The sequence below is a fragment of the Agathobacter rectalis ATCC 33656 genome (assembly GCF_000020605.1).
Lineage (GTDB): Bacteria > Bacillota > Clostridia > Lachnospirales > Lachnospiraceae > Roseburia > Roseburia rectalis.
This window is the reverse complement of record NC_012781.1, coordinates 1,831,201-1,946,543: the sequence shown is the minus strand read 5'-3', so window position 1 is coordinate 1,946,543 and position 115,343 is coordinate 1,831,201. Positions and strand designations below refer to the sequence as shown.

The window sequence follows — 115,343 nt, the reverse complement described above, 5'->3', positions numbered from 1 at the left end:
TGCGGAGGCAGAGCAGGAGGCAGACCATTTCCTGTCAGTTATTGCAGGTAAGCAGTTTGAATATCCTATCTACTACGACGTAGAAGGTAAGATGCTGAACAACAGCAGAGATGTCCTTACGAATATTGTGATTGCGTTCTGTGACAGATGCGAGAAGGCTGGATATTTTGTCGGAGTATATACATCTGATTCACATTTCCAGGCGCACGTAGACGATGATCGCCTGCAGAGGTTCACTCATTGGGTGGCGAGATATTCTTCAAATGAGCCAGTAACAGGTCACGATATTTGGCAGTACGGAGGAGAGTATAACTACATTGCCGATAAGACGATCTGCGGAAGAACTGTGGATCAAGATTTTTGCTATCGTGATTTTGAGACAGAAATCAAGAAGGCAGGTCTCAATGGATTCTCTGCCAGCACAGGAGATGAAGCCAAGGAGCCGGAGATTTCAGAGCCGGAAGGCAGCACACTCGACCTACTTTACAGAACGATGAAGGACGAGTTCGGCGGGGGCGACGCAAGAAAGGCAGCTCTCGGTAGCAGATACAATGAAGTGCAGGATGTAATCAATCACATCGACAAAGCATCCGTGCAGGAACTTGTAGATGAGGTGTGGGCCGGTAAGTATGGTGACGATGAAGTGAGAAGGACTGTTCTTGGCAGTAGATGGCAGGAGGTCCAGGACGTAATCAACGCCGGAAACAAAAAGTATTACACCATTAAGAGCGGAGATACGCTTTCCGGTATTGCGGCGAAGTATGAAACTACGGTCAATGTGATTGCTCAACTCAATGGCATTGAGAATCCGAACCTTATTATCGCAGGAGACACCATCAGAGTAAAATAACAGGAGGAAACGGTGGCATTATGAAAAACTATATCGGCGTGAAAATTGTAAAAGCTGAGCCGAAGGAGAAGAACGGAGTACCTGGGTACGCCGTGAAATATCCGGATGGTTATGTATCATGGAGTCCGAAGGAAACCTTTGAAAAGGCATACCGGGAACTGGACTGCCAGGATTTCATCAACTCAGCAGAGTAAGTAAGAGAGCCTATGATCCGCAGGGGTTGTAGGCTCTTTTTTTATTGCAGAAAAGCGGAACAAGACCGCAGGTAAAATCAATATACAAAATAACCAAAATAAGACCGGGTATTTTGACGAAAAGTTCCCGAGACACGATAGGCGATTTTAGTACCTATCCTATGCCTAAAGACTAAAAGCCAGTATTGAACCGTGTACGAAGTCATAGTTCTATATGTTTTCAGAGGTGTAATTATCCACATTATCCACACGCATTTGTGGATAAAATACGCTTTTGAGAGTACGCAAATGAGCATATATTATTCTATCTCTAATATCTATTATCTAATCTCTAATATCTAGTAAAGAATCCTTGTAGAAACCATAGAAGAAATCATGTAAGAAATCTTACAACACACCAAGCAACCATGCGGGTTTGCAACCCTCGCAAATGAAAATGCAGAGCAATACACTAGTTGGTGTCGATGATCCGGAAATTGCAGAAGTTGTCGCAAGTGCGAAAATTATTTGGCAAAAACTCGGAAAATAGAAGTATATCTATTGACAAATACGCAACTGCGAGTTATAATATAACCATAATCAAACAAAACAATTTGATTAAATCCTAAGGAAGGAGGAATTACCAGTTGGGTAAGAAAGGTAGGAAGAAAGACTTTTCTACAAAGGAAAAGGAACTACTTGAAATCGAAAACCTTAAATTACAGAAGAGAGAAAAGCAGGCCAGCATAATCTCCACCATAGTAATCATGATTGTGTCAGTGATTACGGCAATTCTGAAATGGTTAGGTTTGATTGATTAAGTAGTTCCCTTAACGGTCGGGAGGCAGCAACACCGCCTCTCAACTGTTAAGTCTATCATAAAGGAGGCTGATTTGGCAATGAAGAAATTAAGACAGTTCCTGCAGTCGGTATTGTTCATCAACTTTATGGTCGGCATATACGACGGTATGAGAGCGAAGAATTTGGTAGCAATTTTGATAAATGGAGTAGTGGTACTGGCATTGACCGCCGGAGAAAAGGAAGAGAGGTAAACGATATGAAGTGGGACGTAAAACATGATAGAGCAAAGAAGGTATTAAATCATTTCCTGGATAATGCAGGATATTGGACCGAGACAGAGAGCTTGACAGAAGGACTTACCGAGGACGAAATCCAGGAAGTAAGCACAGAGGTAGCGACGATGATTCAGAGCATTACAAAGAGATACAAGCTGGATGTTGTGCTTCCTGCAGAGCCGGTAGTCAAGGAAGAACCGGCGGCCGAAGAGAAGGCTGAGGAGCAGGTGGCCGAGGAACCTACAGAAGAGGTCAAGGAAGAAAAGCCGGTCGAAAAGCCGAAGAGACGTGGCAGAAAGCCGAAGAAAGAGGAGGTTGCGTAGGATGGCATACGAGAGAAAGACAATCGACACCTGGGAGTTGCAGCTGAATTACGGGTACGGCTGGGAGTACACATTGACAGAGTTCACAAGAGAAGAGGCAAGGGCGAGACTGAAAGAGTACAGAGAGAATCAGCCTCAGTACCCAGCAAGACTTGTTAAGAAGAGAGTAAGAAAGGAGGAGGTTGCATGAGTTCAACGGCAAAGCTGACGGCAGAGCAGATTGAGAACCTGGCAAAGGAAATCAGAGAGTTTCTGCTGGAGCATGGGTTATGGCAGGATGTAGACATCTATTTCAACGGAAAGCGGTTCACACAGCATGATCCGGTAACCGGAAAGTATTACTACAACGACAGAGAGCATCTGATCGAGGAAGAGAACCAGGACCCAAGAACGTATTTCGAGTACGTGAATCCGGACCACATTCTCAGCATGAGCTTTGAAGGTCCGGTATGCGAGATGTTGTATTACGGCATCCTTCCTTCGGTGAGAAGAGAATTTGACAAGATATTCGAGAGATACGGTCTGTACTATGAGTTCGGGCATCACTGGAATTTCAGTTGCTATTACATCTGAGAAAGGAGAAGGCACAATGAATATTGGCGTGGAAGTATTAAAGGAAAGCGTAATCAGAGTGCAGTCACAGTTAAATGACTGGATGGATTGCGTGTTTGTTGTAAGCAAAGATGATGAAGAGAAGGCGAGAGAGGTATTGGAGAAAGCCTGGGACAGTTTTTGGGAAGATGGAGACGGCTGGTGCTACGGCAATTACCTAGAAGATAAGCTGGTAAATGCCGGTATTGCATTCGATGCGTACTACGCAGATGCGGAGGAATGAGGACATGGAAGAATACAAGGACATATCGAGAGGCTTGAAAATGCTTCTCGACAAGGCAGAAGAAATGGGGTGGAACTGGGAAGCCTACATTGAGCCGGGCAGTAGAAGAACCTATGTTGAAATCGGGCAGTCGTCACCTGCGGGCGAAGATTTCTCAATGGTGATTGATTTCGATGAAGAGAACCAGGCAGATAGTTTCAAGGACAGCCTGGAAGCCTACTACGAAGATTTCGACATCGACGAGCATATTGAAATGTGGATAGAAGCCAAGAGAAGCGGAACGAGTGGAGTTCCTTCCACAAGGGAGCTTGTAAAGGATGCAGAAGCCATTGACGGTATGATATCGGAACTGTCGCAGGCCTTGCAGAAAGTAAACATCCCGGTGCTGGTTGGCAGTTACACGCCGCCGGATGAAAATGGAGAAGGCGAGAAGATCGTCCGTGAGTTCTACGGACAGGGACATATCTTCAAAGATGAAGATGCGTTTTACCACAGACCGGATGATCCGTGCTATATCCCGGAATTATCCGATACGGTGTACATGAGAAACAGCATCCTGCAGGAGTGTAACCAGCAGGACGATTTGGCAGAGAAATGGGGAGCTGGACACCTGCAAAGAATGCGGGAAGATGTTTAACTGCTACGGAGTAACGAAGTGTCCGTACTGCGGAGCAGATTATGAAGGAGGCGATGAATAATGGGCTACACCTGGTTAGGAATGCAAAAGCTGACCTGGGAAGAAGTTCTGCAGAGACACGAGAAGGGCGAACTGGCCGGATGTTTCAGACTGTACGATGACAACAGCGAGGCCATGATCGACAGAGGCTATGACTTTGCAGGCGACATCCTGGCACACCACAAGAAAGGCGGTGAGTTCGGAGAAGATATTGGCACAGTAGACCTGGAACTGGCAGACGGAAAGAAAATAACAGCACCGGCGGTCGTGGATGTATCGGCACTCGGATGTATGGATGAGCTGGAATATGAGTTGTGGCACGTGATCGAGGACTACATGGTTCAGTTCGGTATCAGAACGCAGGACGACGAACCGGACTGGGCGACAGTTAAGGCGGTGCAGGAAAGCATTTTAACAGCGTTTACAGACGCAGGTGTGAATTTTAAGTTTGGATATGAAGAAAGAGTTGCGCAAGCAATAAAACAAGCGAGAAAGGACGGAGAGAAGGTATGAGAAGCGCAAAAGAAATTACGGAGTCATTGGAAATCGCAAAGGGATTATGCGAAGGAAAAACAAACGAGAGCTGGAATGCTAGAAAAGCCGGCAGAGTTATGGCAGAACTGATCGCACATTTTAAGAAAAAAGAGATAGAGGAGCAGTACGACAGGGTTCAGATTATTGCGACGGTTGTTATATCTAAAGAGGACATAGACGACATCATGGTGTCAGCACTGGAAGGTGGAATTACTTACTGGGTTGATAAAGTAGAACCAAGGTGTGGGATAGAGTTTGATTTTGCAAGCGATGTTATCTCAAAAGGCGGTTCAATCCTCATTCACGATAACGAGGAAGATGCGACGTATGAATTGACAAAGGCGAAACTCCTGCAGGGAATTAGAATGTATGCAGAACAGCCTAAGAACAATGATATTTTCGAGGTGATCGATCGTGAATTACATATTGACTGCGGTATGGTAGATGCGGAGGTTGCGGACGCAATCATTCAGTACGCTTTGTTTGGAGAAATAATTTACGGTTAGGAGGCGAGACTATGGCAGCATTAGTGGTATTTGCGTTCTTGGTAATCGTTGGAGTTAGAAACAGAAAGTAGGTGTAAGCGGTGGGTAAAGGAATAGTGACAGACTATCCGGAAATCTGTTTCATCTGCGGCAGACCGTCGGAAGCTGAGCATCATTTGGTGTTCGGTACCGCCGGTAGAGAGCTGAGCGAGAAGGACGGATTGAAAGTGCCGGTATGTAACAACTGTCACAATATGGGAGAAATCCTAATGAGAATACACGGAAACCCGATGGCGGAAAGAATGTCAAAGATTATCGGACAGCTGGCCTGGGAAAAAGAATACGCCCTGCAGAAGGCAGACGAATTTGCACGAATAATCGATGCGGATCGGGAAGAAGGCGAAGTAAAGCAGATTATTCATAAGGGCGGCAGGGAGACCTTCCGAAAGAGGTACGGCTGCTCGTATTTGTAGAAAGGAGCGGATCAGATGTTAGGCGGAGGACCATACGAAGCGACCACCTGCCCAGAATGCGGCAGTACGATGTGGAACGGTAGGTGCGAAAATCCGGATTGCAAGTATCACTGGCACCCGGAAGAAGAGGAGGATACAGAATGAATACAGAATTAGTAAGAGCAGTGTTTGACTGTGGAATAGATGATTTGAGACTATTAGATGATGCGGAATGCGATATGTATGCAGTGATAGGTAGAATGCGAGAAGAAAGCATAGAACTGACAATGAACAACATCATCCGGCAGGTGTTTGAAGAAGGCAGATATATTCTTACCAAGGCGAGAGAGGAAAAGATAGCCAGCTTGCCAGCAGAGCCGATGACAGAGGCGGACTTTGAGCTAAGAAGAAACTTGGGAAGGCTGAACCCGGAACAGGATTTCAGTTTTTGGATAAATCTGCAGGACACCAATTTTAGGGGCAAGTCTGAATTGAAGGAGTTATATGAATCAATGTTCGCAGAAGAGTTGGAGCAGTGCGAAAATCTGACCGGATATCCGATTGAATGGTAGGTGATGATATGACATATAGAGAAAATGCGGCGGTGCTGGAAACGTACCTGCATAATATCCGGAACATTGAAGAGGCGCCACCTGGTCCTATGGAACTGGAAGCACTGGATGCGGCAATAGAGGTTATGAAAGCTGCAGTTGAAAATGTGGAGTACGGAGCATTTGCCTGGGACAAGCAGAGAGGTATGTTTGTTCAGATAGGCAGGCCAGTACCAGTAAAGCAGTTGTGTTTGAACCGGTACCAGGAAAGAGTAAGAAACGGAGAGATACCGAGCTGGATCGATCCGGAGAAGTTCAAGATTTTGGAGAGAACGGTCGTAGAGATTGCAAGCGACTGGAAGGAGGCAAGGGATGAATAAAACGGTAAATTTATTTGTATTAGCTGGATGCTGGGAATGCCCGGACGATATTGGAGTAACTGTGGTTGCGATTTCCAGTGACGAGAAACAGCTGATTGATAGACTGGATCAGATAGCAGACACCCAGGCAAAGGAGTATGTGAGCATTGAAGGTAGCATTCTGATGGAAGAGCATACAGACACTAGGTACGAAATCAGCGGAGGTATCAGCGGCAACGCAAGGTTCTACATCACGGAAGAGCCTGCAGTAATCAACGAGGCACTTATGGGCGAGATCAGCAGAGCAATGAGTGAAAGCGACAGAACTGAGGATGTAAAGAATTATCTGCAAGGACTGTATGAAAGCGAAAACCTGGACGAAGAAAAGTACGAGGAACTGGTAGACAGCGAAGAGTTCCTGCAGAAGGCAGTCGAATTATTCGATAAGATGGAGGACTGCAACACGCCGTTCAATACAACGATGGAGTTGGCGGTAGACGAAGCAAGGAAGGAGATGGCAATATGAAGAATACATTAGGAGACTTGAATAACCACCTGTTCGCTCAGCTGGAAAAGCTGGGAGACGATGATCTGACAGGAGAAGAGCTGGAAAGCGAGTTAAAGAGAACCGACGCTATATGCGACATCAGCGAGCAGATCATCAAAAATGGAGAGTTGCAGTACAAAGCAATGAAGCACATGGACGAGTATGGGTACGAAAGACAGAAAGCAGTTCCGGAAATGCTCGAAGTTCATGCGGGGGGGGGCGAACCATAAATGAGAGGCTGGCCCGAAGAAGTGATCGCCTGGCTGCGTGAGAATGTTCCGGGCAGAACCACGAAACAGGTTACAGAGCTGATAAATCAACAGGGGTTCGATAAGAAGTACGAAATGGTGTTTTCCGATGCAGTGATAAAGAATGCGAAGAACCGGTACGGCATAAAGAGCGGAACTAACGGCGGGTTTCCGAAGGGGTACTCTTCCAAATATCCGGAAGGAATGGAAAGTTACATTCGGAGCATTGCGACAGGGAGAAAGACGAAGGAGATAGCAGAACTGGTGTCAGCACATTTTGGAATAGAGTTCAGCGAGAAGCAGTGCAAGGCATACAAGAAGAACCACGACATCATCAGCGGCGTTGACTGCAGGTTTGAAAAAGGACACGTTCCAGCCAACAAGGGAAAGCCAATGAGCCAAGAGCAATACGAGAAGTGCAGGGCGACGATGTTTAAGAAAGGCGATGTCCCGGCAAACCACATGGAAGTAGGCGAGTACACACATACGACAGACGGCTATCTTATCCGGAAGGTTAAAGAAACCGGTCCACAACGGGAGAGGTTCGAGTTTGTTCATAGGGCGGTATGGGAAGAACATAACGGACCAGTTCCCGAAGGTAAGATGGTATCGTTCCTGGACGGAAACAAGGACAACTGCAATATAGAGAACCTGGTACTGATAGACAATGAAGAAAACCTGGAAATGAACAGAAGTCGGTTAAGGTTCGCTGATCCGGAAAGAACAAAGACCGGCGTGCTGGTTGCAAAGGCAAGAGTAACAGTCAGACAGAAGAAAAGGAGAAAATAGATGGAGATTAAAGCGGCGAATGCAGAGGAGACGATCCGCTGCATCCTGGACGAAGAGAAAATGACCCAGCAGGATTTAGCGGACAGAATGGGGATTACGAGACAGAACATCAGCCAATCTCTCAACCGAAACGCTAAGAGCATGAGATACGATAGCTTCTCAAAGATGGTAACAGCTCTAGGTTACGAGATTGTTGTAAAAAAACTTTAATAAAATACGCAAATTAGAAGTAAACCTATTGACAAATACGCAGTTGCGAAGTATAATATATACATAATCAAACAACAAATAAAACACACGGAGGTAGTGGTTATGTATAACAGAGAAGATTATAGAGAAGCACTGGAAGAAAGAGAGAAATGCGACCTGTATTCAGATGAATGGAGATTTTGCCAGGCAAAAGTTCAGAGCATTGCAACAGCTATGGTAGCTGCAGGAAATAACTGGATGGTGGGTGAAATCATCGACGAGCTTTACAGTCTGAGTGACTGCGGTTGCGAACTTACCGACGAGGCAGTTCGATTTGACCTTTGGATTCTTGAAAGCAACGGCCTCGAAGAGAAGGCTGAGGAAATGAAAAAAATGTTCTAGGTAAAATTTTTTACCTGTACAACTCGCAAATGAGTGTTTCACGTGAAACACAGTTCGCAAATTTGAAAGGAGCGTATTTGTATGAAGGAAGTATTGAAGAAGTTAAGAGATTTAGAGGCTGAAATGGAAGAAGCCGAGAACCAGTCAGAGTATTGGATGGAAGAAGAACACCTGGATATGGAAAAGTCAAACAGCTACGAGGCTGAGGCAGACAGATTGTACCAGGAAGTGTATAAGATGCACAACCAGGTGGCAGATTTCATCGTAAGCCTCACTTCCGGTCAGATTGACAAAGTGACAGCAATGTTGATGATGCGTCAGAGAAGATCAGACGTAGAGAGAATTTTAGAGATGGCGTAGGAGGACAACAGATATGATGAAATCAGAGTTTATCGAGAGAACAGGGTTTGAGCCGACTGAGGCAGAATACAGAGAAATTGAAGCAGAGTACATGGGATGCGACATCGACAAAGACGAGTTCTGCAAGACATGGAAAAAGCAAGGTGGCATTCAGAGACTGATGAGACTCCGTGCGAGAAGAATCGAGGAACTCGAGGCAGAGCTTGCAAAAGAGAAGAATGACTACGACAGAATGGATGCTCAGTATTGCACCAAGATTAATGAACTTAAAAAGCAGATTTCAGATGATGGACTGGCTCTTAATAGCATGAATGCTCAGATGGGATTGATGAGAAATAAGGCTGCAGGAGAAATTGAGGAATTACTCAAGAGAGCGACCGAGGCAGAAAGAAAACTGGCAATCCTCAAAGAGGCATTCGATATCATCACAGGAAAGGAGACGAAGTAATATGGCATTATTAGAGGTTAGGACAGAGTGGGCGGTGTATAAAGATTGCTTCCTGCAGGTGGCAAGATACCAGGCAGATAACAGCAGAGCAATCGAGATATGGAACAACGAGGAAGGACCTATCGCAAGAATCACGGTATACATTGCAGGAAGCGGACTTGCAGAGGACGAGACAGTGATCGACACGAATAATTGCCCTTGGGCGATGGAGCTTATCAAGCAACATGGTTTCGGGCAGGCTACCGGCAGAATGGTAAGAAGCGGTTACTGCACATATCCGGTAGTAAAGCTGGACATTGAGAAAATCGGTGAGTATTTGGAGGTGGCGTAATGGAAAGAGTGTATTTCAGCATCAATGAGGCCGGAGCAAAAACGGCAAACGATATGATGTCATTCAGCGAGTATAAGACCGGGAGCAAGACTGCTGGTTACAAGGCACAGGTCGATAAGGCATACGAGCTGGCAGAGAAGGTAATCGAGGCAAGACCGACCGAAGAAGAAAGAGTGTCGAAGCTCTGCGAGAGATATTCAAGACGACTGGCTCAGAACATCAACAAGGATATTCAGATCGGCATGATGTGTCCGTCGGTAATGATTTCCGGAGCAGGAAACTTCCCGGTCAAAAAGAAGGAAAAGCAGGTAGCGGCATGGGATAAGAACCATGAGGACTATAAAGAGGTTGAGGCAATCCTTGGAAAGATTGAGGCAATTTTTTATGGCAAGGACGTTATCAAGTCTGATGATGAGAACGCAATCGAGAAGCTGCAGGATAAGGTTGACGGATTGAGAGAGGACCAGGAGAGAATGAAGCAGGCCAACAAAGCAATCCGTATGAAGGACAAAGAAAAAGGCGATGCAACGCTGCATGACATGGGATATACAGACGAACAGATCGCCCAGCTGAGAGAACCGGACTTCTGCGGAAGAATCGGTTTTCCGGACTATATGCTGGCGAACAACAACGCCAATATCCGAAGATTGGAAGGAAGAATCAAGAGCCTGCAGAAAACGAAGTCCCAGGGAACACAGGAGAGCGAGAATAAGTTTTTCAAGGTCAAGGAGAATGTGGAGGCTATGAGAATCCAGCTGTTCTTTGAAGGAAAGCCGGAACCGGAGGTAAGAGATATTCTGAAAAGCAATGGGTTCAGATGGGCACCGTCGGTAGGTGCATGGCAGAGACAGCTCAACAATAATGGAAAATATGCGGTAGAGAGAGTTATCAGAGAGCTGGAAGAAATGGAGGCGGCAGAGTGAACATGAAGTTAGAACCGAGAAAGGCTACAGATCGAGGTGGCTGGTTGTGCATGCCACTGGTAATAAACGGACCGGAGGGAAAACCTGGTTGGAAAAAGGTACGTTGCCCGGAATGCGGGACACTCTGCTGGCAGAGACCGGAGGACGCAGGAGTTGTTAAGGCATCACACCTTGACGGTGCGGTATGTACTAAGTGCGCATTAAGAAAGGCGGGTGATGTAGTGTGACATTACGAGAGGCAAGCAAAGGAGTAGTTAAATCCGGAGGAGGAACCTATAACATTGGCTTCAACGGTGGAGACGAGACGCAGTTTGACGCTCAGAACCTCAAAGAATTGCAGGAGTGCTGGTCGGAGTTCTGTAAGGATGAAAAAATCAGTCCTGGATGCGTTGATTACGTGGAAAGGGTGAGTTAGTGGAAATTCTGACAAGAGCCATAGCAAATGAATACAGAGACAGAGCGTTGCTCCTGCCGTCTAACGGACTGCAGGACATTGAAGAAAGAAGAAAGTTGCGGGAAGAACTGCAGGCCAGGTGCAATCTAACAGAGCTGCAGGCGGTGAATATCATAAATGGCTTTCATATCCCGGACTATGTGAGAATCGCAGAAGTGAGAGCAGCAAAGGAGGCAGAAGAACATGAGAATTGAGAAAGAAGGATTTGTGTTACACCTGGAAGGAACATGGTGCGAAATCTCAAATAAGTACGCTGTTTTGGAAAGCGGAGATGTAGCAGTAAATGAAGAGGACATTCCTGCAGGGTTTGCAGAAAAGAAACTGGATCGCTATATCGAAACGCACAAGATCAGAGGATATGGAAAGGTTGACGGATGCGTAAAGAGAGTTGCGTGCGACGAAAGAACGAAGGAGTACATTCAGTTGCAGGCAGTAAAGCTGGACGATGATACATATATGGTGCAGGAGTTTGACAACGAGCTGGTATTTATGGGCGAGTTATGGAGCGGATGCAAATATCCGGACGAAGTGATTGACTGGATGAAGAGTAACTATGAGATTGAAAGTTGTCTGACCGCAGAGGTGTACCGTAGCAGTTTGGGAGATTGCACGAATAACGGCATATCTTCCTACGCACGAGAGCTGTATATCCTGGATACACAGAAAGGTCCTTTTGAACCGGACGACATCAGACAGTGCGTGTATATCGAAAAGCGTGAGGTTATGGGCCAGGAGTACGTTGACTGTAAGCCTGCATACTGCCGGAAACGTTGGTATATGGCAGGCGGCAATATTCTTTACACATCGGACAGCAGATTCAAACAGATTACCGGGATCAGCTACCCGATTGCTATTCACGACAGATACGAAGGGAGGTAGGAGATATGGTAATTGTCGGGTACTACGCACATGGCAATAAGCACTATGTAGCTTTCAAGGACGAGACAGATGCGAAGGACAGATTTATGATTACGGACGGATTCCACGACAGACCGGTTACGGAAAGAAACCAGGGAAAGTATGAAGGGTACGTGAAAATCGACAAAACAGAGTGCAATATCAAGAAGATTATCGGCCGTATTCGAGGCACAAGACCATGGCATCCGCTTCTGAGATTGCTGCAGAAGGAAGTAGGGTAAATTTTTTTACCATAAAAGCTCGCAAATGTGAGCGTTGGAAAATATAAAATTCGCAATATGCGGTATTGGCTAAGAGATTAAGGAGGACAGGCAATGGAAGTTAAAGGAATCGTAACTATTGGATTGGAGCATATCCACCCACACCCGGACAATCCGAGAAAAGATCTCGGAGATTTGACAGAGCTGGCAGAGTCCATTAAGAAGAATGGAATTATGCAGAATTTGACGGTAATTCCGAAAGAAGGAGAACCGGGAGAATACATCACAATCATCGGTCACAGACGAAGTGCGGCGGCTAAGCTGGCAGGCGTTACAGAGGCACCCTGCAGGGTTGTAGAAGGCATGACAGACAAAGAGCAGATGTCAACGATGCTGGAAGAAAATATGCAGCGTAATGATCTGACGATTTGGGAACAGGCCCAGGGATTTCAGATGATGCTTGACTTGGGAGAAACAGAGGACACAATCGCTGAAAAGACCGGCTTTAGTAAGAAAACAATCAGACACCGCTTGAATATCGCAAAACTGGATTCCAAGACGCTGATGGAGAAAGAGAGACAGGACGGCTACCAGCTGTCGCTTACGGATTTGTACGAGCTGGAAAAGATCAAGGACGTAAAGACCAGGGACAAGATTTTGAAGGATTCCACAGATTCGAGAGATTTGGCAAGAAGAGCAATCAACGCTCAGAAGGAGCAGAAACGCCAGGAAAACATGAAGTTGTACGTGGCAATGATGAAGAAACTGGGATTAAAGAAAGCTCCGAAGGAAGCGGACAGTGAGTTTTACACGGATAAGTGGGAACGCATGAAGGACTACAGCCTCGACAAGGAGCCGCCTAAGACAATGAAGTTCGAGGACGATGGCGAGCCGATGTTCTACCTGGAAAGATATGGAACATTGTACGTGATCCGTAAGAAAAAGAAGGAAAAGAAGGTGCTTACGCCGGAAGAGGAAGCCAAAAAGCAGAATATGCGGAATAAGAAACAGATCAAGGCAATTCTGAAAGAAGCGGCCAATACGAGGAAGGCGTTCATTGAAGGTATTTTATCCGGAAGAATAAAAAAAGTCACAGACGAAAAGCAGGTTGAAGCGGACCTTTTCGAGCAGATGATGGATTGGGAGACATTCACAGGTCATAACAAGCTGATTGAGTTCTTTGTGGGATGCGAGGTTTACAATGCGCCGGAAGAAGAAAAAGAAGCAGCACGTAAGAAAATGCAGGGACTCAGCGTACTGCAGAAACTTCTCTGCCTGGTATCCGCAATGGTCGCTGACGCAGATTTGGTTGAGTGGAATTACACATACAACACGGTCAAAGGTGAGAAGGTGAAGGCGTTCTACGGAATACTGGAACAGTACGGCTTCCAGTTTCCTAACGACGAAGAGAAGGGCGTGGTCGAAGGAACCAGCGATTTATATGTAAAGAAAGAAGGTGCAAAGTAGCATGAAGAGAGGACAGATTTACTACGTCAGAAGCAATTACAGAGAAGAGGGAAGCGAGCAGCGGGGGGGGCGCCCAGCAGTTATAGTATCAAACGATAAGAACAATGCGAACAGCAACACGGTCGAAGTGGTATATATGACGACCAAACCAAAGACTGACCTTCCGACTCATGTATATATTGAGTCAGCACTTAGACCATCAACACTCTTGTGCGAGCAGATTTCCACGGTTTCGGAGGAAAGAATTGGAGAGTGGATTGGAGAGCTGACAGAAAGTGAAGTGCAGGATTTGGACATTGCCCTGGCGGTTTCGTTAGGAATGAAGTGTGGGCCAGGGCAGTTAGATACGGACACATTAGAACATTTGAATAATCTGCAGGCGGAACTCGACAGAACCAAAGCCGAGCTGAGGGAAGCAAAGAGTGGTCCGGACTATAAGCTGTTATACGACCAGCTGATCGAGAAAATGCTCAGCAGATAGAAAGGAGACACGAGATGTACCTACTGGAAGAAGATTTGAAATTTCCAAAGGACAGTTTCAAAAGCATGAAGTACCAGCCGTATGAGATGAAGCCGTCATTCTCTATGGTAAGAGTATATCAGTGGTGGAATTATTGGTACGGAGAGGTTTACATATCATTCAGCGGCGGACTGGATAGTACAGTCTTGGCGTACATAGTGTGCCAAGCGTACAGAAAGTATAAATTGACCGGTAAAATTCCCTTGGTGTTTGCGGACACCGGGACGGAATTTCCGGAAATCAGAGAGTTTGTTAAGACATATACGAAATGGCTCAAAGAGCAGTTCCCGGAACTCGATATTGAGTTGGTAGTGATCCGGCCGAAGCATAGTTTTAAGTGGGTATGTGAAAACAAAGGATTTCCGATTACAAGCAAAGATACAGCAGGAAAGATTAGGAAACTGAGACATGGAAAGCTTAGCGAGAAATACAGAAACTACTTGCTCAACGGAGATAAGAGAGGAAAATTCGGAATGCTGGCGAAGAAGTGGCAGTATTTGACGGACACGGAACGGATGCCTGCAGACATTTCGGAGTATTGCTGCGAGGCACTAAAAAAAGAACCGTTCAAGAGGTATGTCAAGGAGACAGGCAGACAGCCATTTATCGGCATAACACAGGACGAGAGTTTCAGAAGAGAGAACCAGTACAACCACACGGGATGCAATGTGTACGACGGTCACACAATAAAGAGCCAACCTATGGGATTTTGGCCGAAGAATGAGGTTATCCAGTATGCGGTAGAGCAGCGCATTCCGATCTGCAGCGTGTATGGAACGCCATACCAGGACAAGAAAGGCAACTGGTACTTTACAGGAGAACAGAGAACCGGATGTTGCGTGTGTGGCTTCGGGTGTCACCTAGAGCCTGTGCCGAATAGATTGCAGCGGTTGAGAACATCTGATAACGATAAGCACAGGAGAATGTGCGAGGGCTGCCTGCAGATAAAAAATCACGGCATGACATATGAGCAGGCGTTGAATTACGCAGGAATACCAACAGAGGAGGTGCAGGAAGATGAATAGCAGACCGGAAATCACGGCGATGTTGTCGCTCTCAATCCAGCGGCACATCTGCCCGGACAATGATCCGAGAATTTACTGGGCCAGGGAAGTGACTTTCGACTACGCCACCATGAATGCAGTGCGGGTGGATTTTATGAAATTCAAGCCGGTAAACAATACAGTGTCCGGCATAGAGAAGGGAGACTTCTATTGCTATGAGGTTAAGTCCTCAGTAGAGGATTTTCACTCGAAGAACGGTCACAACTTCCTGGGAGACTACAATTACTATGTGATGCCGGAGGAAGTGTACGAGCAGATCAAGAAAGAAATTCCATACCAGATAGGCGTGTATGTTCCGGATAGAATGAACTACCGGGGTGAGTGGTACGACCTCAAAGCAATCAAGAAGGCAAAGAGGAAAGATAGAAGCAGGCCAGTATCAGAAATGCTGTTGATGATGTTCCGGTCTGCAGCAAGAGACAGAACAACAGGAAAATAAGGAGAGCGTATATGGATAAATATTTAAGCATAATAACAAACTTTGGGTGCCATGGAAGGTGCCCGTATTGCATAGTCCGAGAGAATGGAATCAAAGTTCCTAAATCCACGATAGGCGGCCTGGATAAACTAGAAGATGCAATTAAAATGACCGGAGCGAATATTGTGTCTATCTCCGGCGGCGGAGATCCGCTCTATCGGTACAGTGACAATCCGCTTGTACCGATGTATCTCGGTATGGTTATGGGTATCTGCATTAAAGCCGGTATTCCAATGGAAATGCACACGAGCTATACAGAGTCGGAGTTCCCGTACCATTTCTGCAAAAGAGTTGTGTATCATCTGCAATCCGTTGAAGATTTGGAGAATGTAGTGAGACGCGGAGCGGAAATAGTTAGGGTCGTGTTTGTAGCAACAGAGAAACTTTCAAGAGAAGAGATTAACAGAATTTCGGATTTTGTTCGTTGCTCAGATCAGATAGATGAACTCAGCTTCCGACAAATGGTAAACGATAGATACGAGACAGAATATTACAACGACGATTTTTTGAAAGCAGGGCACAACAAGGGACTGTGGCACTATATCAGACAGAAAGACTACAATATCTACTATGCAGAGAATAGGATTTATACGAAGTTTTCGGAGATTGAAGCCGACATCCAAGAGGAGAGGTGAAAAGGTATGCTGATATTGCCGATCAAGAAGAAGTGGTTTGATATGATCGCTTCCGGAGAAAAGAAAGAAGAGTACAGAGAAATCAAGCCGTACTACGACAGCAGATTTATGAACGCTTTCGGCTTTATCCTGGTTGGAGGGCAGATGATATATGGAGATGCGGCACCGGAAGAAATCCGGAAGCCATGGCCGGTGCCGATAGTATTTAGAAATGGTTATTCCAAAGAATCTCCGGAAATCATCTGTAAATGCACATTGCATTTTGGAAAAGGCAAGCCGGAATGGGGAGCTGAGCCAGGAAAGTTATACTACGTGTTAAAAATACAGGAAATTGAGAAAGGAGTAGGACAATGAATAAAGTAATTTTGATGGGGCGTCTCGCACGCGATCCGGAAGTCAGATATACACAGGGAGAGCAGGCTATGGCAGTAGCGAGATACACCCTGGCGGTTGACAGAAGAGGGAAAAACCAGGAAAACTCAGCAGATTTCATCCAGTGCGTTGCGTTCGGCAAGGCGGGAGAGTTTGCTGAGAGATACCTGCATAAAGGAACAAAGATTGTGCTGACCGGCAGAATACAGACCGGAAGCTACACGAATAAAGAAGGCCAGCGTATATATACGACAGACGTTGTGGCAGAGGACCAGGAATTTGCCGAGAGCAAAAACGCCGAGAGCGGCGGTACATATAGCAACCAGCCTGCACCGGCACCACAGTCGGGGAATGATGGATTTATGCCTGCAGGAGACGACAGCGAGCTACCGTTTGTATAGGAGGGCGAAGGATGAAACAGTACACATTGAACAGAAAAACATACAAGGATGTTAAGAGAATGGATCATCAGCAGATGGATGCATTCTGCAAGAATTTATACAAGGCAGGCCATGCGGACGGTATGAAAGATGCGGAAGGTTTGACCGAGAATGAAGTGAGAGAAGTTATCCTGGGCGTGAAGGGCATCGGGCCAAAGAAGGCAGAGGATATTGTGAATGCTCTGACTGCAGCACAGAAAGAAAGGAGTTAGTTGACAAATGGATAAGAGTAAAGTATATTTGGAAGTACCGGAGTTCACTGGTGAAAATGTACCTGTGGCAGTAGCGGCAAGAGTAATGAAAAAGGATCAGCAGTTTATACGCCAGGGAATTATCCTTGGGTTTCTGAAATTCGGAGTTGCTTTTAAGAAAGAAGGGAGCAGCCAGTACGATTACTACATTTCCCCGATGAAGTTTTGGGAAGAGACAGGTTTCGTGTATGCCGGAGAGGAATGCTAAATAAGCCGTGAGGAGTGCTGAATAGGTATAAAAATTGATGAATAGGAAACATACAGGCAACAAAAATGCCAGTGGATGCGATAAATACGTGCATTACTGTTTCTGTTCAGCAGGCTGCTGATGAGGGCAAATTCTAAATAGAAAGCTTGATTTTATAGGCTTTTTGGAGAGTCTTTGGAGAAATCCGAAGGCTCTCTTATTTTTTATGTCTACCAAGTTTACGTGTTAATCCTAAGCCAAAGTCTACGAGAAGTCTACAGAATTTTTGTAGAACATAAAATTTTGGATTGACATATTTTCACATGACAGGTAATATAATATTAAAGACAGGCAACTTGAGTGTCTGCCAAGCGGTAAAGTAAGGTGTTGTGCCAGAGAGCAGTGCCTTATGAGCTTTATAAGGGTTTAACATTTACCACAATCTGGCTAGAGGTTAATCCTCGAAAGAAAATGTTAGAAGGGCTCTGCTTTTGCAGAGCCTTTCTTAATCTAAAGAAGTAGTGGAGAACTGTAATGAGAAATGTTATAGATTGTATAAATGCCTTTATTCCGCTATTATCGACAGAATATGAGCTTGTGTTGGGCAGAAAAGGTGTTGCAGTTACATTAAGAATCTTATTTGACAAAAAAGATTGTTTTCATCTTATGGGACTGCAATATCTTGTTGATAGACCTGAATTGAGTAGAGACAGAGGCAAAGTATTTGATGAAATAGCAGATGGAACAATTGCAATTTAGAAAATAGAATCATCTGATTTTTATAAAAAGATAGAGCAAAGAATACATTTTTTGCCATTACTTGAACAAATGATAGATAGTAATGATACAGTGTTTAAATACAATAAAAAGGCAAATATGTATTCAATGATTGAGGCTGATTACCTTATGGAAAATAATATTTTTTTTACATAAGCCATTTGGACTAACAATCTAGATGGCTATTTTTTACCCATTACCAATAATGCTAAAAAGGTATTATCAGAGGCACAGGAGCAATTTTATACCAAGTGTGAGCTGATAAAGTCGCAGGTATCTGAGGTGAAAGAACAGGTCAAATCTACTGCTAAGAGCATAGTCAAAGAAGCAAAGGAAAATGTAAGAGGTGCAATCAAGACTACGGATAAGGACATAGCAAAGACAGCGCTTCTTGCAAAAGGATTTCGTGAAGCTGAGAGAGCAGAAACAGAGGATTTATTTATAGCATTAATCTATTATGGAACAAGTTTATTGTTATAGGAAATTACCTGCCAAAGATTAAGCAGAACAATACGATAGGAATCAGAATCGTATGGACATTGCAGGATGAAGAAAACTGGAATGCAGCTCATAGCTTTAGTGGAAGGATATGGGGGACATCAGGTATTTTATGTATGCTATGCACATTACATTTGATAAAATCTGTGAGTAAAGAAGCTTGCATAAAAGCTAAGTAAGTTATTAATAAAATTGTGTAATTTATTTCTCATGGAAATTCATCTCCTTTCTGTTTACGATGTCATTATAGAATACGAAAAGAATTATTACTTGCCAAAATAACAGAATATATAGTCAAAAGTTGCTTAATACAGTGACAGGTTAAAATATCCTGCAATACTGTCATTGGTCAGTTTATTTATACAATTTAATATTGGAATATTTTACAACTATGACACAAGTATGCAACATAATAAACGAATGCTTTTGATAGAGTAATGATACACAATATCAGTTACAAAGAAGCAGGAGGGTAGAAAGTGGACATGACACAAAACAAATGTTGCAGACATGGGGCAAGTTTACGTCGAAGGAGATGCAGGCGCAGAAAGATACTGCGTTTTATCATATTTTCCTGTAGTATCATAGCTGTGGCTGTATTTGTGGCTGTTGGAATCCGTATGATAACATCCGGTGATGGCAGGACAAATAGATATGATGTTGAAGCCGGAAATAATACATATGATAATGCTGTTATAGAAAATAGCAAAATCTCTGAAAAGAATAAGATACAAAATAATCAGTCGATGCTTGATGATATAATGAACAGTACCCAATATCCAAAACAGCTAAAGGACCTTGCTTTGAAGAATGAAGAGGCACTTGAGTTTGTGTTTGATTATCCGGCGGAACATGTGAAGGAACACACAATTGATTTGACAGAAGAAGCGTCTATGGATAGTGTTCCGTTATTTGTGCAGTGGGATAAACGCTGGGGCTACGAAAAATATAGCGGCAATTTCTTTGCAGCAAGCGGATGCGGTCCCACTACACTTTCGATGGTAGTGGTTTATCTGACGCACAATAGGGAGGCATCACCTATTGCAGTAGCAAAGTATTCAAAGGAAGCCGGTTACAGTGTGGATGGATCGGGAAGTTCATGGACACTTATAAGTGAAGGCTGCATGCACTACGGCGTAAAAGCAAAGGCAGTGGCGCTGGATGAGAGCAGAATGAAAGCAGAGCTTGATGAAGGACATCCTATTGTGGTAAATGTAGGACCGGGAGATTTTACCGATACAGGGCATTTTATGGTTATAACAGGCTATGATGATGAAGGATTTTCAATAAATGATCCAAACAGCATTGAAAAAAGTGGCAAAAGGTGGTTATTCAAAAATATATCATCTCAGATTAGAGCTGTCTGGAGTATGTATGTGTGAGAATATATTTGTATAAGTGCCGGTAAAACATCCTATTATTGAGTTAAATAACAGGGTGTTTTTTACAACTATGACACATCTTTATGCTATAATAATTCTATCATAATCATAGAAGAGGAGCAGCTTATGACCAGTATTCTCATAGTGGAAGATGACAACGACATAAATAATTTAATATGCAACACCCTGAAGGCAGAGGGATATCAATGCGAAAGAGCGTTTGATGGCAAGGAAGGGGCGGACAAAATTGAGCAGAACAGATATGATCTGCTGCTGCTTGATATTATGCTTCCTGAGATAAATGGTTATGAATTGCTTGACTATGTCAGGAGAATTGGGGATACTCCGGTCATAATAATATCTGCTATGGGACAGGTGGATGAAAGGATACGCGGGCTTCGTATGGGCGCGGATGATTACATATGCAAACCATTTCAGATAGGGGAGCTGCTTGCGAGAGTGGAAACCGTATTAAGGCGCACTCAGCGCATGGCAGAGCGTCTGGAAATAGAGGATGTAGCTATAGATCCTAAATCACGTACAGTGATAAAGGCAGGTGAGCAGGTAGAGCTCACAGTAAAGGAATTTGATCTGTTGTATGAGCTTATGAAGAATAAGAATGTTGCACTCAGCAGGCGCAGGCTTTATGAACTTGTATGGCAGGAGGAGTATACCGGGGAGACAAGGACACTGGACTCACATGTACAAAGACTGAGGAAAAAGCTTGACTGGAATGAAAAGATTGTCACAGTTTTCAGGATTGGCTATCGTCTGGAGGTTCGCGGATGAAATTTTTCTATAAAATGTTTCTTGGAATGACAGTGATACTGGCTGTTGCCCTTGGAATGATAGAATATGTGACTCTATCATATTCGCTGGAGCATGCAGTGAAAAGGGAGCAGGACAGTGCACTTTCACAGCATCAGATGATAAAATACTCGATTGAAACGGTAATCCTTAATATGAAGAGTGAGGATGTGGATAAGGAGCTTACAGATATGATGTCGCAGTCGGCAAAATCCATTGTTGGAGATGAAGGAGGAATGTATCTTGCTGATGATGATGGAAAAAGGATATATGCCAATTCATGTAATTATGAGCAAAAGGATATAAAGGTAAAGGATGGTACGCTTACATACAGTATAGTGTCAAAAGAGAATACTAAAGATACCGGTGAAAAGCAAAGCAGCAGATATATCCATGTCAAAAGCAGCTTTAAACTGAATGATAACAGGTATATTCTGATAACGGAAAGTGATATTACACCGGTTTTCGATGAGTCAAAGGAGCTTAGGTATAGATGCAGCGTGTACTACATTGTTATACTTGCTGTTGGTATGATGGTCATATTGATACTTTCTTGGATGATTACAAAGCCTCTTGCCGGATTAACAGCCACCACCAAAAAATTTGCAGATGGCGATTACACGGCAAGAAGTGATGTGAAGACAAAGGATGAAATAGGTGAGCTTGCAAAGGCTTTCAACGAGCTTGCGAAAAACCTTGAAAGCAAAGTTTATGAACTTCAGATGGCGGCAAAGAAGCAGGAGGATTTTACTGCAAACTTCGCACATGAGCTCAAAACCCCAATGACATCAATTATAGGATATGCCGATACCCTGTATCAGAAAAAACTGTCCGAGGATGAGGTGCACAGTGCTGCCGGAGTCATACTGAATGAGGGCATGAGGCTTGAAGCATTATCATTTAAGCTGCTGGAGCTTATCACTCTTGATAAAAATGATTTCAGGCTTGAAGAGACAAGAGTATCTGAGATTATAGCAGACTGTGTGGAAACCGCACGTGAAGCAGCAAGAAAGCATAATACAGAGATTGTGTACAGTGCGGATGAGGCATGGGTGTGGCTGGAATATGATCTGTTTAAGACCATGCTTCTTAATCTGATAGACAATGCAGTGAAATCAGGAGGCAGCAAGGTAGAGGTATCAGGCAGACTTATTTCGCACAGTATTTATCGTATTGCAGTTTCGGACAATGGAAGAGGAATACCGCCTGAGGATATAGAGCGCATTACAGAGGCTTTTTATATGGTTGACAAGTCACGATCAAGAAGTGAGCATGGAGCAGGGCTTGGGCTTGCACTTGTATCAAGGATTGCTAAGCTGCATGATACAAAAATCCATTATGAGAGTGAGTCAGGTAAAGGAACCAGGGTGTATTTTGACATGAAAGCGGAGGCATTGGATGAGAAGTAAGCATTTATCAGTGCGCAAATGTATTGATAAAAAACCGGATAAAATCAAGGGAATAGTGTGTATATGCATTATTCTGGCAGTTGTATGTGCGGGAAATATGATACCGAATTATCTGATTTCACTTAAAGCAGCAAAAATTGCCAAAACGAGTACTACGATAAGCAACGCAGATATAAGCCCCTACAGCCACTCTATTTCAGCTGAAGAGAGGCTTACAAAGATGATGTCTCTGATGCAGGATAATGTAAATGAGCTGTGGAATGGGAAATATAGTGAGAAAAGGGAACCGTTGGATACTGAGATTCCGGTGGGACAGGCTTATACGGCTATTCAGACTTTTCTGAAGGGTGCCTGTGAGCTGCAGAAGCAGTCAGGTATTATGCAGATGCTCGGTGAAGACGATATAGTTATGCTCCAAAGCCTTGAAAGTAACTATTCAAAGGATACAGACAGCGAAACAGAACAGACATATGAAGCAGCTCCTTGGCAATATGGTGCAGCAGTTGCTTTGGATGATAGTATTGATAACACAATATCAGATTATTTTGTAACATCGGATATAAGCAAGGAATTGTCGGCGTGGGTATTTATAATATCATTTGAAGATACGAGAATGCTGGCCGCTGTTGATGCGGTGCTTGGAGTACCGTTTTATATTACATATTATTGTGCAGATGTGGATAGCCCCAAGGCACAGGCTGCAGTGATGAGAGATTTATATGCAAAGACATATGGCAGTGATTATTCTATGGGTGATCCAAAAGAGTCTGAATCAAAAATAGATTCTTCCTTTGAGACAAATATAATAGAGAATTTTTATTATGGGAATAATTATACGCAAGGGGATGATGAATATACCGGTTTTGAACCTTATGTATACTCTTGTTCATCGGACAAGCTGCAGATGGAATATCAGGTTATTACAAGAATCCAAAGATTTGAAAAAAAGGGAAAGCAAGTGTCATCATATAATTCGCGTGTTAATATATGTCTGTACTAACCGGACTAAAAAGCTCTCTGTGCAATGCACGGGAGCTTTTTAAATTGCATGCAAGCATCAATGATGCCTTTTGACCCTCATTTTATAATACAGTAATTATAACAGTATCATTTAGTGCATGATTTGTACAATTTATTACATTGCTCTTTGCAAGGGTTTTGTTATATCTTAGATATAACAAAGCAGTTATTGTTCTCGGTTTTATATATAATAATTGGAAAGTGAGGAAAAATATGAACGCTGATATGAAATGGCTTGATAATCCGGAAGTGTTTAAGGTAAATCAATTGGAACCACATAGTGATCATTGCTATTATCTGGATTATTCAGACATGAAAAAAGAAAAAAATCCATTATTACAGTCATTAAATGGTCAATGGGAGTTTGCTTACAGCAAAAATGTGATGGAAAGACCTGTTGATTTTTATAAGGAAACATTTGATGCATCCGGATTCGATAAAATTATGGTTCCCGGACATATTGAACTGGCTGGATATGATAAAATACGTTACATCAACACTATGTATCCGTGGGAAGGAAAAGAGTACCACAGAGGAGCATATAGTATGGAGGCAACCGGAGCAGAAGAAGGAATGTTCTCAGAAGCACAGTACAATCCGGTAGGCTCTTATATCAAATACTTTGATTTGGATAAGAACATGTGTGGAAAAAGAATACATATCTGCTTCGAAGGTGTAGAAGAGGCTATGTATCTGTGGCTTAATGGTCAGTTTATAGGTTATGCAGAGGACAGCTTCACACCTTCTGAGTTTGATCTGACACCATATGTTAAGGAAAAGGGAAATGTTCTTGCAGTGCAGGTACATAAGATGAGCACGGCGGCATTTTTAGAGGATCAGGACTTTTTCAGATTTTTTGGAATTTTCAGAAATGTTACTTTGAAGGCAATTCCGGATGTTCATCTGGAGAATGTATGGTTCAAACCTGTGTTAAATCAAGATAATGAAAGCGGAAGCGTATCTGTCAGCATGAAGGTATCTGCTCCTGACAGTCAGAATGTAACTGCTGGCTTTATTTTAAAAGACAGAGAAGAAAATATATTAGTTGAGAAGTCATTACAGTTAAATAAAGAAAACAACCATTTGGAAGGCACGATTTGTGTTGACTTGGAAAGTGTCAGGCTGTGGGACAATCATAATCCATATTTATATCATGCTTATGTTGAGCTTAAAGCAGAGGATGGTTCACTGGCCGAGGTAATTCCTTATGATATCGGTTTCAGAAGAATAGAGATTATAGATAAAGTAGTCTATTTGAATGGAAAACGTCTTGTTATCACGGGAGTAAACCGTCATGAGTGGAATGCAAGAACAGGAAGATGCATTGGTATAGAAGACATGAAGGCAGATATATCATGTATGTTAAGAAACAATATTAATTCTGTGCGTACCTGTCACTATCCTGACCAGATACCATGGTACTATATGTGCGACGATGCAGGTATTTATGTGATGGCAGAAACAAATCTGGAGAGCCATGGCTCATTCCAAAAACTAGGGGCAATCGAACCGTCATGCAATGTACCGGGATCTATTCCACAGTGGAGAGATGCAGTGCTTGAGCGTGCAAAAAACAATTTCGAAACTTTTAAAAACCATACATCTATCCTTTTCTGGTCATTAGGAAATGAATCCTATGCAGGAGACGACATTGAGGCAATGAACGTTTATTTTGCCGAAAAGAAGGATGGAAGATTAGTTCATTATGAAAGCTCTTATTATAATAGGGCATATGAGGATACTATTTCTGATTTTGAGACCAGAATGTATGCAAAACCGGAGGATGTAGAGGAATACTTGAATAACAGTCCGAAAAAACCGTATATTTTATGCGAATTCATGCATGATATGGGAAATTCAATGGGTGGACTTGGCTCTTATATGAAGCTGATTGACAAATACGATATGTATCATGGCGGATTTATATGGGATTTTATTGACCAGGCAATTATGGTAAAAGATTCCGTTACAGGAAAAGATGTTTTACGCTATGGCGGAGATTTTGATGATAAACCGGCAGACTATGAATTCTCAGCAAATGGAATTGTATTTGCTGACAGGAAAGAAAAACCGGCAATGCAGGAAGTGAGGTATTACTATGGCTTATACAGATAAATTAAGAGTGGTCTATGGTGACTATACATTAGGTGTACATGGTGAAGGCTTTGATTATATTTTCTCTTATGCACAGGGGGGACTGGAATCTATCGTTAAAAATGGATATGAGTGGCTGTATCGTTGCCCAAAGCCTACTTTCTGGAGAGCGTTGACAGATAATGACAGGGGAAGCAAGTTCCATATTAAAAGCGGAAGCTGGCTTTCGGCAGATATGTTTATTGACTGTAAGGGAATACAGGTGATCATGGATGGCAAGGAGCAAAACCCATATGCACCTGATAATAACAGCTATGGCGGTGATGTTTATGCTGATGAAATTATTGTAAAATATACATACGAGACCATAACAACTCCGGCGACAACTGTTCTTGTGAGCTATAGCGTTGATGCGTCCGGAAAGATTCGCGTGGATGTACATTATAATGGAGTACAGGGGCTCCCTGAATTTCCTGTATTTGGAATGAGATTTATTATGCCAACATTGGCTGACAAATATTTATATAAGGGACTCTCCGGGGAAACATATCCTGACAGAAAAGCAGGTGCACAAGAAGGCGTCTATGAGATAGGTGATCTGAGTCTTACACAATATCTTGTTCCGCAGGAATGTGGTATGAGAATGGATACAGAGTGGCTTGAAATTACAAGACATACGGCTCTTGATAACAGCAGGACAGATAGCTCGTCACAGACACTGCGCATTGAAAAGAATGATGAAAAATTTGCATTTTCTTGTCTGCCTTATACCGCATCTGAGATTGAAAACGCTCTTCACCATGAAGAACTGCCACCGGCAAGAAGAACTGTTTTATGCATATATGGCGCAGTAAGAGGTGTTGGAGGTATCGACAGCTGGGGAACTGATGTGGAAGAGGATTATCGTATCAGTGCGGAGACTGATAAGGATTATTCTTTTACAATCTGTTAGTCATTCATTAAAAAGATAAGTATAGGAAAAAATTGGCATTATAATATTGCTTTTGTCTTTTTATTATGTATTTCTGGCTCTGTATTCAGAAGGAGAACAGCCTTTTTGTTTATGGAATAATCGACTGAAGTATAGTGGATTATTGTATCCGACAATGCCTGCAATCTCGTTTATAGAGTAGGATGTCGTTTCAAGCAGCACCTGTGCGTTTGTCATCCTTAGTGCTGTGAGAAATTGTACTGGTGTATTACCGGTATATTTCCGAAAGCTCCTGATAAACCAGCTTATGCTCATACCAATTGATGAAGCATATTCCTCCACGTTAATAGAGCGGTTGTAGTTTGTATTGAAATATGTAATTGCTGTATCCATCTGGCTGTCAAGGAATTCATTTCTGATTACATGCTCAGTTGTTATTTTACGGTTAAATATAATCAAAAGGTGTCGTAGCAAAAGCATGAGCATTTCCTCATAATTGTCCTGACATCTTTGAAGCTCTGTAATAATCCTTTTGAAAACCTGTTCATATTCAAGAGATGTTCCAACATTAAAGACTCTTTTATTGTCTGTAAATCCGTATTTTCTTAAAGTGTTTTTTACGTCGCTTCCGGTAAAGTGAAGCCAATATATCTGAGTCTTATCCTTACCATAAAATTCATATTTTTGAAGCTCTTTTGGGCGAAATAACACTATATGTCCTGCTGGAATGATTGTCTCATTTTCAGGATTGTCAAAGTGGAAATGAACAAGACCGGATGATATGTATATAATCTGGTAATCCAGTCTTCCTCTGGGCCTGTATGTAGGCATCTTAGGATGCTGTGACAGGCGATAGGTTCCGCAGCTTCCTACAATCAGAGGGCGGCTTTTATCTTTAAAATCTTTATGTGAATGATTCAAATATCCCGTGTTAATATACATTATACACCTCCGCTTGTATTGTAGCATTTTATGCATGTTTTGTCTATTTATATTTATGGACAAAATGTTTAGAGCATGATATTGTGTATTGATTACGTTTCAAATGGAATTGAGTCAAATAGCTGTGAAACTGTAGTGTTTGAAAAGTATCATTTTGTGCATATTACAGCCTATTATGTTTATAGACAAAAATTGCACAAGTATTTAAAATTGGTATAGCTGTTAGAGAAAAAATAAGTTGAAAATTGGAGGTTTCTTATGGAAGAAAAGACGTACTTAAAGTGGTACAACAAAATTGGTTATGGTTCCGGTGATATTGCAGGAAATGTAGTATATGCATTCCTGACATCCTTTGTTATGGTATATCTTACAGATACTATAGGACTTGCATCAGGAATCGTTGGAACATTAATCGCAGCATCTAAATTATTTGATGGTTTTACAGATGTTTTCTTTGGGTCACTTATTGATAAAACACATACAAAGCTTGGAAAAGCAAGGCCATGGATGATTTATGGCTATATAGGTTGTGCTTTGACACTTGTAGCAGTTTTTGCAATTCCTACAAGCTGGGGCAGGACTGCTCAGTATGCATGGTTCTTTATAGCATATACATTATTGAATGGTGTATTTTATACAGCAAATAATATTGCATATTCTGCACTTACTTCACTGGTAACAAAGAACAGCAAAGAGCGTGTACAGATGGGCTCTTACCGTTTTATTTTTGCCTTTTCAACTAGTCTTATAATTCAGTCTATAACAGTTGCATTTGTTGATGTATGCGGTGGAGGTGCTGCTGCATGGAGATTCGTAGCTATTATTTATGCTTTGATAGGCCTTGTAGTAAATACGATTTCAGGATTGTCGGTTAAGGAGCTTCCGGAAGAGGAGCTTAACTCCGGAATAGAGAACGATGAAGAAAAGAAGTATGGTCTTGTTCAGGCATTTAAGCTGCTTGTTAAAAATAAGTACTATATGATGATTTGTGGAACTTATATTTTGCAGCAGTTATACAGTGCTATGATTGGTGCAGGTATTTATTATTGTACATGGGTTCTTAAGAATAAAAATCTGTTTGGTGTATTTGCGTGGGCTGTAAATATTCCTCTTATAATAGCACTTATTTTCACACCAACTCTTGTCGGAAAGTGGAAAGGAATGTATAAGCTTAATAAACGTGGATATATTCTGGCTACGATAGCAAGAGCACTTGTGATTGTAGCAGGATACATGGGAAGCGTTCCACTGATGATGCTGTTTACTGCAGTTGCAGCATTAGGACAGGGACCTTGGCAGGGAGACATGAATGCAGTAATTGTCGAGTGCTCTGAGTATACTTACCTGACTCAGGGAAAGAGAGTAGATGGAACTATGTATTCATGCACATCACTTGGAATCAAAATTGGTGGTGGAATTGGAACAGCTATTGTAGGATGGCTGCTTGAAATCAGTGGTTATGTAGGTACAAATGCGACTCAGCCGGCATCTGCAATTACTATGCTTCAGGTAATGTATTTATGGTTACCATTTGTATTTGAGATTCTTATTACAATTCTTCTTTCAAAGATGAATGTAGAAGCTGCAAATGAAAAGCTTAGAAGAGAAAAAGGAATTGAATAATTATCGTATAATATGGGAGAGATGATCTGAGTGCATTTAACGTATGAAAACACAAATGAAGAGATTATTGCAGTAAAGCGGAAGCCACGGCACCAGCCACCACATCTGCATAATGCAATGGAAATTGTATGCGTTACGAAAGGAACATTAGAGCTTGGTGTAGGACAGGAGCTGTATCACATGGAAACAGGTGATATAGGAGTAGTATTTCCTGATGTTATACATCATTATCAGGTGTTTTCATCAGAAGTCAATGAGGCGGTTTTTATTAATGCTCCACAAATGATTTTTGGTAGATTTGAAAATGTACTGAGGAATAATGCTCCACAATATCCTGTTGTAAAAAGTGATGTTATTCCGGATGAAGTGTACAGAGCAGTGGAATCCATAATAGATACCGGGCAGAATGATATATGGGTTGTTCAAGCTTATTTGCAGATTATACTAGCAAGATGTATTCCGATGATGAAATTGGTGGAAAAGAGCAAAATTGGCAGCGATGATATAATATATCGTACCGTATCATATATTTCTGCCAATTTTAATAAGAGTATATCACTTGATGGAATGGCACATGACCTTGGCGTGAGCAAATTTTCATTATCCAGATTGTTTTCAAAGACATTTCACAGCAGTTTTAATCAATATGTGAATGAGGCGCGTCTGGGGTATGCCTGTCAGAGAATTGAAACTACAGATGATACCCTGACAGAAATCTCGATGGACAGTGGTTTTGGAAGTCTTAGAACCTTTAATCGTGTTTTTAAAGAAAAATATAGATTGACACCAAGCGAGTATAGAAATAAATTACAAATTTGACTAAAAAGCTCTCTGTGCAATGCACAGGAGCTTTTTTATATGTAGACCACTATTTATTTGTGCTGTCTGCATCAATTACAGACTGAATCTGCTTCATAAGGGCATCATAGTTGTCCTGGTTATCGATTCCGCCGAGCATTGGTTCGCCTACAATATTGCCATTTCTGTCAACAAGTATAGTTGTTGGAAACGCCATGATTTCTGAGGCATATTTACCGGCAGCGCTAGAGGAGTCAATTGACAGATTACGATATTTGACACCCTGGCTTTCAAGAACAGAGGCAGCCTCTTTGATAGCTGTTTTATTGCCATCGAAGGTCTCAGTGTTGATGCCAACAACTTCTCCGCCCATTGATTTGATAGCATCATTTAATTCGTTAAGCTTGGATAACTCAGCGACACATGGTTTGCAGCCGGTAAACCAGAAATTGACGACTGTTACTGCATTACCGGAAAACAGGCTGTCATCAACCTTATTGCCATCAAAATCCTCACCGGAAAAATCACTGAATACAGATGAGGCTTTAGAGCTGTCCTTCTTGTTATCGTCTGATGATTTATTTTTGTTTTCAAGCTCTGCTATCTGTTCCTCGATTTTTCGTATGGTTTCAATATCCTCATTAAGTGTTTTAAGCTCATCGTCTGTGAATGAATCCTTGTTTGATTCTACGGTACCGGCAAGATAATCAGCATAATTTCCGTTTGGATCGGCGTCACTTTTGTTCATCATGCCAAATGCCTTGTTCCACGCATCAGCGTGATCTGCAAAAAGCTGATTTTCCTGCTGATATAAATCATCAAGCTTGGAATCTGATTTGCCGGATGCTTCTGAGCCGGCTTCAGTCTGAGTGTTCTTAGAATTTGTGTTGGAAGATTGCTTTCCACCGCATGCTGTAAGTGATAATGCTATGCAGAGTGTAAAAATAGAAATAAATGATAATTTGTTTTTCATGAGTAATTTCTCCTTTAAAAATAATAGTAAAATGTTTAATAGTTATCTGTTGTCATTTTTTTGACATGATTTTCCCATAAACCGGTAGCAGATGGCGTCCTTCGGACAGGCCTTTATGCAGGCACCGCAGCGTATGCACTCGGGGTGATCCGGTGTCTTACACACATCCACATCCATCTTACAGGCCTTTGAGCATTGACCGCATCCGACACATTTGCTGCTATCAACGGTGATTTTGAGCAGGCTGACCTTATTAAATAACGAGTAGATTGCTCCAAGCGGACAAATCCATTTACAGAAGGGCCTGTAAAATAGGATACTTAGTACAATCACTGCAATTAAAATCATACACTTGAAAGAAAAAAGCTTTCCCAGCGCAGAACGGATAGCAGCGTTTCCAATAGATAACGGTATAGCACCCTCTAAAACACCCTGAGGACAGATATATTTGCAGAAGAACGGGTCTCCCATTCCTATAGAGTTCGTTACAAGCATCGGAAGAAGTATAACGAAAACAATAAGAATTACATATTTTAGGTACCTAAGAGGCTTTAGTTTGGCTGTGGATAATTTCTTTCCGGGTATTTTGTGAAGTAAATCCTGAAACCATCCAAATGGGCACAAAAAACCACATATAAATCTGCCGAGAGTTACACCGAGTAAAATAAAAAATCCGGTTATGTAGTATGAAAACTTAAATCTTGATGATCCGACGACTGCCTGAAATGCCCCTATTGGACAGGCTCCTGTCGCGGCAGGGCAGGAGTAGCAGTTTAATCCGGGTACGCATACTGTTTTTGCATTGCCCTGATATATTTTACCCTTAAATAAATTCGGAATATGAATATTGGTCAGCAGCGTTGCTGCGGCCTGTATCCATCCACGTATTTTTGCCAGCTTTTTTGATAGTAATTTCTTTTTCTTATCCAATTCCGACACACTCCAGACATAGTTTTATTGCTTTACCAAGCACGGTAGCTGCCTCACCTCTGACTGCACCATAGCTTACCATGGATACACCAAGGATAAGCAGAATGATTTGACATGTTTTTTGGTATTTCAACATAATGTTGCTCCTTTTTTGTTGTATTGTTGACCAGCTGACTTTGGTATTATACAATATAGGTTGTAAAATTATTGTTAAGAAGCAGGAGAACATTTTGAGATTATTAATTGTTGAGGATGAGAAACAAATATGTGATATGGTTGCAAAGAGTCTGTATGCTGCCGGTTATGAGGTGGATACCTGTTATGATGGGAAAGAGGCTCTTGAATGTATACTGTCGGAGAATTATGATCTGATAGTTTTGGATTTGAATCTGCCGGGGATGGATGGCATGGAGCTTCTTAAGGAGCTTAGAAAATACAATGATGAAACTAAGGTTTTGATATTATCTGCAAGAGGTCAGATTGCTGATAAGGTAGAGGGACTGGATGCAGGAGCAAATGATTACATGGAAAAACCATTCCATCTGCAGGAGCTTGAGGCACGTATCAGAAGTTTGACAAGAAGGAAATTTGTACAGAATGATATATGTCTTAAATGCGGAGAAATAAAGTTTGATACGATTAAGCGTGAGGCATATGCAAAGGGAGAGCCGGTCCCACTGACAAGAAAAGAGAATGGTATTTTGGAATATTTACTTATCAATATAGGCAGACCGGTGAGCCAGGAGGAGCTGATAGAGCATGTGTGGGATGCCACGGCAGACAGCTTTAGCGGAGCAATCAGGGTACATATGTCTTCACTTAGAAAAAAGCTTAAGGCGGAGCTGGGATATGATCCCATTTTGAACAAGGTAGGTGAAGGCTATAAAATACGGGAGGAGTCTGACAGATGAAAAGAATGTCGCTACAGTGGAGACTTACGTGCATTACTACATTGTGTATTGCTATTATATGTGGCTGCCTGACTATGTTTGTCTATAAAAATGGCGTGCATTACATCGATTCTCTGCAGGATGCGGTAGAGTCACAGGGGGATGAAAAAGGAAACAAATCAGATGAAATATATATCAGCATACCGGACGATAAGTGGGATGAGTTTGCGGATGAATTTTCGGTTCAGGTGTACAATAATAAGGCCGACTATAAAAGAAACAGTCTGATAATCACGGTTTTGCTGGCGCTTTTGGGAGGTGTCGTCACTTATTTTATAAGCGGGCATGCACTCAGACCAATCAGAGAGTTTTCAGATAAAATCGAAGAGGTACAGGCTCAGAATCTGTCTGATTCAAGAATAGAGGAAAACAATGTTAAGGAACTGAACCAGCTGGGTATTTCTTATAATAAGATGCTTGAGCGTCTGTCGGATGCATTTGAGATACAGAGACAGTTTACTGCAAATGCAGCACATGAGCTGCGAACTCCATTAGCGCTAATGCAGGTACAGCTTGATTTATATAATTCGGCCTCTCACCCGGGAAATGATGCAGACACTTTGCAGACCATAAAAATGGTTACGGAACAAAATGATAAATTAAACAGGATGGTAAAGACTCTTCTAGACATGAGTGAGCTTCAGTCGGTGGGAAGGGATGATAAAATTATATTGGATGCTATTGTTGAAGAGGTTTTGGCAGACCTTGAGCCTCTTGCCGTGGAAAAGAATATAAAGCTGATTGGAAAATGTGAGGATGCCACTATGATAGGCAGTGATATCCTTATTTACAGGCTTGTATACAATCTGGTTGAGAATGCCATCAAATATAATCATCCGCTCGGACAGGTTACAGTAACCGCATATCAGAGAAACAAGCATGTTTATCTGTCTGTAGAAGATACGGGAAGCGGAATACCAAAGGAGCTTAGGGAGAGAGTGTTCGAGCCATTCTTCCGTGTGGATAAATCCAGAAGCCGGGAGCTGGGTGGCGTAGGACTCGGACTTGCTCTTGTCCGTGAAATCGTTAGAGTACATGATGGCAGTATTTGTATTAAATCAGGCAAGACCGGGGGAACGATTTTCGAGGTGACTTTTGCGCAGCATTCAATGTAGCGTTTCATTTTACACATTTGTCAACGCTATTAAAACAGATTTCTTGTATCCCGCAATATATGAAACAGCCGCTTGACAGTCCGGCTTTCTGACTTGAGAAATAGATTTTTAACGGCAAAAATATAATAATTTAGATTAAAATATACTGATGTTTTTGCCGATAATGTGGTATACTATATAATAGATTAACAAGGTTATTTAATATAATTTATGGCGGAGGATAATAGATGCGATATCTTTCAGTTGCTGAAATAGCAAAAAAATGGAATATGTCAGAGCGCAGTGTTAGAAATTACTGTGCTAAGGGGCGTGTGAACGGTGCATTTCTTACAGGTAAGACATGGAACCTTCCTGAAAACGCAGAGAAACCGGAGCGCATTAACAAAAGAAAAGAAGAACCGATTACGCTGTTGGATATTCTGAAAGAGCAAAAGGCAAGTAAATATTCCGGTGGAATATACCATAAGACACAGATTGATTTGACATACAACTCCAACCATATGGAAGGAAGCCGTCTGACACATGATCAAACCAGATATATCTTTGAAACCAATACTATTGGCGTAGAAAAAGAGGTGCTGAATGTGGATGATGTGATTGAAACGGCAAATCACTTTCGTTGTATCGACATGATTATTGATCATGCAAAAGCAGCTTTGACGGAGAAATTCATCAAAGAACTTCACTTGATTTTGAAGAATGGCACCAGCGATTCCAGAAAAGATTGGTTTGCTGTTGGTGATTATAAGAAACTTCCGAATGAAGTCGGTGGCATGGATACAGCCCTTCCGGAAGAAGTTGCCGATAAAATGAAGGCATTGCTGGCGGAATACAATGCCAAAGAAGAAAAGAATTTTGAGGATATTCTGGACTTTCATGTGAAGTTTGAACGGATTCATCCGTTCCAGGACGGAAACGGTCGTGTGGGCAGATTGACTATGTTTAAAGAGTGTCTAAAATACAATATTGTTCCGTTTATCATTGAGGATAATTTGAAAATGTTCTATTATCGTGGATTGAAGGAATGGGACAACGAAAAAGGATATCTGACAGATACCTGCCTGACCGCGCAGGACAAGTATAAGGCGTATTTGGATTATTTTAGGATTAAGTATTAATAAATGCTTTTAAAGAATGCTTATATGGATTTTGAAAAAATTGAATATTCACAAAAAATCTGGCTGAAGGATACAGGATGAGGAACATTTTGCAACTATGGCACAAGTTTTATTTTCATCGAAATCCTATATTGCTTCGGTGTCATATGATAATGTTCTTTGAAGCACTTATAAAAATGTGTTGTATTCGTAAAATGCAGTTCATCCATAATTTCAGATATAGAAGCGGTCGTTTCAAGCAGGAGAGCAGCCGCTCTTTTCATACAGAAAGTCTGACTGTAATCGAATAGGCATGAATTTGTATATTTCTTAACTATAGAGTTTAAATAATTTCCACTGTAATTTAATAATTGTTCAAGCTCAGAACGTGTAATGCGTCCATTGGTGTCCTCTAAAATGTGACTTATGTGTGTGAAAAGAAGAAAATCATTGTCTGCTTCTACATGGACGGGCGTGAAATGAAAGTGTTCTGGATTGGACAGATAATCAAACAATTCTAAAAGCATTCCTTTTATGACATAAGTAGAACCAAGCTTTGGATACATAATGGCACGAAGTATATTGTCAGTTATGGCGTGGAGAGTATGGTGCCAGTCTTTGTTATTTAGAGATGGCATAAAATCAAGATATTCCTTTGTGTCAGGATTATCGAGATTATCTGAAAGAAACCTAAGAATAGGGTTATGGCCGGGCCTTTCTATATCCGGAAAATAAACTTTTGGTTCATCTTCTGAAAGCTGTTGGACAAGCTCTTTTGACATCCCGATAAACAAAAGAGTTGCATCGGAAGAAAAAATTTCTTTGTGTACTATATTGTGGTTCATCAGGCAACAGCTTCCACTGTGGAACACAAAATCAGTCTTTTCAATCAGCTGATGGATTTCGCCATCCAATACAATAAGAAGTTCGTAAAAATCATGAATATGTGGAGGCCTCATATTAAAATGATTGATTTCCTTTTCTGTTTTGAAGCTGTAAAATGTATTTTCACGTGGTGAGGTCATCAAAAAATTCAGATATTTGTCATCGTTAGCTATATTACACGTTTCGAGTGTGAACTGTATTGGTGTAAGTATTTTGATGTATGAATTGATTGTACTGTTTATATTATCCTGCTCTATGATGTTTTTGACAGTATATGATGAGGTCATAATGGTATATTTTTCTCCTTATCCACGAATATGATAAAAACTAACTGATATTTTATCACATATGTTATAGAATTGTAAGCAATAATTTATTAAAGTAACAGTATACAAAACATAAGCGTTTATGAAAAATACAATACAAACTATTATTGTTAACAGGAAAAAGGAGGTTGCATTTATTATGCAGGAAGCAGAAAAGAAATATCTGAAATGGTATCAGAAGATAGCGTATGGAGCAGGAGACATGGCTTCAAATACCAGCTATGGACTTGTATCAAGCTTTGTACTTTTATATTTATCTGATACAATGGGGCTTAACACAGGAATTATTGGAACTTTAATGCTGGTATCGAAATTTCTTGATGGAATTTCAGATGTGATATTTGGAAATTTAATCGATCGCACTAAGTCAAAGCTTGGAAAGGCAAGACCATGGATGCTGTATGCACAGATAGGCGTATCACTTTGTCTGGTGCTGTTGTTTTCAATTCCGGGTGGAATGAGTGAAACTGCACAATATGCGTATTTCTTCGCATTTTATACAGCACTCAATGCTATCTTTTATACAGCAAACGGAATAGCATATTCAGCATTATCAGCCCTTATTACCAGAAACAAGAATGAAAGGGTTCAGCTTGGATCAATACGTTTCATGTTTGCAGTTGCTACAAATATTGTAATGGGATTTGCAGTAACAGGTGTAGTTGATGCCTTTGGCGGTGGAGCTGCAGGATGGCGTATGGTTGCTGTTATATGTGGTGTAATCGGACTTGGTATCAACACAATAAGCTGCCTGTGTGTTAAGGAGTTACCGGAAGAAGGTAGTGCAGCAGTTGAGGATACACAAAAACCGAAGGATGACAAAATAGGTTTTGTTGAGTCTTTGAAGTTACTTATAAGTAACAAATACTATATTTTAATTGTTGCAATTTATATTGTTTATTATTTCATGAGTAATCTTACAACAGGCTCAGCTATTTATTTTATGAAACATGTACTTGGAAATGGTTCATTACTTGGATTGTTCTCAATGATGAAGATGTTCCCTGTAATAATTGCACTTATTTTTACTCCGATTCTTGTAAAGAAGACCGGAAGCATGCAAAAGGTTAATTTCTGGGGATATGTAATCAGTGATATCTTAGGAATATTTCTAATTATTTTTGCGATGCAGAAGAATTTACCGATGATGTTACTTTTTATGTTCCTTAAGGGAACATTTGCCGGAACAATGTCGGGAACATTAAATGCCCTGATTGCTGAAATCAGCGGATATACCTATCGTACGAAAGGGGTACATATTGATGGAATGATGTTTAGCTGTTCATCACTTGGAGTAAAAGTCGGTGGTGGAATTGGTACTGCGGCTGTAGGCTGGCTATTGCATGCAGCAGGATATGCCGGAAAAGCTGCAACTCAGACCGTAGCAGCTACAAATATGATTTTCAGTATGTATATCACAATCCCTGTAATTCTTGGCGTCGTAATTACTATTCTTCTTGGTTTAATGAAGGTGGAAAAGGAAAATAAGAGAATTGACATGGAAAGAGCAGAACAAGCAGACTAACAGATTGAAAGAGGAATGAAGTATGCAGTGTCAGAAATTTAATGAGGACTGGACATTTGAAAAAGCTGATCAGGCTGACAGATTAAAAGCCTTTTACGGGAACAGTGATGCAGTTGCAGTTACACTTCCTCACGATGCAATGATTCGTGAAAAAAGAGATAAGGACTGTCCTTCCGGAGCACAGAGTGGATTTTATCCAGGAGGTGTGTATACATATGAAAAAAAATTTATGGCTCAAAATGAGTGGAAAAAGCAAGATGTATTTCTGGAATTTGAAGGAATTTATGGAATTGCAAGAGTCTGGATTAATGGATCGCTAGCGGCAGTGAATCGTAATGGATATATGGGTTTTTCGGTTGACTTAAAACCATGGATAAGCTATGAGCATGAGAATATTATAAGAATAGATGTCGATAACAGTAAACAGCCTAACAGCAGATGGTATTCAGGCTCAGGAATTTACAGAGATGTCAATCTGTGGACCGGAAAAGATGTATATATTTCACATGATAAGCTGCGTATTACAACATTGTCAGTGAATGATGACATGGCGGTTTTAGAGGTGTGTGCGCAGTTGAAAAACATTATTGGACATGGATTAGAGGCAGAATGTCTGATTGAAATAAAAAAAGATGGACAGAAAACTGCATCAGATACGCAAAGAGTAATATTTCGCTCAGAGCAAATGCAGACAGTGCGTGTACAAATACCGATTGAACATCCGAAGAAATGGAGTCCAAAACAGCCGGCGTTATATGAGTGTCATATAACGACAAAGTTTGATGATAAAATATGTGATGAAGCAGTTTCTAATTTTGGAATACGTGTATTGGCGCTAGATCCTGTACATGGATTGCAGATAAATGGTGAGGCAGTTAAGCTGCGAGGAACCTGTATACATCATGATAATGGCGTGATAGGTGCTGAGACATTTAAGGAGGCAGAATGGTACCGTTGCAAGAGATTGAAGGAAGCGGGCTTTAATGCTATAAGAAGTGCACATCACCCAATGAGCAGAGCAATGCTTGATGCGTGTGATCATATTGGAATTCTGGTTATGGACGAGCTGACGGATATGTGGGACAAGGAAAAAAATACATATGATTTCTCCGATATTTTTGAAGATGAATATAATCAGTGGATTAATCATATGGTTGAAAAAGACTATAATCATCCATCAGTTGTTATTTATTCAGTTGGAAATGAGATACAGGAAGCAGGAACTAAGCAGGGAGCCTGGATAAACAGAATGCTATGCAATAAATTCCATGAGCTCGATAATACCAGATATACAACGAATGCATTGAATGGATTAAACTGTGCAGGCAGGCGTCTTGGCTTTATTATGAGGGATGTTGCAGAAAAATTTGGAATGGATTCACATGGAAGTGGAAGCGGAGGAGGAAGCAATGCCTTAAACAGTTTTATGAGTCTGATGTCAGGTGAAAAAGGAGAGTTTTTTGCAAAGCATCCGCTTGTTTCAGAAGCACTTGAAGAATGTTCGCAAAGCTGCGATATAACAGGACTCAACTATTTAAGTGGAAGATATGAGCTGGAGCATGAACTACATCCTGCTAAAACGGTCCTCGGTACGGAAACATATCCGGCTGACATAGAAAATCTCTGGAAGCTTGTTGAAACTTATCCACACGTAATTGGAGACTTTACATGGACCGGTTACGACTATATAGGCGAGGCTGGTGTAGGAATATTCCATTATGATGGAAATGCAAATTTCACAAGTATTTATCCTGAGAGATTGGGATATATCGGGGATATTGATTTGATTGGAAATCGAAGACCAATCAGCTATTTTAGGGAAATAGTGTATGGTCTGACAGATAAACCATATATTGCGGTCGAGAGACTTGAACACGCAGGACAGACAGCTGGTAAAACTGCATGGATGTTTAAGGATAACATCAGTAGCTGGACATGGAAGGAATTTGAAGGGACAACGGCAAATGTGGATGTTTATTCATCAGGTGATGAAGTAGAGCTTTTTCTGAATGATAAATCGCTTGGAAGAAAACCGGCAGGAAGAGAAAATCATTTTACAGCATCTTATGAAGTGCCATATGAACCGGGAACTTTAAAGGCAGTTGCATATCAGAAAGATAGGAAACTGGGTGAATATGAGCTTTCTACAGCAAAATCAGTAACAAAGCTAAAAGTGTGTCGTGTAACTGAGAATGAGAGGAATATAGCATATATCAAGATATGGCTTGTAGATGATAATGGCACAATTAATTCACAGGAAGCTGAAAAAAGACTGCTTCATGCTAGTGTTGTAGGAAATGGTGTGCTGGAAGGATTTGGTACAGCTAATCCTTCTAGTGAGGAGGACTATTTTTCTGATTCAGTAACAACATTTGATGGAAGCGCTCTGGCAGTAGTTCGATGGAAGAATGTCAAATCGAAAGAGCCGGCTGTTCTTAAAGTATGGACGGATGATGGTTGTCAGGTGATGATAAATATAGAAAATAATTAAATATTAATGGTGTATGTTATACTTAGTGAGTATGGCATACACCATTTTTATTGGACTCAAATAAATGTATCAGGGCTTCCTAAAAAAGTTATTGACAAAATAAAATGAACGGTGTATATTTTTAACATGAACATTGTTCATTTGATGAAATTACTAAATGACATTACATTGGAGAGGAGTGAACTCGTGAACCATCTTGCAACTTCAAAAGAAGACATATTAGCTGCAAGCAGAGAACTGATAAAAGAAAACGGATGGACTGCTTTAAGCATACGAGCTGTTGCATCCCGATGTTCTGTTTCGGCGGGGACAATCTACAATTACTATGAATCCAAGGCCGAGCTGCTTGGGGATACAATTGAGAGTATTTGGCGTGAAATCTTTTTTAACCCTGAAGATGAGCAGGTTTTTAAAGATGTTGCTGCCTGTATCTCATGGATTTATAAAAGACTGCAATATGGAAATGAGCAATTTCCGGGCTTCTTTTCACTGCATTCGTTTGGATTTATGAAGGATGAAAAAACGGATGGAAAGAAGAAAATGCTGCAGACATGGGGGCATATTCTTAATGGATTATGCGATATATTAAAGAATGATCGTAAGATTCGTCCAGATGTATTTGATGAACAATTCACGGAAAAACAGTTTGCAGATATATTATTTTCTTTAATATTGGTATCAATGATTCGTCAGGATTATGATCCGTCTTCGATTTTGATGTTGATTAACAAAACATTATATTAAAATTCTCCCACATTAGAGTGTGGGAAAATTTTTGAAACAAAATGAACGATGTTCACTTATACGTTTAAAGATGTATCTAGTAGAAAGGATTTTTATTATGCAGGCAATTGTAGAAACTTTATTTGATACCGTATATTTGTTTTCGGTAATCACAATCGGAATTTTAATGATTCGAAAAAGCAAAGGAAACCGTCAGTTTACCATGTTTGGAATTATGGCAGTTATTTTAGGAAGTGGAGATGCATTTCATCTGGTTCCTCGTGCAACAGCGCTTTGTACAACAGGTCTTGAGAACTTTACTGTACAGCTTGGGTTAGGCAAGTGGATAACCTCTGTCACTATGACTATTTTTTATGTCGTTCTCTATCATATATGGCGTGAGCGTTATCAGATTAAAGGCTATAAAGCAGCTACAGCAGCTATTTATAGTCTTGCAGGATTAAGAATTGTTCTGTGTATGATGCCTCAGAATGCCTGGCTCAGTGCAGATGCTCCGCTTTCATGGGGAATCTACCGAAATATTCCGTTTGCACTGATGGGATTAATTATCATAGTTTTATTCTATAAAAGTGCAAAAGAAAATAACGATAGCTCTTTTAGATGGATGTGGCTGACAATTGTCCTGAGCTTTGCATTCTATATTCCGGTTGTACTGTTGGCTGATGTAATTCCGATGATCGGCATGCTGATGATTCCAAAAACCTGTGCATATGTTTGGACAGTATTAATTGGCTACAAGGCAATGAAAAAAGACTTAGCCATTTTTTAGTAGTTTTATTGTAACACAGAACAAAATATGATTTTGATGCATTATATGATGATGGGAAAGCTCCTAATAAGCATAAAAAGATAATGGTCAATTTTATGGAGGATAATGCTGATTCAGAGATTTATTCCAATGAATTGAAAAAACAAGCTGGATTTGCCAAGGATGGAGAAAAAGGATTTGATGGTGCAATAACGAATCTTATGATGCAGACATATCTGTGCAACTGCGATTTTAAGATATGCATGAGATGTATCCGGAGGCGACGGATAAGCAGATAAGGAAGATATTAAAGTAATACAGGTACATATATAGCGATGAAGGAATATTAAACAATGTATTTGAATAGTACATAAAAATAACCATATTGAATACAATCTAAATAAAGATAATTTATGATTGACTTTCTTAGTTATATCAGTTATATTATCTTTAGTGATCAGATTGCAGAAACTTGAGAAGCCTGCGATCGGGGGAGGGTGCCGAGGCCCCTCTCCTTTTTTTATTTGGAACATTTTGCAGCGAGGTACATATGAGCAAACCGTTTATTACATATACCGCACAGGTTGAAAAACTGAAAAATGAAAAAGATCTAGTTATTACAGATGATGACTTTGCGGTAGAATCCTTGCAAAATATCAGTTACTATGCACTAATTGGCGGATACAAGCATCCTTTTATTGATATTCATACCCGCAAATATATTAATGAAGCATGTTTTGAAGATATAGTTGCTCTTTATGAATTTGATGAAGAGTTACGTGGAATATTCTTTAAATATTTATGTCGTGTAGAAAGAAAAATGCGTTCGTCCATTTCTTATCATTTCTGTAAAAAACATGGAGAACGTCAAGAAGAATATCTTAACTCCAATAATTACGGCAATATTCCAAAAAATAAAAATGGAATTACTAAATTAATCAAAATGCTAGATATGATGGCTAATAAAAATAAGGATCATGAATATCTTGTTTATCAGCGTAACAAATATCATAATATTCCGTTATGGGTGATTATGAATACCCTTACTTTTGGTCAGATATCCAAAATGTTTGAATTCTTACCTCAAAATATGCAAGGAGCAATTTGTCAGGATTTTGGAAATATCAAGAAAAATGAAATGATAAAATATTTAAAGGTATTAACACTGTACAGAAATGTATGTGCTCATAACGAAAGGTTGTTTTCATATCACACATATATTGACATTCCAGATACATTGTTACATAAAAAATTAGGAATTTCTAAAAACGGTTCAAAATATATATATGGTAAAAATGACTTGTTTAGTGTAGTCATTACTTTTCGTTATCTACTTCCAAAGACTGATTTTTTACTGTTTAAAAAGCAATTATGGCATATTTTTGACAGATATCAAAAGCAGAATTTAAATTTGAAGTTGAATGATCTTTTTGAATATATGGGATTTCCGTGTAACTGGAAAGAGATAACAAAATTTCGCAAAATATAAGTGGAGATATGAGTAAAAATATTTCCGCTAATATTTAAAGCTATTATATTTTTAGCGATTTCTTCGAACTATTCAACCCATCCACACAATTAAACAAAAAAATTCTCATATTAAATTTTTTCATAGACCTGGCGGGGATACTTCACATGTACCGGCTTCCTCTTTGTAATGGAAAAAGTATTGCGTAAAGTAAATAAATCAGTATCATATATTTATACACACAAATAACGGAAAAGATATAGAATACAAACGGTATTTACAGGGCAAATCAAATTCGATGTAAATCGGTTTGATTTGCCCTCGTTTTTTAGTTCGATATTGCAGAGTATCACTCCACAGACACGCAGTACGAACAAGTCTATAATTCCTTGATTTTTTCATTCATTTTTCTGACATCATTGCGATAGTGAAGCATGAAGCCTCCCCAAATTATAAATGCCAAAGCTATTTGAAATATGGCTGCAATAATTCCGTGAAGGATAGAACTTGTTCCTCCTATCCATCCGACAGTATATGCGACGATTGTATAAATAATACAGCCTGTTCCCATGTGAATAATTATTTTAAAAGGCATTGGAAGATTGTCTTTGTGATAAATCATGGCCGGAAGTCCAAAACCCAGACCTACAATTATGCATCCGATAACCATTTTGGAAAATTGATAATTATCTAAACTGAAATTACCGTCATAGGTGATGTCAAATACCATTCCTGTAACGCAGAAAACGGTTAATGCTATACCAATGCTGGTTATAGTGTTTTTAATCAAATTTTTCATAGTTTCTCTCATTTTTGTCCTCCTATAATCCCAGATATTTTTTAAACTCAGGCAGATATTTTCTTGATACGTAATCCTTACATCCGTTTTTTAGTTTCAAAAGAAGAGTGCCGCTAAAACCAGCCTCGACATTGCTCATATAAGACAGATTGACCAAAGTTGATTTTGAAATTTGCATAAATCCGGCACCAAGCTGCTGTTGCATTTCGTACAGTCTTTTTCGGGAACGGTAGCGGTGTTCTTTGCCATAAATAATAGTATCTTTGTTTTCTACCCTTACCATGTATATTTCTTTTGGCTGTAAAATGACAATATCATTTCCGTTTTTAAAAGCTGTAATGGGGCTTTCATTTGAACCGAATATATCAAGGGTACGCTGGATGTTGTCAGTGATTTTATCTGCATATATGATGGCATATGGTTCGCTGTATTCAGGGGAAAGTTCAATACTTACTTTCATGTAAAATCCTCCTTTCTTTTTGGGGTAGTGTCAAAAACTACCCATTTTATTGTTCTAAAATTCTTTTAAAACCTTGATTTATTGAAGGTTTGCAAATAAAAAGAGCATTGACCTCCCAAAAGAAGTATAATGAGTTCACCACAAACACCATTATCAACAAGGAGACAATGCTCATGGACATTATACTTTATTTACTTCTATTTATTCAATACCAACATAAACAAATCTGCTGGCTTTTTAATTTTATCTGCAGATATATTCCCCTTAAGCAGTGGGTCTTCGATGACTCCCATTCTCCCAAATATCAAAAATTCAAGATTGATAAGCTCCCAAAAATAATCTATTACGAAAAATGGGATTACAAAGACTACATTCCTTACCTCGAATGGAAGTATGGCAAGAAAATCAAACCTGTCAGCCGCCGTTCTGAATGTGATATTGATGACAACTGTACCTGTCCACGTTGCAATGCTCCAAAGCCTTATCTCTACAAGAATAATGGTTCAAAAGGACAGATTCTGTGCAAAGTATGCTCCACCGCATTCTCTCCGGAAGAAAACCGTTTTTCAAAGTCCTACTCCCTCAAATGCCCGCACTGCAATCACTCGCTGGCTCATAAGAAAGACCGCAAACACTTTGTTGTCCACAAATGCGTAAATCCAAAATGTCCTTACTACCTCCACAATCTAAACAAGGTTGATAAAAAAGACCTTAAGGAGGACTATGGCAAGAACAAATATAAACTCCATTACATCTACCGGGAATTCCAGATAGATTTCTTTCGCATGGATTTAAACACTCTTCCCAAGAATGCTTCTTCCCTAAAATTCAGTAAACATGACCAGCATGTCATGTCTCTTTGTCTTACCTACAAAGTGAATCTTGGGTTATCGCTTCGTAAAACCGCTCAGGCATTGAAGGACATACACGGCATCAGCATCTCACACCAGCAAGTTGCCAACTATTGTAAAACCGCCTCTGCCTGCATAAAACCTTTCGTAGACAACTACGATTACAAAACTGGCAATGTATTTACTGCCGATGAAACATACATCAAAATCCGTGGTATCAAAACCTATATCTGGTTTATCATGGATTCTGCCAAACGCTCTGTTATCGGCTATCAGGTATCTGATAATCGTGGTGTTGGTCCATGCATTCTGGCAATGCGGATGGCCTTCCGGCATCTAAAAGAACTGCCTAAGAACTTTAAGTTCATTGCAGATGGCTACAGTGCATATCCCCTTGCCGCCCAGCAGTTCTTCCATGAATTCGGTGATAAGTTTAAGTTTGAAATCACACAAGTAATCGGACTCACCAATGACGATGAGGTTTCTAAAGAATTCAGACCTTACAAGCAGATGATTGAACGCTTAAACCGTACATACAAAGCTTCCTATCGTAAAACCAACGGCTTTGATAACATCGATGGAGCCAACTATGATCTCGCCCTCTGGGTTGCTTATTACAACTTCCTAAGACCACATAAACACAACAACTATAAAGTCTTAAATGAAGTCGAAATGCTGTCTCAGGCTGACACGATGCTGGGCAAATGGCAGCTTCTCATCTTCCTTGGTCAACAGACGATTCTGAACCTGCAACACGGCGAAGCCGCTAACTGTTCTTAGATTCAGAGCCAGAGGTAATTATCCCAGCCACCGCAAAGCGGCGTGCCCTTGATGGCACGAAAAAGAACTGCTACACTGCTGTAATCGACGGAAAAACTCTAACTGTTCTTGAGTTCTTCGCCGTCGGTGATTAACCTACAGCAGTTCTTTTTCGTACCGTCAAGAGTGGCGGTGGGCTACCACAACCTAAAAAATCTACAGTTTTCAAGGTTCATCTGAGCCTTTTTCTTTTGCTCAGTTTTTTCATAGGTCATTTGACACTATCCTTTTTGGTGAGTTAATCATACAATATTTCATATATAATGTCTCGCATTTGGATGTAAGTGGCGAAAAAACATGTGTAAGATGCGTTAAAGGAGGATAATCCTGATAAGTTCCGCTATCGGAAGATATGTGAGTCTGCACACCGTACGGCACAATCAACATTTGACATGTTGGAAGTTTTAGTGATTAATATTTCTTTAATTTTGTCAGCATACTATTTACATAGTACAAATAGTAATGTACTTTAAAAAAGTACAGGACAGTACAAATAATCAGAAAGAGATATGATAACCATGAAGAAGAAATTAATTGCAATAATAGTTGGAATGATGCTTTGTGCAGAGCTGTTGGGCGGTTGTGGTAATAAAAATATAAACAAGGATAATATTACCACGGATACTGCCGAGGAGTCGAAACAGCAGGATTCGAATAAAAAACAGGAGCTGCCAACTGCAACATATATGGGTGGAAGCAATACCATTACTGAGGTGTGCGATGAGCTTGGTTCAGCCGGGGCATCGCATGTAGATACCTTTAAAGAATGGGTGACCGATTTTGCGGATTCTGCCGGGAAGAATGCAAAGCTGAAGGATACCTGGTCAGATGCATATAAAATGAAAGCAGATACTGTTAAATGTATGGATGGCTGGGAGAAAAAGCATGACTATTCAGATGCAGATTGCAGAATGACAGCTTTTCTTTTGCTGGATGGACTGCTTCACGCACAGTCAACGGAAGATAGCTATAGTGGCACATATTTAATGTTTGATACGGAAGCAATAGATAATGTAGACAGGTATGAAATCATAAGGCAGAATAAAGACATGTTTACTACATTATACGGAGAAAAGAGCATTACGGATGATAAACATCCTGAAAAAACATTCTCTGACAACTGGAAAAAGTATGGATTTCAAATAGACAGTAATTGTATTTCACTTATTAGTATAGCAATATATGATCCGGATTCTGATGCTATGTTCGTGGGACATACAGGTGTATTAATAAAGTACAGTGACTATTATTTGTTTGTAGAAAAAATAGCATTTGAGCAGCCATATCAGGCAACAAAGGTGAATAATATGGATGAACTATTAAGTATTCTTTCACTAAGACCTGAGTATTTCGGAGAAGAGAAAGAGGCTGGACCATTTGTATATAATAATGGAGACTATGTTGGAACATTAGAATTGCAAGGATAAATCGGAAAATGAAGTTAAAGAATAAAAAAAGCAGAAATATAATAGGTATTATACAAAGCTGTCTCATCTTTGCATTGGTTATTCTTGTTATTTTTATGATGATACAGATTAACCGGCTGCAAGGAACGGCAAGGGTAATAAATTACGCAGGTCTGGTACGTGGAGCAACACAGCGTGAAGTAAAATTGGAGATTACAGGATCCCAAAATGATGAGTTGATTAAATATTTGGATGATATTTTGAGCGGATTAAAATATCAGGATGGAAATTATGATCTGATAAAGCTTCAGGACAAGGAATATCAGGATAAATTGCAGGTCCAGATTGATTATTGGAATAAAATAAAAAAAGAAATTGAAGCTGTAAGAAGCAGCGGATATGAAAATACTGATATTGTCAATATGAGTGAGACTTATTTTAAGCTGGCTGATGATACTGTGTCTGCAGCGGAAAATTATTCAGAAAAGATTGCTACAAAGATCCGCACGATAGAGCTTTTGTCAGCACTTGATATGCTGTGTCTTGTGATATTGATTATTGTACAGACCATAATGGCAATGAAGATGGCAAGGCAAAATAAACTGTTAGAGCAAAGAGCATATACTGATGCCCGTACAGGATTGCCTAATAGAAGTGCCTGTAAAGAAATTCTGAACAATAATGAGATAATCAGTTCACCTACGGCATGCATTATTTTTGACTTAAATAATTTGAAGTTTATTAATGATACAATGGGGCATTCGGCAGGAGACCGGCTGATAGTAAAGTTTGCCGGACTTTTGCGCAGCGTATTTCCTGAAAAAGATTTTGTGGGAAGATATGGCGGCGATGAATTTATGGTAGTCATTTATGACACAGATAAAGCGGAGGTTGATGAAATCCTGAAATGCTTATGTCTGGAAAAAGATAAATTAAACAACACCGGAAATGAACTGCAAATTGATTACGCTTGCGGATGGGCGATATCGGAGGATTATAAGGAGAGTACAATACAAATATTATTTGATAGGGCTGATTCCTATATGTATGAGAATAAACAGTTATGTAAGAAGCAAAATCAATGAGTAAAAGCAGATACAATAATTACCGCTGATGCAGTATACTTATCCTTACCGGTCCGTTATTGTGCTTTATCAGGTGTCTGTATATCACGATCCCTGCGATTATGAAGCAGCCAATCTGGATTGAGGCTGTTTTTATAGTCAAAAGGACATTGAATGCAAAAAAACCAAATGTCAGAATAGATCTGAGCGAATGTGGATTTATTATTACTACAACTGAAAAGAATATAAAGAAAAATGCCAGATAGACAGCCGGATGCAATTCCGGAAACAGGCCCAAAAGGACTCCGAAGGAGGCGGTAATAGCTTTACCGCCTTTTTGTTTTTGTAAAAAAGGAAATGCATGTCCAAAGACAGGTGCAACTAAAACAGGTACAAACAGAAGTGAGTTTATATCTAAGCATTTCTGACCAATATACACCGGGATAAATCCTTTTGCAAGCTCACATATGAGTGATAGTATTCCGCATAAAAAGCCACCATACATAAATGCGTTGCTCACACCCGGATTGTGGTCATCGGGAAGTGTGCAGATATCAATGTTTTTTAATAGTTTTGGTATCCAGTAAGCAAAGAGAGTGCTTCCGAGTACGAAGCCTAAGAGTGTAAATAAAAAATATTGCATGATAATTTCCTTATAGTTTTATAGTTACATGGTTTTATAGTCAGTCAGTTGTATCAGTGTGAGCTAGTTCTTCAAGCAGACCAACAATCTGTATGGCAGCATATGGCTTTCGCTCACGGCGCTGTGCACGTATCATTTCTGCATTTAGTTCTTTATTTTCTATCATTATTTTCCCAAGCTCAATCTGCTTTGACAGACGCTTTGATGAGACAGACAGATGACGTTTTTTGAAAAATGCAACATTTGCTGCCTCGCATCCGGGGATTGGAGCAGTGTGTACAATCGGTATATTTTTTACCAGTGCCTCAGTTGATGTGAGGCCGCCGGGCTTTGTATAGATTACATCACAGGCATCCATGAAAAGTGAAACCTGATTGGTGTAGCCTATTACGTGTACACGTTTGTTGAACTTAAACTCATTTTGCAGTATGCGTTTTATTTTAGTATTGTTGCCGCAAATGATTACAATATGCTCATTATTATGGCATCTTATTGCAAGCTCTGCGGCAAAGACAGCAAGCTTGCCAAAACCCATGCTGCCACTCATCACAAGAAAGATAGGCACATCGGATGGCAGATGTAATCTTGTTCTTGCAGCAGCTTTAGCAGTCCTTGTACAGAAGGCTTGTCGTACCGGGATGCCTAATGGCAGCAGCTTGTTTTCAGGAATACCACGTTTTGCAAATTCATCGGTCAGATCATCGTGTGGAATAACATAATAATCCATATTTGTCTCTTCCCAGAATGGGATACAGGTGTAGTCGGTTCCTACAGCTACGGCAGGGATATGAAGCAGATTTTTTCGCTTCATGCAGCTCAGGGTCTCAGCAGGGTACAGATGAGGTGTGACGACAGCATCAAAGCCGTTTGATTCAATGTATGCTGATAGCTTTTTACAAAGCAGGGCATTGGCAAAATAGACAGGGGATTTACGTTTATCACTCGATATCAGCATGCCAACCTTATAGAGTAGTCCGAAGAAAAACGGAATATGCTTTACAATGCCTATATATGCTCCTGATACTGCGTGCGATGTTCCTTTACCCGATAAGAGAAACATATCTATCATTGTCACAGAATGTCCTTTATGCTCTGCCGCTTCTTTTATAGCTTTACCGGCACTGTTGTGTCCCTCGCCGGTGTCACAGGATAAAATAAGAATTTTCAAACCGTTTAATTCCTTCCTAAATAAAATATGCGATAAGTGTACCATAATTTTTTAAAATAATCTACAGTGCAATAAAAGGTTGACATATCTAAGTTCAAAGCTTATTGTGGTAGCTGGAATGTACAAAATAGTATAATTATAAACTACAGATTACTGATATGACGGAGGCTTAATTTGAGATGGAAAATTTAATGTTTTGTCTAAATGCCACAGGACCTATTTTTCTGATGATGGTGTTTGGACTTTTTCTTCGCAAGGTGGGGATTTTGGACGAAGACTTTGCAAACAGGATGAATAAGTTTGTGTTTAAGATACCTTTACCTTTTTTACTGTTTAGTGATCTTGCGTCAGTTGATTTTTCAAGGGTTTGGAACATTAAATTTATAGTATTCTGCTTTGTGGTTACGTTGATAAGCATTACAATATCAACACTTGTTTCCTGTCTGTGGAGGGATAAATCTATACGGGGCGAGTTTATACAGGCCTCATACAGAAGCAGTGCTGCGCTGCTTGGAATTGCTTTTATCCAGAACATTTATGGAAACGCAGGCATGGCACCCGTCATGATTATAGGAAGCGTACCGCTTTACAACGTGATGGCTGTTATAGTGCTTTCATTTTTCAAGCCGGGGCAAAACGGCATAGACAGGGCAGTGCTCAAAAAGACATTTAAGGGAATAGTGACCAATCCTATTATTTTAGGAATTGTTGCAGGACTTCTGTGGTCAGCTATTGGTCTGCCGTTTGCGGGAATACCGGCAAAGGCAGTGACAAGCATTGGCAATATGGCAACGCCTATGGGACTTATGGCCATGGGTGCCACCTTTGATTTGAAAAAAGCATCAGCAAAGGCGAAGCCTGCATTTGCAGCCACATTTATCAAGCTTGTAGGCTTTGTGGCAGTATTTCTTCCTATTGCGGTAGCCTTCGGGTTCAGGGACAGTGAGCTTATTGCAATTCTTGTGATGCTTGGCTCAGCTACTACAGTAAGCTGCTTTGTCATGGCAAGAAATATGGGGCATGAGGGCGTTATCTCATCGACCACGATAATGCTCACGACACTGCTCAGTGCGTTTACGCTGACTCTCTGGCTTTATATAATTAAAAGTCTGGGGCTTGTATAAAATGGAAGAACATAACTGTTGATTTGGTGGATAATTCCTCTTTACTTTAGCGTGATAATTTGCTAATATGTTAAAAGGTTGTAGTTATTGGATGATTTTGAATAATTACAATGATTATTTAACATATGGAGGAAATGAGCATGAGAAGAGGATTAGCACTTCTTTTGACAGCAACTTTAGCACTTTCAATGACTGCCTGTGGTGGCAGCAAGGGTGCAGGAACACAAAAAAGCGAAAAGGGCGACGGCATGACCTACGCAGTTGAGGCAGGCTCAGCAGGAGAGGCTGTGGCAAAGGAAAAGGGCTTTAATTACAATTCGGTTTCATCACAGGCTGATGCGCTTATGGAGGTTAAATCAGGTACATCTGATGCGGCAATCATAGACCTTTTAATGGCAGGAGCCATGATTGGAGAGGGCACAAGCTACCCTGATTTAGTACATACAACAGAGCTTACCTCAGAGAAGTATGGTGTCGGATGCCGTAAGGGTTCTGATCTTGCTTCATATATCAACAGTGTACTCGCAGATTCATATGCTGATGGCAGCTCGCAGGAGATTGCAAAGAAATACGGAGTACAGGATTCACTTCTTGAGCAGGAGCCTTGCGAGTTCAAGCAGTCTGACAGCGACAGTGATGTGGATTATATCAAGTCACAGGGCAAGATGATTGTCGGTATCACAGAGTTTGAGCCTATGGATTACAAGGATAAGGATGACAAATGGATTGGCTTTGATGCAGATATGGCTAGACTTGTCGGTGAGAAGCTCGGCGTGGATGTTGAATTTGTAGTTATCGACTGGGACAACAAGGTTATGGAGCTTGATTCAAAGAAGATTGACGTTGTCTGGAATGGCATGACACTCACAGATGAGGTTACAAAGTCTATGGAATGCACAAATGCATACTGTAACAATGCACAGGTAGTTGTTGAGCGGGAGAAATAAAATGTTTTGGACTGTTACACAAGCACTAATGAGTGGTCTGTGGACCACCTTTGAAATATTTATACTGACACTTATATTTTCACTGCCACTGGGGCTTATATTTGCATTTGGGCTTTTGAGCAGGTTTAAGCCTGTCAAGGCTGTCATGAATGTATTTGTATGGGTTATCCGCGGCACACCGCTTATGCTTCAGCTTATCATTATATTCTACGGACCGGGTTTGTGGCTTCATCAGGCTATATGGAGTGGTGACGAGACCGGACGTATTACAGCGACGGTTGTAGCGTTTGTCATCAACTATGCATGTTATTTCTCTGTTATATTCAGAGGTGGCATAGAGGGTGTTCCGGCCGGTCAGAGAGAGGCAGGACAGGTGTTAGGCATGACAAAGCAGCAGATTTTCTTTAAAATCACTCTGCTTCAGATGATCAAGCGTGTTGTTCCGCCTATGTCAAATGAGATAATCACTCTTGTAAAGGATACTTCTCTTGCCAGAATTATTGCGGCATACGAGCTTACCTTTGCGGGAGCGGCGTTTATGAAGTCTGACGGACTTACATGGCCGCTGTTTTATACAGGTGTATTTTATCTCGTATTTGTCGGAATCCTTACACTTTTATTTAATTATATCGAGAAAAAGCTGGATTATTTCAGGTAGGAGGAAGACATGGCAATTTTAGAGGTTAGAAATATAGAAAAACACTTTGGAAGGACTAATGTGCTTAAGGATGTAAGCTTTTCCATGGAGGAGGGCAATGCTCTTGCGATAATCGGTTCATCAGGCTCAGGAAAGACTACGCTGTTACGGTGCCTTAACTTCCTTGAGAGACCTGACAGTGGCCAGATTATTGTAAATGGTGAGACTCTTTTTGATGCTTCCGAAGCGGGCAAGGATAAAGACGCGGAGCTTCGCAAAAAGAGGCTGCATTTTGGTATGGTGTTTCAGCAGTTTAATCTTTTTCCACAGTACACAGCACTTGAGAATGTCACTCTGGCAGAGCGTCTTCTGGCACAGGAGACACCTGAGTTTAAAAAGGATAAAAAAGCAATCCTTACACGTATTGATGAGCATGGAAAGGAGCTTCTGGACAGAATGGGGCTTGCTGAGAGGATGAACCATTATCCGCATCAGCTCTCAGGTGGACAGCAGCAGCGTGTAGCTATAGCAAGGGCACTGGCACTTAAGCCTGATATACTCTGCTTTGATGAGCCTACTTCAGCTCTTGACCCGGAGCTTACCGGAGAGGTGCTTAAGGTCATACGTTCCCTTGCGCAGCAGAATACCACAATGATTATTGTCACGCATGAGATGGCCTTTGCGCGTGATGTTGCGGATCAGGTGATCTTCATGGACGGTGGTGTGATTGTTGAGCATGGCGACCCACATGAGGTGATTGACCATCCGAAGGAGGAGCGTACCAGGCAGTTCCTCACCAGATATGCGAAAGGCTGATGTGTGGGAAATATATTATACATGTCGAAAAAGTGTGAAATAAGTGTAAATTGAAAAGTAGATATTGATTTTTTTTTAACAAACATATATACTAACAAAAGAAATGGATGTAAATCCATAATTTATAGAAAAGAGGTTTATTCAAAATGGCAAATGTTGATTTAACAAAGTATGGCATTACCGGAACAACAGAGATCGTTCACAATCCTTCTTACGAGACATTATTCGAGGAAGAGACAAAAGCCGGCCTTGAGGGTTACGAGGTTGGTAAGGAGACAGAGCTTGGTGCAGTTAACGTTATGACAGGTATCTACACTGGACGTTCTCCTAAAGATAAATATATCGTTATGGACGAGAATTCTAAGGACACAGTATGGTGGAATACACCTGAGTATCCAAACGACAACCATCCAATGAAAGAGGATGTTTGGGCAACAGTTAAGGATCTTGCTAAGAAAGAGCTCTGCAACAAGAAGCTTTTCGTAGTAGATGCATTCTGTGGAGCAAACAAGGATACACGTATGGCAGTTCGTTTCATCGTTGAGGTTGCTTGGCAGGCTCATTTCGTAACAAACATGTTCATCCAGCCATCAGCAGAGGAGCTTGAGAACTTCGAGCCTGATTTCGTAGTATACAATGCTTCAAAGGCTAAGGTTGAGAACTACAAGGAGTTAGGTCTTAACTCAGAGACATGTGTTGCATTTAACATCACATCAAAAGAGCAGGTTATCATCAATACATGGTACGGCGGAGAGATGAAGAAGGGTATGTTCTCTATGATGAACTACTACCTCCCACTTAAGGGCATCGCTTCAATGCACTGTTCAGCAAACGCTGACATGAACGGAGAGAACACAGCAATCTTCTTCGGTCTTTCAGGAACAGGTAAGACAACACTTTCTACAGATCCTAAGCGTCTTCTTATCGGAGATGACGAGCACGGCTGGGATGACAACGGCGTATTCAACTTCGAGGGTGGATGCTACGCTAAGGTTATCGGTCTTGACAAAGAGTCTGAGCCTGATATCTACAACGCAATCAGAAGAGATGCTCTTCTTGAGAACGTTACAGTTGCTGATGATGGAAAGATTGATTTCGAGGACAAGAGTGTAACAGAGAATACACGTGTATCTTACCCAATCAACCACATCACAAATATTGTTAAGCCAGTATCTTCAGCACCGGCTGCAAAGAATGTAATCTTCCTTTCAGCAGATGCATTCGGAGTACTTCCACCAGTATCTATTCTTACACCTGAGCAGACACAGTACTACTTCCTTTCAGGATTTACTGCAAAGCTTGCAGGAACAGAGCGTGGAATTACTGAGCCAACACCTACATTCTCAGCTTGCTTCGGACAGGCATTCCTTGAGCTTCATCCTACAAAATACGCTGCAGAGCTCGTTAAGAAGATGGAGAAGAGCGGTGCTAAGGCTTACCTTGTAAATACAGGATGGAACGGAACAGGAAAGAGAATCACAATCAAGGATACAAGAGGAATCATCGACGCTATCCTTTCTGGTGATATCCTTAATGCTCCAACAAAGAAGATCCCTATGTTCGATTTCGAGGTTCCTACAGAGCTTCCTGGAGTTGATTCAGGAATCCTTGATCCTCGTGACACATATGCTGATGCTTCTGAGTGGGAGGCAAAGGCTAAAGATCTTGCAGAGAGATTCAACAAGAACTTTGTTAAGTACACAACAAATGAGGCTGGTAAAGCACTTGTTGCAGCAGGACCACAGTTATAATATATTAAACAGAATTATATTAGATAATTCTAAAGCCGGGCGGTTGTATGTCGCCCGGCTTTTTTTGAAGATACTGTATAAAACGTTATAAAACAGGCATTTATCGAGGTTATGGATGTATAAATATTGTTATTGATAATATGAATTTAAGTTATATTAACGATATTGCTTGACAAATACAGATTATAGTAATATTATCATCATGTGAACAGAAATAATAGAAATTGTGAGGAAGGTTTTTCGATGAGAAGACAGGCATTATCTCTTTTAGTTGAGAACAATCCCGGAGTGACCAGTCGTATTTCAGGACTGTTCAGTCGCAGGGGATTTAATATTGATAGTTTCTCTTCAGGGGTTACAGCAGATCCGCGCTACACACGTATCACAATTGTTGCAAGCGGTGATGAGCAGGTGCTTGAGCAGATAGAGAAGCAGTTGGCGAAGCTTGAGGATGTACTTGATATCAAGAAGCTTGAGCCGGGACTCTCAGTGTGCAGGGAGCTTATTATGATAAAGATAAGAGCACTCGATACACAAAGACAGGCAGTTATGAATGTGACTGAGATCTTCCACGGCAAGATAGTTGATGTCACTCATGACTCTATGATTATTGAGCTCATAGGTACACAGGACAAGCTTGATAAGTTCATAGACTTACTTAGCGGCTATGAAATATTAGAGCTCGCAAGAACGGGAATCACAGGACTTACCAGAGGTTCCGATGATGTAGTTATGTTGGATTAGTCACAGGACAATCCTTACATATAAATAGTTTACTTAAATTAACAGGAGGAAAACAAAATGGCAGAACCAAGATTATTTTATCAGGATGATTGTAACCTTTCATTATTAGAGGGCAAGACAATTGCCATTATCGGTTACGGCAGCCAGGGACATGCACATGCACTTAACTTAAAGGATTCAGGATGCAATGTCATCATCGGTCTTTATGAGGGCAGCAAGTCATGGAAGAGAGCAGAAGAGCAGGGCTTCAAGGTATATGTCGCTGCAGAGGCTGCAAAGCAGGCTGATATCATCATGATTCTTATAAATGATGAGTTACAGGCAGATATGTACAAGAAGGACATCGAGCCAAACCTTGAGCCGGGCAACATGCTTATGTTCGCTCACGGCTTCAACATCCACTTTGGATGCATTAAGCCACCAAAGGATGTAGATGTAGCTATGATCGCACCTAAGGCTCCGGGACATACAGTACGTTCAGAGTACCAGGCAGGAAAAGGAACACCTTGTCTTATCGCTGTAGAGCAGGATGCTACAGGAAAGGCATGGGACCTTGCACTTGCATATGGTCTTGGAATCGGCGGAGCAAGAGCCGGACTTCTTGAGACAACATTCCGTACAGAGACAGAGACAGACCTCTTCGGTGAGCAGGCAGTTCTTTGTGGTGGTGTTTGTGCACTTATGCAGGCTGGTTTCGAAACACTTTGCGAGGCTGGTTATGACCCAAGAAACGCATACTTTGAGTGTATCCATGAGATGAAGCTCATCGTAGACCTTATCTACCAGTCAGGCTTCGCAGGTATGAGATACTCTATCTCTAATACAGCTGAGTATGGTGATTATGTAACAGGACCTAAGATTGTTACAGCTGAGACAAAGAAAGCTATGAAGAAGATTCTTTCTGACATTCAGGATGGTACATTTGCTAAGGAGTTCTTACTTGATATGTCACCGGCAGGACGTCAGGTACACTTCAAGGCTATGAGAAAGCTTGCTTCTGAGCATCCTTCAGAGAAGGTTGGTGAGGAAATCCGTAAGCTTTACAGCTGGAATGATGAGAGCGACAAGCTCATCAACAACTAATCTGTCAGATATATATGACAATAAGACCCGGGGCAGTGATGCACCGGGTTTTTTATATAGCAAAACTTGACAAAATATAGTGTGATGTGTAAAATTATGAATGTTAATCAGACGGATTAAAAATACGCCTTCGTCTCTTTGAGAGGCGGAGCGTTTTTGATATAAGGAGGCAAGTATGTCAGAACCATACAATCACAAGGCCATAGAGAAAAAATGGCAGGAATACTGGAAAGAACACGAGACATTCAAGACAGATGTTTGGGATTTTTCAAAGCCTAAATACTATGCACTTGATATGTTCCCTTACCCTTCAGGAGTAGGCCTTCACGCTGGACATCCGGAGGGCTATACAGCTACAGATATCATGTCGCGTATGAAGAGAATGCAGGGCTACAATGTACTTCATCCGATGGGATATGATTCATTCGGTTTACCGGCAGAGCAGTATGCTGTAAACACAGGTCATCATCCAAACGGTTTCACTCAGAAGAATATAGAGACCTTCTCAAAGCAGTTAAGAGAGCTTGGTTTTGATTATGACTGGTCAAAGATGATTTCTACAAGTGACCCTGAGTTTTACAAGTGGACACAGTGGATTTTCAAGAAGCTTTATGAGGCCGGATATGCAAAGCATATTGATATGCCTGTAAACTGGTGCGAGGAGCTTGGAACAGTTCTCTCAAACGATGAGGTTATAGATGGCAAGTCAGAGCGTGGTGGCTATCCTGTAGTCCGCAAGAACATGAAACAGTGGGTTATTGACCAGCCGGCATTTGCAGAAAAGCTCCTTGAGGGGCTTAATGAGATAGACTGGCCTGAGTCTACCAAGGAAATGCAGAGAAACTGGATTGGCAAGAGCACAGGTGTCGAGGTCAAATTCCAGATTGTAGGCGGTGGAGAGTTCTCTATCTTTACTACATGTATCGAGACAATATATGGTATCACATTTATGGTGCTTGCTCCGGACGGAGATATAGTAAAGGGTCTCATGGACAGAGTCGAGAACAAAGAAGAGGTTCAGGCTTACATAGATGAGACTGTAAAGAAGAGCGATATGGACAGAACTGAGCTTAACAAGACAAAGTCAGGCTGTGAGCTTAAGGGACTTCATTGTATCAACCCTGTAAACGGCAAGGAAGTGCGAATGTTCATCGGTGATTTCGTACTGGCAAGCTACGGTACAGGTGCTGTTATGGCAGTTCCTACTCATGATCAGCGAGATTTCGAGTATGCACAGGCTCATGATATTGAGATGATTCAGGTAATTGATGGTGCAGATGTATCAGAGCATGCATTTGAGAAGCATGATTATCTTGGAAAGGGCTGCAAGCTCATCAACTCAGAGGAGTTTACCGGAATGGTAGTTGAGGATGCTAAGGAAGCTATCACAGCCAAGCTTGAGAAGATGGGCGTGGCAAAGAGAACTGTAAACTACAAGTTCCGTGAGTGGATTTTTGCACGTCAGAGATACTGGGGAGAGCCTGTTCCATGCGTATACAAGGAGGATGGTTCAATCTATTTCCTTCCTGATGATGAGCTTCCGCTTGTCCTTCCTGAGCTTGAGGATTACAAGGGCAAGAATGGCAAGGCACCTCTTGAGAACGCTACAGAGTGGAAGCAGTATGACAGAAACGGCGTAAAGGGTACTCGTGAGACATCCACCATGCCTGGCTCGGCAGGATCCTCATGGTATTATATGAGATATATTGATCCACACAATGATAAGGAATTTGCAAATCAGGAGCTCTTAAAGCACTGGATGCCGGTAGATCTCTATGTTGGTGGACCGGAGCATGCGGTAGGACACCTCATGTATTCAAGAATCTGGAACAGATTCCTCTTTGATCAGGGCTTATCCCCTGTAAAGGAGCCTTTTAAGAAGCTCGTACATCAGGGAATGATCCTTGGATCAAACGGTATCAAGATGGGCAAGAGATTCCCGGAGTTCGTAGTAAATCCTAGTGATGTAGTCGAGGAGTACGGCGCTGATACACTTCGTCTCTACGAGATGTTCATGGGACCACTTGAGGTTTCAAAGCCTTGGAACGACAGCAACGTACAGGGAGCAAAGAGATTCATCACACGTGTATGGAATTTCTTTACAGAGCCTGAGAATATTATCGAAGAGGATGACGGAAAGCTCACAAGAATCTACCATCAGACAGTAAAGAAGGTCACAAACGACTTCGAGGCACTTGGCTACAATACAGCTATCAGCCAGATGATGATTTTTGTCAATGAAGTATACAAGGCAGGCAGATGTCCTAGAGAGTTTGCAGAGGGACTTATCAAGATGCTTTCTTGTGTATGTCCACATGTTGGTGAGGAAATCTGGCAGAGAATGGGACATGACGATACAATCGCATTTGAGCCATGGCCGGTATACGATGAGGCAAAGACTGTTGAGGATACAGTAGAGATTGCTGTACAGATCAACGGAAAGACTAAGGGCACTCTTGCAATCGGAAAACAGGATCCTAAGGATGAGGTTATCGCAAAAGCAAAGGATGTTATTGCAGATAAGCTTACAGGAAATATCGTAAAAGAGATTTATGTTCCGGGACGTATTGTAAACATCGTAATGAAATAAAAATTACCCGGTATTTTGCACAGCCACTAGACGGCCGGCAGAATACCGGGTGATTTTATTTTTTGAGAACATGTGGTGGAAGAGATGGATCACTTCCGCGAAGCTTCTGCATACCGCGCTGGATCGCATCCTTGGAATTTTTCCAGTCGGCATCTTTATTTTTATAATCATATTTTTCGATGAACCATGCAACATCTTCATATATGCGGTTCATGTTGTCGTGCATTAGAGGGAGCACGATATCGTAAAATTCTTTGCGCTTATCACCTTTTAAATAAGTGTCAGCTCCTTCCAGAACCACTTTCAGGTGATCGAGACAAAATCCTTTTGTGTTCTTTAATTTTTCTTTTAGTTCAGGATCCTTTTCATACATAGTGAAGAAGGTCTTCATGTATGCATTAAAGGTCTTGTTTACGCTGTCGCATATAAAGCAGGTTGATTCACGCTTGTTAATCCAGTCCACGATGGAATTGGAGGAGGCGTTTGCTTTTTTAAAAAGACCGCTCCTTTGCACTGAATCAGGCTTAAAGTTCTTAAATTCTTTGTCCATCTCCTCAATATGGAGCATGTACATGGTTTTTAGTATCCAGGCGTTTCCGAGTGAATTGCCATAGTCAAACATTTTTTTGAAATGTGCACGGCAGAAGCCCTCCTTATCGGTCATATCGCGTATGTCAGCCTCCATGTAAGAGGCACCATGACCAAGTACAAAATCCATGACGTGATCCTCGGTGCGTTTTTCTATATAGCAGAAGGGGCATTCGCCGGCATTGTCAAAGGCGTCTGATATGGGGATAGTGTGTATTTGTTCTTTCAAGATAATACCTCCGGGGTCATATTTTTTTATTTAAAAATCCTCTGGTGTGTAGCTCTCATAAAACTTGATAAAGGTCTGCAGAGAGGTGGAAAGCTTTGAAGACTCCTTGTAAGCAAAGCCAACCTCACGCTTGTGGATTGGTATGCCGAGAGGAATTTCAATCAGGGTACCGTCAGCAAGCTCCTTTGAAACTATGCTTTTTATGACGCAGGCCACACCTACGCCTATTTTGGCAAAGTCGATGAGCAGGTCCATATTTGATATATCTATAGAGTCCTTTACGTGTATCTGGTTCTCCTGCAGATAATCATCAATATATTTACGTGTCATATTGCCTTTATCGAGAAGCATGAGAGTAGAGTTTTGCAAAATCTCGCTCTTTTTGACACCACGGGCGCTTAAGTTGCGCAGATAGTCCTTTGTAGTGACAAATATATCCTCAATGTTGTCCAGATAATAGAAATTGAAAGTCTTAAGGGATGCTGGTTTTCCAATCAGACCTATATCTATTTTGTCATCATCGAGGAGCTTTAAGGTCTCATTGGTGGACTGACATTCGATTGAGATGCTTATATGAGGATTTCTGTGTATGAATTCCTTGAGATATGGCAAAAGCATATATTTGCAGAGGGTTGAGCTGACACCAATTTTAAGCTGGCCGACACCGAGCTCTATTGAGCGCTTCAGCTTTTCCTCACCCTCATTTAATGCCTCAAAGGCCTCGCTTACATGATCATACAGAAGCCTGCCCTCATCGGTCAAGACGACACCTCTGGAGCTTCTGGAAAAAAGCTTGCATTCCAGTCCGTCCTCGAGCTTTTGAATTGACTTGCTGATGGCAGGCTGGCTGATATAGAGCTCCTTGGCTGCCTTTGATATATTGCCGGCATTGGCGACAGTATAGAAAATCCAGTAAGATGAGAGATTCTGGTTCATTTGTACCTCCTGTGGTTTGTACTTTTAATGGGCTGTAATCGTTGCTTGTCACAAAAATGTGTGAACATCAACAAATCTGTGTTTATTATACCATGAGATTTAGTTATGGTAAATATGTTTATTATGTATTTTTATTATGGTAAATCATATGTTATGATGTCTTAAGTAAACTTGATTCAGATACAATCATAATACAATATTTTTATATGCTAGGAGGAATATAAGCATGGGAATGACAATGACACAGAAGATTCTTGCTGCACACGCAGGCCTTGACTCTGTTAGTGCAGGACAGCTCATTGAGGCTGATTTAGATCTTGTGCTTGGAAACGACATTACCTCACCTGTAGCGATTCATGAGATCAACAAGATGAAGGTAGAGGGAGTGTTTAATAAAGATAAAATTGCACTCGTTATGGATCACTTTGCACCAAACAAGGACATCAAGTCAGCAGAACACTGTAAATGTGTTCGCGAGTTTGCCTGCAAAAACGAGATTACAAATTACTTTGATGTAGGAAAAATGGGCATCGAGCATGCACTTTTACCTGAGCAGGGACTGACTGTAGCAGGTGATGTGATTATAGGAGCTGATTCACATACATGTACATACGGAGCTTTAGGAGCCTTCTCTACAGGTGTGGGAAGTACTGATATGGCAGCAGGAATGGCTACAGGCAAGGCTTGGTTTAAGGTACCTTCTGCTATCAAGTTCAATATCGTCGGAAAACCGGCTGAGTGGATCAGCGGCAAGGACGTCATCCTTCATATCATCGGTATGATTGGTGTGGACGGTGCACTTTATAAGTCAATGGAGTTTGTCGGAGATGGACTTAAATATCTTTCTATGGACGACAGATTTACTATCGCCAATATGGCAATTGAGGCCGGCGGCAAGAATGGTATCTTCCCTGTAGATGATCTCACAAGAGAGTACATGAAGGAGCATTCAAAGCGTCCGTTCACAGAGTATGAGGCTGATAGTGATGCAGAGTATGATGAGGAGTATACAATCGACCTTAGCACACTTAAGTCTACAGTTTCATTCCCACATCTGCCTGACAATACACGTACCATCGATGAGGTTGGTGATGTAAAGATTGACCAGGTAGTAATCGGTTCATGTACCAACGGCCGTATGGATGATCTGCGTATTGCAGCAAAGATTCTTGAGGGTAAAAAGGTTGCGGATGGTATCAGGGTTATCGTGATTCCTGCCACACAAAAGATTTATCTTCAGGCTATGGAAGAGGGCCTTCTTAAGACATTTATCGAGGCAGGTGCCATTGTGAGCACACCTACCTGCGGACCATGTCTTGGCGGATACATGGGAGTGCTCGCTGAGGGCGAGAGATGCGTATCTACCACAAACCGTAACTTTGTCGGACGTATGGGTCATGTGGATTCTGAGGTTTATCTGGCAAGCCCTGCTGTTGCAGCTGCAAGTGCCATTACAGGTAAGATTTCAGGACCAAAGGATGTTATGTAAAGATTGGAGGAAGCACAATGAAAGCAGCACACGGTCGTGTATTTAAATATGGAGACAATGTCGATACAGATGTAATCATTCCTGCAAGATATCTGAATTCTTCTGATCCTAAGGAGCTTGCAACACACTGCATGGAGGATATCGATAAGGATTTTGTAAATAATGTAAAGGCCGGAGATATCATGGTAGCCAACAAGAACTTCGGCTGTGGTTCATCAAGAGAGCATGCACCGATTGCCATCAAGGCTGCCGGCGTAAGCTGTGTTATCGCAGAGACATTTGCAAGAATTTTCTACAGAAATGCAATCAATATAGGTCTTCCTATTATTGAGTGCCCTGAGGCAGCAAAGGCAATAAAAGCCGGTGATGAGGTGACAGTAGACTTTGATTCAGGTATCATCACAGATGAGACAACAGGAGAGAAGTTTAAGGGACAGGCCTTCCCACCGTTCATGCAGAAGATTATCGACTGCGAGGGACTTGTAAACTATATAAATCAGAAGTAATTATAAAAATTCCCGAGGTTATATAACCGCGGGAGTTTTTAGTACAATATTAAAAATAATGGTAATATGCAAACTGTGGGATATGCGTTCTATAAATCAAATTGCTGCAGATACTGCAAATATTTATTGGAAACTGTCACAGAAGTGTAAATATCCGCGTATTCCTTGCCTGATATACTTTCGATATAGTTTTCGGGATAGTTTTTTTCTATGCCATGTGCATGAGCCATATCGACAGCTTTATTGTATGCAATAGCGGCCTTTTCGATTGTGTTGTAGGTTCCTATGACAAAATTACCGTTTATGTGTATGCGAGCTTTATATTTGTCGAGCCCTGCAGTTTTGATAATCTCTACACCATGGTATGGATTTAACAGCTTGATGTTTTCGTAGCGCATGTCGGTTGAATCGTTGTTTACAAATACATAGTCCCGTCCGCAAACAGCATGAGGCTGTATGCCATAGCGGCTAAGCAGGGTGACCTGCATGCCGTAGTCGTTGACGTACAGATGTCCCTGGCGTTTTAATATGCGATGCTCAGAGTAGTAAAACAAATCGTCTATATCGAATTTCAGCTCATGTGATATATCCAGATAGTAGCTGAAATAGTTTTTGCGCAGATATATGGGCGTCTTTATGTACATTCCGTTATCACGGAAATTAATAAGAGTTACAATTTTATCAAATGTAAGTGCATGGGTGTGAAAGTAAGAGTCCTCTATGCTGTTTGTTTCTTTTAATAAAATTGTCGATGCGGTGGCATAGGCGCGGCTTGCAGAAAGCTCACTGTCAAAGCTTCCGAGACTGATGTGTTTGCTTTTGTAGGTGATGTTGGACCTGTAGTAAATGGTGCCGTCTTTTCTGACAGCGGTGTAAACTCCCTGGAGCATAGATATAATTTGTGTTCCTTTCACATATATTTTTAATCATATATATATTATTGTAGCATTTTTGTTATTGATTTGATATATGAAATTTATTATACTATAAAGGATAATAATTGTCTGCATATAGATGCAGCAATATGGATTTAGATAAGATAAAAAGAGAAATGAGGTAAAAAATGGATTTATTATATTCAAGTACAAGAAACAGTGAAAAGAAAATAACAGCTTCACAGGCTATCCTTAAGGGCCTTGCCGATGACGGAGGATTATTTGTACCTGAGAGCATTCCGGCACTTGATGTTTCTGTTGAGGAGCTTTCTAAGATGTCATACCAGCAGGTAGCATATGAGGTTATGAAGCTTTTCCTTACGGATTTCACAGAGGAAGAGCTTAAAAATTGTATCAACAGGGCATACGACAGCAAGTTTGATACTACTGAGATTGCACCGCTTAAGTTTGCTGACGGGGCTTACTACCTTGAGTTGTTCCATGGCTCTACAATAGCCTTCAAGGATATGGCATTATCCATTCTGCCTCATTTACTTATCACATCCGCAAAGAAAAACAATGTTAAAAACGAGATTGTCATCCTGACAGCCACATCAGGAGACACAGGAAAGGCAGCTATGGCAGGTTTTGCTGATGTTGAGGGGACACAGATTATAGTTTTCTATCCAAAGAATGGTGTCAGCCCGATTCAGGAAAAGCAGATGCTTACACAAAAGGGTGCCAATACTCATGTAGTGGGTATTCACGGCAACTTTGACCAGGCACAGTCAGCAGTAAAGGCTATGTTCAATGATAAGGCTCTTGCAGAGACGATGGATGCCGCGGGCTATCAGTTCTCATCTGCCAACTCAATCAATATAGGTCGCCTTGTACCACAGATTGTGTACTATGTATATGCTTACTCAAAGCTTTTTGCACAGAGAGCTGTCGCAAAGGATGAGAAGATAAATATCGTTGTTCCTACGGGAAACTTTGGAAATATACTTGCAGCGTTTTATGCAAAAAATATGGGACTTCCAGTTGCAAAGCTTATCTGCGCTTCAAACGAGAACAAGGTGCTTTACGATTTCTTCACAACAGGAGAGTATGATAAAAACAGAGAGTTTATCCTCACAAATTCACCATCCATGGATATTCTCATTTCTTCAAACCTTGAGAGACTCATTTACCGTATCGCAGGAAATGATGCAAATAAGAATGCTCAGCTTATGGCTTCGCTTGCTAAGGATGGCAAATACACTGTAACACCTGAGATGAAGGAAAAGCTTTCTGACTTCTATGGAAATTACACAAGTGAGAAGGAAACCGCTGAGGTTATTAAAAAGCTTTACGAGGATACAGGATACATTATTGATACTCATACAGCAGTTGCAGCAGGTGTATATGACAAGTATAAGGAGGCTACAGGTGATACAGCCACAAAGACTGTTATCGCATCTACAGCAAGTCCATTCAAATTCACAAGAAGTGTGATGGATGCAATTGATCCTAAGTACGATTCAATGACAGACTTTGAGCTTGTAGATGAGCTTTCAAAGCTTGGCAACGTTAAGGTACCAAATGCCATCGAGGAAATCAGGGATGCAAAGATTCTTCACAACACAGTCTGTGATGTGGATCAGATGGAAAACACTGTTAAGAAAATGCTCGGTGTGCAGTAATAATATAATGTTACCTTTTGCCCATTTAATCATATAATTGTAATTTGTTTGATATATAATTATGTATAGCGCAACATAAAAGAACATCTGCTGATTGCAGATGTTCTTTTTGTGCTCTAATTATAGAGTAAATAATTATCAGATTACTGAAACCGCCTTGCAAAGATATTAGAATTCAATAATAAAGTGAATGGCTCCGAAAGGGTATAACAGCTTGAGCTTGCAGGCTTTATTGAAGCTGCGTGTCTGTCCATCAAAATGCTCAGGTGCAGTGAGAGTAAGCTCAAGTGCCTGATCATTTGAACAGTTGACCAGAAACAGTCCATTGTTCAGGTTCAGGAAATCATCGAGAGATGCCTGTACATACTCGTCGTATACTGAAAATGATTCATTTACATAGCGTGATGCAAAATTGATGGCTGTTGTCTGACTCATGCCTATGTATGTAGATATGGCATAGCTGCCCTCGATGTCCTGACGTACCATGCAGTCCGCACTAAAGCTGTCACATATCTCGGCAGAGAGCGGAGTGTAGTCATCACCGACAAATCGGATAAAGCTGTTAAACAAAAGCTCAAGATACATAATGTCAATGGCAGAAGGATCTATGCCTGTATTGGCAAAAAAATGACCTATCAGATGATTTATACTGTCCTTATCCTCGAGTACCATGTCAAGATCGGAAATAGCATTCTCACTGCGGTAATCATGTATACTCTTTTCGAGAGTGGTATTGTCAATTATGCCTTTGTCTAAAAGAATCTGTCCTAAAAGAAGAAAGTCAGGGCTTTGGATGTTTAAGAGATCCTTTACCTGCTCGTCTGTCAGATAGCCCATTTCTATTGTAAGCTCACCAAACTTCTTGTCCTGATGGGTCTGCTCGACTATTACTGAATCAACCTCGGCAGCTGTCATAAGCCCTGAGTGGATGGCAAGAGTACCGAGCTTTGCGTGCTTTTGTGCTTTTTCTTTGAGTGCGTCAAAAAGCTGCTCATTAGTGATATACCCCTTTGATAGGAGAAAATTGCCAAAAAATTGAGTATACATATTAATTTCCTCCTATGTGCTTCTTAATCAGACTTATGACCTGATCCTTGTCGATTGGTTTCTGAATGAAGTCACATGCTCCGGCAGCAAGAGCCTTTTTAAGCTCGGACTGTGTGCCTACAGATGATGCAACGAAGATGGTAGCACTGCTGTCATACTCCATAATTTCTGAGATAGCGGCATTTCCATCCTTTACTGGCATTACAATGTCTATAAATGTGAGATTTGGCTTATGCTCCTTGTACATATCAATGGCGAGCTGTCCGTTTGCCGCCTCAATGATAGTCGGTGAACCAATGGAATTGATTATGTCCTTCATCTGTTTTCTTGCGAGAATCGAATCATCGCATATAAGTATTTTTAAATCGTCAAGTTGCATTTTAAAAACTCCTTCCCCTTGAAAATATAAATATATTTTACTACATTAATAATAGAAATTCAAGAAATAGTTGGGACTTATTTACCATTTATTTTTTCCTTACATGAGGTTATACTAATTTTGGTGATTTTACATATTTTTTGTATATATAAGATCCGTGATAACTATTTAGGAATATTAAATAAAAATACAGGAGAAAGAAGCATGAACTATTTTATTATAATAGATGCGGTCACACTGATACTGGGAATTTACATAATATTTGTGTCACTGCGAATGAAGAAAAGCGGCAAAATTGAAAGTACCTTTGTGGCTGAGGATGAGATGAAAAAGATAAAGGATACGGCCGGATATATAGCTTATATTTATCCAAAGTCACTTGTATTCGGCATTGTGATCTTTGTTATCAGTATAGTTGCGATAGTTTCGGATTGCCTCAAAAAGATACCGTACTGGTCATATGTGGAGATGATTATATTCGTCGCAGTAATTATCTGGTTTTCAAATATGTTACGAAATGCCAGAGAAAAATTTGTTAAATTCTAACATGAATTTTGCATTGCAACATGAGACATAATAAAGTATAATGAATTTACAAAGATACCTGAGATGTTCGACAACCCTGTGTATTTAGAACCTACATTTACTTTAAACGGGATTCCTATATGAGCTGTTGGATGTCAGGCCGTCATTATGCAGCGGAAGGCAGAAGGCAGACTGCGGTTACCCACCTAGCAAGAGCGCTAGGAGTCTAAATTACAGGACCGGCATTTTGGGTTCTTACAAAAGAATAATAATGTACAAAAGAACTCCGGACGCACAAAAGATTTATGAGATACAAAAGATTTTTAAAGCACAAAGGATTCTTAAGTACAGATGATAAAGGGAGCTGTTTTTGCAGCTCCCATTTTTTGAGCAGTAACCACTATTTGGGTGTTAAGGAGAACAGAAATTTGGCAAATAGAAGACGAAGACGGCAAAAGCCGAATCAGATGGTCTGGATAATGCTTGCGATAACCGTGGTATGCGTGGTTATTGTTTTTGCAATTGTTATGGCGCAAAAGGAAAAGGGGGCACTTGTAAAACAGGCGAGGGCTGTGACGAAGGATATGGTGTATGAGAATGCATATATTGTGTCAAATGACGATGGAAGGCTGATTTTCATATGTGATGGAGAGCTTTACAGGGCTAAGGGAACCATGGAGGAGAGCTTTACAGGGGTCTGTGATATTGAAATCAGTGGCTCTAAGGTCAAAAAGATACAGATAAAGCCGGATGATATATCAGGTGTGATGCTGTCATACGGAAACGGAACCATGCAGATTGCAGGGCAGGGTGACATTCCAATGCAGTCAGACAAGCTGCCGGTGTATGATGAGACAGGAGCAGCGCCTAAGGAAATAGCGGTTTCTGACCTGATAATCGGAAGTGAAACTCTTTCTTACATACTTGATTCCGGCAGGATATGTGCCATCGTCAGAAGACAGGCACCAGACCTTACATACATAAGAGTGCTTATAAAAAACGATGGAAAGGATGTATTTCCAACAATTGCGGCAGCTGCCGCAGCTAACCTTTATGTGGATGATGCTGATTGTGGAAGCAATGCTATTGACGATGTGGGTGCATATATGGCAAATGCACAGAAAGGTAAGATAAAGGTGAGCTCAGCGGACAATTATGTCAGCATAAACGGTAAGAGCTATCCGGGCTCATTTGAGTTTATCGGGACAGATGCAGGAATTGTGGCGGTGAATACAGTCGATGTGGAGACATATGTGCGCTATGTGCTGCCGTCGGAGATGCCGTCTACATTTGATGCAGAGGCGCTTAAGGCTCAGGCTGTTTGCGCAAGAACCTTTGTATATTCACAGATGAAAAATACACAGTATGCGCTATACGGAGCAAATATTGACAATACCACGGCTTTTCAGGTCTATAACGCTTCAGAAACAAAGCAGTCGACCGATGAGGCTGTAAAAGCTACAGCAGGACAGGTTGTCTCATGTGGAGGAAGCTTAATAACATGTTATTATTTTTCTACATCTGCCGGAAAAACAGAGGATATGGAGGTATGGTCTTCGAGTACACCGGATTTCATACACAAGGTGGAGTCGGTGGATGACAATTCGCCATACTACAGATGGACCTCGGAGCTTGATTTATCGGCATACAATGATCCTCAGTATGGCACAGCAACAGGTATTTCTGTCGATAAGACGTCGGATGCCGGTTATGTACTTTCGCTCACAATAAATTATGGAAACAAATCGCAGACCTTTACGGCGGAGAATGATATAAGAAAGGCGTTAGGGCATTATCAGAAAAAAGTTACATTAAACGATGGCTCTGTGAGGGAGAATATGTCGATGATACCAAGCGCCTGCTTTAGTGTGAGTGCCGGTGCAAATGGTCACTATACACTGTCCGGAGGAGGCTTCGGCCATGGAATAGGCTTCAGCCAGTATGGGGCAGACAAGCTGGCAAAGGCAGGAAGCGGCTATAAGGATATAATCGGATATTATTATAAGGATGTGACAGTGGTGGATATAAGCAGTGTACGCAGTGAGCAGTGATATGTCTCAATTATTATAACTTTCGGGATTTTATTATATTTAGCAGCCACTATAGCCGATTTAAAGGTGAATTTTTACGTTTAAAAAAATTGATAGCATGGATAGTAGAAATGTGGTAATATCGAAGTGCTTAGATACATGACTATGTGTGTGATAGTAAGATACATTGTAATTATTTCGTAAGAAAACAAGAGGATTTGACAATGAATTTACCGATAGAGTTTGAAAAAAAGATGAAGGCCTTTCTGGGCAATGAGTGGGATGATTTCTTATACAGCTATGACAATAACAGATTTCAGGCACTCAGATTCAATACATTAAAGGTACAAAGCCAGGAAGAAAGAATGCGGATATTGAAAACACTTAAAATATCCTCAGAAAAAAAGGTTTCGTGGGCAAATGAGGCATATTACTTTGATGAGAATGTGCGTCCGGGAAAGCATCCGTATCATGAGATGGGGCTTTACTACATACAGGAGCCAAGTGCCATGTCGGCGGCTGCACTTTTAGCTCCAAAGCCGGGTATGAGAGTGCTTGACCTGTGTGCGGCACCCGGTGGAAAGAGCACACAGCTTGCCACATATTTAGGAGACAGCGGACTTTTGGTATCAAATGAGATTAACACACAAAGAAGCCGGATTTTGTCGCAGAATATAGAGCGTATGGGAATCAAAAATGCGATTGTGACAAATGAGGACAGCTTTGTGCTTGCTTCACATTTCCCAGGCTTTTTTAATGCTATACAGGTGGATGCACCTTGCTCAGGAGAGGGAATGTTTCGAAAGCTGCCTGAGGCAATAGAGCAGTGGAGCATGGAAAATGTGGCAATCTGTGCGGCAAGGCAGAAGGAAATACTGGATAATGCTGCGGTGATGCTTAAGCCGGGAGGTACGATAGTGTACAGCACCTGCACCTTCTCGAGGGAAGAAAATGAGGATGTAATTGAGTGTTTTTTGGAGAGACATCCTGATTTTACACTTGAAGAAATGGAGCGCTTCTGGCCACATAAGGTGGACGGAGAGGGGCATTTTGTGGCAAAGCTTGTGAGAAGAGGCAGTGTGGACACAGACCTTAAAGCTGACAGGAAAACCAAAAAGAACAAAAATAGTAAGAACAGGAAAAATGAAACAAAGCCGGCTCTCACAAAAGAAAATATGAAGCTTCTCTCAGAGTTTCTTGATGAGACCATATCAGAGGATATGGCAGCATGGATAAAAAACTCAAGGCTTGTCATGTTTGGGGAGCAGCTCTACAGGCTGCCTGATATGGAAGTTGATATTAAAGGGCTTAAGGTGCAGCGAGCAGGGCTTCATATAGGAGAGTTTAAAAAACAGCGCTTTGAGCCGTCGCATTCGCTGGCACTTGCACTTAAGCTAAATGATGCTAAAAACGTAGTAAAGCTTACCTGGGATGATCCGCAGACAACAGGCTTTTTCAATGGTCAGTCAGTTATGTTATCTGATGAGCAGGCGGCTGAATGCAAAAAGGGCTGGGCACTTGTATGTGTAGATGGATATCCGGCCGGCTGGGGCAAGGTGAATGGTGCACAGGTTAAAAACCATTATCCTAAGGGGCTTAGAAATAAAATATAAAGAAAATAGAAAAATTTTCTACTTGCAAAATATAGAGATTGTGCTAAAATGACTTATGTGTTATTAAGAAATAAGCATTTGCGATATATATGTCGCAGCTATATATAATAAAAGCAATGAAGGTGCATAGTAGATTATAGTACTTTGACCAGAGAGAGATTGTCATCGGCTGAAAGCAGTCTTGCAAAAAGGCTATTGATTGAAGTTCACACTGAAGCTGCATGGATGAAGCACAGTAGTTCATGACGTGTTATGTACGTTACACATATCAATGAGAGTCCATTGGATATTTCTTCAATGGAAATCAGGGTGGTATCGCGGAATTTTCGTCCCTGCATGGTTTAATAGCCATGCAGGGGCGTTTTTTATCGCATAAACGGCGAATTCAAGCTTGAAGTTACGGGTTTATGCAAATTAAGAAAAATATTATGAGGTGAAATTCGATGAGAGACAAAATTCAACAGATCAGAGAAAAAGCACTTGCTGAAATTGATAAGGCTGACGGTCTTGAAAAATTAAATGATGTGCGTGCTGCAATTCTTGGAAAGAAGGGTGAGCTCACAGCAGTCTTAAAGGGCATGAAGGATGTTGCTCCTGATGAGAGACCAAAGGTAGGCCAGTGGGTCAATGAGACACGTGAGGCAGTTGAGAAGCTTCTTGATGAGAAGGTTAAGAAATTTGAGGCAGAGGCACTTAAGCGCAAGTATGAGAGCGAGAAAATAGATGTCACTATGCCTGCAAAGAGAAGCAAAAAGGGTAATCTTCATCCTGTAACACAGGTAAAGGACCAGCTCTCAGAGATTTTCACATCTATGGGCTTTGAGGTTTACGAGGGTACAGAAATCGAGAATGATTACTATAATTTTACAGCTTTAAATACTCCAAAGGATCATCCGGCCCGTGATATGCAGGATACGTTCTACTTATCACCTGAGTTCTTACTTCGTACACAGACCTCAGCAGGACAGATTCACGTTATGGAAGCAAAGAAGCCGCCTATCAAGGTTGTTTCACCGGGTAAAGTTTTCCGTTCGGATGATGATGCGACACATTCTCCTATGTTCACACAGATGGAGGGACTTGTGGTAGATAAGGGCATCACACTCTGCGATTTAAAGGGTATGCTTGACCAGCTTGTAAAGAAGATGTTCGGAAAGAATGTCACAACACGTCTTCGTCCTTCATACTTCCCATTTACAGAGCCGTCTGTAGAGGTTGATGTAAGCTGTTTCCAGTGCCATGGCAAGGGCTGCTCTTTATGCAAGGGCACAGGCTGGATTGAGGTGCTTGGTGCAGGCGTAGTAAATAAAAAGGTGCTTGAGGGCTGTGGCATAGACACAAATGAGTACAGTGGTTTTGCATTTGGTATCGGTCTTGAGCGTATTGCAATGCTCAAATACGGAATTAACAACATCAAGCTTTTATTCGAGTCAGACCTTAGGGTATTAGACCAGATTGATGACAACTAGATTCATTTTTCTTGAATATATAACAGGAGGCAAAAATTATGTTAACACCACTTAGCTGGTTAAAAGATTATGTAGATATAGATGTAACACCAAAGGAGTTAGAGGAAAAATTATTCTCATGTGGTTTCGAGGTTGAGGAATCATATGAAGTGGGAAAGGATATTTCAAACGTAGTAGTCGGCCTTGTAGAAAAATGTGAGCCGATTCCTGAGACACACCTGAGCCTGTGTCAGGTAAATGCCGGAGCACATGGCACATTCCAGATCTGCTGTGGAGCGGACAATGTAAAGGCAGGGGGCAAATATCCTCTTGCACTTATCGGTGCCACAGTATATGCCACAGCAAAGGATCACGTTACAATAGAGGGCGTGATGGAGATAAAGCAGGGCAAGCTGCGTGGATATGATTCATATGGAATGTTATGCTCAGGCGTAGAGCTTGGCTTAAATGAAGACCTCTATCCGGGTGCAGGCTACAACGGACTTTTGGTTTTACCTGAGGATGCTAAGGCGGGAGATGATGTAAAACCTATCCTCGGCCTTGATGACTGGATTTTTGATATTGCAATAACAGCAAACAGACCTGACTGCCAGTGTATATATGGCATGGCAAGAGAGGTTGCTGCTGTTTTGGGAAAAGAGCTTAAGGAGCCTGCGCTTGACTATACTGCTGATGATGTGAAGAAGGAAAATTTCAAGGTATCTGTCCTGGCACAGGACATCTGCCCTCGCTACACAGCTCACTATGTACATGATGTAAAAATCTCCGAGTCACCTGCATGGATGAGAAAACGTCTTGCACTTGTCGGAATAGGCTCTATTTCAAATGTGGTAGACATCACTAACTTTGTTTTAAAAGAGCTCGGACAGCCAATGCATGCCTTTGATTACTCATACCTTGAGGGAGATGAGATTGTAGTAAGACGTGCAAACGATGGAGAGAAAATTGTCACACTTGATGAGAAGGAATTTGAGTTAAACAGCAATAACCTGGTTATCTGTGATGGAAAGAAGCCAGTTGCGCTCGCCGGTATCATGGGCGGCTTAAATTCTGAGATTAACGACGGCACCACTGAGGTGATGTTTGAGTCTGCAAAATTTGCAAGAGACAATATCAGAAAGAGCTCACGTGCGTTGGGACAGTCATCTGATTCGAGTGCACTTTACTCAAAGGGTGTAAACGAGTACACAACAGCCATGGCCATGAAGAGAGCGCTTCACCTGATGGAGGAGCTTGGCTGTGGTAAGGTTTCTTCAACTCACGTTGAGGTGACTACAGGAAATTCGCTTGAGCCAAAAGAGATGAAGGTTTCTATTGCAAAGGTTAATGGTGTGCTTGGAATAGAGGTTCCTACAGAGGATATCGTGAGAATACTCACAAATTTAGGCTTTGCACCGGTTGTAAGCGGTGATGAGCTGACACTCATGATTCCTGCATATCGTGAGGATATGGAGGATTATCCGGATGTGGCCGAGGAGGTTATCCGTATGTATGGCTATGATCATGTCATTCCTGCATTCATGCCTACGGCACAGGTTACACTCGGAGGACTCAACCTTAGACAGCAGACAGAACGCAAGATAAAAGAGGTGCTCTGTGCAGCAGGCGCGTATGAGGGAATACATTACTCATTCTTCTCACCTGCTGATCTTGATTTGCTCAGATTCCCGGAGGATGCACCTGAAAGACATGCTATCAGGCTTATAAACCCAATCAATGTTGACCTCTCGCTTATGAGAACAACACTTGCTTCTGAGATGCTTTATGCCATAGCAAGAAATCAGAAGAAGGGTATCCTGGAGGGAAGAATCTTTGAGCTGGGAAATATCTTTATCGCAAAGGAGCTTCCGCTTACAGAGTATCCGGATGAGAGAGAGACACTTTGTGCAGGCGTATTCGGTGAGGATGAATCGTTCTTTACTATAAAGGGACTGGCTGAGACTGTAGCAGATGCGCTTGATGTGAAGTTTACATACAAGCCGGCTCAAAAGCCATTCCTTCATCCATATCAGACAGCAGAGGTATTCTGTGACGGACAAAAAATCGGATATCTCGGTCAGGTAAGATATGAGATATGCGATGAGCTTGACATGAGAGTACCGGCATATGTGATGGAGCTTGACTTAAGAGTTCTTTCACAGTGGTATGGAAAGGACAGAGTATTTACTCCAATCTCAAAATTTGATGATGAGAAGAGAGATTTTGCTTTTGTTGTGGACAAGGATATCACATGTGAGCAGATTGAAAACGGTATCAGGGAAGCCTGTGATTATGTCTCAGATGTTACACTGTTTGATGTTTACGAGGGTGTACAGCTTCCTCCGAATAAGAAGAGCATGGCGTACAGTGTAGTATTTACACCAAAGGATGAGGAGCTTAAGACTAAGAAGGTCGAGGGCTTTGTAAAGGATATACTTGCTCATCTTAAAGAGACTGCAGGTATCACACTTCGTGGTTAGACGTTAGTATAGTGTTAGGAATAGGAAAATTATGGACGTAAAAGATTTTGATTATGATCTTCCGGAGGAGCTGATAGCACAGGATCCTCTGGAGGACCGCTCCAGCTCAAGACTCATGGTGCTTGACAAGAAGACAGGAGAAGTCAGCCATCATGTGTTCAAGGAGATTGTTAAATATTTAAGACCGGGCGACTGCCTTGTGCTCAACAATACAAAGGTAATTCCTGCACGTCTTTTTGGCGTGAAGGAAGGCACTATGGCAAAGATAGAGATACTTCTTCTAAAGCGCAGACAAAATGACGTATGGGAGACTCTTGTAAAGCCGGGTAAAAAGGCAAAGCCGGGCACAAAGATTATATTTGGTGACGGACTTTTAACAGGTGAAGTAATAGATGTGGTTGATGATGGAAACAGGCTGATTCAGTTCAGTTATGAGGGTATTTTTGAGGAGATACTTGATAAGCTCGGACAGATGCCGCTACCTCCGTATATCACACATCAGCTAAAGGACAAGAACCGCTACCAGACAGTATATGCAAAGTATGATGGCTCGGCCGCTGCGCCTACTGCAGGACTGCATTTCACAAAGGAACTTTTACAGCAGGTAAAAGATAAGGGCGTAGATATTGCAGAGGTGACTTTACATGTGGGGCTTGGCACGTTTAGACCGGTAAAGGTGGATAATGTGCTTGATCACCATATGCATTCTGAGTTTTACATGGTGTCACAGGAGGCTGCAGACAAGATTAATAATGCAAAGAAAAATGGCGGCAGAATAATATCTGTCGGCACTACAAGCACCCGTACCTTAGAGGCAGCATCCGATGAAAACGGCATGCTAAAAGAGTGCAGCGGATGGACGGATATCTTTATTTATCCGGGATACAGCTTTAAGGTGATTGACTGTCTGATTACCAATTTCCATCTGCCGCAGTCTACACTTGTCATGCTTGTGTCAGCATTAGCAGGCAGAGAGCATGTCCTCAATGCATACAAAGAGGCTGTAGAGGAAAGATACAGGTTTTTCAGCTTTGGTGATGCGATGTTTATAACGAACGATATGCATATGGACGATGAGGCAGCTGAATAAATTTTACTTGTAAAAATCAGTCATATATACTAATATGTTGTTTGAGGGTAATTTGTTCCCTTAGTCAATAATATAATAGATGGGGTAAAGTGAATGGAAGAAAAGAGAAGACATAAAAGACTTGACATTGATGTATCGGTACAGTTAGAGCGGCTGGATGAGGACGGAGTGACAACACTTAAGTATTGTCATGTGGATGTCACAGATATTTCCAGAAGCGGTATAGGATTTAATGCAAAGGTACCTCTTGATATACATACATATTATGACACCAAGATCCAAATTTGGACCAAGGAGGTTGTGGATGCGGTTGTCGAGATTGTACGAAGAACAGACAGTGAAGAAGGAGTATATCACTATGGTGCTGTGTTTATCGGTATGACAGACACTGATGCACTCAAGATTGATATTTATCAGATTTTCAATGATTTATAAAGTAAAAAAAGTAAATCATCCACATGATATAGTAACCAGTGTACCTGGCTCAAAGAGTATCACAAACAGGGCCCTTTTAATCGCTGCACTCGCAAGCGGGCGCAGCGTTTTAAAAGGGTGTCTTTTTAGTGATGATTCGAGACATTTTATAGATGCACTGATTCGTCTTGGATTTCCGGTTTTGGTGGATGAGGATAAAAGAGAAATAACAATAACAGGCTTTGGAGGCAGGATACCAAAGAATGAAGCTGAGATAGATGTGGGAAGTGCAGGTACCGCTGCACGTTTTCTTACAGCTTTTCTTGGACTGTCAAAGGGCAGATACCATATAGTGTCTTCTGAGCAGATGAAGAAGCGTCCTATGAAGGATCTGCTTGTATCGCTTGAAAAGCTGGGTGCCCATATTGAGTATGATGAGAACGAATATCATTTTCCTTTTACCATCGGAAATACAGGGGAGTATGCTGATACTGTTGATATAAACGTAGACAAGAGCAGCCAGTTTTTGAGTGCCCTTCTTATCTCGGCGATAGTGATGGAAAAGAACTTTACGATTAATGTCACAGGAACGCATGGTATGGCATATGTTGAGATGACGCGTCTTATGATGAAGCAGTTTGGGCTTGATGTGATGCAGGATAAAAAGAATAACAGCTTTATTATCCCTAAGAAAGCGGCGTATGAAAGCTTAGACTATGATATAGAGCCGGATGTGTCGGCTGCATGCTATTTTTATGCAATGAGCCCGCTTTTACATGTTAAGTCAAAGGTGATGGGGGTGCACCAAAACAGCTTGCAGGGAGATGTGGCATTTCTTGATGTGCTTGCGGATATGGGCTGCACAATTTCCGACGAGGCAGACGGCATAGTGTGTATGCCACCAAAGAATGCTCATATACATGGCGGAAGCTGGGATTTGTCAACATTCTCAGATCAGGCGCTGACTCTTGCTGCGATTGCACCGTTTGCAAAGGAGCCTGTAGGGATAGAAGGCATTTCGCATATCCGTCTGCAGGAGTGTGACAGGATAAACGCCATCGAGGAAAACCTGGCGGAATTAGGTGTGAGGGTTGAAGAAACTGAAAATGGCTTAAGGATTTATCCGGCAGAGTGTATTAAGCCTTGTAAAATTAAAACGTATGACGATCATCGCGTAGCCATGTCTTTTACTTTGCCGGGGCTTAAGGCAGAGGGTGTTGAGATAATAGACCCTTATTGCTGCCGCAAGACTTTTGAGAATTTCTATGAGGTACTTGAGGAGAGCGTATATTAATAAAGTGTTATTGGTTTTTTGCTTATTTGTAAACAGTGCTGCATTGGACGGTATAAAAAGAGCCGTAAAACGAATCAAATTCGTTTTACGGCTCTTTGTTTTTGGTATTAAAACCATATAACAGGATAAATCATCTGCGGTGAATAGTATAGTTTCTTTCTTTAAGTACGCTGATAGCCGATTCAAGAGCATCTTCGTCATAGAACTCTATGCGCAGTACACCCTCCTCAAACTCACGGTTGTTTATGATGCCGATATTCTTGATGTTGATGCCGTTGAAGGCTAAAAGGCTTGCAAGCACTGCAATACCGCCTGCCTCATCGGCAATATCGACAAATATCTCGTGGAAATCCTTGCGGATTTTGGCACCGGGCAGTGTGAGTGAATCCCTGTAATTCTTTGAATCCTGGAAATAATCAATCATCTTTTGAGAACTGCCATCTGCAATTATTTCGCGAAGCTTATGGAAATTGGCTTCATACTGGTCCATGAGTGAGAGTAGCTGTGTTTTGTTGGACTCACATATGTTTTCCCACATGACAGGGGAGCTTGCAGCGATACGTGTCACATCGCGGAAGCCTCCGGCAGCGATAGTTTTCATGGTCTCTTTTTCGGAATCAATATGCTCAATCAGATTGACAAGAGAGTATGCAATCATATGTGGCAGGTGGCTGATGGCTGCGGTAGCATGATCGTGCTCCCTATAGTCTAAAATGAGAGCTATCGAGCCCAGTGAAAGTACAAACTGTTTGAAATCATTCTGATTTTCTTCAGTAGTTGCAGCAGTAGGAGTGATAATATAGTAGGCGTTCTCCAAAAGCTGCTTGTCTGAATTGAGTATGCCCGTTTTTTCAGAGCCGGTCATAGGATGACCGCCGATGAAATTGCGCTCAAGACCAAGCTCTATGACCTTTTCATGAATCTGGGTTTTGGTGCTGCCTACATCTGTGATGATACAGTCATCCTTTATGATATCCTTAAGCTGTGTGAGGTATTCGATATTTTTGTTTACCGGTGCACACAGAAAGATTACGTCGCAGTCTTTAAAAGAGTTAAGCTCTAAAAGCTCATTATTATCTATCAGGCCAAGCCCAAAGGCATCCTCTATGGTCTGTTGATGCCCGGCTGTTGCGATAATTGAGACCTTTGGATTATTTTCTTTCATTTTTCTGGCTATCGAGCCGCCAATCAGACCGAGCCCTATAAAGCCAACTTTATCAAAATGCATTTATGTGTATCTCCTAATTCTTTATTGTAACTATTCGGAATCACCACACGCACATTCTCAAAATCGCACTATAGTGGTTCGAAATATTTACAATATATTATATCCAATTTAACACTATAAAGCAATAAATTATTGGCAAATTTATTCCAATATAACAATAAAAAATAATCGTCAGATTGCATAAAAGTGTTGTAAATTATATAAAATATTAGTACAATGTTTACATACTATAATAATGTCAGGGAGGTACTTGAAATGAATGTTTACACTACTGAGAAGATTCGAAACGTCGTGCTTTTAGGCCATAGCGGCTGTGGCAAGACATCACTCGTGGAAGCTATGGCATATCTGGCAGGACAGACTACCAGAATGGGCACTGTAGCGGATGGCAGCACTATCAGCGATTTTGACAAAGAAGAGATAAAGCGTCAGTTCTCTATACATACATCGGTTGTACCGATTGAGTGGGATAATGTCAAAATAAATATTCTCGATACTCCTGGTTTTTTTGATTTTGTGGGAGAGGTTGAAGAAGCTGTATCGGCTGCAGATGCTGCAATCATCGTGGTTTCAGGCAAGGCAGGCATACAGACAGGCACAAAAAGAGCATGGGAGATATGCGAGAAATACAAGCTGCCGAGGATGATTTTCGTGACGGACATGGATATCGACAATGCAAGCTTCAAGGATGTGGTGCTAAAGCTGCAGGAGCTTTACGGCAAGAAAATAGCTCCATTCCATCTGCCAATCAGAGAGAATGAGAAGTTTGTGGGCTATGTCAATGTCATTCAGCAGAGGGCAAAGAGATGGAATGAAAGCGGAGGCGTGGATAAGTTTGATGTGCCTGAGTACTCAAAGGAGAACCTGGGAATATGTCGTGAGGCTTTAGTTGAAGCTGTAGCTGAGACAAGTGAGGAGTTCATGGACAGATATTTCGGCGGAGAGGAGTTTTCTGATGATGAAATCAGGGCTGCGCTTCGTGCAAACGTGCTTGAGGGCTCTATTGTACCGGTGCTCATGGGCTCAAATATTCTCGCAAGGGGCATGTATACACTTATGGCTGATATTGTGAAATACCTGCCAAGTCCTGAGAAGAGAAGCTGTACCGGTATTAACACCAAGACAAATGAGGTGTATAATGCTGATTATGATTTTGCAAAATCAAAGAGCGCTTATGTGTTCAAGTCTATAGTTGACCCGTACATCGGTAAATATTCACTGATCAAGGTTAATTCAGGCGTACTAAAGACAGATGATGTACTTTACAATTATCACAGGGACTGCGATGAAAAAATCGGTAAGCTCTATGTGATGAGAGGCAGTAAGGTGGAGGAAGTGAAGGAGCTTCATGCAGGTGATATCGGAGCGCTTGCAAAGCTTACAAAGACTCTTACGACAGATTCGCTTTCCACCAGAAATATGCCGGTTACATATCTTAGAACAAGCATATCAAAGCCGTATGTGGCAATGCGCTACAAGGCAAAGAAAAAGGGCGATGAGGACAAGATTTCCCAGTCTTTACAGAAACTGTTAATGGAGGATCTGACATTAAACAGTGTAAATGACAGTGAAAATGGACAGACTGTACTATATGGTATCGGTGATATGCAGCTTGAGGTAGTGGCAAGTGAGCTTCTTGAAAAGTACAAGGTGGAGATAGAGCTTATGCGTCCAAAGGTAGCCTTTAAGGAGACTATCAGGAAAAAATCTGACGTAGAGTATAAGTACAAGAAGCAGTCGGGCGGACACGGACAGTACGGACATGTCAAGATGACCTTTGAGCCGTCAGGTGATATGGATACGCCATATGTATTTGAGCAGACGGTCGTAGGAGGAGCTGTACCGAAGAACTTCTTCCCGGCTGTTGAAAAGGGTATTGCAGAGTCCGTGAAAAAGGGACCTCTTGCAGCCTATCCTGTGACGGGGATAAAGGCTGTACTGTATGACGGCTCTTATCATCCGGTTGATTCATCTGAGATGGCCTTTAAGGTGGCAACACAGCAGGCATTTAAAAAGGGCATTATGGAGGCAAAGCCTGTGCTTCTTGAGCCAATTGCCACTCTTAAGGTAGTGGTGCCTGAGGGCTATACAGGTGATGTGATGGGTGAGCTTAACAAGAGACGTGCGCGGGTGATGGGCATGAACCCGACAGACAATGGATATCAGGAGATAGTTGCGGATATTCCTTATCTGGAGCTTTATGGATACAATGCCACACTTCGCTCAATGACGAGCGGAAGCGGCACATTCTCATATGAGTTTGCCAGATATGAGCAGGCACCGGATGATGTGGCTGCAAAACAGATAGAAGAAAGGGCAAGCAAGCTTGTTGAAGTTGAAGAGTAGAATAGCATTAATTATATTACTTACATTGATTTTTACCAATACTCATGTGTTTGCATCGGAGATAAAAGAGGCAGAAGCTGCCTCTTTTGCTTCCGGGCCATCACTAAATACACTGGTTGACAATATGTCAGAAAGTGATGGTGTTTCATATATTTACTATAATCTGGGTGGTGCGGCAAACAATATCAATAATTATGGATACATCACGCCAAAGCAGAAATTCATGGGACTAAGAGAACCGCACAAATACGGTTATAAATTTGATGGCTGGTATCTGGATGAGCATTTTTCAAAAAAGGCGGATGTTCTGACATACGAAAAAGCAAATGGATATGTGGTATATGCCAAATGGGTCAGGACGATTAACAATGAATACAGCGTAGAGCATTACAATTACAGGAGTAATAAAAAAGCGCATACACTGGCGCTTAAGGATTGCGATTACGATTTTATAGATGAAATAGATATTCCGGGCATGCCGGAGACGAAGGAAAATGATTTTCTCAATAATTATATTTTCAGTGAGGCACAGTGTCCTCAGGGAATTTGTATCACGGATGAATACGTGCTTATCACAAGCTATTCTGATGACAAGGGCTCACTCGGGGAGCTTATGGTATTTGACAGGGAGGACGGAGAGTACCTTGTGACACTTGGCATGGATGCAAACAGTCACCTGGGAGGAATTGCCTTTGACGGGGAAAATGTATGGGTGTGCAATTCCTACGACACAACTGTGGAGCGCATCTCGTATGATTTTATCTCTCTAATGGCCACTGCGAATTCCAAGCAGGTCATCGATGCGACAGGTGTGGTAGATGTGTTTGATGTGGGAAACAAGCCGTCATGCATCACATTCTATGGAGGCAGGCTGTGGATAGCCACTCATAATATCCTTTTTAAGTCAAAGATGGTAGCATATTATTATGACAAAAAGGACGACAGGCTCACAAGCCTGAGCACATATACGATACCTGCCAGAGTGCAGGGCGTTACATTTGATGCCTCAGGAAAGGTATATCTGAGTACCTCCTATGGCAGGAATGAGTCATCGTATATCAAGTGCTACAAATCACTCATAGCTCTGTCGTCAAGGCCAAACAGCCCCGACATCACAATAGAGATGCCGCCGGGCTCAGAGGAGCTTGACAGTGTGGATAAAAGCTTGTATGTCATTTTTGAATCTGCGGGAGAGAAGTACCTTGAGGGTACGGATGGCAAGGGAAACTCGCCTGCACCGATAGACAAGATACTTCGCATAAATACAGATTCATTTAAAAATTAAACTATAGCATTTTTAAAAGCTTTTCAACCTGCCTGCGGTTTTTCTCAGGCAGGTTTTTGCTTAGCTCAGTGCACATGGAATAGACCTCTTCTTTGGTAAATTCTATGCCGTTACGCTTTGCCTCCTTAATACTTTCCATGAGAAACGGCATGGCACTTGTTGTGTCCTTTGGTTTTTCCTTTTGTGCAAAATTATTTAAAAATTCCTGCTTTGTCATAAATCTCCCTATTGTCCAAAACTGAAAAAATATTTAATAGATTGTCTATCGTATCCTGTTCGCTTTTGCTGCAGTATTTCTTTAAGGCATTGAGCATGGAAAGCCTTCTGTCTGCCATACTTTCTGTCTCTGCAACAGACAGTGCAGGTGCACAATCTATCATTCTCATTGAATTCATAAGTGATATGTAGTGAACCATAAGAGTCATTTGCTTTTGTGAGTCATGCGGCATATATGGAATTATGGTTTTAAGCATCTGAAGCTCCCTTGTCTGGGTTATTTCATCGAATGGTGTAAACAGGCTGTTCTCGTCCATAAAAATCCTTTAAAATATATTTCTATATAATATGTCACCTGATTCACATTATGCATGTTTACAGCATATATTATTAAAAAAAGATATATGCTTATCATAGATGGTCACGACGTATACGAGATAGATGAAGAATGCATCAAAAAGCACAGAGTGAAGGGCGAATGTAAAGTCCTTGAAAAGCTCAAAGAAAAAGAGCAGCGCAGGCAAAAAAAGAATACTGAAAAATCGTAAAAAGCTGCGGGCCGAAAAGACCCGCAGTAAAAATGTAAATCAGCAGCCGCAGCCACATCCGCATCCGTTATTGCTGCTTCCACAGCCAAAGCCACCACAGCAGAAAAGTAAGATGATAGCCCAGATACAGCTGTTATTGCCGCTTCCACAGTCGTTTCCTCCGAAGAAAGAGCCTCCGTTACCATTTCCACAACAGCAGCACAGTAACAGGATAATCCATAAAATCGAAGAACATCCGCATCCGTTATCTGTATTGCTGCATGAACAGTTTGTTGCTGCTAAATCACTCATAAGTGACCTCCAATAAAATTTATTTACACTCTAGGTTATGATAGACATAACAAAGTGTTACACTAAGATTTAAATTTTTTTATTGACACAAAAAGTATAATTGTATACAATTATTCAAAAGATAAAACTAAGCACAGGAGATGTGAAGATGAGAGAAGTTTTGATGAACGAAAAAACAAATTTACTGCAGCTTGAAGAGCATTTTTATCAGCTCGTGGATGTAGATGAGCCGAATACTTTTAGAAATCTCTTTCCTTATTCAGAAGTTCCTAAGATAGCATTCAATGACAGAATAGTGCCGCACAATATGCCGGAGGACATTTGGATTACAGATACTACATTCAGAGATGGCCAGCAGTCGAGAGCACCGTACACGACGGAGCAGATTGTTACCATTTATGATTATTTACATAAGCTTGGTGGCCCTAAGGGAATAATCAGACAGAGCGAGTTTTTCCTCTACAGCAAAAAGGACAGGGACGCTGTTTACAAGTGTCTCGAGAGAGGATATAAGTTCCCGGAGGTTACATCGTGGATTCGTGCCAGCAAAAAGGACTTTGAGCTTGTAAAGGATATAGGACTCAAGGAAACCGGTATACTGGTAAGCTGTTCGGATTATCATATTTTCTATAAGATGAAGATGACCAGACGAGAGGTAATGAATATGTATCTGTCAGTCATCAGGGAGTGTCTTGAGACAGGAATAAGCCCTAGGTGCCATCTGGAGGATATCACACGTTCTGATATATATGGTTTTGTTATTCCGTTCTGTGTTGAGCTTATGAAGCTGCAGGAGGAGTACAAGATTCCGATTAAGGTGCGTGCCTGTGATACAATGGGATATGGAGTAAACTTCCCGGGAGCAGTTATACCTCGAAGCGTTCCTGGTATCATATACGGACTTAACACACATGCAGGTGTGCCTTCATCACAGATTGAGTGGCATGGACACAATGACTTTTACAAGGCAGTAAACAATTCGACTACGGCATGGCTCTACGGAGCAAGCGGTGTCAACTGTTCACTGTTTGGTATCGGAGAGAGAACCGGAAACACACCACTTGAGGCTATGGTATTTGAGTATGCACAGCTTAAAGGCACACTCGATGGAATGGATACAACGGTTATCACAGAGTTGTCAGAGTACTTTGAGAAGGAGCTTGGATATGTGCAGCCGAGCCGTACACCTTTTGTCGGCAGAAACTTCAATGTGACGAGAGCCGGAATCCATGCTGACGGACTTCTCAAAAATGAGGAAATTTACAACATATTCGATACAGGTAAATTCTTAAACAGACCACCTCTTGTAGCAGTGTCCAATACATCAGGACTTGCAGGAATAGCGCTGTGGATAAACACCTACTACCGCCTGCCGGATGACAGAAAAGTAGATAAGAACTCAAAGCTTGTGACCATGATAAAGGAATGGGTAGATGAGCAGTACGACGAGGGCCGTGTGACTACCATCACAGATAATGAGCTTGTAGTTCAAATTACTGATTGCTGTAAAAAGCTTAATATAGTATTATAGTGAGGTAGATTATTACATGTCACATGATAATTACAGCCTGAGTGCCAGAGTATACAATCATATCAGGGATGGTATACTTGCAGGAACATTTGCAAAGGGCGATGAGCTTAAGGAAAAGAATATCGGTGATGAGCTTGGAGTGAGCAGGACGCCCGTGAGGGAGGCACTGCGTCAGCTTGAGCTTGAGGGACTTGTGTCTATCATCCCCAATAAGGGAGCATTCGTGGAGGGTGTTTCCACGGACGATATCAGGGATATATACGAGATAAGGGCTCTGCTTGAGGGACTTTGTGCCAGATGGGCTGCAACGAGGATATCGGACGAGCTCATGGCGGCCATGGAGGAGAATATTTATCTCACGGAGTTTCACGAGAAAAAGGGCAATGCAAAGAAGCTTCTTGAGCTGGACAATAGGTTTCATGAGCTGCTGTATGAGGCCGGCGGAAGCAAGGAGCTTATGAGGGTATTAAAGGACTATCATGAGTATGTCGGCAGAGTGAGAAAGGTGACACTCGGCGAGACAAAAAGAGCCAAAAACTCCACTCACGAGCATAAACAGATATGCGAGGCAATTAAGAATCATGACGCACTGCTGGCAGAAAAATGCGCCAGAGAGCATATAAACAATTCAAAGAAAAATATGGAACACCTTGGTTGGGAGAACCTTATTAAGTAAAGGAGATTTAAGAATGAGCAAGATTACGATGACAACACCCCTTGTAGAGATGGACGGAGACGAGATGACCAGAATCCTCTGGCAGATGATAAAGGATGAGCTTTTAATACCTTTTATAGATTTGAAGACAGAGTATTATGATCTGGGCTTAGAGGAGCGAAATCGTACAGATGATCAGGTGACCGTTGAATCAGCAAAGGCAACCATGAAATACGGTGTCGCAGTAAAATGTGCGACAATCACACCAAACGCAGCCAGAATGACAGAGTACAATTTAAAGGAGATGTGGAAGAGCCCTAACGGCACAATAAGAGCCATGCTTGACGGAACAGTGTTCAGAGCACCAATCGTTGTAAAGGGTATAGAGCCAAACGTAAAGACATGGGTTAAACCAATTACAATCGCTCGTCATGCATATGGTGATGTGTACAAGGCAACAGAGATGAAGGTGGCTGGTCCCGGAAAGGCTGAGCTTGTATTTACAGCAGAAGATGGAACCGAGACAAGAGAGCTAATCCATGAGTTTAAGGGAGCGGGAGTTATTCAGGGACAGCATAACCTGGATGATTCAATCGAGAGCTTTGCACATAGCTGCTTTAAGTATGCACTTGATACAAAGCAGGATTTATGGTTTGCCACAAAGGATACAATCTCAAAGAAATATGACCACACCTTCAAGGATATCTTCCAGGAAATCTTTGATGCACAGTATAAGGAAGCTTTTGAGAAGGCTGGAATTACATATTTCTACACACTTATTGATGATGCTGTTGCCAGAGTAATGAAATCTGAGGGTGGATTTATCTGGGCATGCAAGAACTACGACGGAGATGTAATGAGTGATATGATCTCATCTGCATTCGGCTCACTTGCCATGATGACATCAGTGCTTGTATCCCCTCACGGATACTATGAGTATGAGGCAGCACATGGAACAGTTCAGAGACACTATTACAAGCATTTAAAGGGTGAGGAGACATCAACAAACTCTGTAGCTACTATTTTTGCATGGACAGGAGCACTCAGAAAAAGAGGAGAGCTTGACAAGCTTCCGGCACTTTCTGAGTTTGCAGACAAGCTTGAGGCAGCTTGCATAAAGACTATTGAGAGCGGAAAGATGACAAAGGATCTCGCACTCATCACAACAATTGAAAATCCTACTGTTTTAAACAGCGAAGGCTTCATCAAGGCAATCAGAGAGGAGCTTGAGAAGACAATTTAATCTGAAATTTGGTTTTTAGCCTTAGAAGTAAGATATAACCCGGGGATAATTATGAATTTTTTGAATGTTAAATTCTTAACACATTGACAGATGACCTTCAAAAAATTATAATTAATCTTGGGTTTTTGTCTTTAAAAGAGAAATGATATCCTGATGATTGGAGGAATAAGACTTGAGTAAAGAAATATCACAGGCGGTTATCAGAAGGCTGCCACGATACTATAGATATCTCGGAGAGCTTTTGGATGAGGGAGTGGAGCGTATTTCATCAAACGATCTGAGTCACAGAATGAAAGTGACAGCTTCACAAATCAGACAGGATCTCAATAATTTCGGAGGCTTTGGACAGCAGGGATACGGATACAATGTTCAGTTTCTCTACGAGGAAATCGGAAAGATAATGGGACTTAACACAGAGCATAGAATAATTATCATCGGTGCAGGCAATCTGGGCCAGGCACTCGCCAATTATGTAAAGTTTGAAAAGCTTGGCTTTGTCATAACAGCACTTTTTGACGTAAATCCTGAGCTTTCAGGAAAGAGTGTGCGAGGTATTCCAATCCTTATGCTAAGTGAGCTGGATGAGTATTGCAGAACACACAGGGTGGATATTGCGGCGCTCACCATGCCAAAGTCAAAGGCTGACTCTATTGCGTCAAAGCTTGTGGATTTAGGAATAAGGGCTATATGGAATTTTGCACATGTTGATCTTGAAATTCCAAATAAAGATGTGGTTGTGGAGAGTGTTCATCTGTCTGACAGCCTTATGCAGCTCAGCTATAATATTGTTAAAAACTCCAAAAATAAATAGAGGGTGAGTCTTATGAATGATAAAAAAGATTTTGAGGCTGCATTAAAAGGAAAAAAGGTGCCTTTACTGGTTTTAGACCAGAAGTGGCACAGACTTTTTGCCATTCATGGTAAGACTGACGAAATATCAGCCACGGAAAAAGAACTGGATGAGCTGTTAAAGCTGCAGGGAAAGTACAACAATGAGCTTAAGAATTTAAAAAAGCTTAAGTCGAAAATTATGTCTAATATTGTTGCCAACATGGGAGATGACGGCGATGAAAATCGTGATAAGGATAAGCAGCTTATAGATGAGATAAATGAGAAAGCTGACAACATTGAGGGAGAGCTTATTGAAATCCAGAAGAATATAAAAGCTGTAAATGACAGGCTGATGCTTTTGTCGATGGATTACTTCAGTGAAAAAATCGAGAAAAATAAACTGGAATCAAAAGAAATTGACGACTGGATTGCAAATATAAGAGTTGAACTTAAGAAAAATGTAATCAGAAAACAGAACAGAGATATTAACAACAGGGAGATTTATTCGTATCTTCATGATATTTTTGGCGCTGAGGTTTTAGATCTTTTTGATATTGAATATGACGATCCTATGGTTTTCAATGCCAATAATGCAAATACTGATAATGCAAACAATGAGAATAAGGGGAATTGATATTGGAATATATTGTTACAGGTAATGAAATGAAGCTTCTGGACGATACAACATCACAGGTCTTTTTGGTTCCTTCGGTGGTGCTGATGGAGCAGGCTGCGGCCGGTGTTGTCCGGGAGCTTGTTGCATGTTTTGATAAATCAAAGGAGTTTGCCGTGATATGTGGCAGAGGCAATAATGCAGGAGACGGTATCGCGATAGCAAGACTTTTAAATCAGGCCGGATACAGATGCATGGTGTACTATGCTTTTGGCACAGATGAGGCAGGAAGCGAGCTCTTTGAGCTGCAGAAAAATATATACGCAAGGTATGGCTTTAAGGTAGTCTCTGATATTGAGTGTGTGTGTAAAAGTGACGTAATAATAGATGCATTGTTTGGCACAGGGCTTAAGCGAGCCATAGAAGGCTCTTTAGCAGATGTGATTTCATCCGTTAACAAGACAGATGCTTACAGGGTGGCGGTCGACGTGCCGTCGGGAGTGGATTCTGATAAAGGACATGTGATGGGATGCACTTTTAAAGCAGATTTCACATATACTTTTTCTTATAAGAAGACAGGCCTTCTCCTGTGGCCGGGCTGTGATTATTGCGGTCTGGTTAAGGTGGTGCCTATAGGCATAGATGACCACAGCTTTTGTGGTAATCTGCCATCAGTAAGGGCTCTTGATGAGTCTGATTTAAAGAAACTTGATAACAGACCGGCACACTCCAACAAGGGAACTTTCGGAAAACTGTTAGTTATAGCAGGAAGCCGCGATATGGCCGGTGCGGCGGTGCTTTCGGCAAAGGCTGCATACAAAAGCGGAGCAGGGCTTGTGAAAATTATAACGCCGGAGTGCAACCGCTCAATAATCCAATGTGCTTTGCCGGAAGCACTGCTTTGTACTGATATCGCGTCAGCTAAAGCGCTTGAGACAGAGCTTGAGTGGGCAGATGCAGTGGTGATAGGTCCAGGTCTTTCAAAGTCTGATAATGCCAAAATGTTAGTTGAAACAGTACTAAAAACAGCAGAGATACCTCTTGTGATTGATGCGGATGCGCTTAATATCATATCAGACAACATGACTTTACTTAATGAGCATAAAATGCCTGTCATCGTGACTCCGCACCTGGGCGAGATGTCCAGACTTATGAAAAAGAGCATTGCTGATATACAGGAGGATATCATCGGTGTGGCAGGAGAGTTTGCATGCTTGTACAATGTGACTTGTGTGCTTAAGGATTTTCGTACGATTATCGCAGCGGCTGATGGCGAAAAGTTTATCAATCTGTCCGGCAACTGCGGTATGGCAACAGCCGGAAGCGGAGATGTGCTAAGCGGTATCGTGGGAGGTCTTCTGGTACAGTGGCGTGACACCAAAAAGGCCGCGGCATACGGTGCATTTATTCATGGACTTGCCGGTGATATGGTATTTGACAATACCGGCTCTTATGGTATGATAGCAAGTGATATTATTGATGGATTAGATAAAGTTTGGATTAAGGTGGAAAAAAATGGCAATTAACAGAATCAGAGCAGATATAGATCTGGATGCAATTTTATATAATATGGAGTCGATGCATAATAAGCTAAAGCCGGGGACAATGATGGCAGCAGTCGTAAAGGCTGATGGCTACGGTCACGGTGCTGAGGCTGTTTCAGAGGTACTGGAGCCGCTTCCGTATCTGTGGGGCTATGCTGTTGCTACAAGCAACGAGGCAATGGAGCTTATTGCGGCAGGCAGGAAAAAGCCGATACTTATTTTAGGACTCAGCTTCCCGGAGCAGTTTGAGGAGATAGTGGACAACGATGTGCGCCCGGCGGTATGTACATATGAGACAGCTAAGGAGCTATCGCGTATCGCTGTCGCTAAGAATAAAACCTGTAAGATACATATCAAGATAGATACCGGTATGTGCCGTATAGGCTTTCAGGTGACAGAGGAAAGTGCAGATATTATTGCACAGATTGCTAAGCTGCCGAATATTATGATAGAGGGAATATTCACTCACTTTGCAAGGGCAGATGAGCTGTCAAAGGAGCCTGCCTTTGAGCAGTTTGATCTTTTTAAGAGGATGATAGCTCTTGTTGAGGCAAGAGGAGTCGAGATCCCGATTAAGCACTGCTCAAACAGTGCGGGAATAGTAGAAATCCCTGAGTGCAATATGGATATGGTAAGAGCAGGCATCACACTCTATGGTCTGTGGCCGTCAGAGGAGGTAGACAAGAGTAAAATCTCCCTAAAGCCTGTTATGTCGCTGCACAGCAGGGTTGCTTATGTAAAGGAGCTTGAGCCGGGCAGGCATATAAGCTACGGCGGCACATTTACGGTAGAGCATCCTATGAGGATAGCAACTGTCCCGGTGGGATATGGTGATGGATATTCAAGAGGACTTTCAAACAAGGGCTGGGTTCTCATAAAAGGAAAAAAAGCACCTATATGCGGCAGAGTCTGCATGGATCAGTTTATGGTTGATGTGACAGACATACCTGACGTAAAAATAGGCGATGCAGTTACTCTGCTCGGTAAAGATGGGGATGAGACAATCACTATGGAGCAGTTAGGTGAGCTTTCAGGCAGGTTCAACTATGAGTTTGCATGTCTTATCACACCGCGTGTTCCAAGAATCTACCACAAAAACTAAAAAAGTGTAACTTTTAAGAATACACTCGAAAAATCTGGAGATACTTTTTGTATACCATAATATGGAGTGTATTCGTGTATGATTATTCAAAGAGGAGATATTTATTACGCTGATTTAAGGCCTGTTGTAGGCTCAGAGCAGGGCGGGATAAGACCTGTCCTTATAATACAAAATGATGTCGGAAACAGACACAGCCCGACGGTAATCTGCGCAGCAATAACCTCGCAGATGCATAAAGCAAAGCTGCCCACTCATGTGGAGCTTGCCTGCAAGGAGTATGCGCTTGCAAAGGATTCGGTTGTGCTTTTAGAACAGCTTCGCACAATCGACAAAAAAAGGCTTAAGGATAAGGTGTGCCATCTTGATGAGGACACATTGCTTAAAATAGACAGGGCGCTTGAAATCAGCTTAGAACTTATTACATAGGATAATAAAACATTATGTTATATGCAATTATAATTTTATCAATACTTGTAGTGATACTTCTTTTGTGTATTGGAGTATTGCTTTATGGAATGAAAAACAACAAAAAGACTCTCGATGGAATACTTGGAAATGATGATGTCACAGAGGAAGAAATTATTTCCATGGTCAGGGAGGGGCATGAGCAGGGAACAATCCTTGCATCTGAGGCAGAGCTGATACACAATGTGTTTGAGTTTGATGATAAGGAAGTAAAAGATATCATGACTCACCGCAAAAATATCGTAAGCCTCGACGGCAGTATGTCCTTTATCGATGCAATCGAATTTATCATAGATACCGGCAAATCTCGCTTTCCGGTCTATGAAAACGATGTTGACAGTATCATCGGAGTCTTACATATCAAGGATGCTTTTACATTTTTTGAAAAAAATGAGGTTTACCGCAGCAGTATCAAGGACATAGACGGGCTTATCCGGCCGGTGGACTTCATACCCGAGACGGTAAACATCAATGATCTGTTTAAAAAGATGCAGTCTAAAAAGAGTCATCTTGCGATGGTTGTGGATGAGTACGGACAGATATCGGGACTTATCGCGATGGAGGATATACTCGAGGAGCTTGTCGGAAATATCGAGGATGAGCACGATGAGGAAGAAAACTACATCAGAAAGAATGATGACGAGACATTTATAATGGACGGCATGACTGAGTTTTCCGATGTGAAGGAGGCGCTGTCACTGCCTGTTGATGATGATGCCTACGAGACGCTTAACGGTTTTATCATATCGCTTTCGGATAAGATTCCGGAGGAGGGGGATAAGACTGTGATTAGCGCATATGGCTACAGATTTTCTGTTATGAGCGTCGAGGATAAGGTGATTAAGCAGGTAATGATTAAGAAACTTGCGCCGGAAGAGAAAAAATGATATTATAAGGTATGGATTATTTTTAAAAGTAGAAAAGAGGATACAAATTATGTCAGGACATTCTAAATTTGCGAATATCAAGCATAAGAAAGAGAAAAATGATGCTGCAAAGGGCAAAATCTTTACAATGATCGGTAGAGAGCTCGCAGTTGCAGTTAAAGAGGGAGGACCGGATCCTGCCAATAACTTCAAGCTTGCACAGGTAGTTGCCAAGGCAAAGGCCAACAATATGCCAAACGATACAATCGAAAGAGGTATCAAAAAGGCGGCAGGAGACGGCAACAGTGTAAACTATGAGACCGCTACATATGAGGGCTATGGACCATCAGGCACAGCTATTATCGTAAAGTGTCTTACAGACAATAAGAACCGTACAGCGGCCAATGTCCGCAATGCCTTTACAAAGGGACAGGGAAGCATCGGTACACAGGGATGTGTATCATACATGTTTGACGAGAAGGGTCAGATCATCATCGACAAGGAAGAGTGCGATATGGATGCAGATGATCTTATGATGCAGGCACTCGATGCAGGCGCTGAGGATTTCGCCGATGAGGATGACAGCTACGAAATCACAACTGCACCTGCTGATTTTGATGCAGTCAGGGCTGCTCTTGAGGAGGCAGGCATCACAATGGCTTCGGCAGAGGTCACAATGATTCCACAGACATATGTCACACTAACAGATGAAGCTGACATCACAAATATCGGCCGTATCTTAGACCTTCTTGACGATGATGACGACGTCCAGGAAGTATACCACAATTGGGAAGAGTAAACTAAATATTATATATCACGGGTTTTAGCGGGAGGAGAATATGAAAAAGATTCTATTTGTAGCTTCAGAGTGTGTACCATTTATAAAAACAGGAGGTCTTGCAGATGTGTGCGGTGCACTTCCTAAAGAGTTTGACAAGAACTATTGGGATGTAAGGGTTGTAATACCTGATTATAGCTGTATACCGGAGCAGTATCGCAATAATTTTGAGTATGTTACCCATTTTTACATGAGCTCAGGTCCATACGTGCAGGACAAGTATGTCGGAGTGCTCAAATATGAGCAGGACGGCGTTACATATTACTTTATTGACAATCAGGAGTTCTTTACAGGATTTTCTCCATATACTTCTGACACTAAGTTTGAGATTGAGAAGTATACATTCTTTGACAAGGCTGTACTCTCAATGCTCCCGCTTATTGATTTCAAGCCGGATATTATACACTGCCATGACTGGCAGACAGGTCTTCTGCCTGTATACTTAAAGAATGAGTTTGCCGCAAATCCATTCTTCTGGGGTATCAAGACAATTATCACTATCCACAATCTTAAGTTCCAGGGAATATGGGACAGGGAGTGGGTACAGGGTGTTTCAGGTCTTACAGACAATCTGTTCACACCGGACAAGCTTGAGTTCAAGAAGGACGCAAATATGCTTAAGGGTGGTCTTGTATATGCTGACTACATCACCACTGTCAGTGATACATATGCAAACGAGATTCAGACAGAGTACTACGGTGAGGGATTAAACGGGCTCTTAAGTGCCAGACATTTTGACATGCAGGGTATCGTAAACGGTATTGATTACAATGCCTATGACCCACAGACTGATGGCAGAATCTATTGCAATTACAATGCTTCCGATTTCAGAAAGAAGAAGTTCAACAACAAGACAAAGCTTCAGCAGGATCTTGGCCTTGCGGTTGACAAGAAGAAGTATATGATAGGTCTTATTTCAAGACTTACAGACCAGAAAGGTCTTGACCTTATCAATCATGTTATTGAAGGTATCGTGGACGATTTCACACAGCTTGTTGTTATCGGTACAGGAGATCCTCAGTACGAGAATATGTTCAGACACTATGCATGGAAATACCCTGACAGAGTTTCGGCAAATATATGTTACTCCGATGATCTGGCTCACAAGCTCTATGCGGCTGCTGATGCATTCTTGATGCCGTCCAGGTTTGAGCCTTGCGGTCTGACACAGCTTATTTCATTCCGCTATGGTACCGTTCCGATTGTTCGTGAGACAGGAGGTCTCAAGGATACGGTTAAGCCTTACAATGAGTATGAGAATTCAGGAGATGGCTTCTCGTTCTCAAACTACAATGCCGATGAGATGCTTGCAGTCATCAATTATTCTAAGCACATCTTCTTCGATAAGAAGCGTGAGTGGAACCAGATTGTGGATAGAGGCATGGCCAATGATTTCTCTTGGAATGCTTCCAAGTTCAAATATGAGGGATTATACAATTACCTTATTGGTGAATAAAATATTTTGTAAAATTGTGCTTTTTGCATAACATTTTGCCCCGCCATTCATGGCGGGGTATTTTGCACCTCATTTATGATTAATCAGATTACTACATGCTACGCATTCCCGTAATCTGACTCCACCTCGAAATCCGCTAATTTGCTACGTCCCCACAGCAAATTGCTACTTTCTCGGTGTAGTGCGGGTCAATAAGGTATACATCGAATTGCATGCAAGCATGCATCGATGATACCGTTTGACCCTTTAATCACAAAATCGAAAAATTACTTTAGAAAATTTACACAGAACAGAAGAAATATGTTATTATATACTCTGTAAATCAAAATACGGAGGTTAGTTACATGGCAACGAGGAAGAAATCCTCAGCAAAAAGACAGACAAAAAAGGAGAGAATGGCTCAGATAGAGAGGCAGCAGGCCTTTAAAAAGGAAATATTTCTCTGGATAGTAGTAGCTGTTTCAATCCTTTTATTTATAAGCAATTTTGGAATAGGCGGTCATTTGGGAAACGCAGTAAGCGGTTTCCTTTTTGGTGTATTTGGAATGGTGGCATATATTTTTCCGCTTGTGCTTCTGGTGGGCAGCTTTTTTGCTGTGTCCAATAAGGGCAATTCATATGCTATCATGAAGCTTGTTATGACCATAGTTTTCATATGGTTTATATGTGTGTTTATGTACCTGGCAGTGTATGGTGAATTCGCGGTTTCGCCGGTGCAGTCATATATTGACAGTGTTGAAAGGCATTCAGGTGGTGGCTTTATAGGTGCTCTTATAGGCTGCATTTTAGTTCCGGCGGTAGGAATTATAGGTGCATACGTGGTGACAATAGTTGTGATGATTATCTGTCTTGTGCTCATTACCGGTAAATCATTCATGAAGGGTATGAGAAACGGCGGCCGAAAGGTATACGAGTCAGCGCGTGAGAATAATGAGAGATATCAGGAGTATCGGCAGTATAAGTCAAGAGAGCGTCAGACAAGAGAGGGTTTAGCTTCAGATGATACAGACAGTGACATAAAGGAGGCTGCAAAAGGTGGCAGAAGGAGTAAGCGTGCCGGCCGAAGGATGGACAATAAGATAACGGGCGTGTCACTTGATACAAAAATTGATGGCAGTGAAAACGCGCTGGATTCAGGCATGGCAGGTAGTGATACAGCGCATGTGGGGATATTTGGACAAGGTGCAGCTGCTACAGATGCGCTTGGTGAGATAACCATAGAGAATTACCCGAGTTCACCTGCAATAAAGGAGAAAAAGACGACAAGCCTTACATCAGGGGATGCAGGTGAAATAGTGCAGACACCGGACTTTGGTGTGGCATCGGAGCCTGTTTCGGTTTTGGGTGGCACAGCCGATAGTGATAGTGCAGATGAGCTTGGCAGAAATACTCTGCAGCAGATTAATGGCATGAAACCGGACGGCTCGGGTGCAGCAGCTGCAAGCCATGTGTCGCAGATACCTATATCGGGCTGCGTGGAGCCTGATATATCTGATGATTTTGACATACAAAAAGATAATGAGCTGCAATCAAAATTGTCAGCTCCGGTTGCAGATGCGGTAATGACAAAACCACCTGCAGCAGAGCCAGGTAAGAAAAATGTCAAATCAGACAAAGATGAGCTCGCCAAAGAGGTTGAAAAAGTCAGCGAGCAGATAGCGGTAAATGACGCAGAAAATGCAATCCAGCAGAAGCCGTATGTATTTCCGACTGTTGATCTGCTTAAGGCTCCTGACAGGGGTAAAACCGGTGATTCGCAGGCTCATCTGCGTGAGACGGCGGCAAAGCTTGAACAGACTCTTAATGTGTTTGGGGTGAATGCGAAGGTGAATAATATAAGCTGCGGTCCTGCTGTTACAAGGTTTGAAATCACACCGGAGCTTGGAGTGAAGGTATCAAAGATTGTGAATCTGGCAGATGATATAAAGCTTAATCTGGCAGCCGCGGATATACGAATCGAGGCTCCTATTCCGGGAAAAGCCGCTGTGGGCATCGAAGTGCCAAACAGCCAGAGTGTTGCTGTTTCCTTCAGGGAGCTTGTGGAGTCTGAAGAATTTAAAAATGCCAAATCAAAGATTACCTTTGCAGTGGGAAAAGATATTGCAGGCAAGGTTAAGGTTACGGATATCGCAAAAATGCCACATCTTTTAATTGCAGGTGCTACCGGCTCAGGTAAGTCAGTTTGTATCAATACAATTATCATGAGTATACTATACAAGGCAAAGCCGGATGAGGTAAAGCTGATTATGATTGACCCGAAGGTGGTTGAGCTTAGTGTATACAATGGCATACCTCATCTGATGATTCCGGTTGTTACAGATCCTAAAAAAGCTGCAGGAGCATTAAACTGGGCGGTTTCAGAGATGACAGACCGATACGAGAAGTTTGCAAACAGCGGTGTCAGGGAAATAAACGGTTACAATGCCATGATTGATGCAATGGATGGCAAGGATACAGAAAAACCGCCAAAGATGCCACAGATTGTCATTATAGTGGACGAGCTTGCAGATCTTATGATGGTCGCATCAAAGGATGTAGAGGAGGCAATATGCAGGCTGGCACAGCTTGCGAGAGCAGCCGGTATACATCTGATTATAGCTACACAGAGGCCTTCTGTTAATGTTATTACAGGTCTCATCAAGGCGAATATGCCAAGCCGTATCGCATTTGCGGTTACAAGCGGTGTTGACAGTCGTACCATACTTGATATGAATGGTGCGGAAAAGCTCCTTGGAAAGGGAGATATGTTATTTGACCCACAGGGTGTTCCGAAGCCCCTTCGAGTACAGGGCGCATTCGTTTCAGATAAAGAAGTTTCCGATATTGTGAAATTTATTATTGAAAATAATGAGAATGCACAGTACAGTAATGATGTGGCACAAAAGATGGAGAGCCTGTCGAATGATACGACAAATACAACCGTTACCATTTCAGATGTGGAAAACACGGATGATGGCAGGGACTCTTACTTTGCGGAGGCAGCGTCAATTATCACAGATAAGGAACGGGCTTCAATTGGAATGCTTCAAAGATACCTTAAAATTGGCTTCAACAGGGCGGCCCGCATCATGGATCAGCTCGAAGAGGCCGGTGTAGTGGGACCTGAGGAGGGGACAAAGCCCCGCAAGGTTCTGGTGACTAAAGAGGAATTAGATACTATATTAGAGAATAATTAACACAAAGGAGCAAAGAAAAATGAAAACAGATATTCAGATCGCACAGGAAGCTACAATGCTTCCAATCAAGGATGTAGCAGCATCTATAGGGATTGAAGAGGATGACTTAGAGCTTTATGGAAAGTATAAGGCAAAGATTTCTGATGAGCTTATCAATCGCACAAAGAAAAATCCTGACGGAAAGCTCATACTTGTTACAGCTATAAACCCGACTCCTGCAGGAGAGGGAAAGACAACCACAAGCGTAGGTCTTGGAGAGGCATTTGGACGCCTGGGAAAGAAAGCACTTATCGCACTTCGTGAGCCGTCACTTGGACCTTGCTTTGGTATCAAGGGAGGAGCAGCCGGTGGCGGATATGCACAGGTTGTCCCAATGGAGGATTTAAATCTTCATTTTACAGGAGATTTTCATGCAATTACATCTGCGAACAATCTGCTTGCGGCACTTCTTGACAATCATATCCAGCAGGGAAACGAGCTTGGTATCGACCCACGCCAGATTGTATGGAAGAGATGTATGGATATGAATGACCGTGTCCTTAGAAATATCGTTGTTGGTCTTGGAAGCAAGATGGACGGAATGGTCAGAGAAGATCATTTTGTCATCACTGTAGCATCTGAAATTATGGCAATACTCTGCCTGGCCGATGATATGGCAGATTTAAAGAAGCGACTTGGAAGAATTATTGTGGCATATACCTTTGACGGAAAGCCTGTCACAGCCGATGATCTTCAGGCTACAGGCTCTATGGCAGCTCTCTTAAAGGATGCCTTAAAGCCGAACCTTATTCAGACACTTGAGCATACACCGGCAATAGTTCACGGTGGACCTTTTGCCAATATAGCACACGGATGTAACAGTGTCCGTGCCACAAAGACAGCATTAAAGCTTGCAGACTATGTTATCACTGAGGCAGGCTTTGGCGCAGATCTTGGCGCAGAGAAGTTCTTTGATATCAAGTGCCGTATGGCAGGGCTTAAGCCGGATGCAGTTGTACTTGTTGCAACAATCAGAGCATTAAAATATAATGGCGGCGTGCCGAAGGATGAGCTTTCATCAGAGAATCTTGATGCACTTAAGGCCGGAATCGTAAATCTTGAGAAGCATATTGAGAATCTTCACAAGTTTGGAGTACCTGTAGTTGTTACATTAAATTCATTTGTCACAGACACCAAGGCTGAGACTGATTTTGTAGAGCAGTTCTGTAAAGAAAGAGGCTGTGAATTTGCACTCTCAGAGGTATGGGAGAAGGGCGGCGAAGGCGGAATTGACCTTGCCAACAAGGTACTTGAAACAATCGAGCACAAGGAAAGCAATTTCAAAGTGCTCTATGATGATAGTCTGTCACTTAAGGAAAAGATTGAAACTGTTGCAAAAGAAATATATGGAGCAGATGGTGTTACATATTCTCCGGCAGCAGAGAGAGAACTTAAGAGGATTACAGACCTTGGAATGGGAGATTTCCCTGTATGTATGGCAAAGACACAGTATTCGCTTTCTGATGATGCTAAGAAGCTTGGCAGACCGAGCGGCTTTAAAATCAACGTACGTGAGGTTTATGCGTCAGCAGGTGCAGGCTTTGTGGTAGCAGTAAACGGTTCTATTATGACTATGCCGGGACTTTCAAAGAAGCCGGCTGCATACGGCATTGATGTGGATGACAATGGTGTGATCACAGGATTATTCTAGGAGGAAATATGGCTAATCTAATAGACGGAAAATTAATTTCAACACAGATTAAGGATGAGCTTAAGGAAGAAGTGACAGAGCTTAAGAAAAAAGGTATCGAGGGGTGCCTTGCGGTGATTCAGGTCGGAAATGACCCTGCATCATCAGTGTATGTTCGCAACAAGAAAAAGGCATGTGAGTATGTCGGAATCAAATCGCTTTCGTATGAACTTGCAGAGGAGACTACGGAGGATGAGATATTAAAACTTATCGAAAAGCTCAATGCTGATTCTTCTGTAAATGGTATTCTCTGTCAGCTTCCACTGCCAAAGCATATCGATGAGGACAAGGTTATTGATGCTATCGACCCGAAGAAGGATGTTGACGGCTTCAGTCCACAGAGTGTTGGAGCGATGGTTATAGGAAAGCCTGGTTTTTTGCCGTGTACTCCGGCCGGTATCATTCAGCTTTTAAAGAGAAGCAATATAGATATTGATGGTAAAAGCTGTGTTGTGGTTGGCAGAAGCAATATAGTCGGCAAGCCTATGTCACTTCTCATGCTTAGGGAGAATGCAACTGTTACGGTATGTCATTCACATACAAAGGATTTAAAAGATGTATGTAAAAATGCTGATATACTTATAGTGGCAATAGGAAAGCCTAAGTTTATAGATGCTTCATATGTGAAGGATGGTGCGGTTGTCATTGATGTTGGAATCCACAGAAATGCTGAAAATAAGCTGTGTGGTGATGTGGATTTTGATTCTGTTGTGTCTAAAGCGTCACATATCACACCTGTACCGGGCGGTGTAGGTCCTATGACAATTGCGATGCTCATGAGCAATTGTGTTGAGGCTATGAAGAGATAATTAGACAATTAGACAATAAGTAAGAGGATTAGATGTATGAGATGTGCCAATTGTGGTAATGAATTGAAGGCGGGCAGTCTGTACTGTGATGTCTGTGGGCATCCGGTTCAGATAGTGCCTGATTACAACGAATTTGATGATTATCTTGATAATCTGGTTGGAAATGATGACAGGCGAACTGATGGACAAAAGACTGCAAAGCCTGTGTCTGATAGGACAATCAGGTTTGATGATCCGGTGAGGGAACAGCTTCATAGTGCCGGTCAGTGGAACGGACAAAAAACGGACAGAATGTCACAGTCTGTAAAGCAGCAAGTGAGACAGGCTCAGACAGGTGAGCAGCAGTCTCAGACGAAACAACCGTGTGAGAAGCCGCAGTCTGACGGACAGAGGGCAAAGAGAGCGCAGCAGAAGAAGATAATTATTATATCAGCTGTAGTGTGCGCTGTAGCAATTGTAATACTTATTGCAGCTATTACACGTAATGTAAGCAGATCACATGACAATTCATTTGATTATCAGGTGAAGCAGGCAAAGGCAGCTTATTCGGCGGGAAATATAAATTCCGCGGTTTCTTATTATGAGAAGGCTTTGTCGATTGATTCGGATAATACAGATGTCAGATTTGCTTTGGCTGATATATATATGTCGAAGAAGGATTATGATGCCGCTCTTGTGCTGTATCAGGAAATTATCAATATTGATCCAAAGAGCAAAGAGGCTTATAAGCAGCTTATCTCGATTTATGAATCAAAAAAGGATTATGATGCAATTGTTGCGCTGCGTGAGAGTGCTAAGGATGCATCTGTTTTAAAGCTTTTTGCGGATTATACTGTATCTAAACCGCAGTTTAGCAAGAGCAGTGGCAAGTATGGAGAGACTATGGAGCTTTCTATAGATGCAGACAGCGATACCAAAATATACTATTCATATGATTCGGATGATCCTTTGACCAGAGGAGAAAGATATTATAGCCCGATCACCCTGGACAAGGAAGGCACATATGAGATAACAGCTGTTGCGGTTGATGACAGAGGAATCAAAAGCGAGGTGGCATCTGCCAAGTATGAAATCGAGTTTGAGGCACCGGATGCACCGGAGATAGACCCTGACGGAGGTACATTTGGTGCACAGACAGACATTACAATCACAGTACCTGAAAATTGTAAGGTATACTATACCTGGGATTCGTCAGATCCGAGTGCTGCATCAACAGAGTATACAGCTCCAATACCTGTTCCTGAGGGAAATAATGTGCTTTCTGTTATTGCGATAGACCAGAATACCGGAAAGTGCAGTGATATATACAGATCAAGATTTGAATTTTATATGAATTAATAAAAAACACGCATGAGTTGATTAATCATGCGTGTTCTTTTTAATGAAATTATCTGTTATGGCTGTAAAGCCTTTATTGTATCCGGATTCTGTGTGGATGTACAGTACTCTTTGTTTGAGACAAAATCTGTGAAATACACATACTGTGATGTTACGTTTATGTTGCAAAACTCACCCTTAGCAAGCTCTTTAAAGCCGGTGCCGTCATTTTTTACAACACACAGTGCCGGATTATCACCGCCGCGCTGATAGAATATCAGACTGCCATATACATTGTAATGCTCAATATTGGCTTCCGTTAAAACTACAGGATTTGGATTGTTGATATTGACATGGACAATCGCATTGTCACGATTTACATCCATGTAGTATACATTTGTGTCATCCAGCACAACCGGCTTGTAGCAGTTGCAGTCGTAGAATAAGGCTTCACTCTGTGAAGCAGTGTCATATCTGTATAGCTGTCCGTTTTTTGGATTATTATAATAAAAATACCGGTCTGATGTGTTGCAGGTAAACAGATAGTGATTTTTTATTTTCTTTTTTTCTTCTCCATCTATTCTGATGCGGTATAGAGAGGTAGCTGTTTGTGTGTCATAGTGCAGATAATATATGTAGTTGCCTATCAGGGATGCATAGATGCATGGGTCAGGATCCAGCACGGTGGAGCCGTGGCCATTTCTTTTTATACGGCAGAGACTGTTCCTGTCATATGAAAAGAAGGTCTGACTTGTGATTTTCTGATTGTTGTTTCTTACGTAATAGACATAGTTTTTATCTGCGTTTATGTACATGGCTGTGTCATTGCTCAGTTTATGTATATTGCTGCCGTCAATATTCATGGCATACAGCCTGCCGTTGTCGTTTGTATTTGAGAAAAATACTTCACCGTCACTTTCACAGAAGAGCCCGGCATTGTACAGATTACCTGCAGTATTACCATTTACATAGGATGAATTAAGCTTTACCTTTGATACAAAATGGTATATAACAAGGCCTGTGATGCATATTAAAATTAGTGGAATAATTATTTTTAGATATTTTTTCATGTAATTCTCCCGAGGGTATTTGATATTTATGCTTAGATATTAACTAAATTATATCTATATATGATAAATCTTTCAAGGATTACTTGCCTTTCTATAAAATTTGTAATAATATTTTATTATATCTTTTTTAGGAGACAATAATGGAAGATTTAATGAAATTGAGAGAGTCTATCGATGAGATAGACAGTGAAATAGTCAGATTATATAAGGAAAGAATGGATATCTCAAATCACGTTGCCAAGTATAAGATAACCACCGGCAAAAAGGTCTTTGACAAGACGAGAGAGGATGAAAAGCTTGAGAAATTATCGTCTCTTGCAGATGATGAGTTTTTGAAGCATGGTATAGTTGAGCTTTTTGAACAGATTATGTCGACCAGTAGAAAGAAGCAGTATCAGCTTATGACTGAGCATGGCATAGTGGAGAAGGAAAACTTTACTGAGGTAGACAGCCTGGATTTTTCCAATGCACGGATTGTGTTTCAGGGAGTTGAGGGTGCATATTCACAGCTTGCCATGAAGACATACTTTGGCGAGAACTGTAATGGCTACAACGTGGATTCCTGGAAGGATGCCATGGAGGATATCAAATGCGGAAAGGCTGATTATGCAGTGCTTCCGATAGAGAATTCTTCAGCCGGTATTGTATCTGAAAACTATGATCTGCTTGTTGAATACGACAATTATATAGTTGGGGAGCAGATTATACGCATCGACCACAGTCTGATGGGACTTCCGGGTGCAAAGATTTCTGATATAAGGACTGTGTATTCACATCCACAGGCGCTTATGCAGTGCTCAGATTTTTTTGATGAGCATAAGGATATTAACCAGGTGGCTGTCAGGAATACAGCTTTTTCTGCAAAGAAGGTAAAGGATGACGGAGATATCACACAGGCTGGCATAGCTAGCCATATCTCGGCTGATATATACGGGCTTCAGGTGCTTGAGAGCCGCATACAGAACAATAAAAACAATGCAACAAGGTTTATAATTGTGTCGGCTAAAAGGGTATGCCGCAGAGATGCGGACAGGATAAGCATATGCTTTGAGACACCTCACAAGAGTGGTGCACTATATCATATGCTGGCACACTTTATATACAATGGAATCAATATGTTAAATATCCAGTCTCGTCCGATATCTGATAAGGCGTGGGAGTACAGGTTCTTTGTTGATTTTGAAGGACGTTTTACAGATACAGCGGTGCAGAATGCGTTAAGAGGCATAAGGGAAGAGGCAATTGCCCTTAAGATTCTTGGTACATATTAGATTATAGAAATTTAGATAAAAGTGTTGACAACAGAAATTGTCTGTGCTATATTCTAGTAGTTGTATGAAAACAAAGTAGAGTATCCACTCTCACCTAAGCGCAATGGCGCGACTTAGCGTTAATATTTTCAAACATTTGTGTTGAAGATTGTATAGTGGATAGTCTGCCTATCCACTATTTTTTATGGAGGTACAAGACCATTAGCGAATTAATGATTAATGAACAGATCAGAGACAGAGAAGTTCGACTGATTGGAGCGGATGGAGAGCAGTTAGGAATTGTTTCTTCAAGAGAAGCTCAAAAGATTGCAGACGAGGCAGGACTTGATTTAGTAAAGATAGCACCAAATGCAAAGCCACCTGTATGTAAGGTGATTGATTATGGTAAGTATCGTTATGAGCAGGCCCGTAAGGAAAAGGATGCAAAGAAAAAGCAGAAGACCGTTGAATTGAAAGAGATTCGTCTCTCACCTAACATTGAGGCTAACGACTTGAATACCAAGATGAATGCTGCAAAGAAATTTCTTGCAAAAGGAAATAAGGTAAAGATCACACTCAGATTCAGAGGACGTGAGATGGCTCATATGAATGCAAGCAAACATATCCTTGATGATATAGCGGAGAATCTTTCAGATGTAGCGGTAGTGGAGAAAGCACCAAAGGTTGAAGGAAGAAGCATCGGTATGGTGCTGGCAGAAAAGAGATAACAATTTAAGGAGGAACACACAATGCCAAAAATGAAAACAAGCAGAGCAGCTGCAAAACGTTTCAAAGTTACAGGAACAGGAAAGTTAAAAAGAAATAAAGCCTACAAGAGACATATCTTAACTAAGAAAACAACAAAGACAAAGAGAAATCTCAGAAAAGCAACAATGACAGATGAGACAAATGTTAAGAATATGAAGAAGATTTTACCATACATGTAATCGGTAGTATTAGTTAAGGAGGAATCAACAAATGGCAAGAGTTAAAGGCGGTTTAGGCGCTAAGAAAAGACATAACAGAACATTAAAGTTAGCAAAGGGTTATAGAGGCGCTAGATCTAAGCAGTATAGAGTAGCAAAGCAGTCAGTTATGAGAGCACTTACAAGCTCATACGCTGGACGTAAAGAGAGAAAGAGACAGTTCCGTCAGTTATGGATTGCTCGTATCAACGCAGCAGCTCGTCTCAACGGACTTTCATACAGCCAGTTCATGCACGGCTTAAAGTTAGCAAACGTTGACCTTAACCGTAAGGTATTAGCTGATATGGCTGTTACAGATGCAGCAGGATTTGCTAAATTAGTAGAGGTTGCTAAATCTAAGCTTGCTTAGTTTAGCATAAAGAGATATATGAAAAAGCTGCCGGGCTTCATGTGAAGCCCGGCAGCTTTTTTTTATTCTTGAGCTTTTTTGTATTTACTGCGATACTCCTTAGGCGAAAGGCCTTTTATTTTATGAAAGGTCTTTGAAAAATAAAGGCTGTTATCAAACCCTATAGAGCCTGCAATTGCTGTGATGGACAATGAGGAGTGTTTAAGCAGATAGCATGCCTGTTTGATTCTGAAATCGGTCAGATATTCCTTTGGCGATACACCGAGGATGCTCTGGAAGGAACGGAACAGGTGACTTCGGCTTAAGCCTATATATGATGCAATATCCTCAACGGTGATAGGGTATGAATAGTTGGCGGAGATGTATTCGATGCCCTTTTGTACATAGGAGTTTGCACTGTTTTGCGGCGGCTTTGATGTGGCGGCACTGACAAAAAGAGCGAGGGTGGTGTAGAGTCGCCCGGTCATTTCGAGTGCATTTTCAAATTCTGTGCCTCTGGCGTCGTATATATGCATGAGCTGTCTTTTGATTTCGTTTCCGTTTGATACACTGTGTATGTATGGATGCGCTTTTGTGAAATCAGTGGCTCTTAAAATGGTTGCAGCATCGCTGCCGGTAAAGCCTACCCAGGTATATTCCCAAGGATCTTGCGCATCAGCCTGATAAATCACTTCGGTATTTGGATATACGAGAAACGCATCACCGGGAGTTAATGTGTGAACACTGCCATTTACAGTGTAGCGGCCTTTACCGCTTATGATATAGTGAATCAGATAATGGTCTCTGATACCGGGGCCCCACTGATACAGGCTATCACAGCTCTGGAAGCCTACGTTATATACGGACAGAGATACAAGCTCTTTTTCTTTTACGATATAGGAATTTTTGTATTTATTATTCATATTGCCTACCTTTACAACATTTTTACATATTTCTTCTACATTTTATTCTATACAAAAATGAGCAAATGCGCTACAATAAATTTAACAAAAATGAAAAGGAGATATTTATTATGGCAATTTTAGTTACTGGTGGAGCCGGATATATCGGAAGCCACACATGTGTGGAGCTTCTTGATGCAGGCTACGATGTTGTAGTACTTGACAATCTTTCAAATTCTTCTGAGAAGTCACTTGACAGAGTTAAGGCTCTTACAGGCAAAGAAGTAAAGTTCTATAAGGGAGATATCCTTGACAGAGACATCTTAAATAAGATTTTTAAGGAAGAAAAGATAGATAGCTGTATTCACTTTGCAGGACTCAAAGCAGTAGGAGAGTCTGTGGCAAAGCCTTGGGAGTACTATAACAATAATATTGCAGGAACACTTACACTTGTTGATGTGATGAGACAGAATGGCTGCAAGAGCATCATTTTCTCTTCATCAGCTACAGTATACGGAGATCCTGCACAGATTCCTATCACAGAGGAGTGTCCAAAGGGACAGTGTACAAACCCATACGGCTGGACAAAGTCTATGCTTGAGCAGATACTTATGGACATCTATAAGGCAGATAATGAGTGGAACGTTATTCTTCTTCGTTACTTCAATCCAATCGGAGCTCATAAGAGCGGTACAATGGGTGAGAATCCAAACGGTATTCCAAACAACCTCATGCCTTATATCACACAGGTGGCAGTAGGCAAGCTCAAAGAGCTTGGAGTATTCGGAGATGACTATGATACTCCTGACGGAACAGGTGTGAGAGATTACATCCATGTAGTTGACCTTGCGGTTGGACATGTCAAGGCTTTAAAGAAAATTGAGGAGAATGCAGGTCTTTGCATCTACAATCTTGGAACAGGACACGGCTACAGTGTGCTTGATATCGTAAAGAATTTCGAGGCTGCAACAGGTGTTAAGATTCCTTATACAATAAAGCCTAGAAGACCTGGCGATATTGCTACATGCTACTGTGATCCATCAAAGGCCAAGAGAGAGCTCGGCTGGGAAGCACAGTATGGTATTAAGGAGATGTGTGCCGACTCATGGAGATGGCAGAAGAACAATCCTAACGGATATGATGATTAATTATGATTAATTTTTAATTCAGGCTTATACTTAAAATATTTATGCCTTGGAGCATTCTGTGGTAAACGGAATGCCCCAAGGCAATTTTACTTTAAGACGGAAATATTTATCATAGCGTGGATAGACACCGGACGCACCCGTAGCACCAAAATGCACCTTGCATAAGCGACTAGCGAAGCTGTTTAGATACTGTAGAATTATGCCTATGAAACACAGAAATGACTTGCCATGGAAGGCAAGTCAAGGAGAACCGCGCCATGGACGGCGCGTTTCGACGTTTTCGTCAAGCAAAGTGAGCCTGAAAAGCATAATTCGTACAGTATCTTGACAGCGTAGCGTTAGCGCATGCAAGGTGCATTTTGGTGCTACGGGTGCGTCCGGTGTCAACAACAATAAAAAAACATCGCATAAATGCGATGCTTTCGGGTTGGGCTGTATTTAATTAAATAAATATCAGTAAGCAGTCCGTACGGGAATCGAACCCGTGTTTCCGCCGTGAGAGGGCGGCGTCTTAACCGCTTGACCAACGAACCGTGTATTATACTATCATGGAGTTTCAAAAAAAGCAAGTACTTTTTTAAAAAAACTTGATTTTTTTTTCTGATAGTGCTATTATACCTATGATAACAACGTTGACTAGATTGAGAGAGGGCAAAAGTCCTCTCTCAATTCACGTTTATAAACATCAGGCAGCTATTCAGAACCACTTGGAACAATTATGAATAGTTACAAGTATAAAAAAGAGAGGTGATAAAATGTCAAAGGCAAGTGTATATGAGGCAAAGACGGAGAGCTTTATACAACCAATTCTTGACAGCATGAATTTTGAGCTTGTTGATGTCGAGTATGTTAAGGAAGGCGGTATGAACTACCTGAGAGCATATATCGATAAGGAGGGTGGCATAACTGTTGATGACTGTGAAGTGGTTGCAAGGCAGATGAATGAGATTCTCGACAGAGAGGACTATATTCCTGATTCGTACACCTTCGAGGTCAGCTCGCCGGGGCTTGGAAGACCTCTCAAGAAGGAAAAGGACTATGTGCGCAATATGAATAAGGAGATAGAGATTCGCACATACAGGGCTATCAACAAATCAAAGGAATTTTATGGTCTGCTTAAAGCCTATGATAAGGATACAGTGACAATAACCGATGAAGACGGCAATGAGACTACATTTAATAAGAGTGACATTGCGCTTATACGTCAGGCATTGGATTTTTAATTAAAGCGCACGATAACACAAATAGGAGGAAAAAATAATGAGCAATGAGTTATTAGAAGCGTTAAATATATTAGAGCAGGAGAAAAACATCAGTAAAGAAACTTTACTTGAGGCAATTGAGAACTCTCTTGTGACTGCCTGCAAGAACCATTTTGGTAAATCAGACAATGTAAAGGTAGAAATAGATCCTGAGACATGTGCTTTCTCATGCTACCAGGAGAAGACGGTTGTAGATACGGTTGAGGATCCGGTTGAGGAGATTTCCTTAGCAGATGCGCACAAGGTAAACGGTAACTATCAGCTTGGAGATATCGTGAGAGTTGAGGTTAAGTCAAAGGAATTCGGACGTATTGCTACACAGAACGCAAAGAATGTTATCCTTCAGAAAATCCGCGAGGAGGAAAGAAAGGTAATATTTGACGAGTACAACAGCAAGGAAAAGGATGTTGTGACAGGTGTTGTTCAAAGGTACATCGGAAAGAATGTCAGCATCAACTTAGGTAAGGCAGATGCACTTCTGACTGAGAGTGAGCAGATAAAGGGTGAGGTATTCAAGCCTACAGAGCGTATCAAGGTATATATCCTTGAGGTTAAGTCAACATCAAAGGGACCAAAGATTCTTGTTTCAAGAACACACCCTGAGCTTGTGAAGAGACTTTTCGAGTCAGAGGTTACAGAGGTTAAAGAGGGCATAGTTGAGATAAAGGCTATTTCACGTGAGGCCGGAAGCAGAACAAAGATTGCAGTATGGTCAAATGATCCAAACGTAGACCCTGTAGGAGCATGTGTAGGTATGAATGGTGCCAGAGTAAATGCTATCGTAAATGAGCTTCGCGGTGAGAAAATCGATATCATCACATGGGATGAGAATCCGGCAATACTTATCCAGAACGCACTTAGCCCTGCAAAGGTTATCTCTGTTATCGCAGATGCAGATGAGAAATCAGCAAAGGTTGTTGTTCCGGATTATCAGCTTTCGCTTGCAATCGGTAAGGAAGGACAGAATGCAAGACTTGCAGCAAGACTTACAGGCTTCAAGATTGATATCAAGAGCGAGACACAGGCTAGAGAGTCAGGGGACTTCATGGATTATGAGAATGACTATGAAGAGGATGATTATGATGACGATTATGATTATTCGGATGATGAGCTTGCTGAGAACGAGAGATTAGCTGATACAGAACAGGCAGATGTACAGGCAGAGGCTTTTGATACAGAGGCTGACGAGAACGAAGCAGCAGGTACAGAAAATGATGCGGCAGATAGTGGTGATGAGCAGTAATGGCAAATAAAAAGATTCCAATGCGCAAATGCGTAGGCTGTCAGGAGATGAAGGAAAAGAAGTCACTTATTCGCGTGGTAAAGACTGCGGAGGGCGACATAATTCTCGATGACACCGGCAAGAAAAACGGCAGGGGAGCTTATATATGTAAGAGCCTTGAATGCTTTAAAAAGGCTAAAAAGACAAAGGCACTTGAGCGTTCCCTTGGTGTTAGTGTATCAGAACAGGTATATGAGGAGCTTGAAAAGGAGATGAACCAAATTGACAGATAGAGTACTTTCTATGCTGGGATTAGCAGCAAAGTCAGGCAATGTGGTTAGCGGAGAGTTTTCTACAGAGAAAGCTGTAAAGACAGGAAAGGCATTTTTAGTGATAGTTGCAGATGATTCATCAGACAACACAAAGAAGCATTTTTCGGATATGACTGCTTTCTATGAGGTTCCGATTTATTTTTATAGTGACAAGGTGGGGTTAGGGAATGCAATAGGCAAAGAGTTTCGCGCTTCCCTTGCAGTAACGGATGAAAACCTTGCAAATGCAGTGATAAAAAAGCTGCAGTCGAATAAAACTGAATAATGGAGGAAAATAGATATATGGCAAAAATGAGAGTTCATGAACTTGCAAAAGAATTAAATATAAAGTCGCAGGAAGTCATAGACACATTAAACGGCACACAGTTTGCTGTCAAAAATGTGCAGAGCGGTCTTGAGGATGAGGCACAGCAAATTGTACGAAAGAAGTACGCGAAAACAGAAGTAAAAAAAGATGCACCTAAGAAGGAAGAACCTAAAAAGGAAGAACCTAAAAAGGATGAGGCTAAGGCAGCCGACAGACCAAAGAAAAAGGCAAGCATCACAGCAGTTTTCAATGCCCAGTACAGTAAGCAGGGTAGGAAAACAAATGGTGGAAACGGCAGCGGAAATAATGGAAATAACAGTTCGCAGCGCAGAAATGGCAATGGCAGACGCGATAATCAGTCATCACGTCCTGAGCAGCACAGCATTATTAAGCCAAGACCTGTCGGAGAGAGAGCTATGCGCCCTATAAGTGAGCGTACAGCGGATCCGTATGCAGATATGAAGGTAACCAATTCGCGTCCGGCACGTCAGGCTGACGCTGATAGAAGAAGCGACAGACGTCAGGACAATGGCGACAGAATCAACAACAGAAACACTGACAGAAATGCCGACAGAAGCAGAAATACGGACAGAAACAGCGATAGAAGAACAAACAATCGCGACAACAATAACCGAGATAACAGCAGAGACAATAATAGAGACAATAACCGAGGCTTCAGAAATGACGCCAGACGTCCTGCAGAGGGTGGCAGAAGCTTTGACAGAAATAATGATAGAAGCAGAAGCAATGACAGAAGCAGGAGCAATGATAGAAATAACGATAGAACAGGCAGCAGAGGTGATGACAGAAATCGTTTCAGAAAAGAAACAGTTGCAGTTGCAGCTCCTGATGATGTAAGAGGAAAGGAGAGCCGCGACAGAGGCAACGATAGAAAGAATAAGCATAATCACAATCAGAGCCAGAAGCAGGATAAGCTCGGAAAGAAGCAGGAGAATTACATCAATCTCGAGAAGCACGGCGGTAAGAAAAAGCCACAGCAGCCGAAGGCACAGCCAAAAGAGGATGAGAACGAGATTAAGACAATTTCTCTTCCGGAGAAGATTACAATAAGGGATTTAGCTGATAAGATGAAGGTTCAGCCTTCAGCCATTGTAAAGAAGCTTTTCATGAAGGGCGAGATGGTAACAGTTAACTCTGAAGTTGATTTTGCAGCCGCTGAGGAGATTGCTTTAGAGTTCAATTTCATATGTGAGGAAGAGGAGAAGGTCGATGTGATTGCAGAGCTTCTCAAGGAGGATGAAGAGGATGAGAGCAAGATGGTTCCTCGTCCACCTGTAGTCTGCGTAATGGGTCACGTAGATCATGGTAAGACATCACTGCTTGATGCCATCAGACAGACACGTGTTACAGACCGTGAGGCAGGTGGTATTACACAGCACATTGGTGCATCTGTTGTATCAATCAATGGCCAGAACATCACATTCCTTGATACACCGGGACATGAGGCATTTACAGCAATGCGTATGCGTGGTGCAAACTCTACTGATATCGCAATCCTTGTTGTTGCTGCAGATGATGGTGTAATGCCGCAGACTGTTGAGGCAATAAACCATGCAAAGGCAGCAGGTGTTGAGATTATCGTTGCAGTCAACAAGATAGATAAGCCAAGTGCCAATATCGACAAGGTTAAGCAGGAGCTCTCAGAGTATGAGCTTATCCCGGAGGATTGGGGCGGAAGCACAATATTCTGTCCTGTATCTGCACATACTAAGGAGGGTATCGACAATCTCCTTGAGATGATTCTTCTCACAGCAGAGGTGCTCGAGCTCAAGGCTAATCCTGATAGAAACGCAAGAGGTCTCGTAATTGAAGCACAGCTTGATAAAGGCCGTGGTGCGGTTGCCACAGTGCTTGTACAAAAAGGAACACTCCATGTCGGAGATCCTATCGCATGTGGAAGCAGCTATGGTAAGGTAAGAGCCATGATTGATGACAAGGGCCGCAGAGTAAAGGAGGCTAAGCCTTCTACGCCTGTAGAGATACTTGGACTCAACAGTGTGCCTTCAGCAGGTGAGACATTTGTGGCATGTGATTCAGAGAAGGAGGCAAAGGCATTCTCTGACACATATATTTCAGAGGAGAAGAATAAGCTCATCGAGGATACAAAGGCAAAGATGTCACTTGATGATCTGTTCTCACAGATTCAGTCCGGCAATATGAAGGAGCTTGATATCATCGTAAAGGCAGATGTACAGGGTTCAGTTGAGGCTGTTAAGCAGAGTCTTGTCAAGCTTTCAAATGAGGAGGTTGTGGTCAAAGTCATCCATGGCGGCGTTGGTGCCATCAACGAGTCAGATGTTATCCTTGCATCAGCATCAAATGCAATCATCATTGGCTTTAACGTCAGACCGGATCCTGTTGCCAAGGCTACAGCAGACCGTGAGGGCGTAGATATCAGACTTTACAAGGTCATCTACAATGCAATCGAGGATGTATCTGCGGCCATGAAGGGTATGCTTGATCCTGTATTTGAGGAGAAGGTTATCGGACATGCGGAAATCAGACAGATTTTCAAGGCTTCAGGCGTTGGAAACATTGCAGGTTCATATGTGCTTGACGGATTTATGGAGAGAGGCTGCCGTGTCAGAATTAGCAGAGAGGGTGAGCAGATATTCGAGGGAGACCTTGCTTCACTCAAGAGATTCAAGGATGACGTCAAGGAGGTCAAGACAGGCTATGAGTGTGGTCTTGTATTTGACGGATTTAATGATATTCAGGAATTCGATATAGTTGAAGCTTACAAGATGGTAGAGGTTCCGAGATAATCATATATTGGTTATCTTGAATTAATGCAGCTATTCGGATAGTTACGGTTTAATATAAAAAGAAAGCGGGATTATATGAGAAAGAACAGCATAAAAAATATTCGTATCAACGAAGAGGTAATGCGTGAACTGTCAAATATCATACGCGGTGAGATAAAGGATCCGCGTATCAATCCCATGACAAGTGTTGTTGCTGTCGAGGTGGCACCTGATTTAAAGACAGCAAAGGCTTATATCAGTGTGCTTGGTGACAAGAAATCACAGGCTGATACACTTGCAGGACTTAAGTCAGCGGAGGGATATATACGCAGAACTCTCGCAAAGAACATCAATTTAAGAAATACACCTGCCATTACATTTATCATAGACCAGTCTATAGAGTATGGTGTTGAGATGTCTAAAAAGATTGATGAAGTAACAAAAAATCTCAAAGAGGATTAACAAAGAGGATTGATTATGACAGAGATTGATTCTAATTTAAAGGATGCACAATCAGTTGCTGTTTCCGGTCATGTGAGACCGGATGGCGACTGTGTCGGCTCAACACTTGCTGTATACAACTACATAAAGGATTATTATCCTGATATAAAGGCAAGGCTTTATTTAGAGCCAAGCCCAAACATCTTTAAGTTCATGCAAAGAGCAGATGAGATTGACAGCAGCTATGCGGATGATACAGTATACGATCTGTTCATAGCATGTGACTGCAGTGACACAGGCAGACTGGGAAGTGCAGCTAAGTATTTTGAGTCTGCAAAAAGGACACTTTGCATAGATCATCATGTTACAAACGGGGCCTTTGCAGACACAAATTACATCTTTCCGGATGCGAGCTCAACCTGTGAGCTTGTGTTTGAGCTTCTGCCGAAGGAGCGCATCACAATACAGATAGCAGAGTGTATTTACACAGGCATGGTGCATGATACAGGTGTGTTCCAGTATTCATGCACTTCAAAAAAGACTATGGATATAGCAGGCTCCCTGATGGAGATGGGCATTGATTATTCAAGGATAATCGATGATACATTTTATACAAAGACATTTGCTCAGAACAAGATTATGGG

Annotated in this window: 127 protein-coding genes, 1 tRNA gene, 1 other RNA gene, 2 pseudogenes and 1 other annotated feature (2 of these 132 only partly in view); of the genes and pseudogenes, 110 read left to right on the top strand and 21 right to left on the bottom strand. The window is 41.6% G+C overall.

Annotation, left to right across the window (positions count from 1 at the left end; translation table 11 throughout):
• The 46 genes and pseudogenes from EUBREC_RS16640 to EUBREC_RS09170 form a co-directional block, all read left to right on the top strand.
• Positions 1-850 carry the 3' portion of a GH25 family lysozyme gene (locus EUBREC_RS16640; protein WP_012742916.1) on the top strand. It extends 215 nt beyond the left edge of the window, so 850 of the gene's 1,065 nt are visible here — the last part of the coding sequence; its start codon lies beyond the left edge, outside the window; it ends in the stop codon at positions 848-850.
• A 20-nt stretch (positions 851-870) separates the two neighbouring features.
• Positions 871-1,044, top strand: a complete 174-nt coding sequence (locus tag EUBREC_RS17730; protein WP_012742915.1) for a hypothetical protein — start codon at positions 871-873, stop codon at positions 1,042-1,044.
• 626 nt (positions 1,045-1,670) lie between these two features.
• Complete coding sequence (locus tag EUBREC_RS17725) at positions 1,671-1,844, top strand: hypothetical protein (protein ID WP_012742914.1); 174 nt, start codon at positions 1,671-1,673, stop codon at positions 1,842-1,844.
• A gap of 78 nt (positions 1,845-1,922) precedes the next feature.
• On the top strand, positions 1,923-2,075 hold the full coding sequence (locus tag EUBREC_RS17720; protein ID WP_012742913.1) for a hypothetical protein: 153 nt from the start codon (positions 1,923-1,925) through the stop codon (positions 2,073-2,075).
• Between the two features lie 5 nt (positions 2,076-2,080).
• The gene (locus EUBREC_RS18000) at positions 2,081-2,422 is read left to right on the top strand and encodes a hypothetical protein (RefSeq protein WP_012742912.1); all 342 of its coding nucleotides are present in this window, start codon (positions 2,081-2,083) and stop codon (positions 2,420-2,422) included.
• A 1-nt stretch (position 2,423) separates the two neighbouring features.
• Positions 2,424-2,612 (top strand): hypothetical protein, encoded by a 189-nt coding sequence (locus tag EUBREC_RS09360; RefSeq protein WP_012742911.1) that lies wholly within the window; start codon positions 2,424-2,426, stop codon positions 2,610-2,612.
• Positions 2,609-2,995 (top strand): hypothetical protein, encoded by a 387-nt coding sequence (locus tag EUBREC_RS09355; RefSeq protein ID WP_012742910.1) that lies wholly within the window; start codon positions 2,609-2,611, stop codon positions 2,993-2,995. The genes EUBREC_RS09360 and EUBREC_RS09355 overlap by 4 nt, the downstream gene beginning before the upstream one ends.
• A 16-nt stretch (positions 2,996-3,011) precedes the next feature.
• A complete protein-coding gene (locus EUBREC_RS09350) occupies positions 3,012-3,257 on the top strand; it encodes a hypothetical protein (RefSeq protein WP_012742909.1) in 246 nt (81 codons plus the stop codon).
• Between the two features lie 4 nt (positions 3,258-3,261).
• Positions 3,262-3,894, top strand: coding sequence for a hypothetical protein (locus tag EUBREC_RS16635; protein WP_049757233.1), 633 nt, complete (start codon positions 3,262-3,264; stop codon positions 3,892-3,894).
• Positions 3,895-3,954: 60 nt separating this feature from the next.
• Positions 3,955-4,446 (top strand): hypothetical protein, encoded by a 492-nt coding sequence (locus EUBREC_RS09340; protein ID WP_012742907.1) that lies wholly within the window; start codon positions 3,955-3,957, stop codon positions 4,444-4,446.
• Positions 4,443-4,973, top strand: a complete 531-nt coding sequence (locus EUBREC_RS09335) for a hypothetical protein (RefSeq protein ID WP_012742906.1) — start codon at positions 4,443-4,445, stop codon at positions 4,971-4,973. The genes EUBREC_RS09340 and EUBREC_RS09335 overlap by 4 nt, the downstream gene beginning before the upstream one ends.
• Positions 4,974-5,053: 80 nt before the next feature.
• A complete protein-coding gene (locus EUBREC_RS09330) occupies positions 5,054-5,425 on the top strand; it encodes a hypothetical protein (RefSeq protein ID WP_012742905.1) in 372 nt (123 codons plus the stop codon).
• A gap of 15 nt (positions 5,426-5,440) precedes the next feature.
• Entirely contained in the window at positions 5,441-5,569 is a 129-nt protein-coding gene (locus tag EUBREC_RS17995; protein WP_306718461.1) for a hypothetical protein, read from the top strand.
• On the top strand, positions 5,566-5,976 hold the full coding sequence (locus EUBREC_RS09325; protein WP_012742904.1) for a hypothetical protein: 411 nt from the start codon (positions 5,566-5,568) through the stop codon (positions 5,974-5,976). The genes EUBREC_RS17995 and EUBREC_RS09325 overlap by 4 nt, the downstream gene beginning before the upstream one ends.
• A gap of 89 nt (positions 5,977-6,065) precedes the next feature.
• On the top strand, positions 6,066-6,335 hold the full coding sequence (locus EUBREC_RS09320) for a hypothetical protein (RefSeq protein WP_148207800.1): 270 nt from the start codon (positions 6,066-6,068) through the stop codon (positions 6,333-6,335).
• A complete protein-coding gene (locus EUBREC_RS09315) occupies positions 6,328-6,840 on the top strand; it encodes a hypothetical protein (RefSeq protein WP_012742902.1) in 513 nt (170 codons plus the stop codon). The genes EUBREC_RS09320 and EUBREC_RS09315 overlap by 8 nt, the downstream gene beginning before the upstream one ends.
• A complete protein-coding gene (locus EUBREC_RS09310; protein WP_012742901.1) occupies positions 6,837-7,091 on the top strand; it encodes a hypothetical protein in 255 nt (84 codons plus the stop codon). Before EUBREC_RS09315 ends, EUBREC_RS09310 begins: the two co-directional genes overlap by 4 nt.
• Positions 7,092-7,898, top strand: coding sequence for an HNH endonuclease signature motif containing protein (locus tag EUBREC_RS09305; protein ID WP_012742900.1), 807 nt, complete (start codon positions 7,092-7,094; stop codon positions 7,896-7,898).
• Entirely contained in the window at positions 7,899-8,108 is a 210-nt protein-coding gene (locus EUBREC_RS09300; RefSeq protein WP_012742899.1) for a helix-turn-helix domain-containing protein, read from the top strand.
• Positions 8,109-8,210: 102 nt separating this feature from the next.
• Positions 8,211-8,489: a hypothetical protein gene (locus EUBREC_RS09295; RefSeq protein ID WP_012742898.1), complete on the top strand. Its 279-nt coding sequence runs from the start codon at positions 8,211-8,213 to the stop codon at positions 8,487-8,489.
• Positions 8,490-8,570: 81 nt separating this feature from the next.
• On the top strand, positions 8,571-8,849 hold the full coding sequence (locus EUBREC_RS09290) for a hypothetical protein (RefSeq protein WP_012742897.1): 279 nt from the start codon (positions 8,571-8,573) through the stop codon (positions 8,847-8,849).
• Positions 8,850-8,862: 13 nt separating this feature from the next.
• Complete coding sequence (locus EUBREC_RS09285; protein ID WP_012742896.1) at positions 8,863-9,297, top strand: hypothetical protein; 435 nt, start codon at positions 8,863-8,865, stop codon at positions 9,295-9,297.
• 1 nt (position 9,298) lies between these two features.
• Positions 9,299-9,628, top strand: coding sequence for a DUF4313 domain-containing protein (locus tag EUBREC_RS09280; RefSeq protein ID WP_012742895.1), 330 nt, complete (start codon positions 9,299-9,301; stop codon positions 9,626-9,628).
• Complete coding sequence (locus EUBREC_RS09275) at positions 9,628-10,551, top strand: hypothetical protein (protein WP_012742894.1); 924 nt, start codon at positions 9,628-9,630, stop codon at positions 10,549-10,551. The genes EUBREC_RS09280 and EUBREC_RS09275 overlap by 1 nt, the downstream gene beginning before the upstream one ends.
• Positions 10,552-10,553: 2 nt before the next feature.
• Positions 10,554-10,778, top strand: a complete 225-nt coding sequence (locus EUBREC_RS09270; protein ID WP_012742893.1) for a hypothetical protein — start codon at positions 10,554-10,556, stop codon at positions 10,776-10,778.
• 187 nt (positions 10,779-10,965) lie between these two features.
• Positions 10,966-11,199 carry a hypothetical protein gene (locus EUBREC_RS09260; protein ID WP_012742891.1) on the top strand — a complete coding sequence of 78 codons (234 nt, stop codon included), beginning with the start codon at positions 10,966-10,968 and terminating at the stop codon, positions 11,197-11,199.
• Positions 11,189-11,884: a hypothetical protein gene (locus tag EUBREC_RS09255; protein ID WP_012742890.1), complete on the top strand. Its 696-nt coding sequence runs from the start codon at positions 11,189-11,191 to the stop codon at positions 11,882-11,884. The genes EUBREC_RS09260 and EUBREC_RS09255 overlap by 11 nt, the downstream gene beginning before the upstream one ends.
• A gap of 5 nt (positions 11,885-11,889) precedes the next feature.
• Positions 11,890-12,144, top strand: a complete 255-nt coding sequence (locus tag EUBREC_RS09250; protein WP_012742889.1) for a hypothetical protein — start codon at positions 11,890-11,892, stop codon at positions 12,142-12,144.
• Positions 12,145-12,237: 93 nt separating this feature from the next.
• On the top strand, positions 12,238-13,590 hold the full coding sequence (locus EUBREC_RS17005; RefSeq protein ID WP_012742888.1) for a ParB/RepB/Spo0J family partition protein: 1,353 nt from the start codon (positions 12,238-12,240) through the stop codon (positions 13,588-13,590).
• A 1-nt stretch (position 13,591) separates the two neighbouring features.
• On the top strand, positions 13,592-14,071 hold the full coding sequence (locus EUBREC_RS09240; RefSeq protein ID WP_012742887.1) for a type II toxin-antitoxin system PemK/MazF family toxin: 480 nt from the start codon (positions 13,592-13,594) through the stop codon (positions 14,069-14,071).
• A gap of 14 nt (positions 14,072-14,085) precedes the next feature.
• Complete coding sequence (locus tag EUBREC_RS09235) at positions 14,086-15,135, top strand: phosphoadenosine phosphosulfate reductase family protein (protein ID WP_012742886.1); 1,050 nt, start codon at positions 14,086-14,088, stop codon at positions 15,133-15,135.
• Positions 15,128-15,613: a hypothetical protein gene (locus tag EUBREC_RS09230; protein ID WP_012742885.1), complete on the top strand. Its 486-nt coding sequence runs from the start codon at positions 15,128-15,130 to the stop codon at positions 15,611-15,613. Before EUBREC_RS09235 ends, EUBREC_RS09230 begins: the two co-directional genes overlap by 8 nt.
• 11 nt (positions 15,614-15,624) lie before the next feature.
• Positions 15,625-16,287: a radical SAM protein gene (locus EUBREC_RS09225; protein WP_012742884.1), complete on the top strand. Its 663-nt coding sequence runs from the start codon at positions 15,625-15,627 to the stop codon at positions 16,285-16,287.
• Positions 16,288-16,293: 6 nt separating this feature from the next.
• Positions 16,294-16,641: a hypothetical protein gene (locus EUBREC_RS09220; RefSeq protein ID WP_012742883.1), complete on the top strand. Its 348-nt coding sequence runs from the start codon at positions 16,294-16,296 to the stop codon at positions 16,639-16,641.
• The gene (locus tag EUBREC_RS09215) at positions 16,638-17,060 is read left to right on the top strand and encodes a single-stranded DNA-binding protein (protein WP_012742882.1); all 423 of its coding nucleotides are present in this window, start codon (positions 16,638-16,640) and stop codon (positions 17,058-17,060) included. The genes EUBREC_RS09220 and EUBREC_RS09215 overlap by 4 nt, the downstream gene beginning before the upstream one ends.
• An 11-nt stretch (positions 17,061-17,071) precedes the next feature.
• On the top strand, positions 17,072-17,311 hold the full coding sequence (locus EUBREC_RS09210) for a hypothetical protein (RefSeq protein WP_012742881.1): 240 nt from the start codon (positions 17,072-17,074) through the stop codon (positions 17,309-17,311).
• A 7-nt stretch (positions 17,312-17,318) separates the two neighbouring features.
• The gene (locus EUBREC_RS09205; RefSeq protein WP_012742880.1) at positions 17,319-17,558 is read left to right on the top strand and encodes a hypothetical protein; all 240 of its coding nucleotides are present in this window, start codon (positions 17,319-17,321) and stop codon (positions 17,556-17,558) included.
• Positions 17,559-18,071: 513 nt separating this feature from the next.
• Positions 18,072-18,296 (top strand): PBECR4 domain-containing protein, encoded by a 225-nt coding sequence (locus EUBREC_RS18465; protein ID WP_012742878.1) that lies wholly within the window; start codon positions 18,072-18,074, stop codon positions 18,294-18,296.
• Between the two features lie 213 nt (positions 18,297-18,509).
• Positions 18,510-18,728: pseudogene (locus tag EUBREC_RS18310) on the top strand (DUF6674 family protein); the annotation flags it as partial.
• Between the two features lie 125 nt (positions 18,729-18,853).
• Entirely contained in the window at positions 18,854-18,991 is a 138-nt protein-coding gene (locus EUBREC_RS18305; RefSeq protein ID WP_012742876.1) for an SdpI family protein, read from the top strand.
• Between the two features lie 306 nt (positions 18,992-19,297).
• A complete protein-coding gene (locus tag EUBREC_RS09195; protein WP_080515364.1) occupies positions 19,298-20,194 on the top strand; it encodes a C39 family peptidase in 897 nt (298 codons plus the stop codon).
• 126 nt (positions 20,195-20,320) lie between these two features.
• Positions 20,321-20,983: a response regulator transcription factor gene (locus EUBREC_RS09190; RefSeq protein WP_012742874.1), complete on the top strand. Its 663-nt coding sequence runs from the start codon at positions 20,321-20,323 to the stop codon at positions 20,981-20,983.
• Positions 20,980-22,410, top strand: a complete 1,431-nt coding sequence (locus tag EUBREC_RS09185) for a sensor histidine kinase (RefSeq protein WP_012742873.1) — start codon at positions 20,980-20,982, stop codon at positions 22,408-22,410. Before EUBREC_RS09190 ends, EUBREC_RS09185 begins: the two co-directional genes overlap by 4 nt.
• Entirely contained in the window at positions 22,400-23,410 is a 1,011-nt protein-coding gene (locus EUBREC_RS09180; RefSeq protein WP_012742872.1) for a hypothetical protein, read from the top strand. The genes EUBREC_RS09185 and EUBREC_RS09180 overlap by 11 nt, the downstream gene beginning before the upstream one ends.
• 233 nt (positions 23,411-23,643) lie before the next feature.
• Positions 23,644-25,545: a glycoside hydrolase family 2 TIM barrel-domain containing protein gene (locus EUBREC_RS09175; protein WP_012742871.1), complete on the top strand. Its 1,902-nt coding sequence runs from the start codon at positions 23,644-23,646 to the stop codon at positions 25,543-25,545.
• Complete coding sequence (locus tag EUBREC_RS09170; protein ID WP_012742870.1) at positions 25,529-26,476, top strand: beta-galactosidase small subunit; 948 nt, start codon at positions 25,529-25,531, stop codon at positions 26,474-26,476. Before EUBREC_RS09175 ends, EUBREC_RS09170 begins: the two co-directional genes overlap by 17 nt.
• A 63-nt stretch (positions 26,477-26,539) precedes the next feature.
• Here EUBREC_RS09170 and EUBREC_RS09165 read toward each other — a convergent pair whose 3' ends face one another.
• The gene (locus EUBREC_RS09165) at positions 26,540-27,397 is read right to left on the bottom strand and encodes an AraC family transcriptional regulator (RefSeq protein WP_022292401.1); all 858 of its coding nucleotides are present in this window, start codon (positions 27,395-27,397) and stop codon (positions 26,540-26,542) included.
• A gap of 258 nt (positions 27,398-27,655) precedes the next feature.
• On the opposite strand from EUBREC_RS09165, the gene EUBREC_RS09160 reads away from it, so the two are divergent.
• On the top strand, positions 27,656-29,020 hold the full coding sequence (locus tag EUBREC_RS09160; protein ID WP_012742867.1) for an MFS transporter: 1,365 nt from the start codon (positions 27,656-27,658) through the stop codon (positions 29,018-29,020).
• Between the two features lie 30 nt (positions 29,021-29,050).
• Positions 29,051-29,839, top strand: a complete 789-nt coding sequence (locus tag EUBREC_RS09155; RefSeq protein WP_012742866.1) for an AraC family transcriptional regulator — start codon at positions 29,051-29,053, stop codon at positions 29,837-29,839.
• 49 nt (positions 29,840-29,888) lie between these two features.
• Here EUBREC_RS09155 and EUBREC_RS09150 read toward each other — a convergent pair whose 3' ends face one another.
• Genes EUBREC_RS09150 through EUBREC_RS09140 form a run of 3 tightly spaced genes read right to left on the bottom strand, consistent with a single transcriptional unit; the run spans position 29,889 to position 31,857 of the window.
• On the bottom strand, positions 29,889-30,791 hold the full coding sequence (locus EUBREC_RS09150; protein ID WP_012742865.1) for a TlpA disulfide reductase family protein: 903 nt from the start codon (positions 30,789-30,791) through the stop codon (positions 29,889-29,891).
• A 42-nt stretch (positions 30,792-30,833) separates the two neighbouring features.
• Positions 30,834-31,721, bottom strand: coding sequence for a 4Fe-4S binding protein (locus EUBREC_RS09145; RefSeq protein WP_012742864.1), 888 nt, complete (start codon positions 31,719-31,721; stop codon positions 30,834-30,836).
• Positions 31,714-31,857 (bottom strand): CD1871A family CXXC motif-containing protein, encoded by a 144-nt coding sequence (locus EUBREC_RS09140; protein WP_012742863.1) that lies wholly within the window; start codon positions 31,855-31,857, stop codon positions 31,714-31,716. Before EUBREC_RS09140 ends, EUBREC_RS09145 begins: the two co-directional genes overlap by 8 nt.
• Positions 31,858-31,993: 136 nt before the next feature.
• Between EUBREC_RS09140 and EUBREC_RS09135 the strand changes: the two genes are divergently transcribed.
• From EUBREC_RS09135 to EUBREC_RS09125, 3 genes are all read left to right on the top strand, one after another.
• Entirely contained in the window at positions 31,994-32,632 is a 639-nt protein-coding gene (locus EUBREC_RS09135; protein ID WP_408629363.1) for a response regulator transcription factor, read from the top strand.
• Positions 32,629-33,786, top strand: a complete 1,158-nt coding sequence (locus tag EUBREC_RS09130; RefSeq protein WP_015569492.1) for a sensor histidine kinase — start codon at positions 32,629-32,631, stop codon at positions 33,784-33,786. Before EUBREC_RS09135 ends, EUBREC_RS09130 begins: the two co-directional genes overlap by 4 nt.
• Before the next feature lie 227 nt (positions 33,787-34,013).
• Positions 34,014-34,904 (top strand): Fic family protein, encoded by an 891-nt coding sequence (locus tag EUBREC_RS09125; protein ID WP_012742860.1) that lies wholly within the window; start codon positions 34,014-34,016, stop codon positions 34,902-34,904.
• 95 nt (positions 34,905-34,999) lie between these two features.
• Here EUBREC_RS09125 and EUBREC_RS09120 read toward each other — a convergent pair whose 3' ends face one another.
• Positions 35,000-36,055: a helix-turn-helix domain-containing protein gene (locus tag EUBREC_RS09120; RefSeq protein ID WP_012742859.1), complete on the bottom strand. Its 1,056-nt coding sequence runs from the start codon at positions 36,053-36,055 to the stop codon at positions 35,000-35,002.
• Between the two features lie 178 nt (positions 36,056-36,233).
• Here EUBREC_RS09120 and EUBREC_RS09115 point away from each other — a divergent pair, with 178 nt between their 5' ends.
• From EUBREC_RS09115 to EUBREC_RS09090, 6 genes and pseudogenes are all read left to right on the top strand, one after another.
• Entirely contained in the window at positions 36,234-37,619 is a 1,386-nt protein-coding gene (locus EUBREC_RS09115; RefSeq protein WP_041254090.1) for an MFS transporter, read from the top strand.
• Between the two features lie 22 nt (positions 37,620-37,641).
• On the top strand, positions 37,642-40,110 hold the full coding sequence (locus tag EUBREC_RS09110) for a DUF4982 domain-containing protein (protein WP_012742857.1): 2,469 nt from the start codon (positions 37,642-37,644) through the stop codon (positions 40,108-40,110).
• A gap of 126 nt (positions 40,111-40,236) precedes the next feature.
• Complete coding sequence (locus EUBREC_RS09105; protein ID WP_012742856.1) at positions 40,237-40,854, top strand: TetR/AcrR family transcriptional regulator; 618 nt, start codon at positions 40,237-40,239, stop codon at positions 40,852-40,854.
• A gap of 97 nt (positions 40,855-40,951) precedes the next feature.
• Entirely contained in the window at positions 40,952-41,623 is a 672-nt protein-coding gene (locus EUBREC_RS09100) for a hypothetical protein (protein ID WP_041254087.1), read from the top strand.
• Positions 41,624-41,700: 77 nt separating this feature from the next.
• A pseudogene (locus EUBREC_RS09095) lies at positions 41,701-41,901 on the top strand (AlkZ-related protein); the annotation flags it as partial.
• Between the two features lie 251 nt (positions 41,902-42,152).
• Positions 42,153-43,091 carry an Abi family protein gene (locus tag EUBREC_RS09090; protein ID WP_012742853.1) on the top strand — a complete coding sequence of 313 codons (939 nt, stop codon included), beginning with the start codon at positions 42,153-42,155 and terminating at the stop codon, positions 43,089-43,091.
• 358 nt (positions 43,092-43,449) lie between these two features.
• Here the strand turns inward: EUBREC_RS09090 and EUBREC_RS09085 are convergent, their stop codons facing one another.
• Entirely contained in the window at positions 43,450-43,881 is a 432-nt protein-coding gene (locus EUBREC_RS09085) for a DUF3021 domain-containing protein (RefSeq protein ID WP_012742851.1), read from the bottom strand.
• 10 nt (positions 43,882-43,891) lie between these two features.
• Positions 43,892-44,329, bottom strand: a complete 438-nt coding sequence (locus EUBREC_RS09080) for a LytTR family DNA-binding domain-containing protein (RefSeq protein ID WP_012742850.1) — start codon at positions 44,327-44,329, stop codon at positions 43,892-43,894.
• Between the two features lie 173 nt (positions 44,330-44,502).
• Between EUBREC_RS09080 and EUBREC_RS09075 the strand changes: the two genes are divergently transcribed.
• From EUBREC_RS09075 to EUBREC_RS09065, 3 genes are all read left to right on the top strand, one after another.
• Complete coding sequence (locus EUBREC_RS09075; protein ID WP_041253952.1) at positions 44,503-45,960, top strand: DDE-type integrase/transposase/recombinase; 1,458 nt, start codon at positions 44,503-44,505, stop codon at positions 45,958-45,960.
• 557 nt (positions 45,961-46,517) lie between these two features.
• Positions 46,518-47,426, top strand: coding sequence for a DUF4300 family protein (locus EUBREC_RS09070; protein WP_148207799.1), 909 nt, complete (start codon positions 46,518-46,520; stop codon positions 47,424-47,426).
• An 8-nt stretch (positions 47,427-47,434) separates the two neighbouring features.
• Positions 47,435-48,490, top strand: a complete 1,056-nt coding sequence (locus EUBREC_RS09065; protein WP_012742847.1) for a GGDEF domain-containing protein — start codon at positions 47,435-47,437, stop codon at positions 48,488-48,490.
• A 19-nt stretch (positions 48,491-48,509) separates the two neighbouring features.
• Here the strand turns inward: EUBREC_RS09065 and EUBREC_RS09060 are convergent, their stop codons facing one another.
• On the bottom strand, positions 48,510-49,112 hold the full coding sequence (locus EUBREC_RS09060; RefSeq protein ID WP_012742846.1) for a glycerol-3-phosphate acyltransferase: 603 nt from the start codon (positions 49,110-49,112) through the stop codon (positions 48,510-48,512).
• Between the two features lie 40 nt (positions 49,113-49,152).
• On the bottom strand, positions 49,153-50,280 hold the full coding sequence (locus EUBREC_RS09055) for an MGDG synthase family glycosyltransferase (protein WP_041254085.1): 1,128 nt from the start codon (positions 50,278-50,280) through the stop codon (positions 49,153-49,155).
• Positions 50,281-50,459: 179 nt separating this feature from the next.
• Here EUBREC_RS09055 and EUBREC_RS09050 point away from each other — a divergent pair, with 179 nt between their 5' ends.
• From EUBREC_RS09050 to leuS, 8 genes are all read left to right on the top strand, one after another.
• On the top strand, positions 50,460-51,404 hold the full coding sequence (locus EUBREC_RS09050) for an AEC family transporter (RefSeq protein WP_012742844.1): 945 nt from the start codon (positions 50,460-50,462) through the stop codon (positions 51,402-51,404).
• 140 nt (positions 51,405-51,544) lie between these two features.
• Positions 51,545-52,351, top strand: a complete 807-nt coding sequence (locus tag EUBREC_RS18385; protein ID WP_041254084.1) for a transporter substrate-binding domain-containing protein — start codon at positions 51,545-51,547, stop codon at positions 52,349-52,351.
• Position 52,352: 1 nt separating this feature from the next.
• Positions 52,353-53,009 carry an amino acid ABC transporter permease gene (locus tag EUBREC_RS09040; protein WP_012742842.1) on the top strand — a complete coding sequence of 219 codons (657 nt, stop codon included), beginning with the start codon at positions 52,353-52,355 and terminating at the stop codon, positions 53,007-53,009.
• Positions 53,010-53,018: 9 nt separating this feature from the next.
• Positions 53,019-53,804, top strand: a complete 786-nt coding sequence (locus EUBREC_RS09035; RefSeq protein ID WP_012742841.1) for an amino acid ABC transporter ATP-binding protein — start codon at positions 53,019-53,021, stop codon at positions 53,802-53,804.
• Between the two features lie 146 nt (positions 53,805-53,950).
• Positions 53,951-55,555 carry a phosphoenolpyruvate carboxykinase (ATP) gene (pckA, locus tag EUBREC_RS09030; RefSeq protein ID WP_012742840.1) on the top strand — a complete coding sequence of 535 codons (1,605 nt, stop codon included), beginning with the start codon at positions 53,951-53,953 and terminating at the stop codon, positions 55,553-55,555.
• A 243-nt stretch (positions 55,556-55,798) separates the two neighbouring features.
• Positions 55,799-56,299: an acetolactate synthase small subunit gene (gene ilvN / locus EUBREC_RS09025; RefSeq protein WP_012742839.1), complete on the top strand. Its 501-nt coding sequence runs from the start codon at positions 55,799-55,801 to the stop codon at positions 56,297-56,299.
• A 57-nt stretch (positions 56,300-56,356) separates the two neighbouring features.
• Positions 56,357-57,382, top strand: coding sequence for a ketol-acid reductoisomerase (ilvC, locus tag EUBREC_RS09020; RefSeq protein ID WP_012742838.1), 1,026 nt, complete (start codon positions 56,357-56,359; stop codon positions 57,380-57,382).
• Positions 57,383-57,557: 175 nt separating this feature from the next.
• The gene (leuS, locus tag EUBREC_RS09015; RefSeq protein ID WP_012742837.1) at positions 57,558-59,972 is read left to right on the top strand and encodes a leucine--tRNA ligase; all 2,415 of its coding nucleotides are present in this window, start codon (positions 57,558-57,560) and stop codon (positions 59,970-59,972) included.
• Positions 59,973-60,027: 55 nt separating this feature from the next.
• Here leuS and EUBREC_RS09010 read toward each other — a convergent pair whose 3' ends face one another.
• Positions 60,028-60,789: a DUF6062 family protein gene (locus EUBREC_RS09010; RefSeq protein WP_012742836.1), complete on the bottom strand. Its 762-nt coding sequence runs from the start codon at positions 60,787-60,789 to the stop codon at positions 60,028-60,030.
• A 30-nt stretch (positions 60,790-60,819) separates the two neighbouring features.
• A complete protein-coding gene (locus tag EUBREC_RS09005; protein WP_012742835.1) occupies positions 60,820-61,725 on the bottom strand; it encodes a LysR family transcriptional regulator in 906 nt (301 codons plus the stop codon).
• Positions 61,726-61,951: 226 nt separating this feature from the next.
• Between EUBREC_RS09005 and leuC the strand changes: the two genes are divergently transcribed.
• Together leuC and leuD are read left to right on the top strand one after the other, a co-directional pair.
• Positions 61,952-63,214, top strand: a complete 1,263-nt coding sequence (gene leuC / locus EUBREC_RS09000; RefSeq protein ID WP_012742834.1) for a 3-isopropylmalate dehydratase large subunit — start codon at positions 61,952-61,954, stop codon at positions 63,212-63,214.
• Positions 63,215-63,231: 17 nt separating this feature from the next.
• A complete protein-coding gene (gene leuD, locus EUBREC_RS08995) occupies positions 63,232-63,720 on the top strand; it encodes a 3-isopropylmalate dehydratase small subunit (protein WP_012742833.1) in 489 nt (162 codons plus the stop codon).
• Between the two features lie 89 nt (positions 63,721-63,809).
• Here leuD and EUBREC_RS08990 read toward each other — a convergent pair whose 3' ends face one another.
• A complete protein-coding gene (locus EUBREC_RS08990; protein ID WP_012742832.1) occupies positions 63,810-64,610 on the bottom strand; it encodes a hypothetical protein in 801 nt (266 codons plus the stop codon).
• A 173-nt stretch (positions 64,611-64,783) separates the two neighbouring features.
• Between EUBREC_RS08990 and thrC the strand changes: the two genes are divergently transcribed.
• Positions 64,784-66,277, top strand: a complete 1,494-nt coding sequence (thrC, locus tag EUBREC_RS08985; RefSeq protein ID WP_012742830.1) for a threonine synthase — start codon at positions 64,784-64,786, stop codon at positions 66,275-66,277.
• A 168-nt stretch (positions 66,278-66,445) separates the two neighbouring features.
• Here the strand turns inward: thrC and EUBREC_RS08980 are convergent, their stop codons facing one another.
• Together EUBREC_RS08980 and EUBREC_RS08975 are read right to left on the bottom strand one after the other, a co-directional pair.
• The gene (locus EUBREC_RS08980) at positions 66,446-67,324 is read right to left on the bottom strand and encodes a hypothetical protein (protein WP_012742829.1); all 879 of its coding nucleotides are present in this window, start codon (positions 67,322-67,324) and stop codon (positions 66,446-66,448) included.
• 1 nt (position 67,325) lies between these two features.
• Positions 67,326-67,703: a response regulator gene (locus EUBREC_RS08975; protein ID WP_012742828.1), complete on the bottom strand. Its 378-nt coding sequence runs from the start codon at positions 67,701-67,703 to the stop codon at positions 67,326-67,328.
• 204 nt (positions 67,704-67,907) lie between these two features.
• Here EUBREC_RS08975 and EUBREC_RS08970 point away from each other — a divergent pair, with 204 nt between their 5' ends.
• From EUBREC_RS08970 to aroA, 9 genes are all read left to right on the top strand, one after another.
• Positions 67,908-68,249, top strand: coding sequence for a hypothetical protein (locus EUBREC_RS08970; RefSeq protein ID WP_012742827.1), 342 nt, complete (start codon positions 67,908-67,910; stop codon positions 68,247-68,249).
• A gap of 52 nt (positions 68,250-68,301) precedes the next feature.
• A non-coding RNA gene (gene ssrS / locus EUBREC_RS16995) (6S RNA) lies at positions 68,302-68,486 on the top strand.
• Positions 68,487-68,656: 170 nt separating this feature from the next.
• On the top strand, positions 68,657-70,279 hold the full coding sequence (locus tag EUBREC_RS08965) for a SpoIID/LytB domain-containing protein (protein ID WP_306718456.1): 1,623 nt from the start codon (positions 68,657-68,659) through the stop codon (positions 70,277-70,279).
• Positions 70,280-70,482: 203 nt separating this feature from the next.
• Positions 70,483-71,871, top strand: a complete 1,389-nt coding sequence (locus EUBREC_RS08960) for an RsmB/NOP family class I SAM-dependent RNA methyltransferase (protein WP_012742824.1) — start codon at positions 70,483-70,485, stop codon at positions 71,869-71,871.
• Positions 71,872-71,978: 107 nt separating this feature from the next.
• Positions 71,979-72,208 (top strand) — a binding site (T-box leader).
• 106 nt (positions 72,209-72,314) lie between these two features.
• A complete protein-coding gene (gene pheS / locus EUBREC_RS08955; protein WP_012742823.1) occupies positions 72,315-73,340 on the top strand; it encodes a phenylalanine--tRNA ligase subunit alpha in 1,026 nt (341 codons plus the stop codon).
• Between the two features lie 38 nt (positions 73,341-73,378).
• The gene (gene pheT / locus EUBREC_RS08950; RefSeq protein ID WP_012742822.1) at positions 73,379-75,799 is read left to right on the top strand and encodes a phenylalanine--tRNA ligase subunit beta; all 2,421 of its coding nucleotides are present in this window, start codon (positions 73,379-73,381) and stop codon (positions 75,797-75,799) included.
• 31 nt (positions 75,800-75,830) lie between these two features.
• On the top strand, positions 75,831-76,889 hold the full coding sequence (gene queA / locus EUBREC_RS08945) for a tRNA preQ1(34) S-adenosylmethionine ribosyltransferase-isomerase QueA (protein WP_012742821.1): 1,059 nt from the start codon (positions 75,831-75,833) through the stop codon (positions 76,887-76,889).
• Between the two features lie 93 nt (positions 76,890-76,982).
• Positions 76,983-77,324, top strand: a complete 342-nt coding sequence (locus EUBREC_RS08940; RefSeq protein WP_012742820.1) for a PilZ domain-containing protein — start codon at positions 76,983-76,985, stop codon at positions 77,322-77,324.
• Positions 77,314-78,597 carry a 3-phosphoshikimate 1-carboxyvinyltransferase gene (gene aroA, locus EUBREC_RS08935; protein WP_012742819.1) on the top strand — a complete coding sequence of 428 codons (1,284 nt, stop codon included), beginning with the start codon at positions 77,314-77,316 and terminating at the stop codon, positions 78,595-78,597. The genes EUBREC_RS08940 and aroA overlap by 11 nt, the downstream gene beginning before the upstream one ends.
• A gap of 130 nt (positions 78,598-78,727) precedes the next feature.
• Here aroA and EUBREC_RS08930 read toward each other — a convergent pair whose 3' ends face one another.
• Positions 78,728-79,825 (bottom strand): prephenate dehydrogenase/arogenate dehydrogenase family protein, encoded by a 1,098-nt coding sequence (locus tag EUBREC_RS08930; RefSeq protein ID WP_012742818.1) that lies wholly within the window; start codon positions 79,823-79,825, stop codon positions 78,728-78,730.
• A gap of 255 nt (positions 79,826-80,080) precedes the next feature.
• Here EUBREC_RS08930 and EUBREC_RS08925 point away from each other — a divergent pair, with 255 nt between their 5' ends.
• Positions 80,081-82,171 carry an elongation factor G gene (locus EUBREC_RS08925; RefSeq protein ID WP_041254079.1) on the top strand — a complete coding sequence of 697 codons (2,091 nt, stop codon included), beginning with the start codon at positions 80,081-80,083 and terminating at the stop codon, positions 82,169-82,171.
• The gene (locus tag EUBREC_RS08920) at positions 82,161-83,456 is read left to right on the top strand and encodes an InlB B-repeat-containing protein (protein WP_118083894.1); all 1,296 of its coding nucleotides are present in this window, start codon (positions 82,161-82,163) and stop codon (positions 83,454-83,456) included. The genes EUBREC_RS08925 and EUBREC_RS08920 overlap by 11 nt, the downstream gene beginning before the upstream one ends.
• A 1-nt stretch (position 83,457) precedes the next feature.
• On the opposite strand, the gene EUBREC_RS08915 is transcribed toward EUBREC_RS08920, so the two are convergent.
• Together EUBREC_RS08915 and EUBREC_RS08910 are read right to left on the bottom strand one after the other, a co-directional pair.
• A complete protein-coding gene (locus tag EUBREC_RS08915; protein WP_012742815.1) occupies positions 83,458-83,673 on the bottom strand; it encodes a hypothetical protein in 216 nt (71 codons plus the stop codon).
• Positions 83,648-83,989 (bottom strand): hypothetical protein, encoded by a 342-nt coding sequence (locus tag EUBREC_RS08910; protein ID WP_012742814.1) that lies wholly within the window; start codon positions 83,987-83,989, stop codon positions 83,648-83,650. Before EUBREC_RS08910 ends, EUBREC_RS08915 begins: the two co-directional genes overlap by 26 nt.
• Before the next feature lie 87 nt (positions 83,990-84,076).
• Here EUBREC_RS08910 and EUBREC_RS17715 point away from each other — a divergent pair, with 87 nt between their 5' ends.
• A complete protein-coding gene (locus EUBREC_RS17715) occupies positions 84,077-84,220 on the top strand; it encodes a hypothetical protein (protein ID WP_167527321.1) in 144 nt (47 codons plus the stop codon).
• Between the two features lie 39 nt (positions 84,221-84,259).
• Here the strand turns inward: EUBREC_RS17715 and EUBREC_RS08905 are convergent, their stop codons facing one another.
• Positions 84,260-84,511: a hypothetical protein gene (locus EUBREC_RS08905; RefSeq protein ID WP_012742811.1), complete on the bottom strand. Its 252-nt coding sequence runs from the start codon at positions 84,509-84,511 to the stop codon at positions 84,260-84,262.
• A 148-nt stretch (positions 84,512-84,659) separates the two neighbouring features.
• Here EUBREC_RS08905 and EUBREC_RS08900 point away from each other — a divergent pair, with 148 nt between their 5' ends.
• The 15 genes from EUBREC_RS08900 to EUBREC_RS08830 all read left to right on the top strand — a co-directional run bounded on the left by EUBREC_RS08900 (position 84,660) and on the right by EUBREC_RS08830 (position 102,707).
• Positions 84,660-86,042 carry a 2-isopropylmalate synthase gene (locus EUBREC_RS08900; protein WP_022292881.1) on the top strand — a complete coding sequence of 461 codons (1,383 nt, stop codon included), beginning with the start codon at positions 84,660-84,662 and terminating at the stop codon, positions 86,040-86,042.
• Between the two features lie 16 nt (positions 86,043-86,058).
• Entirely contained in the window at positions 86,059-86,718 is a 660-nt protein-coding gene (locus tag EUBREC_RS08895) for a GntR family transcriptional regulator (RefSeq protein ID WP_012742808.1), read from the top strand.
• A 13-nt stretch (positions 86,719-86,731) separates the two neighbouring features.
• Entirely contained in the window at positions 86,732-87,940 is a 1,209-nt protein-coding gene (locus EUBREC_RS08890) for an NADP-dependent isocitrate dehydrogenase (RefSeq protein WP_012742807.1), read from the top strand.
• 172 nt (positions 87,941-88,112) lie between these two features.
• A complete protein-coding gene (locus EUBREC_RS08885; RefSeq protein ID WP_041254076.1) occupies positions 88,113-88,751 on the top strand; it encodes a redox-sensing transcriptional repressor Rex in 639 nt (212 codons plus the stop codon).
• 12 nt (positions 88,752-88,763) lie between these two features.
• Complete coding sequence (locus EUBREC_RS08880) at positions 88,764-89,405, top strand: hypothetical protein (protein WP_012742805.1); 642 nt, start codon at positions 88,764-88,766, stop codon at positions 89,403-89,405.
• A 2-nt stretch (positions 89,406-89,407) separates the two neighbouring features.
• Complete coding sequence (locus tag EUBREC_RS08875) at positions 89,408-90,910, top strand: NAD(P)H-hydrate dehydratase (protein ID WP_049757232.1); 1,503 nt, start codon at positions 89,408-89,410, stop codon at positions 90,908-90,910.
• Positions 90,900-92,030, top strand: a complete 1,131-nt coding sequence (gene alr, locus EUBREC_RS08870) for an alanine racemase (protein WP_012742803.1) — start codon at positions 90,900-90,902, stop codon at positions 92,028-92,030. The genes EUBREC_RS08875 and alr overlap by 11 nt, the downstream gene beginning before the upstream one ends.
• Positions 92,031-92,108: 78 nt before the next feature.
• A complete protein-coding gene (locus EUBREC_RS08865) occupies positions 92,109-92,456 on the top strand; it encodes a type II toxin-antitoxin system PemK/MazF family toxin (RefSeq protein ID WP_012742802.1) in 348 nt (115 codons plus the stop codon).
• A gap of 14 nt (positions 92,457-92,470) precedes the next feature.
• Positions 92,471-93,382 carry a hemolysin family protein gene (locus tag EUBREC_RS08860; protein ID WP_012742801.1) on the top strand — a complete coding sequence of 304 codons (912 nt, stop codon included), beginning with the start codon at positions 92,471-92,473 and terminating at the stop codon, positions 93,380-93,382.
• Positions 93,383-93,431: 49 nt separating this feature from the next.
• The gene (locus EUBREC_RS08855; RefSeq protein ID WP_012742800.1) at positions 93,432-94,160 is read left to right on the top strand and encodes a YebC/PmpR family DNA-binding transcriptional regulator; all 729 of its coding nucleotides are present in this window, start codon (positions 93,432-93,434) and stop codon (positions 94,158-94,160) included.
• Positions 94,161-94,200: 40 nt separating this feature from the next.
• Positions 94,201-95,655, top strand: a complete 1,455-nt coding sequence (glgA, locus tag EUBREC_RS08850; protein ID WP_012742799.1) for a glycogen synthase GlgA — start codon at positions 94,201-94,203, stop codon at positions 95,653-95,655.
• 344 nt (positions 95,656-95,999) lie between these two features.
• A complete protein-coding gene (locus tag EUBREC_RS08845; RefSeq protein ID WP_012742798.1) occupies positions 96,000-98,831 on the top strand; it encodes a DNA translocase FtsK in 2,832 nt (943 codons plus the stop codon).
• Between the two features lie 19 nt (positions 98,832-98,850).
• Complete coding sequence (locus tag EUBREC_RS08840; protein WP_012742797.1) at positions 98,851-100,521, top strand: formate--tetrahydrofolate ligase; 1,671 nt, start codon at positions 98,851-98,853, stop codon at positions 100,519-100,521.
• 8 nt (positions 100,522-100,529) lie between these two features.
• Positions 100,530-101,369 carry a bifunctional methylenetetrahydrofolate dehydrogenase/methenyltetrahydrofolate cyclohydrolase FolD gene (gene folD, locus EUBREC_RS08835; protein ID WP_012742796.1) on the top strand — a complete coding sequence of 280 codons (840 nt, stop codon included), beginning with the start codon at positions 100,530-100,532 and terminating at the stop codon, positions 101,367-101,369.
• Positions 101,370-101,405: 36 nt separating this feature from the next.
• Positions 101,406-102,707 carry a chitobiase/beta-hexosaminidase C-terminal domain-containing protein gene (locus EUBREC_RS08830; protein WP_012742795.1) on the top strand — a complete coding sequence of 434 codons (1,302 nt, stop codon included), beginning with the start codon at positions 101,406-101,408 and terminating at the stop codon, positions 102,705-102,707.
• A 56-nt stretch (positions 102,708-102,763) separates the two neighbouring features.
• On the opposite strand, the gene EUBREC_RS08825 is transcribed toward EUBREC_RS08830, so the two are convergent.
• Positions 102,764-103,756: a DUF5050 domain-containing protein gene (locus tag EUBREC_RS08825; RefSeq protein ID WP_012742794.1), complete on the bottom strand. Its 993-nt coding sequence runs from the start codon at positions 103,754-103,756 to the stop codon at positions 102,764-102,766.
• A gap of 140 nt (positions 103,757-103,896) precedes the next feature.
• On the opposite strand from EUBREC_RS08825, the gene EUBREC_RS08820 reads away from it, so the two are divergent.
• From EUBREC_RS08820 to rplT, 4 genes are all read left to right on the top strand, one after another.
• A complete protein-coding gene (locus EUBREC_RS08820) occupies positions 103,897-105,027 on the top strand; it encodes a bifunctional chorismate mutase/prephenate dehydratase (protein ID WP_012742793.1) in 1,131 nt (376 codons plus the stop codon).
• Positions 105,028-105,239: 212 nt separating this feature from the next.
• A complete protein-coding gene (gene infC / locus EUBREC_RS08815; RefSeq protein ID WP_012742792.1) occupies positions 105,240-105,734 on the top strand; it encodes a translation initiation factor IF-3 in 495 nt (164 codons plus the stop codon).
• A 21-nt stretch (positions 105,735-105,755) separates the two neighbouring features.
• Entirely contained in the window at positions 105,756-105,953 is a 198-nt protein-coding gene (rpmI, locus tag EUBREC_RS08810) for a 50S ribosomal protein L35 (RefSeq protein WP_012742791.1), read from the top strand.
• A gap of 31 nt (positions 105,954-105,984) precedes the next feature.
• Positions 105,985-106,341 carry a 50S ribosomal protein L20 gene (gene rplT / locus EUBREC_RS08805; RefSeq protein ID WP_012742790.1) on the top strand — a complete coding sequence of 119 codons (357 nt, stop codon included), beginning with the start codon at positions 105,985-105,987 and terminating at the stop codon, positions 106,339-106,341.
• Positions 106,342-106,403: 62 nt separating this feature from the next.
• On the opposite strand, the gene EUBREC_RS08800 is transcribed toward rplT, so the two are convergent.
• Positions 106,404-107,243, bottom strand: coding sequence for an AraC family transcriptional regulator (locus EUBREC_RS08800; protein WP_012742789.1), 840 nt, complete (start codon positions 107,241-107,243; stop codon positions 106,404-106,406).
• A gap of 110 nt (positions 107,244-107,353) precedes the next feature.
• Between EUBREC_RS08800 and galE the strand changes: the two genes are divergently transcribed.
• Positions 107,354-108,370 carry a UDP-glucose 4-epimerase GalE gene (gene galE / locus EUBREC_RS08795; RefSeq protein ID WP_015516548.1) on the top strand — a complete coding sequence of 339 codons (1,017 nt, stop codon included), beginning with the start codon at positions 107,354-107,356 and terminating at the stop codon, positions 108,368-108,370.
• A 461-nt stretch (positions 108,371-108,831) separates the two neighbouring features.
• On the opposite strand, the gene EUBREC_RS08790 is transcribed toward galE, so the two are convergent.
• A tRNA-Glu gene (locus EUBREC_RS08790) sits at positions 108,832-108,903 on the bottom strand.
• A gap of 222 nt (positions 108,904-109,125) precedes the next feature.
• Between EUBREC_RS08790 and rimP the strand changes: the two genes are divergently transcribed.
• The 7 genes from rimP to EUBREC_RS08755 form a co-directional block, all read left to right on the top strand.
• The gene (gene rimP / locus EUBREC_RS08785) at positions 109,126-109,593 is read left to right on the top strand and encodes a ribosome maturation factor RimP (protein ID WP_012742787.1); all 468 of its coding nucleotides are present in this window, start codon (positions 109,126-109,128) and stop codon (positions 109,591-109,593) included.
• A 37-nt stretch (positions 109,594-109,630) separates the two neighbouring features.
• Positions 109,631-110,875: a transcription termination factor NusA gene (gene nusA / locus EUBREC_RS08780; RefSeq protein WP_012742786.1), complete on the top strand. Its 1,245-nt coding sequence runs from the start codon at positions 109,631-109,633 to the stop codon at positions 110,873-110,875.
• The gene (rnpM, locus tag EUBREC_RS08775) at positions 110,875-111,147 is read left to right on the top strand and encodes an RNase P modulator RnpM (protein WP_012742785.1); all 273 of its coding nucleotides are present in this window, start codon (positions 110,875-110,877) and stop codon (positions 111,145-111,147) included. The genes nusA and rnpM overlap by 1 nt, the downstream gene beginning before the upstream one ends.
• A gap of 10 nt (positions 111,148-111,157) precedes the next feature.
• A complete protein-coding gene (locus EUBREC_RS08770; protein WP_012742784.1) occupies positions 111,158-111,451 on the top strand; it encodes a L7Ae/L30e/S12e/Gadd45 family ribosomal protein in 294 nt (97 codons plus the stop codon).
• A 17-nt stretch (positions 111,452-111,468) separates the two neighbouring features.
• On the top strand, positions 111,469-114,279 hold the full coding sequence (gene infB, locus EUBREC_RS08765) for a translation initiation factor IF-2 (RefSeq protein ID WP_015516547.1): 2,811 nt from the start codon (positions 111,469-111,471) through the stop codon (positions 114,277-114,279).
• Between the two features lie 75 nt (positions 114,280-114,354).
• Positions 114,355-114,720, top strand: coding sequence for a 30S ribosome-binding factor RbfA (rbfA, locus tag EUBREC_RS08760; protein WP_012742782.1), 366 nt, complete (start codon positions 114,355-114,357; stop codon positions 114,718-114,720).
• 15 nt (positions 114,721-114,735) lie between these two features.
• Positions 114,736-115,343 carry the 5' portion of a DHH family phosphoesterase gene (locus EUBREC_RS08755; protein ID WP_012742781.1) on the top strand. 340 nt of this gene lie beyond the right edge of the window, so the window shows 608 of its 948 coding nt (coding positions 1-608); it begins with the start codon at positions 114,736-114,738; its stop codon lies beyond the right edge, outside the window.

Bases quoted from the DNA above. Each gene is read 5' to 3' on its own strand.
- EUBREC_RS18465 (WP_012742878.1), top strand. From the start codon at position 18,072: ATGAGAAATGTTATAGATTGTATAAATGCCTTTATTCCGCTATTATCG.
- EUBREC_RS09210 (WP_012742881.1), top strand. From the start codon at position 17,072: ATGAAACAGTACACATTGAACAGAAAAACATACAAGGATGTTAAGAGA.
- EUBREC_RS09090 (WP_012742853.1), top strand. From the start codon at position 42,153: ATGAGCAAACCGTTTATTACATATACCGCACAGGTTGAAAAACTGAAA.
- EUBREC_RS08800 (WP_012742789.1), bottom strand. From the start codon at position 107,243: ATGAATAATAAATACAAAAATTCCTATATCGTAAAAGAAAAAGAGCTT.
- EUBREC_RS09050 (WP_012742844.1), top strand. From the start codon at position 50,460: ATGGAAAATTTAATGTTTTGTCTAAATGCCACAGGACCTATTTTTCTG.
- EUBREC_RS09075 (WP_041253952.1), top strand. From the start codon at position 44,503: ATGGACATTATACTTTATTTACTTCTATTTATTCAATACCAACATAAA.
- rplT (WP_012742790.1), top strand. From the start codon at position 105,985: ATGGCAAGAGTTAAAGGCGGTTTAGGCGCTAAGAAAAGACATAACAGA.
- EUBREC_RS09230 (WP_012742885.1), top strand. From the start codon at position 15,128: ATGAATAGCAGACCGGAAATCACGGCGATGTTGTCGCTCTCAATCCAG.
- EUBREC_RS09340 (WP_012742907.1), top strand. From the start codon at position 3,955: ATGGGCTACACCTGGTTAGGAATGCAAAAGCTGACCTGGGAAGAAGTT.
- EUBREC_RS08990 (WP_012742832.1), bottom strand. From the start codon at position 64,610: ATGCTCCAGGGAGTTTACACCGCTGTCAGAAAAGACGGCACCATTTAC.
- EUBREC_RS09140 (WP_012742863.1), bottom strand. From the start codon at position 31,857: ATGTTGAAATACCAAAAAACATGTCAAATCATTCTGCTTATCCTTGGT.
- EUBREC_RS09235 (WP_012742886.1), top strand. From the start codon at position 14,086: ATGTACCTACTGGAAGAAGATTTGAAATTTCCAAAGGACAGTTTCAAA.
- EUBREC_RS09310 (WP_012742901.1), top strand. From the start codon at position 6,837: ATGAAGAATACATTAGGAGACTTGAATAACCACCTGTTCGCTCAGCTG.
- EUBREC_RS08880 (WP_012742805.1), top strand. From the start codon at position 88,764: ATGAATGATAAAAAAGATTTTGAGGCTGCATTAAAAGGAAAAAAGGTG.
- queA (WP_012742821.1), top strand. From the start codon at position 75,831: ATGGACGTAAAAGATTTTGATTATGATCTTCCGGAGGAGCTGATAGCA.
- EUBREC_RS09335 (WP_012742906.1), top strand. From the start codon at position 4,443: ATGAGAAGCGCAAAAGAAATTACGGAGTCATTGGAAATCGCAAAGGGA.
- EUBREC_RS09360 (WP_012742911.1), top strand. From the start codon at position 2,424: ATGGCATACGAGAGAAAGACAATCGACACCTGGGAGTTGCAGCTGAAT.
- EUBREC_RS09350 (WP_012742909.1), top strand. From the start codon at position 3,012: ATGAATATTGGCGTGGAAGTATTAAAGGAAAGCGTAATCAGAGTGCAG.
- EUBREC_RS09300 (WP_012742899.1), top strand. From the start codon at position 7,899: ATGGAGATTAAAGCGGCGAATGCAGAGGAGACGATCCGCTGCATCCTG.
- leuS (WP_012742837.1), top strand. From the start codon at position 57,558: ATGTCAGAACCATACAATCACAAGGCCATAGAGAAAAAATGGCAGGAA.
- EUBREC_RS09070 (WP_148207799.1), top strand. From the start codon at position 46,518: ATGAAGAAGAAATTAATTGCAATAATAGTTGGAATGATGCTTTGTGCA.
- EUBREC_RS09190 (WP_012742874.1), top strand. From the start codon at position 20,321: ATGACCAGTATTCTCATAGTGGAAGATGACAACGACATAAATAATTTA.
- rpmI (WP_012742791.1), top strand. From the start codon at position 105,756: ATGCCAAAAATGAAAACAAGCAGAGCAGCTGCAAAACGTTTCAAAGTT.
- EUBREC_RS09135 (WP_408629363.1), top strand. From the start codon at position 31,994: ATGGTTGCAAAGAGTCTGTATGCTGCCGGTTATGAGGTGGATACCTGT.
- folD (WP_012742796.1), top strand. From the start codon at position 100,530: ATGGCTAATCTAATAGACGGAAAATTAATTTCAACACAGATTAAGGAT.
- EUBREC_RS16635 (WP_049757233.1), top strand. From the start codon at position 3,262: ATGGAAGAATACAAGGACATATCGAGAGGCTTGAAAATGCTTCTCGAC.
- EUBREC_RS17715 (WP_167527321.1), top strand. From the start codon at position 84,077: ATGCTTATCATAGATGGTCACGACGTATACGAGATAGATGAAGAATGC.
- EUBREC_RS08925 (WP_041254079.1), top strand. From the start codon at position 80,081: ATGAATGTTTACACTACTGAGAAGATTCGAAACGTCGTGCTTTTAGGC.
- EUBREC_RS08900 (WP_022292881.1), top strand. From the start codon at position 84,660: ATGAGAGAAGTTTTGATGAACGAAAAAACAAATTTACTGCAGCTTGAA.
- EUBREC_RS09315 (WP_012742902.1), top strand. From the start codon at position 6,328: ATGAATAAAACGGTAAATTTATTTGTATTAGCTGGATGCTGGGAATGC.
- EUBREC_RS09170 (WP_012742870.1), top strand. From the start codon at position 25,529: ATGGCTTATACAGATAAATTAAGAGTGGTCTATGGTGACTATACATTA.
- EUBREC_RS09355 (WP_012742910.1), top strand. From the start codon at position 2,609: ATGAGTTCAACGGCAAAGCTGACGGCAGAGCAGATTGAGAACCTGGCA.
- EUBREC_RS09225 (WP_012742884.1), top strand. From the start codon at position 15,625: ATGGATAAATATTTAAGCATAATAACAAACTTTGGGTGCCATGGAAGG.
- EUBREC_RS09305 (WP_012742900.1), top strand. From the start codon at position 7,092: ATGAGAGGCTGGCCCGAAGAAGTGATCGCCTGGCTGCGTGAGAATGTT.
- leuD (WP_012742833.1), top strand. From the start codon at position 63,232: ATGAAAGCAGCACACGGTCGTGTATTTAAATATGGAGACAATGTCGAT.
- EUBREC_RS08970 (WP_012742827.1), top strand. From the start codon at position 67,908: ATGAACTATTTTATTATAATAGATGCGGTCACACTGATACTGGGAATT.
- EUBREC_RS09290 (WP_012742897.1), top strand. From the start codon at position 8,571: ATGAAGGAAGTATTGAAGAAGTTAAGAGATTTAGAGGCTGAAATGGAA.
- infB (WP_015516547.1), top strand. From the start codon at position 111,469: ATGGCAAAAATGAGAGTTCATGAACTTGCAAAAGAATTAAATATAAAG.
- EUBREC_RS08910 (WP_012742814.1), bottom strand. From the start codon at position 83,989: ATGGACGAGAACAGCCTGTTTACACCATTCGATGAAATAACCCAGACA.
- EUBREC_RS17995 (WP_306718461.1), top strand. From the start codon at position 5,441: ATGTTAGGCGGAGGACCATACGAAGCGACCACCTGCCCAGAATGCGGC.
- galE (WP_015516548.1), top strand. From the start codon at position 107,354: ATGGCAATTTTAGTTACTGGTGGAGCCGGATATATCGGAAGCCACACA.
- EUBREC_RS09320 (WP_148207800.1), top strand. From the start codon at position 6,066: ATGGAACTGGAAGCACTGGATGCGGCAATAGAGGTTATGAAAGCTGCA.
- glgA (WP_012742799.1), top strand. From the start codon at position 94,201: ATGAAAAAGATTCTATTTGTAGCTTCAGAGTGTGTACCATTTATAAAA.
- pckA (WP_012742840.1), top strand. From the start codon at position 53,951: ATGGCAAATGTTGATTTAACAAAGTATGGCATTACCGGAACAACAGAG.
- EUBREC_RS08940 (WP_012742820.1), top strand. From the start codon at position 76,983: ATGGAAGAAAAGAGAAGACATAAAAGACTTGACATTGATGTATCGGTA.
- pheT (WP_012742822.1), top strand. From the start codon at position 73,379: ATGTTAACACCACTTAGCTGGTTAAAAGATTATGTAGATATAGATGTA.
- EUBREC_RS09180 (WP_012742872.1), top strand. From the start codon at position 22,400: ATGAGAAGTAAGCATTTATCAGTGCGCAAATGTATTGATAAAAAACCG.
- EUBREC_RS08855 (WP_012742800.1), top strand. From the start codon at position 93,432: ATGTCAGGACATTCTAAATTTGCGAATATCAAGCATAAGAAAGAGAAA.
- EUBREC_RS09160 (WP_012742867.1), top strand. From the start codon at position 27,656: ATGGAAGAAAAGACGTACTTAAAGTGGTACAACAAAATTGGTTATGGT.
- EUBREC_RS09205 (WP_012742880.1), top strand. From the start codon at position 17,319: ATGGATAAGAGTAAAGTATATTTGGAAGTACCGGAGTTCACTGGTGAA.
- EUBREC_RS09325 (WP_012742904.1), top strand. From the start codon at position 5,566: ATGAATACAGAATTAGTAAGAGCAGTGTTTGACTGTGGAATAGATGAT.
- EUBREC_RS17005 (WP_012742888.1), top strand. From the start codon at position 12,238: ATGGAAGTTAAAGGAATCGTAACTATTGGATTGGAGCATATCCACCCA.
- EUBREC_RS08845 (WP_012742798.1), top strand. From the start codon at position 96,000: ATGGCAACGAGGAAGAAATCCTCAGCAAAAAGACAGACAAAAAAGGAG.
- EUBREC_RS09175 (WP_012742871.1), top strand. From the start codon at position 23,644: ATGAACGCTGATATGAAATGGCTTGATAATCCGGAAGTGTTTAAGGTA.
- EUBREC_RS09195 (WP_080515364.1), top strand. From the start codon at position 19,298: ATGACACAAAACAAATGTTGCAGACATGGGGCAAGTTTACGTCGAAGG.
- EUBREC_RS08905 (WP_012742811.1), bottom strand. From the start codon at position 84,511: ATGAGTGATTTAGCAGCAACAAACTGTTCATGCAGCAATACAGATAAC.
- EUBREC_RS09120 (WP_012742859.1), bottom strand. From the start codon at position 36,055: ATGACCTCATCATATACTGTCAAAAACATCATAGAGCAGGATAATATA.
- EUBREC_RS09280 (WP_012742895.1), top strand. From the start codon at position 9,299: ATGGCATTATTAGAGGTTAGGACAGAGTGGGCGGTGTATAAAGATTGC.
- EUBREC_RS09080 (WP_012742850.1), bottom strand. From the start codon at position 44,329: ATGAAAGTAAGTATTGAACTTTCCCCTGAATACAGCGAACCATATGCC.
- EUBREC_RS09255 (WP_012742890.1), top strand. From the start codon at position 11,189: ATGAGAATTGAGAAAGAAGGATTTGTGTTACACCTGGAAGGAACATGG.
- EUBREC_RS09110 (WP_012742857.1), top strand. From the start codon at position 37,642: ATGCAGTGTCAGAAATTTAATGAGGACTGGACATTTGAAAAAGCTGAT.
- EUBREC_RS09105 (WP_012742856.1), top strand. From the start codon at position 40,237: ATGAACATTGTTCATTTGATGAAATTACTAAATGACATTACATTGGAG.
- EUBREC_RS09250 (WP_012742889.1), top strand. From the start codon at position 11,890: ATGGTAATTGTCGGGTACTACGCACATGGCAATAAGCACTATGTAGCT.
- EUBREC_RS08960 (WP_012742824.1), top strand. From the start codon at position 70,483: ATGAATTTACCGATAGAGTTTGAAAAAAAGATGAAGGCCTTTCTGGGC.
- EUBREC_RS09275 (WP_012742894.1), top strand. From the start codon at position 9,628: ATGGAAAGAGTGTATTTCAGCATCAATGAGGCCGGAGCAAAAACGGCA.
- ilvC (WP_012742838.1), top strand. From the start codon at position 56,357: ATGGCAGAACCAAGATTATTTTATCAGGATGATTGTAACCTTTCATTA.
- EUBREC_RS17720 (WP_012742913.1), top strand. From the start codon at position 1,923: ATGAAGAAATTAAGACAGTTCCTGCAGTCGGTATTGTTCATCAACTTT.
- EUBREC_RS09165 (WP_022292401.1), bottom strand. From the start codon at position 27,397: ATGTATATTAACACGGGATATTTGAATCATTCACATAAAGATTTTAAA.
- EUBREC_RS08830 (WP_012742795.1), top strand. From the start codon at position 101,406: ATGAGATGTGCCAATTGTGGTAATGAATTGAAGGCGGGCAGTCTGTAC.
- EUBREC_RS09085 (WP_012742851.1), bottom strand. From the start codon at position 43,881: ATGAGAGAAACTATGAAAAATTTGATTAAAAACACTATAACCAGCATT.
- EUBREC_RS09270 (WP_012742893.1), top strand. From the start codon at position 10,554: ATGAAGTTAGAACCGAGAAAGGCTACAGATCGAGGTGGCTGGTTGTGC.
- infC (WP_012742792.1), top strand. From the start codon at position 105,240: ATGATTAATGAACAGATCAGAGACAGAGAAGTTCGACTGATTGGAGCG.
- leuC (WP_012742834.1), top strand. From the start codon at position 61,952: ATGGGAATGACAATGACACAGAAGATTCTTGCTGCACACGCAGGCCTT.
- EUBREC_RS08860 (WP_012742801.1), top strand. From the start codon at position 92,471: ATGTTATATGCAATTATAATTTTATCAATACTTGTAGTGATACTTCTT.
- aroA (WP_012742819.1), top strand. From the start codon at position 77,314: ATGATTTATAAAGTAAAAAAAGTAAATCATCCACATGATATAGTAACC.
- EUBREC_RS09005 (WP_012742835.1), bottom strand. From the start codon at position 61,725: ATGAACCAGAATCTCTCATCTTACTGGATTTTCTATACTGTCGCCAAT.
- EUBREC_RS09220 (WP_012742883.1), top strand. From the start codon at position 16,294: ATGCTGATATTGCCGATCAAGAAGAAGTGGTTTGATATGATCGCTTCC.
- EUBREC_RS09035 (WP_012742841.1), top strand. From the start codon at position 53,019: ATGGCAATTTTAGAGGTTAGAAATATAGAAAAACACTTTGGAAGGACT.
- EUBREC_RS08820 (WP_012742793.1), top strand. From the start codon at position 103,897: ATGGAAGATTTAATGAAATTGAGAGAGTCTATCGATGAGATAGACAGT.
- EUBREC_RS09240 (WP_012742887.1), top strand. From the start codon at position 13,592: ATGAAGAGAGGACAGATTTACTACGTCAGAAGCAATTACAGAGAAGAG.
- EUBREC_RS09130 (WP_015569492.1), top strand. From the start codon at position 32,629: ATGAAAAGAATGTCGCTACAGTGGAGACTTACGTGCATTACTACATTG.
- rimP (WP_012742787.1), top strand. From the start codon at position 109,126: ATGTCAAAGGCAAGTGTATATGAGGCAAAGACGGAGAGCTTTATACAA.
- EUBREC_RS08840 (WP_012742797.1), top strand. From the start codon at position 98,851: ATGAAAACAGATATTCAGATCGCACAGGAAGCTACAATGCTTCCAATC.
- EUBREC_RS08825 (WP_012742794.1), bottom strand. From the start codon at position 103,756: ATGAAAAAATATCTAAAAATAATTATTCCACTAATTTTAATATGCATC.
- nusA (WP_012742786.1), top strand. From the start codon at position 109,631: ATGAGCAATGAGTTATTAGAAGCGTTAAATATATTAGAGCAGGAGAAA.
- EUBREC_RS08865 (WP_012742802.1), top strand. From the start codon at position 92,109: ATGATTATTCAAAGAGGAGATATTTATTACGCTGATTTAAGGCCTGTT.
- EUBREC_RS08980 (WP_012742829.1), bottom strand. From the start codon at position 67,324: ATGTATACTCAATTTTTTGGCAATTTTCTCCTATCAAAGGGGTATATC.
- EUBREC_RS08930 (WP_012742818.1), bottom strand. From the start codon at position 79,825: ATGCATTTTGATAAAGTTGGCTTTATAGGGCTCGGTCTGATTGGCGGC.
- rbfA (WP_012742782.1), top strand. From the start codon at position 114,355: ATGAGAAAGAACAGCATAAAAAATATTCGTATCAACGAAGAGGTAATG.
- EUBREC_RS09060 (WP_012742846.1), bottom strand. From the start codon at position 49,112: ATGCAATATTTTTTATTTACACTCTTAGGCTTCGTACTCGGAAGCACT.
- EUBREC_RS08915 (WP_012742815.1), bottom strand. From the start codon at position 83,673: ATGACAAAGCAGGAATTTTTAAATAATTTTGCACAAAAGGAAAAACCA.
- pheS (WP_012742823.1), top strand. From the start codon at position 72,315: ATGAGAGACAAAATTCAACAGATCAGAGAAAAAGCACTTGCTGAAATT.
- alr (WP_012742803.1), top strand. From the start codon at position 90,900: ATGGCAATTAACAGAATCAGAGCAGATATAGATCTGGATGCAATTTTA.
- EUBREC_RS09100 (WP_041254087.1), top strand. From the start codon at position 40,952: ATGCAGGCAATTGTAGAAACTTTATTTGATACCGTATATTTGTTTTCG.
- EUBREC_RS09040 (WP_012742842.1), top strand. From the start codon at position 52,353: ATGTTTTGGACTGTTACACAAGCACTAATGAGTGGTCTGTGGACCACC.
- EUBREC_RS17730 (WP_012742915.1), top strand. From the start codon at position 871: ATGAAAAACTATATCGGCGTGAAAATTGTAAAAGCTGAGCCGAAGGAG.
- EUBREC_RS09065 (WP_012742847.1), top strand. From the start codon at position 47,435: ATGAAGTTAAAGAATAAAAAAAGCAGAAATATAATAGGTATTATACAA.
- EUBREC_RS08975 (WP_012742828.1), bottom strand. From the start codon at position 67,703: ATGCAACTTGACGATTTAAAAATACTTATATGCGATGATTCGATTCTC.
- EUBREC_RS08770 (WP_012742784.1), top strand. From the start codon at position 111,158: ATGCTGGGATTAGCAGCAAAGTCAGGCAATGTGGTTAGCGGAGAGTTT.
- EUBREC_RS08895 (WP_012742808.1), top strand. From the start codon at position 86,059: ATGTCACATGATAATTACAGCCTGAGTGCCAGAGTATACAATCATATC.
- EUBREC_RS09285 (WP_012742896.1), top strand. From the start codon at position 8,863: ATGATGAAATCAGAGTTTATCGAGAGAACAGGGTTTGAGCCGACTGAG.
- EUBREC_RS09115 (WP_041254090.1), top strand. From the start codon at position 36,234: ATGCAGGAAGCAGAAAAGAAATATCTGAAATGGTATCAGAAGATAGCG.
- EUBREC_RS09185 (WP_012742873.1), top strand. From the start codon at position 20,980: ATGAAATTTTTCTATAAAATGTTTCTTGGAATGACAGTGATACTGGCT.
- EUBREC_RS18385 (WP_041254084.1), top strand. From the start codon at position 51,545: ATGAGAAGAGGATTAGCACTTCTTTTGACAGCAACTTTAGCACTTTCA.
- EUBREC_RS18000 (WP_012742912.1), top strand. From the start codon at position 2,081: ATGAAGTGGGACGTAAAACATGATAGAGCAAAGAAGGTATTAAATCAT.
- EUBREC_RS09150 (WP_012742865.1), bottom strand. From the start codon at position 30,791: ATGAAAAACAAATTATCATTTATTTCTATTTTTACACTCTGCATAGCA.
- ilvN (WP_012742839.1), top strand. From the start codon at position 55,799: ATGAGAAGACAGGCATTATCTCTTTTAGTTGAGAACAATCCCGGAGTG.
- EUBREC_RS09125 (WP_012742860.1), top strand. From the start codon at position 34,014: ATGCGATATCTTTCAGTTGCTGAAATAGCAAAAAAATGGAATATGTCA.
- EUBREC_RS09215 (WP_012742882.1), top strand. From the start codon at position 16,638: ATGAATAAAGTAATTTTGATGGGGCGTCTCGCACGCGATCCGGAAGTC.
- thrC (WP_012742830.1), top strand. From the start codon at position 64,784: ATGGATTTATTATATTCAAGTACAAGAAACAGTGAAAAGAAAATAACA.
- EUBREC_RS08890 (WP_012742807.1), top strand. From the start codon at position 86,732: ATGAGCAAGATTACGATGACAACACCCCTTGTAGAGATGGACGGAGAC.
- rnpM (WP_012742785.1), top strand. From the start codon at position 110,875: ATGGCAAATAAAAAGATTCCAATGCGCAAATGCGTAGGCTGTCAGGAG.
- EUBREC_RS09295 (WP_012742898.1), top strand. From the start codon at position 8,211: ATGTATAACAGAGAAGATTATAGAGAAGCACTGGAAGAAAGAGAGAAA.